Genomic DNA, 115,052 nt, shown 5'->3' on the forward strand with positions numbered 1-115,052 from the left:
CTCTGATTATCACGGTCGATACCGGTGTAAGTGCGGTAGAAGAAGTCGCTTATATTCAGGAGCTTGGCATGGACGTCATCGTGACGGACCATCATGAACCGCCCGGTACGCTGCCTCAGCCGCTTGCCCTGATCAATCCCAAGAAAGAAACCTGCCCCTATCCGTTTAAGGGGCTTGCAGGTGTTGGGGTCGCTTTAAAGCTGGCCCAGGGACTGCTGGGCCGTCTGCCCGAAGAACTGCTGGAGATTGCCGCAATCGGCACCGTAGCGGATTTAATGCCGCTGCATGACGAGAACCGGCTTATCGTTAAGCTCGGACTGGAAAGAATGAGAAAGTCGGCTTATCCCGGACTGCGTGCCTTGATGGACGTCTCGGGTGTCGACCGGAGCGCAGTGAATGCCACGCACATCGGATTCAGCCTCGCGCCCCGGATCAATGCCAGCGGCCGGCTGGAGCATGCCTCGACGGCACTCAAGCTTCTGGTGACGGAAGACGAAGCCGAAGCGGTATCAATCGCGGAAGAGCTCGATCTGCTGAACAAAGAACGCCAGTTCATTGTAGACGAGCTGACGGGACTGGCTAAGGCCGCCGTGCAAGAAGAACAGGACGGGGCTTTGAAGCGGGGAGAAACGGCCAAAAACTTTCTCGTCGTATCCGGCGAAAAATGGAATGTCGGCGTTGTCGGTATCGTGGCTTCGCGTCTGGTCGACACTTATTACCGGCCGACCATCGTGCTCAGCATAGATCCCGACACGGGCATGGCCAAAGGTTCCGCCCGTTCCATCGCGGGTTTCGATATGTATCAGGCGCTGACGCACTGCGCCGATCTTCTGGATCATTACGGCGGGCACCAGGCTGCAGCCGGCATGTCGCTGCGCAGGGAGAACATCGCCGAGTTTGAACGGAGGCTGAATGTTCTGGCCGGAGAATGGCTCAGCGCGGAAGATTTTATCCCGCTGCTTGCCGTCGATGCGGAATGCAGCCTCAGCGAGGTGCCCCTCGAATGCATCGAGGAGCTGGAGAAGCTGGCGCCGTTCGGAGTAGGCAATCCGGCGCCGAAGATTTTGTTCAGCGGCCTCCGTCTCGATGAAATCAAGCTGATGGGCCGTGAGCGCCAGCATCTCAAGCTGGTTCTCACGGATGCCGCCGCCGAGATCGCGGCCGGAGTCGAGGCCGTGGGCTTCGGCAAAGGCTGGCTCGGCAGCCTGATGACGCCGCAGGCGCCCGTTGACATTGTCGGAGAGCTCTCCGTCAATGAGTGGAACGGCGTGCGCAAGCCGCAGCTCATGCTGCAGGACTTGCGCATCCCGGCTCTCCAGGTCTTCGACTGGAGAGGCAAACCCGCCGCGCGCGTCGGCGAAGACCTGGCCGCGCTCGGCGAGCGGCTCGCCGCCCTTCCGGGGCGCGGCTCCGCCCGGCCGCCGGCCCTTGTCCTCTTCGGCGAAGAGGACCGGGCGCCCGGCGCCGGCGGGCGTCCGGCAGGCCCCGTGTGGCGGTGCCTGCCGGACGGGAGCCTGGCAGCGGACAATGAAGCGGCCCGGGAACTTCCGTTCCCGGAGATGACCGACATTGTCCTCTGCACGGCTCCGCGCTCGCTCGCGCAGCTGGAGCGGGCGCTCGCCCAGGCGGACGGCATACGCCGGTGCTATGCCGTCTTCGCCGATCCCGTGCCGCAGGATGGCGGCGCGATGCCTACGCGTGACCAGTTCAAAGCGGTCTACGCGTCCGTCAGGCAGCAGGGCATGTGGGATATGCGCAATCCTGCCCTGCTGCAATCGTTCAGCCGCCGGTCAGGCTTATCGGCGGCGATGATCTCTTTTGTCCTCGATGTATTCGAGGAGCTGGGATTCATCGAGAAAGCCGGAGGCGTCGTCCGCCCGGTAGCCGCTCCGTCCAAACGTGACTTGACGACCTCGAGAAAATACCAGGAACGTTTGTCGCGCGCGGAAGTCGACCGCGTCTGCGTGTATACGTCCGCGAAAGAATTAAGCGACTGGATTGCAGGCTGCCGTTCACCGCAGCAGCTGTCATCCGCGCAACCCACATAAATGGAGGAATCCCCATGAATTTCAAAGAGTATATCCGCGTCATCGAAGATTTCCCGCAGCCGGGCATCCGTTTTAAAGACATTACGACCCTGCTGCAAAATGGGGCTGTATACAAAGAAGCGATCGACGAGATCGCCCGTTTCGTTAAAGACAAAGAAATCGACCTGATCGCCGGTCCGGAAGCACGCGGGTTCGTCGTGGGCGCTCCTCTTGCCTATGCGCTCGGAGTAGGTTTCGTGCCGATCCGCAAGAGCGGCAAGCTGCCGGGCAAAACCATAGAAGCGGACTACTCCCTGGAGTACGGCAAAGACAAGCTGGCGGTGCATGACAATGCGATCAAACCGGGCCAGCGCGTGCTGATTGCCGACGATCTGCTTGCGACCGGCGGCACCATCAAAACCTGCGTCAATCTGATCGAACAACTGGGCGGAGAAGTCGCAGGTTCGGCATTCCTGATTGAGCTGACTTACTTGAACGGCCGCGAGCAGCTGCCTGCTGGCAAAGATGTCTTCACTTTGATCCAGTATTAAGGTTAAGTTCCGATACAAAAAAAGCCTGTTCTCCTTATTGGAGAGCAGGCTTTTTATAAAGGACTATTTTCTTTAACGCAGATGAACTAATCATTCGAAAGCTTCAACACCTCAACCAGTTTGAAGAAAAGGCTGAGCACGATAGCCGATACGGTCGCCAGCGCCATGCCTTTCAGCTCGAAGGAACCGATTTTGAGGGCCGCACCGCTGAGGCCGATAATAAGCACGATGGAAGTCAAAATCAGATTAGTCGCCTTGGAATAATCGACTTTGCTTTCGACCAGCATCCGGATACCCGATGCGCCGATAACTCCGAAGAGCAGGAGCGAAACGCCGCCCATCACCGGAGTGGGGATGGTCATAATCAATGCGGCAAGCTTTCCGGAGAAGGAGAGCACGATGGCAAAGCAGGCCGCGCCGCCGATGACCCAGGTGGAGTAAACACGTGTGAGGGCCAATACACCGATGTTTTCGCCATACGTCGTATTCGGTGTAGAACCTACGAAACCGGACAGGATAGTAGAGATCCCGTTGCCGAGCAGCGACCGGTCCAGACCGGGATCCTTGGACAAGTCCTTGCCGACGATATTGCCGGTTACGACGAGATGGCCGATATGCTCGGCGATCACGACAAGGGCCGCAGGCAGGATGAGCACGATGGAAGTCAGGTCGAACTGCGGCGTGTACACCTGGGGCAGAGCGAACCAGCTCGCTTCCCAAACTTTCGCGAAGTCGACGATTCCGATTTTGGCGGCTAAGATATATCCGATTACGATCGAGACGAGAATCGGAATGATTTTCATAAAGCCGCGGAACAGGACGTTGCCCAGCAAGGCGATCAGCAGGGTAACGATGGAGACGAGCAGCGCTTTGCTGTCAAGGGGAGCGCCGTCCTTCGGTAGAAACCCGGCCATGCCTGCGGCTGTCGGTGCCAGCTCAAGCCCGATAACGGCGACGATGGCGCCCATGGCGGCCGGCGGGAAGACGACGTCGATCCATTTCGTCCCGACTAGCTTGACCAGGAGGGCGACAAGAACGAAGACGATCCCGACGATAATGAAGCCGCCCAGCGCGGAATTGTAGCTCTTGGTGGCGAGCACGCCGAGCACCGGCGAAATGAAAGCGAAGCTGGAGCCCAGATAAGCCGGAATTTTTCCTTTACACAGAAAGATGTAGAGCAGGGTCCCGATCCCGTTCATCAGCAGCACGATGGCCGGGTTTACTTGAAACAGCGCGGGAACGAGAACAGTGGAGCCGAACATGGCGAACAAATGCTGCAGGCTCAGCGGAATGGTTTTGCCCAGGGATGGCCGTTCCTCAACCCCGATGGTACGGTTACTCATGTCCGAACATTTCCTCCTTTATCGCGTTTAAGCGATGATAGCTAGAGTTCCATCGACAAGTTTAGCAGATTTTCGGGATTCGTCTATAGCTTTTTTCGGACCGGACGGAGAATTTGCGGAAAAAGGTCGTGATTTCCCGAATTTTCTTGTTTTGAGCGGGCTTGACAGTTGACGCAAGGCGCACAATTTAGGCATAATGAATAGAAATATCCATGTTTCGTAGAAAGGGTTTATTCATGGGAATAGAGCAGTTGCTGGAAAAGGCGGCACAGTATTTTAAAGAGACAGAACTCAACCGAATCAAAGAGGCGTACGAGTTCGCGGAACAAGCCCATCACGGGCAGGTGCGCAAATCCGGAGAGCCTTATATTTTACATCCTCTGGCCGTTGCCGACATTCTGGTCGACATGCAAATGGACGTGACGTCCATAATTGCGGCTCTGCTTCATGATGTCGTGGAAGACACTACGGTTTCGCTCGAGGCCGTCCAAGATAAATTCGGCAGAACCTGCGCCATGCTGGTAGACGGTTTGACCAAGCTGGAGCGGATCAAGTTTAAAACCAAAGAAGAGCAGCAGAACGAGAACTACCGCAAAATGTTCGTGGCCATGGCGCAGGATATCCGCGTCATTCTTATTAAACTGGCCGACCGGCTGCATAATATGCGGACCCTCAAGTACCAGTCCGAAGAGAGCCAGCGGCGGATCGCCGACGAGACGCTCGAAATCTTCTGTCCGATCGCCCACCGGCTCGGTATTTCCGCCATCAAATGGGAAATGGAAGATATCGCGCTCCGTTATCTGAATCCCCAGCAGTATTACCGGATCGTCAATCTTATGCAGAAGAAGCGGACGGAACGGGAGAAGTATATCGAGGACGTCATCCGGAATATCCAGGACAAGCTCCGTGAAATGGGAATCGAAGGCGATATTTCCGGCAGGCCCAAGCACATTTATTCCATTCACAAAAAAATGTCTTCGCGCAACAAGCAGTTTAACGAGATCTACGATCTGATGGCCCTGCGCGTCATCGTTGACAATATTAAGGATTGCTACGCCGCGCTCGGAATTATCCACACGCTGTGGAAGCCGATGCCGGGGCGTTTTAAAGACTATATCGCCATGCCGAAGCCGAACATGTACCAGTCGCTCCATACGACGGTAATCGGCCCGAAGGGCGAGCCGCTCGAAGTCCAGATCCGGACTTGGGAGATGCACCAGACCGCCGAATACGGAATCGCGGCCCACTGGGCCTACAAAGAAGGAAACGGCTCCCCCGAGGGAACGTTCAGCGACAAAATGCAGTGGTTCCGTGAAATTCTCGAGCTGCAGAAAGAAACAGACAACGCGTCGGAATTTATGGAATCCATGAAGATGGATTTCTTTACCGATCTTGTTTTTGTGTTTACTCCCAAAGGGGAGGTCATCGAGCTTCCGGCGGGCGCGGTCCCGCTTGATTTTGCGTACCGCATTCATACCGAAGTCGGCAACCGCACCATCGGAGCCAAAATCAACGGCCGGATCGTACCGCTGGACCACAAGCTCAAAACGGGCGATATCGTCGAAATTTTGACGTCGAAGCATTCCTACGGACCAAGTCAGGATTGGGTGAAAATCGCTCAGTCCTCCCACGCGCGCAGCAAAATCAAGCAGTGGTTCAAGAAAGAGAAGCGCGAGGAGAACGTGGCCAAAGGCCGCGAAGCCATCGAACGCGAGCTGAGACGGCTGGCTTTCGATCCACAGGCGCTTATGACCGACGAGAAGCTGATGGAAGCGGCGAAGAAATTCGCTTTTAACGATATCGAGGATATGATGTCGGCTATCGGTTTCGGGGGGATCACCGCAGCACAGATCTGTACGAAGCTTACGGAGAAGCTCCGCAAAGAGAAGGAAGCGGAAGAAGCCCAGGCGCTGGAATTGACCAACGAGGTCAAGGAAGTCAAGGCGGCTCCCGCCGAGAAGAAAAGCAGACCGGTCAGCGGCGTAAGGGTAAAAGGAGTGGATAACCTCCTGATCCGCTTCGCGAGATGCTGCAACCCGGTGCCGGGCGACGACATTATCGGCTACATCACGCGCGGCCGCGGGGTGTCGGTTCACCGGACGGACTGTACGAACATTCCGGGAGAGAACACGGAGGAAGGCAACCGCGTCATCGAGGTCGAGTGGGCGGATTCCGTGGAATCGAATTTCCACGTGGAAATCGAAATCACGGGGCATGACCGCCGCGGTTTGCTGAACGAAGTGCTTCAGGTCGTTTCGGAAAGCAAAACGATGATTTCCGCGGTTTCCGGCCGTTCCGACAAGAACAAAATGGCCATGATTCACATGACCATCCTGATCCGCAACATCGAGCACCTACATGCCGTTGTGGAGAAGATCAAGCGGGTGGAGGACGTATATTCCGTTCAGCGGATTATGCAGTAAGCACGTTCGGCAGGGAGAGTGGAAGTAATGAAAGTCGTGGTACAGCGTAGCAAGGAAGCGCAGGTTACGGTAAACGGGGAAATCGTCGGCCGCATCGACAGGGGCTTGATGCTTCTGGTAGGCGTGAGCCATGAAGATACGGAAGAGGACGCCAAATATTTGGCGGACAAGATAGCGGGCTTGCGCATTTTCGAGGATGAACAGGAGAAGATGAACTTTTCCGTGAAAGATATCGGCGGCAGCGTGCTTTCCGTTTCGCAGTTTACCCTGTACGGGGACTGCCGGAAAGGCAGAAGGCCGAATTTTATGGGGGCGGCCCGGCCCGAGCAGGCAGAGGCTTTGTACGATAAGTTCAACGGCCTTCTCCGCGAACAGGGCCTTCATGTGGAAACGGGGGCGTTCGGACAAATGATGGATGTCGCCTTCACCAATTGGGGACCCGTCACGCTTATTCTCGAAAGCAAAGCTTAATCCGGCGGGGGCAGGGCTGGCATAATGCGGCAGCTCGTTGGACAGGCTAAAAGTCGAAGCCGCCGGCCGGAGGGCCGTCTCGTTGGAGAAGAACTTCCTCCGGCGCGCCATTAGACAGAGGAGCTTTCCTACACCATGCGCCGATCCCTTAAAGAAAAGCAAATGACCCAGCCCGAGAGCCAGCTCGCTCATTCCGCTTACTCCGAAAGAATACGAGCCGGAGCCGAGCAGTCCGGGATGGAAGCGAGCGGGGAAATCGCTCCCGTGCAAGGAAGATTCAAACGGACGGCCAGAATGCCGCCCCGTTAACGAGACCGGCCTCCCAGCGGAAGGCCGGTTTTCATTTTGCGCAGAGAAGGCAGACGCAAGAGCGGGCCAGCTTTAAACCTTTGTCCCCCTTGCAAAATATGTTACACTAGTCATGGTCATTTTTAGGAGGAAATGAAGCTATTTGCCGTTTGACGGAGACCGATCGGCTTCATTCCCGTATAAGAAGAAGTGGTGCTTGAGCTTCCCGCGGTTCCGGGCGTTCCAATAAGTTCACGACCCTACAAAACTTCCAAGGCGGATAACGGGTTCAACTCCCCTACTCTCCGCTGTCCCGGCCGTAATCGCCTTTGTGCGTCAAACCGGAAGGCGCCGGATCAATCCGGTACGCCTCGGTGTATGCCGGGACGCAAGCAGTAACGAAAGCAGTTGGAATACAATGAGGAAGGTGCCCCATGACAAAGAGTAAGAGCAACCATTCGAAGCATGCCGCATCAAAATCCTGGATCGTCTGGATGTGCCTGCTGATCGTGCTGACCGTAATCGCAGCCGCAGCCGCACTTTACTGGCAGTACCGCCATCACAACAAACCGAAGCCGATCGCTCAGCATACGCTGTCCGAAGTGAAATCGGTGGCCAACCTGGAGAAGCAGTATGATGTGATCGTCGTCGGAACGGACCCCGAGGGGGTAACGGCAGCGGTTTCCGCCGCCCGCAACGGGCAGAAGACCCTGCTGGTGGACGGGCACGACCGGGAAATTCTCGGCGGCCTGATGACACTCGGCTGGCTGAACAGCATCGACATGAACTATGTGCCGAATCCGTCCGTGCTCAATCCGCACGACGTGCTTAACAAAGGCCTTTTTTCCGAATGGTACAGTAAAATCGAAGGCGACTCCTTCAGCATCAACACGGCGGCGAACGCATTCTACGACATGGTGCGCGGCGAAAAGAATATCGATCTTATGCTTAAACTTAAATCCATCGAGCCGCTCTTGTCCAATCAGGGACAGCAAACCCGCGTAGAAGGCATCACCCTTACAAAAGAAGACGGAACGAAGCAGGAAATCCGCGCGAATGCCGTGATCGATGCGACGCAGGACGGCGATATCGCCGCCGCGGCCGGCGTTCCTTTTACGTATGGCCTGGAAGACCTGGGCAACAAAAACGCCAAAATGGCGGTCACGCTTGTATTCAAGCTGAAAAATGTGACGCCTGAAGTCTGGTCCCAGATCAGCAAGCATTTGAAAACGGACGACGATCCGATGTCCGATGCCAACGAAGTCAGCGCCTGGGGCTACAAAGAGCTTTACAACTACCCGGCGCTTAACCCGGAACGCGTGAAGATGCGCGGTCTGAATATCGGCCGCCAAGACGGCGACATGGTGCTGATCAACGCTTTGCAGATTTTCAATATCGACGGTCTGGACGCGAAGTCGCGTGCCGAGGCGTTTGAAATCGCGAAGAAAGAAATTCCGAATGTGGTCGCTTTCCTGAAAAAGAACTATCCCGAATTCGCGGGTGTCGAACTGGCGGGAACGGCTCCGGAGCTGTACGTCAGGGAGACGCGCCATATTCAAGGGGAATACCGCCTGAATATTATCGACCTGCTCGAAAACCGCGACCAGTGGGACCGGATCGCGTTCGGCTCGTATCCGGTCGATATTCAGCGTCTGGCTCCGACGGACACGGGTATGGTCGTCACGCAGCCGGAGCAGTACGCGATTCCTTTCCGGAGCATCGTACCGAAGAAGGTGGACGGGCTGCTCGTCATCGGACGGGCGGCTTCCTACGACACACTTCCGCACGGCAGCGCCCGGGTCATCCCGGTCGGCATGGCCGAGGGTCAAGCCGCAGGCGCCGCAGCCAAACTCGCCAAAGATGCGGGGCTGAGCTTCCGTGAGCTTGCCGCTTCGAAGGAGAGCATTGCGAAGCTTCAGGACATGCTGAACAAACAGGGCGTGGATCTTAAGCCTTTCAGCATGAAGCCGCAGCCGTTTATGACCCACAAGCAGTATGAAGGTCTCAAAGCAGCCGTGTCCATGTCTCTCGTAGGCGGCGGCTACAAGAACGAGTTTGAGCTGGACAAAGTGTCAAACCCGCAGCGCATGGTGAACTATATCACCCGGATGAAGAAAATCATCCCGTCGGCTTACGGCGGCGACCCGAGCGGTTCGCTGAAAGGAATCGACGAGGAAGCCCGCAAGAAGTCCGCGCTGACACTCGATCAGGCTGCCTATACGATGACGCAGGGACTGGGCATCGCGGTTTCGAAGGATGCCGCTCTAGCCGAGCTTTCCAAGCGCGGAATCGTGCAGGAGTCGTCGCTCGCGACAATCAAGGACAAGCAGAACCTGACAAACGGCGATACCTTTATGCTGATCATGGATTTGCATAAATACGCCGAAAGCAAAGGCGCAAAACCTGCGGCGTCATAAGGTTGTACGAGATTGTAACGAAATTGTAACTTGATTTTCATCTGGGATTAATGTTCGCGCCCTATACTAAATATCGACCCCCTTTACGATATAGATATCCATGGACAGTCTGCAGCTTTGTGCTGCAGGCTATTTTCTTTTTACGGCCGGATTTCCCGGAGAAACGGATCTTGTCAATGCAGGGCAATCATCTGATAGATTTGCCTCTTGTCGCCCGGCAGGGAAGCCTGCGCCACCTTGAGCTGGGAGGAGCCGTTTCCGTCCAGGAATACGCCGTCTACGAGTCCGCTTCTGCCCAGCGATCCCGCGATTGCGGTGCGAAACTGCTCGCCGGTACACGGCGTCGGCGTTACGACGAGCCAGACGGCGTTGCTTTTGTCGTACACGATGCCGGTCCGCATGCGGGCTTCGTTCAGAGCCGGCATGTTCTCCTCCTTGGCGAGCTTACGCCAGTCGGCTTCGTTTTGCAGGCTCATGGAGATCCCGCCTTGGGCCCAGTAGCGGCTGCGGTCCGCAACCTTCAACTCGGCCGCGTCGGACGCCTGCTGGACCGTAAACTGCCGGGCGGAACCGTCCCAGACGAGGGTTCCCCGCTTATGGCCGGTATTGAACCAGCCCGATCCGTATTCGCCCTGCGCCCCCTTGACCGGCTGGTCGTTCATAACGGCGATGCTGAGCAGGTTGCCCTGCCAGAAAAAGCCGCCGTTGATCCCGAACTCCGACAGCTCCGTGATGTTGCCTTTTACGGCTTTGAGCGCGATCCGTTCGGGCTTGGTTTTCGCTACATGCAGCTCGACCCCGTTGGGCGCCGTTATTTGCGCATAGGCGTAAGCAGGAGGGGGCGGGCCTTTTTCTCCGGACTGATGGGCGAAGAGCAGGGTGACGGCAAAGCTGGCGGCCGCAACGACGCCGTAAATCGCTAGCAGCTTGTCTATTCGGGTGAAAAACCGGGGAAGCATAGCCAACCTCCTATCTGTTCGTCTCTATGATTCTGAACTCTATGATCCTATTCTATGAGGGAGGCGCTAGAGTAGAACCCGCATTTTTCAAATGTCCGAAAAAGGTTTAAAGAACTGACAGCCCGGCGGCGAATGCGCAGATGAAGGCATAAACCGGGCCGTCGGCGGGATATTAGCTTAATAGACTTACTTTTGACAAGTCACTATGGTAAGATGTAACTAAGGAGATGATGTCGCATGGCAGATTTTCATTTGTGTCCCAAATTCGAGAATGCGTTTGAACTGCTTGGAAAACGTTGGACAGGGTTGATCATCCGGGTCCTTTTGAGCGGTCCCAAGCGTTTTAAAGATATATCCGATATGATTCCGAGCATGAGCGACAGAATGCTGTCCGAACGCTTCAAAGAGCTGGAGGCGGCGGGCATTCTGATCCGGCACGTTTACCCGGAGACGCCTGTACGGATCGAATACGAACTGACCGAGAAAGGCAAGGGCCTCGAACCGGTTATGGACGAGCTGCAAAAATGGGCGGAAACTTGGTAAGGGAAAAGCTTGACTTTGCCGGAAGAGCCGTTTACAATCATCTCTAATACAACCCTGAAAAACTTTGATCCGCTGAAGGGATGAAGTCGTTCGACTCCACGTACTCAGAGAGGGAAGCCCTGGCTGCAAGCTTCCTTATGATGGCCGAGCGTAAGACCTCCCGGAGGACAATCGGTGAACAGAGGGCTGCCGGTGCTTGTTCTTTGCAACATGCCGTGCAGACCGCGTCTCATTAGCCGATTTGCGTAGACGGGCGTTAACCGTATGAAGCGAAAATCAGCCGGGCCGGACTTTCCGCGCCGCAGGCCGCCGATTTTCGGAATGTGGGTGGCACCACGGGTGATGGTTAGTTACTGACGTCTCTCGTCCCTTTGACCGTTTTTGCGGTTTTAGGGATGGGGGACTTTTTTAATGGCAAAAAAGAACCAGCCGTAGACGTCAAGACGACGGGGAAGTCGACAAGAGAAGCAAGGAGGAAGCTCGCATGAGCATGCAAAAGCCGAAGGGCACCCAGGACATTATGCCGGGTTCCGTAGAAAAGTGGCAGGCGCTGGAAAGCAAAGCCCGCGACCTGTGCAGCCGGTTCCGTTACCGGGAAATCCGTACGCCGATTTTCGAACATACCGAACTGTTCTCCAGAGGTGTCGGGGAGACGACGGATATCGTAGAGAAAGAAATGTACACGTTCCAGGACAAAGGAAACCGCAGCATTTCGCTCCGTCCGGAAGGAACGGCCGGCGTCGTACGCGCATATGTGGAAAACAAACTGTACGGCGAGCCGGATATCAGCAAGCTGTTTTATATCGGACCCATGTTCCGGTATGAGCAGCCTCAGGCCGGACGCTACCGGCAGTTTCACCAGTTCGGGATCGAAGCGTTCGGCTCGGAGGATCCTTCGCTGGATGCCGAAGTCATCGCGTTCGGTTACACGTTTTACCGCGAACTGGGGATGACGGGCGTGTCCGTCGAGATTAACTCGGTCGGAACACCCGAGATCCGGGGGAATTACAAACAGAGACTGCAGGCGTTCCTGGAGCCTTTCAAGGATAAGCTCTGCAAGGACTGCCAGTCGCGGTTCGACCGTAACCCGATGCGGATTCTGGACTGCAAAGTCGACCAGAAGTATTTCGACGGGGCACCCGAACTGCTGGACGATCTGGACGAAGCGTGCCGGACGCACTTCGAAGCGGTGAAACGCCATCTGACCGCGATGGAGATTCCGTTTACGATCAATCCCCGCCTCGTGCGCGGGCTCGATTATTACACGCACACCGCTTTCGAATATAAAGCGGCGGGCATCGGCTCCATCGATACGATCGGCGGCGGGGGCCGGTATAACGGCCTCGTCTCCGAGATCGGCGGTCAAGATCAGCCCGGCGTCGGCTTCGGACTCGGCCTCGAGCGCGTTCTGCTCGTCCTGGAATCCCAGGGCGTGCAGCTTCCTCAGCCTCCCGGGCTGGACGTGTACCTGATCGGACTCGGTCAGGCGGCCGAGGACGAGATCGTGAAGCGGCTCTATGAGCTGCGTGCGCACGGCATTCTGGCGGAGAAGGATTACCAGGGCCGCAAAATGAAAACGCAGATGAAATCGGCTGACCGCTCTGCGGCGCGTTTTGTCGCCATTCTGGGGGACGACGAGCTGGAACGCGGTGAAATTACGGTCAAAACGATGGCCACCGGCGAGCAGGAAACGATCAAGCTGGAGGATTTTGCGGAAGCGATTTTGAAACGGACAAGATCCGGAAACGAAAATGGAGGGGTTCAGTCATTATGATGCTCAAAACACATCATTGCGGGCAATTAACGAAAGCGAACATCGGAGAAACGGTTATTCTGAACGGTTGGGTACAGCGCCGTCGCGACCTGGGAGGCGTCTTGTTCATCGACCTGCGCGACCGCAGCGGTCTTGTGCAGATCGTCTTCAACCCGGACTTCTCGGGAGAAGCGCTGGCAATCGGCGACCGCGCCCGTAACGAATACGTACTGGCCGTAAAAGGGACCGTCGTCGAACGCGACGCCGAAACGGTAAACACCAACCTGCAGACCGGTGAAATCGAAGTCCGGATCACGGAAATCGAAATTATGAACGCCGCTAAAAATCCCCCGTTCTTCATCGAAGACGGCATCGAAATCGACGAGACGCTGCGCCTGAAGCATCGCTACCTGGATCTTCGCCGTCCGGAAATGCAGCAGACTCTGATGCTGCGTGCCAAAGCGGCCCGGATTTTCCGCAACTTCCTCGACGAGAACGGGTTCCTCGATATCGAGACGCCGATTCTTACGGGCAGCACACCGGAAGGCGCGCGCGACTATCTCGTGCCGAGCCGTGTGCACCCGGGCGAGTTCTTCGCGCTGCCGCAGTCTCCGCAGTTGTACAAGCAGCTGCTCATGGTGAGCGGACTGGAGCGGTACTACCAGATCGCGCGCTGTTTCCGCGACGAGGATCTGCGGGCCGACCGTCAGCCGGAGTTCACGCAGGTGGACATCGAGACGTCCTTCCTGTCCCAGGATCAGCTTCTGGACATGATGGAGCAGCTGATCGTGCGTCTGTTCCGCGAAACGGTCGGAGCCGAGATTCCGACACCGTTCCAACGTTTGACTTACGCGGAAGCGATGGACAAATACGGCTCCGACAAGCCGGACCTTCGCTTCGGTCTGGAGCTGTCCACGGTGACCGATATCGTGGCGGACAGCGACGTAAAAGTGTTTAACATGGTCGCCAAAAACGGCGGCATCGTCAAAGCCTTGAACGCCAAGGGCTGCGGCGCGACTTGGAGCCGCAAAGAACTTGACGATCTCCAGCCGTTTGCATCCCGCTACGGCGGCAAGGGTCTCGCCTGGATCACCGTGAAGGAAGGCGAGTGGAAAGGGCCGATCGTCAAATTCTTCAAGGAAGAAGAGATCGCTGCGCTGACCGAGCGTCTGAACGTGGAAGAGGGCGACCTGCTCGTCTTCTCCGCCGACAAACCGAAAGTCGTATACGACGTATTGGGCAACCTTCGTCTGAAAGTCGGCCGTGATCTGGGTCTGATCGACGACAAAACCTACAAATTCCTGTGGGTCGTCGACTTCCCGATGTTCGAGTACGACGAAGAAGAGAAACGTTATGTCGCCATGCATCACCCGTTCACCCGTCCGAAGGACGAAGATCTGCATCTCTTCGAAACGGACCCGGGCCAAATGCGCGCCCAGGCCTACGATATCGTGCTCAACGGCTACGAAGTAGGCGGCGGTTCCATGCGGATTTACCAGCGCGAGGTGCAGGAAAAAATGTTCGCAGCGCTCGGATTCACGCCTGAAAAAGCCAAAGAAAAATTCGGCTTCCTGCTCGAAGCTTTCGAATACGGCACGCCTCCGCACGGCGGAATGGCATACGGCTTCGACCGTCTGGTGATGCTGCTTGCGGGACGCACGAACCTGCGTGAAACGATCGCCTTCCCGAAAACGGCAAGCGCGTCCGATCCGCTTACCGATGCGCCGAGCGAAGTCGACGAGAAGCAGCTTGAACAGCTTTCCATCCGCATCGCGTTGAAACAACCGGCAGCCAAAGCTTAAGTTCGGCAGCCTGCACGCTCCCCGGCCGTGTAAATTTTACAGGCCGCAGGGTAAAATAGACGAAACAGGGAGGGACCTTCGGGTCCCTTTTTTTCGAGTCGCAGAGATAAAACCAAGCGCACGACTTGACATTAGTCACCGAATCAGGTCAAACTTAGCGTAAACCTATCATATTGTTAGCTCACAGAGGAGGAAATTCCGAATGCTTCATCAATTCTCCCGGACGGAACTTGCCATTGGACCCGAAGGCCTTGAGGTTATGAAAGGCAGCACAGTAGCCGTTCTCGGTATCGGCGGAGTCGGTTCCATAGCGGCCGAAGCCCTGGCCCGGACCGGAGTCGGACGAATTATACTGATCGATAAAGATGTGGTGGATATTACGAATGTGAACCGTCAGATTCATGCCCTTACGACGACGGTAGGACAACCTAAAGCCGAGCTTATGCAGGAGCGGATCAAGCTCATCAATCCCGAATGCGACGCCATCGCGCTGCGGATGTTCTACACGGAGGAAACGTACGAGCAGCTGTTTGACTACAAGCCGGACTATGTTCTGGACGCTTCGGATACCATCTCCTATAAGATTCATCTCATCAAGCAGTGCCTGGATCGTAAAATCCCGATGATCTCCAGCATGGGCGCGGCGAATAAAATGGACCCGACCAAGTTCCAGGTCGCGGACATTTCCAAAACGACGATGGACCCCATTGCCCGGGTCGTCCGGACGAAGCTCCGCAAGGAGGGCATCAAAAAAGGCGTGAAGGTGGTTTTCTCGACGGAAGAGCCGAAGAAACCGCGCGAAGATGTCACTCAGCGCATCGTTCCGGAGAACGCGCCCGAAATCCGCAAAGCGCAGCAGCCTCCGGCGAGCAACGCTTTTGTGCCGCCGGTCGCGGGTCTGATCATGGTCAGCGTATGCGTCAAAGATTTGCTGCACAACGCCGGTATTGACGTTTAACTACCCTTGCGAAGTCACAATAGCACCTAGAGAGGCAGGAAAGGTATGGCTTGGAAAAAGGTTCTCCTCACTTTATCCGCGGCTGCCGTGCTAACTTCGGTAGCCGGACTGGCCTTCGCGGCGGAGCACCGGGAGGCGGAACGGACCGGCGGGAGCCGGGCTGAAGCGCCGCAGGAGGGACAGGCAGCGGGGGCGGAAGCCGGCCCGGCCGCAGGCCGCCTCTTCGCCGATGTGGCCCCGGATAACCGTAACGCGGACGCGATTGCGGATCTGGCTGCGCGGGGCCTCATCGAAGGAACGGCATCCGGACGGTTCGATCCGGACGGAGCGCTGACCCGCGAGCAGTTTGCCAAGCTGCTCGCATCCGCCTTCGGACTCGGAACGTCCGAAGGGCCGACCCCCTTCGTCGACCTCGTGTCCGCGTGGTCGACGCCGTATATTTCGGCTGCCTATGCGGCAGGCCTCGTTGACGGCGTAACGGCCGTCAAGTTCATGCCCGCGCAGCCGGTAACCCGCCAGGCCGCCGCCGCGATGGTATGGCGCTGGCTGGAGGCCCGAGGCGTCGAAGCCCCGGCGGCTGCACCCGGCCCGAGCGCGGGCGATGCCGATGCTTGGGCACAGGCGTCCGTGCACAACATCATGGCGCTGGGGCTGCGCAGCGATTCGGGCGCGAGCTACGAACCGAAGCGCGTCATGACCCGCGGCGATGCGGCTGCGCTTGTTTCGCGGGCGCTGGCACTCCTGGAGGCGACGGCCGGGGAGCGCGCGGCTAAAGCGGCGCAGCCCCTGACGGCGGACAAGGCGGCAAGCCTGATCAGGTTTAGCGAGCAGAAGACGGCGGAGCTGTTTCTGAGCCTCTTCGACCATGAACTGGCTTCCCGTACGAAGCCGCCATTTGAAGCGATCCAGCCCGCCCTGAGCCGTTATTATGCGGACCCGGGAAGCTGGAGAACTTTCTATGAGCGTAATCTGGGCGGGATCTACGAAGCCGTGGCCATTTTTCCGGCTGTATCGATGCCCGTGCCTTCGTTTAAAATCGTCAGCGCGACGGACGACAGGGTCAAAGTCCGGGGCAAGAGGCCGGAAGGGGCCTACACGGATTCGGCCTTTCTGACGTATACGCTGCTCAAACGAAACGGGAACTGGGTCATCGGCGGCCGCGAGGAAGAGAAGCTTACGGAGCCGTTCACCCGCGAAGAGGCGGAGGGAATTGTGGCCCGGTATTACAAAGCGGGCTCCGGTCTATTCGAGCGGGAGGAGCGCGACCGCTACCTGTTTACCGTGACGGACAAAGGGGAGAAGCTGCGGTTATCCGTCAGCAAGGCCAAGGGAATTCTGGCGCTGGAAGAAGACTGAAGGATTCTCCGTCAGCCTCTCTTCTCCTAAATAAACCTGTTAAACACGTTCGATGTTTTGAAGCGATTAGCCTTCATTCCGCTTTCCCGGCGGGATGAGGGCTTTTTTTGCGTTCCGCCGCAAGGTGGACGCAGGGGGAACACTCGGTTTTTTTGCGCGTAAAAAGACAAACGGCCGGAAATACGGTCTGCCCGGAGTGTTCGGTTATGCTTGTTCGGCAGGTTGCAATACGAAGCCTTGGAATGACATGGAAGCAAGCTGGGCAACGTAAACCAAAGAACCGTTACGGATAAGAGAGGAAGGGAGGGGAATAACGGATGACCGACACGAATGCGACGACGGAGCAGATCGAACAATGGCTGGCTGAGAAGCTGGCGCTTTCCGCCGATCTGGAAAATTTCGAGCTTACTTCGGATGGCAGGACGATGCGGCTGATTTACATGAAAAGCTTGTGCGATTCGAAAATGATACGGAGATTTTTTATCGCCCCGTTTTTTGAAATCCGTTCGATGGACCTCTATGTGCAGTACATTTCGTCCCTGCCCAGCGGCATGGAGTTTACGAATGTGGTCAGAGCGCTCGATTTGATTCTATCGGGATCAGTGGCTCTGTTCGTCGACGGTAAAATATACCTGCTGGAAGCCTTGCAGGACATAAAGAGCAGTGTGGGGGCCGCCACGGTGGAAGCGATCGTGCAAGGTCCTCAGGACGCTTTTACGGAATCCATTTTTACGAACCTGAACTTGGTCCGCCGTCGTTATAAATCTTCCAATCTGAAAATCGAAAATTCAACGGTCGGCTATTTGTCCCAAACCGCAATCTCGCTCGTTTACGACGACCGAAAAGTCGACAAGGGTATCCTTGCAGACGTTAAAGATAAATTTTCGCAGCTGAAGGTAGACAAGATTCAATCTTCCGGCGAGCTGGAGAAAGCGCTGAGTCCGCAAGGCTTCCGGCTGGTGCCTACGATGATGACGACGGAACGGCCCGACCGGGCCATTGATAACTTGAGCGAGGGCAAGATTATCATTCTGATCGATACGAGTCCCTTTGCGCTTATTCTGCCGTCCACCTTTTTTGACTTTTTTACGGCTATGGACGATAAAGTGCAGCTCCCGTTCGTCGGTTATTTTCTGCTCATTCTCCGTTATGTCGGCCTGTTTATGACCTTGACCCTGCCTGCGCTTTACGTGGCATTCACTTCCTATAATCCCGAAATTTTGAAAATGAACTTGACGCTGCTTATCGCAGGGAGCCGGGCGAGCGTGCCGTACCCCTCTTTTGTCGAGGTTCTGATTATGCTCGTTATGATGGAATTTCTGATCGAAGCGAGTTTGCGGCTGCCGAAAGCCATCGGACCTACGGCGACGACGGTTGGCGGTCTGATTCTGGGAACGGCTTCCACGGAAGCGGGACTGGTCGGAAGCATCATGATTATTCTCGTGGCGGCGGTTGCCATCTCCAACTTTGTTATTCCGATCAACATGATGAGCTTTTCGGTCCGTTTCGCGAAGTACTGGTTCGTCTTACTGGCCGCTATTTTCGGACTGCTCGGCGTAGTCGTCGGAGTCATCGGCACTATTTTATACTTATGCAATCTTCGCAGCTTCGGGCGCCCTTATATGCGGCTGTTTCATATACGCGAGCAGCGCAGCGGAGGTACGGATGGTCACCAATAGATATGTGTACTACTTGATCGCCATCAACGCTTTAATCAGCATTATCATTTATGTGCCGAGAATTTTGCTGCAGCACCGGTTCGACGGCGCGTGGACCTCGATTCTCCTCTCGGTCGTTATCAGTTATCTGCTGATCCGATGGTTCACGACCATGCTGGTTCCTTTCACCCGGCAGGGGTTTCCGGAAATGATGAAGCAGTATCTGCCGAAATGGCTGAATGTGTTCGTCCAGCTGCTTATGATCGGGCTCTGGTTTTTTGCCGGGGCCATTACGCTTTTGTCTTTTGTGGATATCACCCTCCGTTACATAAGTCCGGACGTTCCCGCCTTTATGGTTATGCTCGGCTATTTGGTTGTGGTGTGCTGGGCCTGTACGCTCAATCCCGCTTCCATTTTGTTCGGGCTCGAGATTTTGCTCGTGCTGAATTGTCCGATTGTCGCGTTCTTCATCATCCGGGCCGTAACGTCACCCCTGTTCGACTGGGACGCGGTGCTGCAAACCTTCACATTCAGTCTGCAGTGGCCCTCGTTTCAGGCGGTGGCTGCGGCGACTTTTCTTTTTACCGGTTATATCAATCTGGTTGTATTTAACCGGGTATTCGAAAAGTTTCATATGAGAGGCTATCTGCTTATTTCGCTGTCGGGTCTGCTGCTTCTGCTGCTTACGATGATCGTTCCGATCGGCATGCACGGCTCTATGGGCGTATCCACGTACGTGTATCCCTGGTTTTCGCTGGCGGATTCCATCCGGATCGATATGTTTCTCGTCGAACGGCTCGTTTTCGTTTTTTACCTGGTTTACATTTCCCTTTTTCTGATCAGCACGATCGTACATTGGCATGTGGCACAGAGTCTGGCACGGGGGTTGATCCGGTTTCCCGCCGCTGGAAGCGGGGCTAAGTATCTTCCATTAGGAATTGTTGTCGTTTTCGCTTCAGCCTGTATGTGGATGCTCAAATTCAATCAGGAAGGGCTGATCAGATCCGGAGAGATCTTTCTTGAAATCAGGCTCGTAGCTGAATTTAGTTTCGTGCTGCTGATTTTCTATATGTATCGGAAGGAGAAAAAGAAGTGAGGTACAAGCTGCTGCTGTTTATTCCGGCTCTGCTGTTCCCGCTGCTCCTCGGCGGCTGCAACTTCAAAGACATCGACAAACGCATTTTTGTGATCTCGATGGGGATAGACAAGTTGGATGATCAGAAAAACAACCTTCGGGTCAGCCTGAAACTGGCCATTCCCCAAGGAAATCCCAAAGAAGGGACCGAGCAATTCGACATTATAGTCGAGGAGAGCAAGACGGTTGCGGACGCGGTAAGGAAAGCCAAGTCCAAGGTGGATAAAGAGCTGGATTTCGGTCATATGAAGGTGTTTTTGATCGGGGAAAATATGGCTTACGATGATATTTATCAGATTATCAACTGGGGGGTGCGGCGCAGGGATATTCAGCTCGTTACGCTGCTGGCCATTGCCAAGCCAACAGCCTTAGACGTCCAGAAAATCAAGCCCCAGTCCGAGCGTATTCCCTCCAACGCCCTTATACTCGGCCTTTCCAAAAGCGGAACGGAATCGCCCTACATCGTAACGGAGTATTTATTCGATTACCAGCGGCGGCTCGAGGAAAGAGGAATGGATCCCATTCTTCCGATCGTCAAAGCCGAAGGAGATCATTTTAGAATCGATCAGCTGGCGCTCATGAAAAAACACCGGATCGGAATTGAGCTGAGTCCCAATGAAACGAAATTGTATAACCTGCTGACGACCAAAAACTTAAAAACGAACCTGAGCGGTAAAATGGAAGGAAGCTTGTACGAACTGAATCTGGAAAGCTCGCGGGCTTCTTATAAAATAAACGCACGGCCGGGAGAAGAGCCGGTACTCGCGTACGAAATTCACATCAAAGCGACTTTGGAAGAAAACGAGAGCCATGAGAACATGACCCGGTCTGTTCTGGATACTATCGAAGACGCAACGGAAAAGGAAATAAACGGACAGGTGGAACGATTCCTGAAAAGGCTCCAAAAACATGAGACGGACCCGATCGGCTTCGGTCTGCATTATATGTCCCGCCGTTGGGATAACGCATCGGAATGGGAGGACTGGCAAAAAATATACCCTAAGCTGACATTCAAAGTGGACACTCATGTCCGTATCCACTCCGCGGGAACGGCGCATTAGGCCGGGTACTTCGACAAATAAGAGGCGTCAACAGTATAATAGGTAGATACTCTACATGCTGTTGAAAGGCGGAATTGCAGATGGAAATGGACTTATTCAGTGCCGCTGCCGAGAACGATTCCCGCGGAAAGCTTCTCGCGGACCGGATGCGGCCCCGCACTCTTGATGAATATATCGGCCAGGAACATATCGTGGGTCCCGGCAAGCTGCTGCGCCGGGCGATCGAGGCCGACCAGATCACGTCGATCGTGCTGTACGGGCCTCCCGGCTGCGGGAAAACCACGCTCGCGCACATTATATCGGAGAAGACGTCCGGCGATTTCGTAAGATTGAACGCCGTGGACGCTTCGGTCAAGGATGTCCGCGAGGTGATCGAGCAGGCCAAGTCGGCCAAGGCGTTGTACGGCCGGCGGACGATCCTGTTCCTCGACGAGGTCCACCGTTTCAACTCGGCCCGTCAGGACGCCCTGCTGCCCGCCGTGGAGCAGGGCACGATCGTGTTCATCGGAGCGACGACTGAGAACCCGTTCCACTACGTGAACGGGGCTCTGCTCTCCCGCTCCACGCTGTTTCAGCTTCACGGCTTGACCGAGAAGCATGCCCGCATCGCGATGGAGCGCGCCCTCTCCGATGAAGAGCGCGGACTCGGCTTTCTGAGCATCGAAGCCGAAGAAGAGGCGCTTGCGCATATCGCGTTCATGGCGGGCGGAGATATCCGCCGTGCGCTCAATGCGCTGGAAATCGCCGCGCTGACGACCTCGGCGGATGCGGACGGCGTCGTCCGCATCACGCTGGACATCGCGGAGGAGTCCATCCGCCGGCCGACCGTCAAAGCGGACGAGTCGACGCAGTATGACGTCCTCTCCGCGTTCCATAAGAGCGTGCGGGGATCGTCCGACGCCGCTCTCTTCTGGTTCCTGTACGCCGTGGAGAAGCTCGGCATGGACCCGATGACGTTTATCCGGCGTCTGACCGTCGCCTGCAGCGAAGACATCGGCCTGGCGAATCCGCAGGCTATGGTTCAGGCGGTTTCGGCGATGGAGGCCTATCACAAAATCGGCTGGCCGGAGGCGAAATATATCGTCTGTCAGGCGATTCTGTTCGCTGTGGAGAGTCCGAAATCCAACTCCATCCCGCTTGCCATCGGACGTGCGATGTCCGCCATGGACAGTATCGGAAAGGCGGAGGTTCCGCTGCATCTCAGGGATACCCACTACAAGGGAGCGGAACAATTAGGGCATAAAGGCTATATGTATCCCCACAATTATCCGGGTCATTACGTGAAACAAGCGTATTTGCCGGAACAATTGGAGGGCGAGGTGTTTTTTAATGCCACGGAACAGGGTATGGAAGAGAAGATGAAAATAAATCAGCAGCGCCGGAACCGATGACCCTTCTAGAAGAGCCTGCGGCTTCCGGCAGGAACTGCAGGTAGCTGAAGGAGACCGATTATGACGGAGAAATATATTTTTCTCATTGCCGTCCTGCTGTTCGCCGGCGTGCTTATGTCCAAATTTTCGTCCCGTTTCGGACTTCCGGCTCTCGTCTTTTTTATGCTGGTGGGCATGGGGCTCAATCGTTTTATTTATTTCGACAATGCCGAGCTGACGCAGTGGTTCGGTTTGATGGCGCTTATCGTTATTCTGTTCGACGGAGGCATGCACACGAAGTGGACGCATGTGAAGGAAGTGATCCGGCCTTCCCTGATGCTCGCTACCGTAGGCGTACTGCTGACTACGGTTATCGTAGGGCTGAGCGCCTACTGGATTTTGCAGGTGACGCTTAAGGAAGGGCTGCTTCTCGGTGCCATTGTCGGATCTACGGACGCCGCGGCGGTATTTGCCGTTCTCGGCAATCAGAACGTAAAGAGAAGGCTGACCTCGACGCTGGAGGCGGAATCCGGCACGAACGACCCGATGGCGGTATTTCTGACGGTTTCCCTCATCGAGCTTATTCAAATGCCGGACACGAGCATCCTTCTTCTGATCGGCAGTTTTTTATGGGAGATGGGTTTGGGGCTTGTGCTGGGACTGGTCATCGGCCGTCTGGCCGTCTGGAGCCTCAACAAAATCGATTTGGATTCTTCCGGGCTGTATCCCGTTCTGGCGCTTGCCTTTGCCATCTTTACATACGGGTCTACGGCGCTGCTTCACGGGAGCGGACTGCTGGCCGTCTATGTGATGGCCCTGCGGCTTGGCAACGCGGATTTTGCCTACCGGTTCTCGATCACGAGGTTTCATGAAGGGTTTGCCTGGATGATGCAGATCCTGATGTTTATGCTGCTCGGACTGCTGGCGTTCCCGGACGATCTTATCAGTATTGCCTGGCAGGGAGTAGCTCTTGCCCTTATTCTGATGTTCGTTGCGAGACCTGTGGGGGTATTCGGAAGCATGCTCGGCACGGGATTTCAATACAGGGAAAAGCTGCTGATCTCGTGGGCCGGTCTCAGAGGGGCCGTTCCGATCGTACTCGCCACCTATCCGCTGCTTGCGGGACTGGAGCACGGGCGCATGTTTTTTAACATCGTTTTCTTCATCGTGCTTTTATCGACGCTGATTCAGGGTTCCACCATTTCCGTCCTGTCCAAAAAACTCGGTCTTACCGAAGGTTCGGCCAAGAACGATGCCCACACCCTTGAGCTTCTGGCACTCGGGAAAGCGAATGCGGAAATTATCGAAATTAAAGTAACGGAAAACGGTCCGGTCAACAACAGGCTAATCAGTGACTTGGATCTTCCGGAAGAAGTTCTCATTACGGCCATCGTCCGAAAAGGAAAAATTATAACGCCTCACGGGAATACGGAGCTTATCGAAGGGGACCTTCTGTATACGCTCGTTTCGAAGCCGATGAGGGAGAAGGTCAAGAAAATCTTTTATGAGGAATCTCCCGCCATCAAACCTGCCGATCTTACGTCCAAGAAAGGGCTGTGAACACAGCTTTGGAGCCGGAACAGCTAACGGGGTAAATTATTTCCCAGGTAATCAATGCTGCACCTATTGTAAGTATGCTTGGTCTATACATGTACTTACAAAAAGAACGCGAATCCCTTTTGGAGGGATTCGCGTTCTTTTTGCTGCCGATGCGCAGCAGGCAGCCTGATTAGACTGTAGCTGCCGATGCCGAGTAGGCAGCCTGCTTAGACTGTAGCTGCCGCGCAAGCAGACAACCGGGCCCGATTGAAGCCAGGGACGGCCGCGGTGCAGCAGAGTGGCCGTCCCTTGGCAACATTCCGGAGGGCATGTTCTGTCTGCATTCCGTGAGCCGCCGCTGCTCTCCGGGCGAATGCTTCCGTCAGGGTACACGGCCATGCGGCCGCTTTTATGAGCCCGGCGGCTCGGGATGGTTCATCTTAGCGGTGCACCTTATCGATGATTCCGCCGCCCAGGCAAATTTCGCCGTCGTAGAAAACGACGGACTGGCCGGGCGTGATCGCTTTCTGCGGTTCGTGGAATACCACTTCGGCCGCTCCGTCCTCGCCCAGTGTTACCGTAACGCCCTGATCAGGCTGACGGTAACGGAATTTAGCCGTACAGGTGAACTCACCCTGAGGTCTCCGCGTGCTGATCCAGTTCACGTCCGTGGCGGACAGGCCTTTGCTGTAAAGGCGCGGGTGCTTGTCCCCCTGAACGACGTACAAAATGTTGCGTTCAAGGTCTTTGTCCGCAACGAACCAAGGCTCGCCGGTACCCGATCCGCCGATTCCGAGTCCTTGACGCTGACCGAGCGTGTAGTACATCAAGCCGTCGTGGCGGCCCTTCACTTCACCGTCCAGCGTCTGGATGTCTCCCGGCTGGGCGGGCAGGTATTGGCTCAGGAATTCTTTGAAGTTCCGTTCCCCGATAAAGCAGACGCCGGTGCTGTCCTTCTTCTTGGCGGTCGCAAGGCCTGCAGCCGCCGCGATTTCGCGGACCTGAGGCTTCGGCATGTGCCCGATAGGGAACATGGCTTTCGAAAGCTGGTACTGGTTCAGCGCGTGCAGGAAGTAGGTCTGGTCCTTGTTCGAATCGTTTCCGCGAAGCAGAACGAATTCCCCGTCGCGTTCCTCCAGGCGGGCATAGTGGCCGGTCGCGATAAAATCGGCGCCCAGATCAAGACCTTTCTGCAGAAACTCGCCGAACTTGATTTCCCGGTTGCACATAACGTCCGGATTCGGGGTGCGCCCGCTTTTGTATTCATCCAGGAAGTATTGGAACACCTTCTCGGAGTACTCTTTTTCAAAATTAACCGTATAAAACGGGATGTCGATCTGGTCGCAGACTCTCCGTACGTCTTCCGCGTCTTCCTCGGCGGTACAATGGCCGAACTCGTCGGTATCGTCCCAGTTTTTCATAAAGACGCCGATGACGTCATAGCCCTGCTCTTTCAACTGCAGAGCCGCTACGGAAGAGTCCACCCCGCCCGACATACCGAGAATGACTCTCTGTTTGCTCATGGCCGGTTCTAATCCTTTCTTGCCAAAAATGGCTGGTGACACCTGTATGAACCTCAGGGTTCTACCCATTATAACGCGCTTTTCGCAAAGTGAAAATATTTCATCAAGATGTCATGGTTTTGTAACCAAATTAATCGGAATTGTGATAACATAGTAAAGAACATGCCTAATTGGAATGAATCATAGAGAAATAGGTTACCCTAGAGCTAGTAATCTTACACATAAGCAGGGGTAGAAGAGGTGTTAATTTGAAAATTTCAACAAAAGGCCGTTACGGTCTCACTATAATGATGGAACTGGCCTCAAGATTCGGGGAAGGGCCGACCTCGCTGAAAAGTATCGCAGAGAAACATCAGCTATCCGAACATTACCTGGAGCAGCTCGTAGCTCCTCTGAGAAACGCAGGTCTTGTTAAAAGTATCCGCGGCGCCTACGGCGGATATATCCTTTCGAAAAACGCGGAAGAAATTACTGCGGGTGAAGTGATCCGAGTCCTGGAAGGGCCGATTTCACCGGTCGATTTTACGGAAGAAGACGATCCGGCCAAGCGGGATTTGTGGATTCGTATCCGGGACAGCATTGCGGAGGTTCTGGATTCCACAACTCTGGCTTCTTTGATTTCTTATCAAGAAGAAGGCAAACGCGACAGCTATATGTTCTATATTTGATTGCAGGGTGACCACTATGGGAATATATCTTGATCATGCCGCTACAACTCCTCTCCATCCGGAGGCGCTGGAAGCCATGATGCCTTACTATACGGACTATTTCGGCAACCCTTCAAGCATCCACAGCTACGGTCGGGCCGCCAAGACGGCGCTCGACCGTTCGAGGAGCGCTTTCTCGGCGGCAATCGGCTGTTCACCGGCCGATCTGCTGTTTACGAGCGGGGGAACCGAGAGCAACAATACAGCTTTGTACGGGGTCGTCGAAACCTTCGGGGGCAGACGCGCTCACGTGATTACAACCCAGATCGAGCACCACGCGGTGCTGCATCCGGCAGAACGTCTGGCGCGAATGGGCTGCGACGTTACATTTCTGCCAGTAGATATGACCGGTCTTATCCGAATAGAAGACCTGGAGGAAGCCATCCGGCCCGAGACCGTTCTGATCAGCGTAATGTACGTGAACAACGAGGTCGGCACCATCCAGCCGATCGAAGAGATCGGACGGTTGGCCAGAAGCCGCGGCATCGCTTTTCATGTGGATGCGGTTCAGGCGCTGGGGAAGCTTCCGATCGACCTGTCCGTGCTTCCCGTAGACCTCATGAGCTTCTCCGCTCATAAAATCAACGGGCCCAAAGGCATCGGCGCTCTCTTTGCTTCCCGTAAGCTTCAATTGGCTCCGCAAGTATTGGGAGGCTCGCAGGAACGTAAAAAAAGAGCCGGCACAGAAAATGTGGCCGGAGTAGTCGGTTTTACAAAAGCACTGGAAATATATAACAATAATTGCAAAGAATACAATATTAAAACTTCCGAGTACCGCCAACATATGGAGCGGATTTTCCTGGAGGAACTAGGGCCTGACGGTTTTGTGGTCAACGGCAATCCTGATGTGTCCGCTCCCCATATTTTTAACGTGAGCTTTCCGGGGAGCCATACGGAAACCCTGCTCATGAATCTCGATCTGGAAGGTATCGCGGCTGCCAGCGGGTCCGCCTGCTCGTCGGGCTCTCTTGAACTTTCTCATGTCCTGCGGGCCATGGACCTTCCAGAATCTGTATGCAAGTCGGCTGTCCGTTTTAGCTTCGGTTTTGGGAATTCTATAGACCAAATTGAGACGGCGGCCCGTAAAACCGCAACCATCGTGAAGCGGATTCGTAGATAAGAGAAGGGCGCGCCCTTTGGCGGCGGCAAGCTGTCACGAGGAGGTTTAATATTCCCCTTGCGTAAAGCCCGCGACATTATCGGATTGCCTGTATTCTGCTTGTCCACAGGCAAACGTGCAGGAACGGTGAGAGACGTTCTATTCGACAATGAATGGACGATTCTCGGCGTTTTGCTGGACGCGCAGCATTGGTATTCTTCTTGCCGTTACATTCCTGCCGGTGAAATTACGGCCTGCGGACAAGATGCAGTCACGATTGCCGACATGAAATCCGTACGAAGTTATGCGGAAGCGGAGAGCCTGGGGCTGATCCCGCTGAACGACGGCAAGCACAAGCTCAAAGAACTCCCCGTTATTACGGCAAACGGTCAGCAATTGGGAACGATCGAGGACGTTTATTTGCTTGAACAATTGGGTACAAAGATAATAGGTTTTGAACTGTCCGAAGGTTTCGTATCCGATTTAATGGAAGGTCGCAAGTGGCTCCCAATGCCGGTATCGCTAACCATTGGTGAGGATGCGGTGATTGTTCCGCTTAACTCCCGGCTTGAGGCGGAGGAAATCTTCGTATCTAAAGAAGAATAGGGTGAAAATTGCACATGATGCGCTGTCCAAATTGCAGTTCCAAGGATATCGGTAAAATCGGATCCCATCAATTCTATTGCTGGGGCTGCTTCATTGAACTCGCTGTGAACGGGGAGAAAATGTCCGTTTATCAAGTGGAGGAAGACGGTACGCTGAGTTCGCTCGACGATCTGTTTTTTGAAGAAGAAATGCCGCAAATTCATGCCCAATAAGGGTTTACAACTTGATTAGCCGAAATAAGAAATAAATAAAAGGCACTGCCTCTGCAGGGACAAGCTTAACCGCTTCGGCCCGGCAGGAGCGGTGCTTTTTGGTTTGGGCCGATAGAAGAGAACCTGCCGGTGCCGAAGGAGCTTGGATTAATTGCCAAGGTAGTACATATACTGAAGCAATGGAGAGGGACATTCATTCGCCGAAGTCTGTCAGCGTCAACAGGAGGGAACGCCATGAATTCGATTTTTAAAAACGGCTGGTTTGCCGGCCTGATTTATACGCTTCTCGGACTACTGGTCCTGTTCTTCCTGCTGCAGATAAGACCGATTCTGGGGATTGTCTTCCATTTCTTGAAAGCGGTGCTGACCCCTTTTCTGATTGCGATGATTATTTCCTATGTGCTCAACCCTGTCGTCAATCTGCTGAGTACGCGCAAAGTTCCCCGGACGTTTGCCGTTCTGCTCATTTATGCCGTGTTTCTGACCTCGCTTACGGTCATTTTTATGAATGTGACTCCGATGTTCGTCAAGCAGCTTGGGGAACTGAACGAGCATATGCCTGAAATGACGATCAGGGCCCAGTCGCTTGTGGACGGCATGAAAAACAGCCAGCTCCTTCCGGATACGGTCCGGTCGGGCATCCACGATGCGATTTTTAAACTCCAAAAAAATCTGTCTCTCAAAATTTCGGACACGATTCATGGCATCGGAGGCACCATCAATATGCTTCTGACCGCTTTCATCGTTCCTTTTCTCGCTTTTTATATGCTTAAGGATTTTCAATTGATCGAGAAAACCGTGCTGGCGATTGTTCCGAAATCGCGGCGCAGGCAGGTGGTCAAGGTGCTGGTCGATATCGACACGGCGCTTGGCAACTATATCCGGGGGCAGTTCCTCGTTTGCGTTATCGTCGGGGTGCTGGCTTATATCGGTTACTGGGCCATCGGGATGCCGTATGCGCTGCTGCTGGCAGGGCTCGTTGCGGTTTTTAACATCATTCCTTATCTGGGACCGTTCTTCGGGGCGGCTCCGGCTGTTATTATGGCGGCGACGGTTTCGGTAAAAATGCTCCTGCTTGTTATCGTAGTCAATACGATTGTGCAAATTTTGGAGGGAAACGTAATATCCCCTCAGGTTGTGGGACGGACCCTGCATATGCATCCGCTGCTCATTATTTTTGCGCTGCTTGTCGGCGGAGAAGTGGCGGGGATACCGGGCCTGATTTTGGCCGTTCCCTTTTTTGCCGTGCTTAAGGTGGTGCTCCAGCACCTGTTTCTTTATTACATCCACCGGCGTACGGTGTAGATTCGGATAGAGGGCGGAGAGAGATGCCGTACTGAGAAAGGAGCCCGAAATCTGCTAAATGAAGGCGCGTCCGGGCAGAGTCGCCAATCGGATCTGGGCCGTTCTCTTGCGCTTGCAAGAGGCGTGCGTTACGATCAGACTAACGATTGTGCCGCCATTGAAGAGCGGCAAAAGGAGGTTGCCCATGGCACTCAAGGAGCCGCCCGCGACAGCGGAAGAACTGCCGCCCGAACTTCTCCGCAGCCTGGGGGCAAAGCCTGTGGCATCCGCCCGGGCGGACATGGACGAGAGCGGCCGGCCGGATGACCGCTGGCTGGTTGCAGGCGCCGGACAAATCGGCGTCTACGCTTCCGGCGGCGCTTGCCTGCGCAGATTCGCGCCGGAAGCGGTCCGGAGCCTGCGGACCCAGGATGCTCCGCAGGGCGGAGGATGCCTCATCGCGGATACGGATGCGGGCCCGGTCGTGCTCGTCCGCTACACGGGCGCCTGCGCCAAAGGGCTCGAAGCGACGGTTCATACGGCCAATCTGCTGCTGGAAACCGGCGGCTTTGACTCCACTGGCGGACCAGGCGGAGACAGTGCCGGCCTATGCGCGCTGTGCGGAGAGGAGACACCCGGGCAGGACCATGACTGCACGGCCGGAGATAAGACGGAGCGGAGCAGTCCCGGACGCCGGCGCGTGCTGACCCGGCTGCTTGCGTATACGCGCCCGTACCGCGGCCGGATGTTCCTGGCTGCGCTGTTTTTGATCATCGCGGTTTTGCTGGAGCTGGTGCCGCCGCTTGTGACCAAGATTATCGTCGATGATGTGCTGCATCCGGGAGGGATGGCCGAGACGCTGCTGATTTGGGTGGCGGCTCTGCTGGGCGCCCGATTGGTGCTGTCCGCGCTGCAGATCGCCCGGGGGTTTATCGGGGTCAAGGTCGGAGCGGCCATGATGAACGATATCCGCCGTGAAACGTTCGAGGCGCTGACCGAGCAGTCTCTCAGCTTCTACGACCGCCGCCAGACGTCACAGTTTATCGGCCGGCTCAATCAGGACACGGATTCCATGAGACAGTTTCTCACGGAAGGCGTGATCTGGGTAGCGAGCCAGGTACTCACGGTCGTGGCTATTTTGTCGATGATGCTCGCCCTCAGTTGGAAGCTCACCTTGGTTGTGCTTCTGCCGACTCCGCTGCTGCTTGCGGGAGTCTGGATTTTGTGGCCGAGGGTCCGCCAGCTTTGGTACAAGCAGTGGAGAGCGCTAAACGCGCTTCAGACGCTGGTAGGCGACTCCCTTCAGGGCATCCGTGTCGTTAAGGCATTCGGCCGGGAAAAAAGCGAGCAGGCCCGGTACGGGGAAGCCAACCGGGAAATGATGACGCAAACCGTGCGGATGGAAGGGCTGTGGCAGGCTGCAACTCCGCTGTTTATGCTCGTTACGGGCGCAGGCGGGATCATCGTGTGGTATTACGGTGGCCTGCAGGTGCTGGACGGCGGTTTGACCTTGGGCACTCTGATGGCCTTTACGGTTTACCTTACGATGTTTTTCGGTCCTTTGCAGTGGTTTACGCAGGCGATCAGCTGGACGAACCGGGCTGTGTCGGCCGCCGAGCGCGTTTTTGAAATTATGGATACGCCACGCGAAGTTGCCGATACGGCAGATGCGGTAACTCCCGGCCGGCTGGAAGGCTCCGTTTCGCTGGACCGGGTTACATACGGTTATGAGAAGCATAAACCTGTCCTGAAAGACATCTCTCTGGAAGTGAAGCCCGGTGAAATGATCGGATTTGTCGGACATTCGGGAGCGGGTAAATCTACGCTGATTCATCTGATCTGCCGGTTTTACGATCCGGACCGGGGGCGGATCTTAATAGACGGGATTCCGCTGAAGAAGCTGAGCCAGGAAAGCCTGCGGGCCCAGATTGGGGTTGTGCTTCAGGAAACGTTCCTTTTCGACGGGACGATTGCCGAAAACATCGCTTACGCGAAGCCGGAAGCGTCGCCTCTGGAAATTATGCGGGCCGCAAAGATCGCCAACGCCCACGATTTTATCGTCGCGATGAGCGACGGCTATGATACGCGGGTAGGCGAACGCGGTCACCGCCTGTCCGGCGGGGAGAAACAGCGCATTGCCATTGCGCGCGCCATCCTGCACGATCCCCGTATTCTTATCCTGGACGAGGCGACCGCTTCCGTGGACACGGAGACGGAGCGTCTTATCCAGGAAGCCATTTCCCGGCTTGTCCGGGGACGGACGACCTTCGCGATCGCCCATCGCCTGTCGACTCTGCGCAGCGCGGACCGTCTCGCGGTGATCGACAAAGGACGCATAGCCGAAACCGGTACTCACGAGCAGCTGATGGAACAGGAAGGCATCTATTGGAAGCTCGTGAAGGCCCAAACCGAAACAGCGTTGATCAGGGAGCGTGATACCAGTGCCGAACCCGTATGAATCCGGCGGTTTCCCCGAAGGCGGGGACCCCTTCGATATCTTACTGCTTGAAGCGGATAAATGCCGGTTTCAACGCACGGAAGGCGGCCTGCTTTTATTGTCCTGCGATGGAAGGGATCATGAGGAAATTCTGGTATTCCGGACGTTTCCCTTTTCCGAGCCGGACCGGTACATCTCTATCCGCACCAAAGAGGGAGAGGAGATCGGTATCATCGCCGATTTGCGGCAGCTGGACGATGCCTCCCGCCAGGAGCTGGAGAAGGAGCTGCATTTGAGATACCTGCTTCCCCGCGTCGAAGCTATCCGCAGCATCAGGCAGAAGACGTCCGGATGGCAGTGGGACATCGTTACCCAGTTCGGCCCGGAGCGGCTGCAGCTTCCCAACCTGCATGAGCACGTGTTCAGGCAAGGAGAGGATCGTCTTCTCCTGGTGGATACCGGAGACCGCAGACTGGAAGTGGCCAGCATTCGGAAGCTGGATCCGGCAAGTTTTAAGCAACTGCAGAAGATTTTTTGAAATAAAGAAACCTTCCGCTCGTCACGGAGCCTGACCGATCCGTTTGAAGCGGTTGTGCTTCTTTTCCGCCAATTTCCAAAGAGGGGACGTGCCATCGGCGGGGCTTCTTTAATCCGCATCCGTCAGGTTGACATCGTTTCCAGATATGAACTATAATTTTCGGTAACTGAGTCAAACTCGATATGCAAAGCGCTGAAGAAATCCAGTACGCCATAGCCCATTGGCAGAGAGAAGGTTCCTTCTTCTATAGAAGAAGGCTGCGAGAACCTTTCATGAAGGATGGCCGAACGCTCATTTCGGAGTGTGGGTGACAAGTTACACAAGCCCAACGGCAAGCGGATCCGTTATCGTCCGCAACGAGGAGATTGGATGAAACGGCAAGGCGCCTGCCTGCACGTCATCCGATAACCAGGGTGGTACCGCGAATTTTTCGTCCCTGTTGATAACAGGGGCGTTTTTTGTTTCCTGTAGAGAGGGCCGAAGGAGCAGCAGTCCAAGCCAACTAAACCAAAACTTTCAACAAACGGAGGCTCGAAACGCAATGAAAGCAAGTGAAATTCGTTCCAAGTGGCTGGAATTCTTCGCCAGCAAAGGACACAAAATCGAGCCGAGCTCCTCGCTCGTGCCTCACAACGACCCTTCTCTTTTATGGATCAACGCCGGGATGGCGCCGCTCAAACCTTATTTTGACGGCCGTGTCGTTCCCGAGAATCCGAGAATCGTAAACGCGCAGAAATGCATCCGTACAAACGACATTGAAAATGTCGGCAAAACCCGCCGTCACCATACATTTTTCGAGATGCTCGGAAACTTCTCCATCGGCGACTACTTCAAGGAAGAAGCCATTACCTGGGCCTGGGAATTTCTGACGGACCCGAAATGGATCGGCTTCGATCCGGAGCGCTTGTCGGTCACCGTTTATCCCGAGGATACGGAAGCATTTGAGTTTTGGAATAAAAAGATCGGTCTGCCGGAAGCGCGTATTTACAAGCTCGACGAGAACTTCTGGGATATCGGGGAAGGCCCGTGCGGACCTTGTACGGAAATCTTCTACGACCGCGGAGACAAATACGGCGATCTGAACGATCCGGAATGCTGGCCGGGCGGAGAGAACGAGCGTTTCCTGGAAGTGTGGAACCTCGTATTTTCCCAGTTCAACCACAACAAAGACGGCAGCTACACGCCGCTGCCCAACAAGAATATTGATACGGGCGCGGGTCTGGAGCGTTTCGCTTCGATTTTGCAGGATGTGGACTCCAACTTCGACACGGATTTGTTCCAGCCGATCATTGAAGCGACCTGCCGCATCGGGGGCGTGAAGTACAAGGAGAACGAAGAGTTTGACGTGGCTTTGAAGGTCATTGCCGACCACGTCCGTACCGTCGCTTTTGCGGTGGGAGACGGCGTACTGCCTACGAACGAAGGCCGCGGCTACGTTATCCGCAGACTTCTGCGCCGCGCCGTCCGCTACGGCAAAGTACTCGGCATGGATAAACCGTTCCTGTACCAGCTCGTTCCGGTCGTAGGCGAAATCATGGGCGTTTACTACAATGAAGTCGTGGAGAAACGCGAGTTCATCGAGAAAATCATCCGCATCGAGGAAGAACGTTTTCACGAAACGCTGTCCGACGGTCTTGCCATTCTTGCCGGCATGGTCGAGAGCACACGTGCGGCGGGCGGGCGCGCCATCAGCGGACCGGATGCGTTCAAGCTGTACGACACGTACGGGTTCCCGGTTGACTTGACGGAGGATTTCGCGAACGAGCAGGGTCTGGCCGTCGACCGCGAAGGATTTGAAGCGGCGATGGAAGAGCAGCGCGAGCGTGCGCGCAGCAACCGGAGCAAATCCGGCAGCATGAAAGTGCAGGGCGGAGCGCTCTCCGAGTTTACGGATAAAAGTGAATTTGTTGGATACACTGAATTGGTAGTTCCAGCCAAAGTGCTGGCGATCGTGCACGACAACGAGTTTGTGGATGCGGCGGGAACCGGCGAAACGTGCCAGGTCATACTCGACCGGACGCCGTTCTACGCCGAAAGCGGCGGACAGGTAGCCGACCGCGGCGTCATCACGGGCGACGGCGTACGCGCGGCCGTACTCGAAGTCGGCAAAGCGCCTCACGGCCAGCACGTTCACAGCGTGACCGTCGAGCAGGGCATCCTGCGCACGGGCGATTCGGTTACGGCTCAAGTCTCCGGCGAGCTTCGCGGAGATACCGTGAAGAACCACACGGCCACTCACCTGCTGCATAAGGCGCTGAAGGAAGTGCTCGGCACGCACGTTAACCAGGCGGGCTCCCTCGTTGAGCCGGACCGCCTGCGGTTCGACTTCTCGCACTTCGGCGGCATCACGCCGGAAGAACTGCAGGATGTCGAACGCCGCGTGAACGCTCAAATCTGGGCGAACACGCCGGTGGACATCTCCCTTCGCGGCATCGACGAAGCGAAAGCGATGGGTGCCATGGCGCTGTTCGGCGAGAAATACGGCGACATCGTCCGCGTCGTCCGCGTCGGCGATTACAGCCTTGAGCTTTGCGGAGGCTGCCACGTACAGAGCACGGGCGAAATCGGCTTGTTCAAGATTGTCAGCGAATCCGGAATCGGTTCCGGTATCCGCCGCATCGAAGCGGTGACAAGCCGTCAGGCCTACGAGTACGTGGACGGCCAGCTGCAGCTGCTGAGGGATGCGGCCGGCGTTCTCAAGGCCAACACCGCTGACGTGCCGAAGCGTCTGGACTCCACGCTCCAGCAGATGAAAGAGCTGGCGCGCGAGAACGAATCGCTGCGGGCCAAACTGGGCCGCATTGAAGCGGGCGCGCTGGAAGGCCGCCTGAAAGAAGTGGCGGGCGTACCGGTCCTGGCCGCTCAGGTGAGCGCATCCGATATGGATTCCCTGCGGGGCATCGTGGATGAAATGAAAGCCAAACTGGGCTCGGCCGTGATCGTGCTCGGCGCCGTCGCAGGCGACAAAGTCAACCTGGTTGCCGCCGTTACGCCGGATCTGATCGCCAAAGGGCTTCATGCCGGCAAGCTGATCAAAGAAACCGCGGCGAAATGCGGCGGCGGCGGTGGCGGACGCCCCGATATGGCCCAGGCCGGAGGCAAGGACCCGTCCCAGCTCCAGGAGGCGCTGGACGGCGTCGAAGCGCTTGTGGCCGGACAGATTTCTTAAATTTTCCTGCGGGAACAGGAATTTTCCGTCCCGCAGAGAATATATGACAATAGCGGGATTAGCAGCATTTACAACCGATAGAGTTTGAAAAAGCAAACATTGGAGGTGCCTTTCATGGATTTTATGGACAAAACGGTGAAATTCAATGTCAAAGCCGATGAGATCGAAACATCCCCCAAAGAAGTGCTATTAACTGTCTATGACGCTCTGCAGGAGAAAGGCTACAATCCGATCAATCAAATCGTCGGTTACTTGCTTTCCGGGGATCCGGCTTACATTCCCCGGCACAATAACGCCCGGAGCCTGATTCGCAAACGGGAACGCGACGAACTGATCGAAGAATTGGTACGCTCTTATCTCAAAGAGCATAAATAAACGGGCCTGCGCCGATTCCCGGCAGACGGGTCCGGCTTAGGAGTTCACACGTATGAGAACGATGGGCCTAGACTATGGCGACAAAACAATCGGCGTTGCCGTAAGCGATCTTCTCGGGCTTACCGCCCAAGGGATCGAGGTTATACGCAGAGCCAGTCCGCAACACGATTTAGACCACCTGCGGCGGCTAATCGGGGAGTACGAAGTAACGGAGATCGTGGTCGGCCTCCCCAAAAATATGAACGGCTCGATCGGGCCGCGCGGCGAGCTTTGTCAGGAATTCGCCGCACAGTTGACCGAGACGTTTAACCTGCCCGTCCGTATGTGGGACGAACGATTGACTACGGTATCCGCGACCCGCACTCTTTTGGAGGCGGACGTTAGCCGGAAGAAGCGCAAGCAAGTGGTCGATAAGATCGCCGCTGTGCTGATTCTGCAGGGATATATGGACTCTAAACGATGAGGTGATGGAACCATGGCTAAAGAAGAGGATTTTCAGCAAGAGGAAGCGGAAATTATTTATATCCCCGATGATGAGGGCAACGAAGAAGAATTCGAAGTCGTCATGAAATTCGAAGTGGATGGTTCCGACAAAAAGTACATGATGGTCGTGCCGGTTGAAGGCGACGAGGAATCCGACGAAGTGTACGCATTTCGTTACGAGGAAGACGAGAACGGCGACGATCTGAAGCTTTACACCATCGAGGACGAGGAAGAATGGAATATCGTTGAAGAAACGTTTAATACACTAATCGCCGAAGAGGAAGAAGAAGCATGAGTGTAAAACAGACGAACGAGTTGCGGAGTTCTTTCGGAGATGATATTATTTTATTCGACGAACAGGACGAATCCACCGTCTTTCGCATCTTGACGGAGATTCTCCATGAAGACCGCCACTACGCCGTTCTGCAATCGGAAGAGATGAAGAAAGAAGGCGAAGTGTCCGTGTTCCGGGTATCCCGGGATTCGGAAGGCACACTGGAGCTGGAAACCATCGAAGATGACGAAGAGTGGGAAACCGTCTCCGAATTGTACGACGAACTCACGTTTCCGGAACACGACGAACCTTAAGAAATCTAAAGCAAACCAGAGCGGAGTCAAATCCGCTCTTTTTCATGCGAATGATTGACCAAGATGACTATTGTGGAGGAACTTATGCATCGTCCTAAATCACGAATAAAACGCTTGATGACCGGGCTGCTGGTAATTGTTCTGCTCTTAGCCGGCTGTGCTGCGGCCGCGGCTTATTATATACGGGGAGAACTGCAGCCGACCTCGGCTTCCGATCAGGAAAAGAAGGTCGAGATCGTATCCGGCGACGGCGTGAAAAATATCGCTTCCAAGCTTGAGAAGGAAGGCCTTATCCGCAACGCCTCCGTTTTTATGTACTACTTGAAATGGAAGAACGAAGGCGGCCGTTTCCAAGCCGGCGAGTATGCGATGAAGCCCGGGATCGGAACGGACGAGATCATTGCGATGCTGAACAACGGGCAGACGGCAAAAGCGAACCGCCTGACTATACCCGAAGGATACACGGTCACGCAGATTGCCGGCAAAGTCGGACAGCATGAGGGGATGGAAGCGTCTGCCTTCGTTAAGGCGGCGGAAGCGTACAAACCTGCGGAAGGGGAAGAGCTGCTTGCCGGAATTCCGGCGGACACCAAACTCAAGCATAGGCTGGAAGGGTATCTGTTCCCGGATACGTACGATATCCCGAAGGATGCTACCGAGCAGAAGATGATCACCCTCATGGTCGATCAGCTGGACAAGCGGCTGCAAAGCCTTCCCGCGGATTGGAAGGACAAGCTGAAGGCAAGCGGGCTGACATTCCATCAAATGATGACGATCGCTTCCCTGATCGAGCGTGAAGTGGTTGTGGACGAGGAACGTCCGCTCGTGGCAAGCGTCATTTACAACCGGCTGAAAATCAAACAGCCGCTGCAGATCGACGCGACCGTGCAGTATGCGCTGGGCAAGCAGAAAGAAAGACTGCTCGAAAGCGATCTGAAGATCGAAAGTCCTTATAATACGTATAAAAATCCGGGACTGCCTCCGGGTCCCATCGCGAGTCCAAGCCTGGCGTCCATCGAGGCGGCGCTGTATCCGGCGGAGTCGAAATACTTTTATTACGTAACGAAAAAAGACGGAAGCCAGGGACATTTGTTTGGAGAAACCTATGCGCAGCATCTGGCCAACATCGAAAAGAGCAAGCAAACCGAGAAAAACGCGAAATAAGAAGGTGACGAGGTTGATTCCAAAACCCGAGCTGCTTATAACGGCAGGAACAGTAGAGGAAGCGAAGCGATTCATACAAGCCGGGGCGGACGCCGTACTGATCGGCGAAGCGGCATTCGGCATGCGCCTTCCGGGCGATGTGACGATTCAAGATCTGGAGGAACTGGTTCCTTACGTTCATGCAAAAGGCGCTAAAGTCTATGCGGCTGTAAACAATGTTTTCGATAACGAAGCGCTGCCTGAAGTTGAGAAATATCTTGCGGCCATCTCCGCTATCGGTGTGGACGGAGCCGTATATGGAGATCCCGCCATACTGCGGATGGTGAACAAAGCGGAATTCAAGCTCCCGCTTCACTGGAATGCGGAAATGACGACGACGAACTACGCTACAGCGAATTACTGGGCGTCCCGCGGGGCCGTGCGTGCGGTTCTGGCCAGGGAACTGAACCTTGAGGAAACGCTTGAATTCAAGCGTCACGCCAAGCTGGAAGTCCAAGTCCAAGTGCACGGGCTGACGAATATTTACCATTCCCGCCGGAGCCTGGTCGCCAATTACGTGGAGCATCTGGGGAAAGATGCCAACAATGTCGACCGCTCCATGGATAACGGGCTTTTTCTGATTGAGCAGGAACGTCAGGAGGAGCGGTATCCGATTTATGAAGACAGCAACGGCACCCACGTGATGAGCTCCGACGATATTTGCATGCTGGAAGATCTTCATGAGCTGCTCAAAGGGAACATAGACAGCCTTAAGATTGAAGGGCTGCTGAAATCCGCCGAATATAACGAAACCGTGGTAAGGGCATACCGTCAAGTGATTGATGCCTATTGTGCGGATCCGGATTCTTACAAATTCAACGACGAAATGCTGGAGCCTATCCGACGCCTGCAAGATCCGGGCAGGGAATTGTCTTTCGGCTTTTTCTACAAAGAACAAGTATATTGAGGTGAACCACCATGAGTATGGCCGCAGCTGTTAACGAGCGTGCGCGCGGCAGACGCGTTCGTCTGGACAAGCCGGAACTGCTTGCCCCGGCGGGAAGTCTGGAGAAGCTTAAGTTTGCCGTACATTACGGGGCCGATGCCGTGTATATCGGCGGCCAGAAGTACGGTCTGCGCTCCAACGCCGACAATTTTACTTTCGAAGAGATGCGCGAAGGCGTCGAATTCGCTAACCGTTACGGCGCCAAAGTTTTTGTGGCGACGAATATTTATGCCCACAATGAAGATATCGAGGGAATTGAAGAGTATTTGAAAGAACTGCAGGAAGCCGGCATTTCGGCTATCATCGCCGCCGACCCGATTATTATGGACACCGCCAGACGCGTGGCTCCCAAGCTTGAGGTGCATCTGAGCACCCAGCAGTCGGTTATGAACTGGCAGACGGTGCAGTTCTGGAAAGAAGAAGGCATCGAGCGGGTAGTTCTCGCCCGGGAAGTGAGCATGGGCGATATTGACGAGATCAAACGGCATGTCGATATTGAGATCGAAGCGTTTATTCACGGTGCGATGTGCAGCTCCTATTCCGGACGCTGCGTGCTGTCCAATCATTTTACGGACCGCGACTCCAACCGGGGAGGGTGCTGCCAGTCCTGCCGCTGGAAGTACGATCTGTACGCGAAGGGAGCTCCTCTGTCCGATCCGCTTGCGCCCGATTTTCCCCTTTACGGTGAAGAGGAAGATGCGTTTATGATGAGCGCCAAGGATTTATGCATGATCGAGCATATTCCCGATATGATCGAGTCCGGCGTGGACAGTTTCAAAATCGAAGGCAGAATGAAAAGCATCCATTACGTAGCGACGGTTGTGAATGCCTATCGCCAAGCCATCGACAGCTATTTTGAAAATCCGGCAGCCTATGAGGTCAAAGCGCTCTGGCGCGACGAGATCAATAAAGCGGCTAACCGTCCGCTGAATACCGGATTTTTCTACGAAGCGCCCGGTCCCGAAGATCATATTTTCGGACCGGAGGACAAGGCGGCGAGCTACGATTTCGTCGGCGTAGTCATGGAGTATGACGAGAAGACGGGAACCGCCGTCATCCAGCAGCGCAATTACTTCAAACCGGGTACGGAAGTGGAATTTTTCGGTCCGGGGGGCACGCACTTCAAGCAGCGGGTGGATGTCATTCGCGACGAGGAAGGCGCCGAGCTCGATGCGGCTCGTCATCCTCTGCAGCTTATCCGCATTCAAACCGAGCAGCCGGTTAAACCGCTGGATATGATGCGCAAGCGTACCCGTTAATGGATTTTAATACCGACTGGCTTAAGCCGGGCGGTATTTTTTTTTATTTCTAGGTCTGTGTAATCAAAAAAAGATATTTTGATAGGAAAAATGGCACAAATCGAAGAGGAAAAACACAAATCGTCGTCGAACATTAAAACAAAAGTAGAAAATACTGGGGATATTAAGTTTTTGCGTAAGACTTTCTTCCTAAAAAAAGTGGATGGTGGTGCCCATGAACAAAAAACTCACTCAGACAGCAACCCAGTTAAGAGAGCGTTTTCAAAAGAAACAAGCTCCGTCAGGGGGCGCTCCGAAGCCGGGAGGATCGGGAGGCGGTTTTATTTCTTCCTCTATGGGATTGAGCAACCCGGCAAAATCCGTAGGCATGAAATTGTTTCTTATTTTTATCGTCAGTATTTTATTTTTTGTTCTGACCGTGGGGATCACCTCGTACCAGCTTTCGAAAAGCGTCGTGCGCGGCAAAGTGAGCGAAGCGTCGAAGCAGACCATGATTCAGGCGAGCCAGAAGCTCGATCTTCTTTTCGGCGGCTTTGAAGATTTAACGATGCAGATGATGCTCGACGCCGATTTGCAGCGCCTGCTTGATACACGCAACGAGGTTAAAGAAGGTACATACGAGCAGCTCGAAGTCACTCGTAAAATTACGGAAAAAGTGAATTCCTATTTATTTTCCAACAAATCGATCAAAAGCATGACGCTGTTAAAAACAGACGGTCATATGATCAACTCCAACGGAGCTTCCTTGAACGCTACGACGGAAGAAATTACAAAAACGGACTGGTTCCAGGCCGTTTCCAAAACCAGCGGGCAGGCGCTGTGGTTGGACACGAAACCGAAAGGTTATTTCAGCGGAGAACCGAGTGTCGCCATGGGCCGCTACCTGAATTCGACGAGCACTTCCACGCCGATCGCGATGCTTCTGATGGAAATTCCTACGTCGATCCTGGAAAAAGAGATTGGACTTATCCAGCTCGGCGATGACAGCACGATGTACATTTCGGATGCGTCCAACAAACTGATTTATGCGAAAGATCAGGAGCTTCTTGCAAAACCGTCTCCGGTTACGATCAGTGAGGAGAAGCAGAAGACGGATTCCGGCGACTTCCTCTCGTCGGATAAACAGACGCAGAACGTATATTCGAAATTTGCCGGTACCGGCTGGTTCCTCGTAGGAAGCATGCCGGTCGGAGAACTGGTTAAAGACGCAAACGTAATCTTCAACCTGACGCTGGTAATTGCCCTTGTGGCGGCCGTTATCGCCGCTTTGATCGGTATTTTCGTGGCGAGAATGATCGGCAGGCCGCTGGCCGGATTGGCCGGACTTATGAAGCAGGGCGCCCAAGGCAACCTGAAGGTCCGGGCAAATCTTAAGAGTCGGGACGAAATCGGCATGCTCGGAGAAAACTTCGACATGATGATGGAGCAGATTACGACGCTGGTCCGCCAGACGAACGAATCCGCCCAGGAAGTGCTGAACACGGCCTCCGAAGTCGCGAACGCCTCCAAGATTACGGCAACTTCCGCCAAGGAAATCGCGGTAGCAACCGACGAGATCTCGGGAGGAGCCGCAGGGCTCGCTTCCGAGTCCGAACGCGGGAACGAGCTGACGCATCATATCGGCGAGAAAATGAAACAGGTGATGTCCGCTAACCTGGAGATGGGAACGGCAGCCTCCGGCGTCCGAAGCTCGGGCGAACAGGGCACGAAGTACATGGAAGAGCTGATGGACAAAACCGGCCAGACGGAAGTGATGACCCGTTCCATGGTGGAGAAGGTCGACAACCTGAAAGAGAGCACCCGGTCCATCCGCAAAATATTGGAGATGCTGCACAATCTGACGAAGCAGACGAATATCCTCTCTCTTAACGCAACGATCGAGGCTGCGAGAGCCGGAACGGCAGGCAAAGGATTTATGGTGGTCGCCGATGAAATCCGCAAACTGGCGGATCAATCCAAGCAGTCCATCGACGTTGTGGCCCAGATTACGGAAACGATTCAGCGCGAAATCGACGAAACCGTCCACGTGCTTCATCAAGCTTACCCGCTCTTCAATCAGCAAATCGGTGCCGTGAAAGAAGCGGACGGGATTTTTGCCCAGGTCCAGAATCACATGAGCCAATTTATCGAACGGTTGAACGCGGTGACGGAATCGATAAGCGAGCTCGATCAGTCGCAAGCCGTCTTGTCCGACGCGATGACGAATGTGAGTGCCGTGGCGGAGGAATCCCTGGCGACATCCGAGGAAGTTGCGTCCCTCAGCTCCGAGCAGCTCAGCATTAGCCAGAATCTGGTGAAGCTGTCCGACAGATTGGAGAACCTCTCGAATTCCCTGAAAGACACGCTGTCCAAGTTTACATTGTGATCCCACAGAACGCCTCGTTTCCGTATAGCCGGAAGCGGGCGTTTTTCTTTTTTCCGTGCCCGAATGGAAGGTTTGGGCGCATTCCCCCTTGTCTATACTGGAATCAAAAGAAGTGGACACGGGAGCGGTGAATGTATGGGCAAAGAATTACCCGGTACTGCCGGAAAAGAAAAGACAGATGCCCGGGCGGGGATCTCGCTTGAGGGGAGTGGCACCGACGGTGGTAACGGCATCAATAGCATCCAAACGGACCCGCGCCGCAAACTTCTGCTGCTGCTCGGGTTGACCGGTATTCTGGCGCTCCTGGCCGCGCGGTTATTTTGGATCCAGGTGCTGAGAACCCACCGTTTTTCGTCTTATGAAGTAGACCTGGTCAAAAACTCCGTTTTGCAGCGTCAGAAAAGCATTGTGCTCGATACGGGAAGAGGAGACATATACGACCGGAATCTGAAGCCTCTGACCGGCAAAACAATCCGGACAGCCATTATTTTTCCGGTCCACCCCGATTACACGGGCTCGGCCGAACAGCTTCGGAAGGTCAGCGGAGCTTTCGGAGTGACGGCGGACGACTGGAAGGCTTTTGTAAAACAGGTGAAGGAACCGCTTTTATGGACGGGGAGCCTGACGATTCCGGACGGGGGAAAGAACGGCGGCCAATTGGCTTCTTCCAAATCCGGCGAGTCTGTAAAAGAACCGCTGGAATTAACGCCTTCCCAAATCGCTCTGCTTGAGGGGAGCGGGCTTTCTTACGTGCAGGTGACGGATTACAAAACCCGCTATCCGGATCATCCCGCCGCAGCGCAAGTGATCGGGTACATCGGGCAGAACCCGGAACGGATCTCCGGCTTGTACGCCCGCGAGCTTGCGGCCGGACATTTGACGCTTACCAGCGAGATCGGGGTATCCGGACTTGAGAAAACGTTCGAGTCCCGGCTGCGAGGCATCGGGGAACGCACTTTATCCGTGTTTACGGATGCGGGTAAACGGCCGCTGGACGCTCTAAGCGTCAGACTGATTTCGCCGGATCAGTCCCGTTATCCCCTGCAGTTGATGACTACACTGGATTCGAGCATTCTGCGGAGCATCGAAGAACGGATGACGAGACGGGGAATTACAAAAGGGGCGGTCGTCGTCCTGGATGCCGCCAATGCGGATATCGTGGCGATGGCTTCCAAACCGTCATTCCATCCGGGGGAGATCAACGCGATAGAGGGAGACTGGGCCAATCTGGGAGTCAAAGCTGCCGCGCCGGGTTCGATTTTCAAAACGGTTGTAGCCGCTGCAGCGCTTGAGAAAGGCGTTGTTAAGCCGGATGAGACTTTTGACTGCCACGGGGCATGGGGAAAATACGGGTTTACCTGCTGGAAGAAGGAAGGTCACGGAAAGCTTACGTTCGAAGAAGGATTTGCCCAATCGTGCAATATCGTTTTCGGCGAAGTGATGCGGCGTCTGGATTCGGACGAGCTGGAAACTTATGCACGGAATCTGGGGCTGCTGACTCCCGTCGGATGGAAAGGGAGCCTCACGGGAGGAGCTGCGGTCGCTCAACTCGACGGTGAGGAAGGCGGCCAGCTCTTCGGCGCACAAACGCCGAGAGACGATGAAGGAGTCCGGCTGCAGACCGCCATCGGCCAGAGGGACGTCCAAGTGACGCCCCTTCAGGCGGCGAATCTGGTCGTAACCGTCCTGCACCGGGGAAAAGCTCGCGCTCCGCGCCTCGTGAAAGAGGTCCGGTTCCGGGACGGCCTGACCCTGGACTCGTTTCCGCCCAAATTTCTTCCGGGTGCGAAGGAATTTCTCTCTCCTAGGGCAACAAGTGAACTCCTGCGGGAGATGAGACTCGTCGTGCGGAGCGGAACGGCGGGGCAGCTGAATGCGGCGAAGTGGCCGCTGGCCGGAAAGACGGGCACGGCGCAGGTACAGTCGGGACCGCATGAGACCGTTAACCAGTGGTTTATCGGCTACGGTCCCGTCGATGCTCCCCGGTATGCCGTAGCTGTCGTCATTCGCGAAGCTGCGCCGGAAGCGCCTTCAGAAGCGGTTCCGCTGGCGCGTGAGATCATGGACATGCTGGCGGATCAACCGAACTGATCCTGCGCGGAGGCGAGCTGGGGCGGTTTCGCCGCTTGGGGGAGTGTGACAAGCACGCGGGTTCCCCGGCCGGGCACGCTCGTCACCTGCACCTTTCCGCTGAAGGTTTCGATGATGCGGAACGCCACCATGACGCTGAGCCCGGTCCCCTTTTGCTTCGTGGAATAAAAAGGGGAGCCGAGGCGGGCGATTTCTTCCGCGTTCATCCCGATTCCGGTATCTTCGATGGAGATGCAGACGCTTTTCGGTTCGGGATAAGCTTCTATACGTAAGCGTCCTCCTTCCGGCATCGCTTCGATTCCGTTCCGCGACAGATTCACGAGGCATTGGATCAATTTTTCCGCGTTTGCCGTGATCCATAGAGACGGGGGAGCGTGCGTTTCCAACTGCACCTTGCTGCTGCCGGCGCACCCTTGAATGCGCTGGACCAGGCTGACTATGATACCGCTTACGGATACCGGCTCGGTTGTTTCGGCTTGAGGCTTGGCGAAGGCAAGATAGCTTGTAATAATTTGCTGGACTCGGTCCATTTCTTCGATTGCCATCGAGGTGTACATTTTTTTCTTTTCTTCGTTAACTTCCGTTTGGGATAAAATTTGCAGAAAACCTCTGGCAACCGTCATCGGATTACGGATTTCGTGCGCCACGGAAGCGGCCAATTCGCTGAGGACGTTCAGCTTTTCCGCCCGCTGCGATTCTAGGCGGCTGACTCGGCTCTCCCGGATAAATTCAGACAAATAGATGACAATGGCCATAGAAATACCGTGCAATAAAATAGAGAACGCATGAAAGGAAAAAAAATCAGGTGCAAGAGGCAGCTGGTTCTTGCGATGGAAAAAGATTTGAAAAGCCATAAACACAAAGCCTAGGCCGGCGGACAGAAGGACGGGACATATAAAAGCGGAGAACCGGCCGCCTGTCTTGTGGAATTTGATGTACAGCCCGGCAAAACAGGCGCAAATCAATAGAAAAACCGCATCTGTCGGCAGAGAGGCCGGGAAAACGAATCCGTGCAGAAGTAGAAGGCTGGCCGAAACGGCTAAAGCAGGAAGAAGACCTCCGTGCACAAAGCTGCTGACGAGGGGGATCATGAACAAGCTTTGCTTGATCCCGCTGCCGGAGCTGTAGGGAAAAGTCGCGCATGCGAGCGCAGCAAGAATGCTAACGAGCGTCATCATAGGTTTATACGATTTTTTGCTTAACGGATTGCTTTCATCGAAGAAAGGGGACACGATGACAGGTGAACACGATATCAGGACGTTAAACAATACCTCATGAAAACTGATTGACATACGGTTCGCCTACTATCTTTAGGGTTTTATAGGAAATCCGTCCCGTGTTTCAGATATGATTAGGACAGTATACCTAGGCACTATTTTCCATAATTGTTCAGCTGTGTATTACTTCGATAGAGTTATACAAATTTCCTACTTGGAAAATGCCACACCTCACATCCTGATGGAAGAAAATGAACCCGTCCTTGCGGCAGACGCCCGGTTTCCCCTACAATAAACAAATAAACGTTTAAAAGCCGTGCCGAACTGCATCAGAGGATGGACCGATAGTCAGAAGGAGAATTGCCGAATGGAATCATTGCCGTTATTACCTGAAAAGATTACGCTCCTTGACCGCTCCGGGGACCTGGAAGCGGATTTGTTGTTTCCGTTTGCCCTCGAAGAGCTGCTCATCCGCAAAGTGGGAGAAGGAGCCGACCCCATCGTTCATTTGTGGAGACACCCCCAAGGTCTGGTACTCGGTCTCCGAGACAGCCGGCTGCCTCATGCCCCCCAAGCGGCGGGCAGAATAGGCAGGGAAGGAAGGGCGGTGATTGTGCGCAATTCCGGGGGAGCAGCCGTGCCGCTGGATCCGGGAGTAGTGAATGTAACTTTGATTACACCCAAACCTGTGGGCAAAATAGATTTTCACGATGATTTCGAAACCATGTACCGCTTTCTGGGCGGTGTCCTGGCAGACTGGAATACGGGCGTCGCCAAAGGGGAAATCGCCGGCTCCTACTGCCCCGGCGATTTCGATCTGAGCGTTGGCGGCCGCAAGTTCTGCGGCATCGCCCAGCGCAGGCAGGCACGCGCGCTGTCGGTGCAGGCTTTCGTCGTCGTGGAGGGCACCGGGGCGGAGAAAGCCGCCGTGGCGCGCTCGTTTTACGACGAGGCGGGGCAGGGCGCGGCGCCGGACAGCTACCCGGACGTGGAGCCCGGGCGCATGACGAGCCTCGCCGAGTACGCGGGCGCCGGGCTCACTTCGCCCGCGTTCTGCCGTCTGACGGGCGAATGGCTCGCCCGTCAGACGCGGGTGCGTGCAGCGGATTACCGGGAATTCGCTGCGGACGAAGACATCGCGGCGATGATGCGCACGATGCGGGAGCGCTACGGCTTCAAGGCCGCGGACTAGCGCTTCGCCGACGCAAGCCGCCCGTGCACGACAAAAAACCTCCATGTCCACGTAATTTCGTGGAGATGGAGGTTTTTTTATCGTTCAGAGAGTTAGCCGAAAAATCTTTCCAAAATCGCGGGAAGCTCTTTCTGCCAGAAGCCCCACACGTGCTTACCCGGCTTTTCTTCATAGAAGAGCCGGGTATTTTTTTGTTCGAGAAGAGCTTTCGAGAGCCGGTTCGCCTCCACGAAGTCAAAGGTGCCACGCTCGGTCTTAACCTCCTCCTCGTCCAAGCCGATCAGCATGTACAGCTCCAGCCAGGAAAGATCTCCCTCGGACTGCAGGCGGCTGCGGGTCGGTTCCAAAAAAGCGCCGGACAGGGATATAACTCTCGCAAAGAGGTGAGGATAAGTTAGGGCAAGATGCAGAGAAACCGTGCCTCCGAGGGAATCTCCTGCCAAGACGCGATCGCTTTTGTCGGTGCGTACGGCGTACTTGGACTCGACGAAGGGGAGCATCTCTTCCGCGAAGAAGCGGATGTACGCCTCGTGGTTTTCCCCATCCGGCGAATATTCCGAGGTCCGGATTTTGACGTTCACGTCGACGCCTACGATAATGGCCGGCTCCCAGCCGTGGTCGAGAATGCCTGCGGTCATGGTGGTCGCTATCCGGCCGAAGTTAAAAAATTCTTCTCCGTCCTGACAGTAAATGACCGGATACGACAGAACTTCGTTATAACCCGGAGGCAGGAAAATACGCACGGATCGTGTCGAATTGAGGTGCTTGGAGCTGATTTCCTCTTTTACAATGGTTCTTTTATAGTGTCTGGAATCGGTCATAACGGGCATCCTTTCTTTACTCCTTTAAAGGAGGTTGTATTATAATAGTGTAAAGGTTTTGTTGATCTGTATTATATATATAAAACATCTGTACTATCCCGAATCGATATACGGGCGTTATTACAGCAAGTTACCTGTTGATATTCCATACGAAACAGGTTTATAATAATTAGTATAACAGAAAGTCTTTTTCATGGCATGAAAATCATAGATGAGGTGACAATCACATGAGCAAGCCGCAGTACGAAGTTAGTTCCGAGCAAGTACAGCCCTTGACCATTATCGGGCCGGACGGAACCGTGGTTAATGAAGAGAAATTGCCGAAACTTAGTGACGATCAATTAAAAGAACTTATGCGCCGCATGGTGTTCACCCGTGTTTGGGACGAACGCGCGATCAATCTGGGACGTCAAGGCCGTCTTGGCTTCTATGCGCCGGTTTCCGGACAAGAAGCTTCCATGATCGGCAGCGAATTCGCCCTGAACAAAGAAGACTTCATTTGCCCGGGCTACCGCGATATGCCGCAAATCGTATGGCACGGTCTGCCGATGTATCAGGCGTTCCTATACTCCCGCGGCCATCAGCACGGCGGCCAAGTACCTGCGGATGTGAACGTCCTGATGCCGCAAATCATCATCGGCGCTCAAATCCTGCACGCTACCGGTATCGGTATGGCGTTCAAGAAGAAAGGCGAGAAGCGCGTTGCCATTACGTACACCGGCGACGGCGGAAGCTCCGAGGGCGATTTCTACGAAGGTCTTAACTTCGGCGGAGCGTTCAAGCTTCCGGTTATTTACATGGTACAGAACAACGGTTACGCGATCACGACTCCGTTCTCCAAGCAGACCGGCGCTCAATCCATCGCCCACAAGGCGCTGGCAGCGGGTATCCGCGGCGTGCAGGTTGACGGCATGGACGTTCTGGCCGTTTACGCGGCCGTATCCGAAGCGGCCGAAATTGCCCGCAACGGCGGAGGCCCTACGCTGATCGAATCCCTTACTTACCGTTTCAAGCCGCACTCCATGGCGGACGACACGACGAAATACCGTACGAAAGACGAAGAAGGCGAATGGGCGCCTAAAGATCCGATCGTACGCTTCCGTACTTACCTGACGCAGAAGGGCCTCTGGAGCGAGGAAGAAGAAGCGAAAGTGAAAGAAGAAGCGAAAGCGACTGTAGCGGAGCAGATCAAAAAAGCCGAGCAAACCGAGAAAATGACGGTAGGCGGCCTGATCGATTCCATGTTCGAAACGACTCCGAAGCACCTGGAAGAGCAAAAAGCGCAGTTCTCCTAAGCGAGACCGCAGACGCAACCAGCAGACGGTCAGCGGCCTCTTTGGACGGCCGCCAGCCCTTTTTACACTAAATATTCCGGTCTAAGGCCGTGTTCTCTGATAGAAGAACGATATGGGAGGCAGTAGATGTCATGGCACAAATGACGATGATTCAGGCGATTCAAGACGCTATGCGCGTAGAGCTTGCAAGAGATAAGAACGTTGTGTTGTTCGGTGAAGACGTAGGCCATGTGGGCGGCGTGTTCCGTGCAACGGAAGGACTCCAGAAAGAATTCGGCGAAGATCGGGTATTCGATACTCCTCTGGCCGAATCCGCTATCGGCGGTCTGGCGGTAGGTATGGCGACTCAGGGCTTCCGTCCGATCGCTGAAATCCAGTTCGTGGGCTTCATTTATGAAGCGCTGGACCAAATGGCTGTACAGGCAGCCCGTATGCGCTACCGTTCCGGCGGCAGCTACCAGGCTCCGATCGTATTCCGTACGCCTTTCGGCGGCGGCGTTAAGGCAGCCGAGCTTCACACGGACTCCCTGGAAGGGTTGATGATCCAGACACCGGGTATTAAAGTAGTAATTCCTTCTAACCCGTACGATGCGAAAGGTCTTATGATCGCGGCGATCCGCGACAACGATCCGGTATTCTTCATGGAACACCTGAACTTGTACCGTTCTTTCCGCCAGGAAGTTCCGGAAGGCGAGTACACGGTAGAGCTGGGCAAAGCGAACGTCGTTCGCGAAGGTTCCGACGCTACGATCATCACTTACGGCGCCATGGTTCACACTTCCCTGAAAGCTGCGGAAGAGATCGAGAAAACCCGTGGCGTGAAAGTGGAAGTCATCGACGTCCGTACGCTGATGCCTTTGGACATCGACACAATTGTCGAATCCATCAAGAAAACCAACCGTGCCATTGTGGTGCAGGAAGCACAGAAAACGTCCGGTGCTGCTGCTGAAATTATCGCACAAATCAACGAGAAGGCTATTCTGCATCTGGAAGCGCCGGTTCTCCGCGTTGCCGCTCCGGATACGGTTTATCCGTTTGCCCAAATCGAAGATCAGTGGCTTCCGACACCTGCCCGCATTATCGACGGGCTGAACCAAGTGCTGGATTTCTAATCCTGCCCGCGGCTCCACGATTTTACTACTCAATATAGGAGGTTGTTCTTCTTGGCACGTTTTGAATATAAGTTCCCGGAACTTGGCGAAGGCATTCATGAAGGCGAGATTGTCAAAGTCAATGTTAAAGCGGGCGACAAGGTTGATGACGATACGATTCTGATGGAAGTTCAGAACGACAAAGCGGTCGTGGAAGTTCCTTGCCCGGTTAACGGCCAGATTCAGGAAGTGCTGATCAAGGAAGGCCAGGTTTGCCACGTCGGCGAAGTGGTCATGATCATCGACGCGGAAGGCGAGATTCCGGAATCGGAAACCTCCGCTGCGGCTCCTTCACCGGAAGCGGCTGCACCGGCTCCTTCCAACGCGCCTTCGACTGAGCTTCCTAAGAAGGAAGACCAAGGCGCTCCGACAGCTCCGGCTTCGGAAGAAACGAAGAAATCCGAAGGCGGCAAGCCGTCGGCTGCCCCTAAAGACATTCTGGCCACTCCTAGCGTCCGCAAGTTTGCGCGCGAGAAGGGCATCAACATCGCGGAAGTGTCCGGCACAGGCAAGAACGGCCGCATTACCCGCGAAGACATCGAAGGCTTCGTTTCCGGCGGCGGCGCATCCGCGGCACAGGCCGATCAGCCTGCTCAGGAGAAAGCGGCTCCTTCCAAAGCGGCCTCCGCACCTGCGGTACAAGGCGAGCTGGAAGAAGAACGCATTCCATTCAAAGGCATCCGTAAAGTGATCGCCAATGCCATGGTTAAATCCAAGCATACGGCTCCTCACGTGACGCTGATGGACGAAGTCGACGTAACACAGCTCGTAGCGCTCCGTACCAAAGCGAAGCCGCTTGCCGAGAAGAAAGGCGTTAAGCTTACTTACCTGCCGTTCATCGTTAAAGCGCTCGTAGCGGCCTGCCGCCAGTTCCCGGTAATGAACGCCATGATCGACGAAGAGAAGCAGGAAATCGTGTACAAGAAATACTATAACGTAGGTATCGCGACGGATACGGACAACGGTCTTCTTGTACCTGTCATTCACCATGCGGACCGTCAAAATGTCTGGATGATTGCGGATTCCATCCGTGATCTGGCCACACGCGGCCGCGACGGCAAACTGACTCCGCACGAAATGAAAGGCAGCACGATTACGATCACCAACATCGGTTCCGCCGGCGGCATGTTCTTCACTCCGGTCATCAACTATCCGGAAGTTGCCATTCTCGGCACCGGCCGTATTTCGGAGAAACCTGTCGTGAAGAACGGTGAAATCGTCATTGCACCGGTAATGGCTCTGTCTCTCAGCTTCGACCACCGTCTTGTTGACGGCGCAACAGCTCAAAATTTCATGAACTATATCAAGCAGCTGCTTAATGATCCCGAGCTGCTCGTGATGGAGGTATAAAGCGATGGTAGTAGGAGATGCTTCTTTAGATATTGACGTTCTGGTAATTGGTGCGGGTCCCGGCGGCTATGTGGCTGCCATCCGCGCTGCACAGCTTGGCAAAAGCGTTCTGATCGTGGATAAATCCGAGTGGGGCGGCGTCTGCCTGAACCGCGGCTGTATCCCTTCCAAGGCTCTTATTTCCGCGGCGCACCAGTACGAAGCGGCCCAGCATTCCGAAGTGATGGGAGTAAGCGTGGAGAACGTTAAGCTGGATTACGCGAAAACCCAAGAGTGGAAAGCTTCCGTTGTGAAAAAGCTGACCAGCGGCGTTGCCGGTCTGCTCAAAGGCAACAAAGTGCAAATGTTCCAGGGCGAAGTCATGTTCATCAACGAAAACGAAGCACGTGTTTTCAATGAGCAGGAAGCTCCGCGTTACCGTTTCAAGCATTGCATCATCGCGACAGGTTCCCGTCCGATCGAGCTGAAGCCGTTCCCGTTCGGCGGACGTATTCTTTCCTCGACCGAAGCTCTGGAATTGAAAGAAATTCCGAAAAGCATGGTCGTGATCGGCGGCGGATACATCGGTATCGAGCTGGGTCAAACCTTCGCGAAATTCGGTACGAAAGTAACGGTACTTGAAGGTTCCGATACGGTTCTTCCGGGCTTCGAGAAAGAAATGACCCGCCTGGTTGCCAAAAACCTGAGCAAGCTGAACGTGGAAGTGTTCACGGAAGCTCTTGCTCAAAGCTCCGAGCAAACCGAGAACGACGTAACGGTAACGTTCACGGTCAAAGGCGAAGAGAAAAAAGTAACGGCCGACTACGTGCTCGTAACTGTCGGACGTCGTCCGAACACGGACGGCGAGCTTGGCCTCGACCTGATCAACGTGAAATTGACCGACCGCGGTCTCATTGAAGTTGACGAGCAGGGCCGCACGAGCATTCCGCACATCTTCGCTATCGGCGATATCGTTCCAGGCCTGGCTCTGGCGCACAAAGCTTCTTACGAAGGTAAAGTGGCGGCGGAAGCTATTGCCGGACAGCCTAGCGTTGTCGATTACAAGGCCATCCCGGCCGTTGTATTCTCCGATCCGGAAATCGCTTCGGTAGGCCTTAACGAAACCGAAGCCAAAGAGAAAGGCATGAACGTTTCCGTAGGCAAGTTCCCTTATGCCGCTAACGGCCGTGCTCTTTCCCTGAACGCGACCGAAGGTTTCGTTAAAATCGTAGCGAACAAGGACACCGGTCTTGTTGTCGGTTCCCAGATCGTAGGACCTGAAGCATCGAACCTGATTGCCGAAATCGGTCTGGCGATCGAAATGGGAGCTACGCTCGAAGATATCGCGCTTACGATCCATGCTCACCCGACGCTTGGCGAGATCGTAGCTGAAGCCGCCGAAGGCGCGCTTGGCCACCCGATCCATATGCTGGGCAAATAATTTCCATTATTTCTTCTTAAAATAGACACAATTAGACATGCGCCGGAGATAATTCTCTGACGCATGTCTTTTTTTACAGGAATTTGAACTAGGCCCGCAGTATTAAAGAAGGTACAAATAATAGGTACATTGGCTTATAAAATCGAGTCAAACCTCTATGGAGGTGCCTCTACATCGTAAAGGAACTAATCGTCAATTTTGCTCTTCTGCTTGCCTTTCTGTTTGCCGTTAGTCAGCTCTACAAAGATGAACGGTTGGATTTCACGAAGCCATGGACACGGATAAAGACCGGTCTGGCGACAGGTGCATTCGGAATCGTCTTAATGTATTTCAGCATTCCGATCGCCCCCCAGACCATCGTTGATTTCCGCGGGTACGCCGTCTTGCTGGCCGTGCATTTCGGAGGCATTTATTCCGGCTTTATTGCCGCCGTTCTCATTGCCGCGGCGCGCATCGCCTTGTTGGGGGGCCCCAACTTGTCTGCCTTCATCGGCGCGGCGAATGTACTTTTTATCGCTCTTGCCGGAGGCCTTGTATTAAGAAGTGCGGACAAGCGGTACTGGTCGCGCTGGGCGAAAATGATGGCGGTCCTCCTGGTCACGACCGGAGCCTCTATATTTTCCGCCATAGGCACGACGAGCCTGCCTATTATGCCGGTTATTCTCGGTACACTGGCGGTAGGCGGATTTTTTATCGGATATATGGTCGATTATATTGTGAGAGCCCACCAGCTTTTTCTGTTGATGAAAGAAGCGTCGCATGTCGATTTTTTGACGGGCCTGAACAATCACCGCACCTTTGACAGGCTCTTTAACGAGCTCGTTCAAGCGGCGGATCGTAAACAGGAGGAACTGTCCCTGCTGACGCTGGATATCGATTATTTTAAAAAAATCAACGATACGTACGGTCATCCAGCAGGGGATGCGGTTCTCCAGCAGATCGGGGTGCTGTTGAGAGATTCATCCCGCAGGATGGATGAGGTGTGCCGGACCGGCGGGGAAGAATTTGCGGTCCTGCTCCCGGATTGCAGGCGCGAAGAAGCTTTGCACTATGCGGAGCAGATCCGTTCCAGAGTGGAGCGCCATTCCTTCCTGCTCGGAGACGGGAAGGCAATCCGCCTGACGATCTCGATCGGGGCGGCTACTTTTCCGCAGGTTTCACCCGATCTTCTGATTGAGGAAGCGGATAAAGCGCTGTACCGCGCGAAGCACAACGGGCGCAATCAGGTTTGCTGAGCGCAGCCGGAGGCGGTTCCGTATCCGGTGGAGAGCATCCATAGGCTCCGTTATTTCTTCAAGGGCAGCGGGAAGGGTTTCGAACGGTGAGGAGCAATCCGGAGTCCGGAATCGGCCTGCCTGTGGATGACTAACGATTTTCCTGGGTCATCCCGAATCGCAGGTTGTGCGGCTACGGCCGCGTGCGTCACGCTGAAGCAAGCATACAAAAAGAGCACAGCCTCACGGGGCTGTGCTCTTTTTACCGGAACGGCAGGTTCATCTTGTTATCCTGTCCGCTTCTATCCTGCTTTTAACTTATTTAACCGTCTGATTGTACTTGCCGATCTTTTCCGTAATCGACTTGGCGGCTTCATCAAGAGCGGCCTGAGGCGTTTTCTTGCCGTTCAGGGCTTCCTCAATGGCACCCTCGACGATTTGTCTCGCTTCAGGGAATACGCCCATTACAGCGCCTTGTGTGGCCGTATTGGCCTTGCTTCCGTGCAGTTGGTCGATTGCCGTTTTAAACTGCGGGTATTTAACGAGGTTATCTTTAACGATTTGCTCGTCATAGGCTTTTTTCGTGATCGGGAAGTAGCCTGTATTCACATGCCAGTAAGCCTGGGATTGAGGGGAGGTCAGGAATTTGATGAACTCCCAAGCTCCTTTCTGTTCGGCTTCCGATTTGTTGTTCGTAATATAAAGGCTGGCGCCGCCTACGACAACTCCGCCTTCTGCGGCGTCCGCCGGTTTCGGCAGGGGAGCCGTGCCTACCTGGAACTTGCCTTCCGCCGTGGAGACGATGCCTTTCAGGGAGGCGGTGGAATCGAGCATCATGGCGATTTGTCCCGCCGCGAAAGCTTTTTTGGTGTCATCGGTTTTGCGTCCGAGGTTAAGTGCGGTTTTGTTGTCGACCATAGCTTTCCACCACGTTAACGCTTTGAGGCCCGCTTCTTTATTTACATAGGATTCCGTCGCGGGAGACGTGCGTCCGTTGCCGTTGTTGACATATTCAGCTCCCTGTTTGGCGAAAAACTGCTCCATAAACCAGCCGTAAATGGCGAACGACGCACCCGCTTTACCGTCCTTGGAAAGAGCCTGTGCCGCTTTGGTGATTTCATCGAACGTAACGGGAGGCTTTTCCGGATCGAGACCGGCGGCTTTGAACATATCTTTGTTATAGTAGAGGATCGGGTTAGACGTATTGAAAGGCATGGAATTCAGCTTGCCGCCGATGGTGTAGTACTGGGTAATGTTTTCTTCCAGCTGGGAGAGATCGTATTTATCGGCATCGATGAACTTTTGTACGGGCGTAATGGCTTTCGAGTCGATCATATAACGGCTGCCGATTTCATAGACCTGAATAAGCGACGGCCCGCTTTTGGAATCCATGGACGCTTTCATTTTGTTCAGGCTTTCGTCGTAAGTTCCCTGGAAAATGCCTTCTACCTGAACATTTTTCTGGGAAGCGTTAAAGTCGGAGATCAGCTTATCCGTCACTTTCCCGAGCTCGCCGCTCATGGAATGCCAGAAGGTGATTTTTACCGGTGAGGCTGCGTTTTCTTTTACGGAAGCAGACCCCGTTGTTTCTTTGTTGGAAGATTGAGCGGTGTCGTTTGCGCCGCCGCAAGCCTGCATGAGCAGAGCGGAAGCCAGAAGCATAGCCATTACGGAAGTGCGGCGGGACGGTTTGTACGAAAACATGTGGAATGTCTCTCCTTTTTATCAATCAAAATGGTGGATAAACGGTCAGCCTTTGACGGCCCCTACCGTGAGGCCGCGGACGAGCTGCTTAAGCCCGAGCACGAGCAGAAGCAGAGAAGGTAGCAGAACGAGCGCGACTCCGGCAAGCACCAGGTTCCAGGACGTGAACTCTTCGAACTGGAGCATGGAGATGCCGATTTGCACGGTGCGTTTCGCGGGATCGTTCGTGACGAGCAGCGGCCAGAGATAGCTGTTCCAGGCGCTGAGAAAACTGTAGACGCCCAGGGTCGCCAGGCCGGGCTTTGACAGCGGGAACGCGATGGAAAAAAAGCAGCGGATATGCCCGCAGCCGTCGATCTTGGCGGCTTCGAACAGCTCGCCCGGCAGCTGCATGAAAAACTGGCGCAGCATAAACGTTCCGAACCCCGTCGCAAGGAAAGGGACGACAAGCGCCGCGTAAGTGTCGGTCCATCCCCAGCTGCGGATCGTCAGGTAATTGGGAATCATCGTCACTTCCCAAGGGATCATCATGGTGCTCAGAAACAGCAGGAACACGAACTTTTTGCCCGGAAAACGGACGAAAGCGAACGCGTAGGCCGCGAGGCTTGCCGTAAACAGCTGCCCCGCCATAATAAGCAGAGAGACGGTAAAACTGTTGGTCAGAAAAGCCCCGATCGGCACAAGCTCCATCACCGTCTTCAGATTGCCCAGGTACAGGCTTTCGGGAAGCAGGGGCGGCGGAAATTGGCCGGCTTCTCCGGCCGTCATAAACGTGGACGCATACGTAAAGAACAGCGGATAGAGAACGAGTGCGGCAGCCGCGGTCAGAAATACGTAGATGGCGGTTTTTTGCAAAGACCGGATCATGAGTAGTGCACTTTCCTTTCCAGAACGCCGAACTGCACGAAGGTGAAGAACAGGACAATCACGAATAAAAGTATGGCTTGCGCGCTGCCGGAGCCGAAGCGGAAGTTGACAAACGCTTCCTGGTAAAGGGAATAGACCATGACATTGGTCGTATCCATGGGACCGCCTTTGGTTAGAATCTGGATTTGGCCAAAAGACTGAAAGGCCCCGATCAGGGAAACCACACCGACAAAGAACAAGGTGGGAGAGACGAGCGGAAGCACGATTCTAAAGAAAGTCCGCATCGGGCCCGCGCCGTCGATTTTGGCGCTGTCGTACATATCCTCCGGTACGCTCTGCAGCCCGCTGAGCAGGACGATATAGGCGAAGCCGAGATTCATCCATACGGTCATCAGCGAGACCGAGAAGAGCGCCCAGCTCGGGTCGGAAAGCCAGGCGACCGGCGCCTGTCCGAGCAGGCCGAGCCAGTAGTTGAGCATACCGGCCGTCGGATGGAAGAGCAGGGCCCAGATCACGGAAGCGGTGCCGACCGATAAGGCCATCGGCAGGGAAAAAATGAACTGGTAGACTCTCTTGCCCTTCAGCCCCCTGTGTGTCAGCGCGGCAAGGAGCAGAGCCGCTGCGATTGTCGTCGGGATCGTCAGCAGAGCGAACTGGGCCGTAACGCCCAGGCTATGATAAAATTTCTCCGAGGTAAGCAGTTCTCGGTAGTTCTCGAAGCCGACATATTCGGCGATTTTCCCCCTGAGATTCGTACTGTGTACGCTTAAATACAAGGACTGGAAGAACGGATAAAACAAAAAAATCCCGAACCCGGCCAGTGACGGCAGCAGGAACAAATAGCCGATCCCCGCTTCCCGGACGCGGTTCCACCAGGAGGCGGTCCGGATGCCCCTCGCGTTTCCGACCCGGATTGGTAACGATTCATCGACGGTATTCATCGATTTTTTATCCCCCTCTCTTTCAGGGTTAAGTGTACGTACGGACTATTTTGCTCAGATCAATTGGGCTTGAAGGTTTTGTAAAACCGGCCGTGGAACGCCAAACCTGTCGAATCAAGGGGAGGAATAAGAAAAGAGCAGGGGAGAATACCTAGAGTTTCAGTTGGATTGCTTCCTAATAAAATGTAAAACGAATCCTTAATTTCTATAAATAGGATTAAGGACTAAGGGCCCACTATTTTCCCCCTCTAGTGAGAGGATTTTATCCCTGTATTGTTGAAATGAGGACCTGCCGTAAGAAGGGCAACGTCCCTATAATCAAACTTGTAAGACACAAATTTAAACGTTTTGGGGAGGTCTACAAATGAAAAAGAAACTGGCGACAATCATGGCCGTAGCCGTGGGACTGACAACCGTTCTTTCCGCTTGTGGCAAAGATGGCGGAAGTACTGGAGCGACAACGACAACAACTCCGAACGGAAGCGCTGCGCCGAAAGAATTTACCGTTTCTTTCCGTCATACGCAAATCAAAGACACAGCCAAGAAAAGAAAGGCTATGTTCGAGGATGCTCTTAAAGAAGTTGAAGCTAACATCCCCGGCCTGAAAATCGAATCCGAAGGCGTGGACGAAGTTGTTAACCGCGATACAAAGCTGAAAGCCGAAATGGCCGCCGGTAACCCTCCAAAAATGTTCGAACTTTTCGGTGGTACGGATACAAAGAACTATGCGAAAACAAACAACCTGCTTGACCTGACGCCGATCCTTGACGAGCTTGGCCTGAAAGACAAATTCGTTGACCTTTCCGAGTTCACGGTAGACGGCAAAGTTTACGGTCTTCCGATCGCCGGTTACCTGGAAGGCATGTTCTACAACAAGAAAATCTTCAAAGACAACGGCGTAGAAGTTCCGAAAACTTACGAAGAGTTCCTGAAAGCTTGCGAAACGTTCAAAGCTAAAGGCATCACGCCGATGGCGCTTGGCGGCAACGAAGCTTGGGTACTGAACATGCTTCCTAATACCCTGTACGTACGCGTAGGCGGCCAATCAGTCGTAGACGGCCTCCAATCCGGCCAAAGCAAATGGACGGACGAAGCTTATGTTAAAGGTCACACCATGTTTAAAGACCTGATCGACAAAGGCTACTTCAACAAAGACGCTCTTGCACTGAAATATGCCCAAACTCAAGACCGTTTCGCTAACGGCGAAACCGCTATGATCTTCGACGGTGGCTGGGCGAACCAGAAGTACTCCAACCCGGATCAATCCAAAATGGCTGCTGACCTCGGCTTCTTCAACTTCCCGACTGTAGAAGGCGGCAAAGGTAACGATCTGATCAACGGTTCGTACTCCAACGGCTTCGGTTTCTCCGCTAAGCTGAACGAGAACGAGAAAAAAGCGGTAAAAGAATTCATCAAAGTCTTCTTCACCGAAAAATATCAACTTCGTCAGCTGAAAGAAGAAGGATTCTTCCCGTCCATGAAGCTTAGCTCCACTGGCGACAAGCCGATCATCGCCGAAATGCTGAAAGCTTCCGAAGGCAAGAAAACATTCCCAGCTTTCGACTCCCTGATCCAGCCTAAAGTGAAGCTTGATCTTGAATCCGGAATCCAAGCTTTCGTTGGCGGCAAAAAATCCGTTCAGGACCTGCTGGCTGATATTCAAAAATCCCAAGAAACAGAAAACAAAAAGACTGCAAAGTAAGATTAGTAACCTAATCTAAAATAAGCAGATAAAAAAATAACGGGTATCACATCACGTGGTACCCGTTCTTATTCGCATAGTGTGAAGGATGGAGGCTGCTATGAACAAGGTTTATCGAAATCCTCTAGCATACCTGGTGTTCATTATTCCAACCCTGTTTTTCTACTTGACATTTTATATGTTCCCGCTTCTTACAACATTCAGATACGGGTTTACTAGCTGGGATGGTCTGACTGCACCTGTTTTTAACGGATTGGATAATTTTAAAGAAGCTTTTAACGATGAGTATTTCTGGATCTCGGTCAAAAATAACCTTTACTTTATTTTGTTTTCCGTCTTTATTCAAGTTCCGGTTATCGTCATTTTTTCGGTGTTAATCTCGGAAGTCAGAAAATTACGCGGTTTTTATAAAACGACCGTTTTCTTGCCGAGTATTTTGTCGACTGCCGTCGTAGGGGTACTTTGGACTGTTGTCGTATTTGACCCGACAGTAGGTTTGCTGAACAAGCTGCTTGAGTCGATCGGGTTGGATAAATTGATCCATCTGTGGCTGGCTGACGAAAGCACAGCTATGCTTTCCATTCTTCTGACGAATGCCTGGCAGTGGACCGGATTTTATATCGTTCTCGTCCTGGCTGCAATCTTCGGAATTTCCAAAGAAGTCTACGAGGCTGCCGAAATCGATGGAGCCACCGGGTTTCAGCGAGCGCTTCTCATTACGGTTCCTTTGATCCGTCCGATCCTCGCGGTTATCGTCCTGCTGTCTATCACGGGTGCGATGAAAGCGATGGATATCGTCATGGTTATGACCAAAGGCGGGCCGTACGGAAGCACGGAAGTTATGGCCTCTTACATGTATAAAGTGGGTATGACGACAGGAAATTACGGATACGCGAATACAATTGCGATCCTGATCTTCATCTTCACCTTAATTATTACATTGATCAGCAACCTGCTTACAAAAAAATTAGAGGATGTGGAGAACTGATATGTCCAAATTGAAAAATGGATTTCTCCATGCCTTTCTTTTGCTATACGTTTTTGTAACCTTGTACCCTTTGTTCTGGGGTTTTCAAAACTCATTCAAAAGGCATGTTGATATTGTCGCGAGTCCTTTCTCTTTAATCAAAAACTTCACGCTGGATAACTATGCGAACGCATGGACCAGTGCCAACATCGGCCGGTATTTCGTCAACAGCTTATATATCTCCGTTGTGGCCAGTATCGTGACGATTGTGTTGGCAAGCATGACGGCTTACGCGCTGACGCGGATGTACTTCCCGAAAATGAATAAATTCGTGACCGGGGTATTTCTTCTGGCCATCATGATTCCGGCGGGTTCTCTGCTCATCCCGCTGTACCGTTTCATTTTGAACGTTACAAACGACCTGCATATTCCGCTGTACGATACACACCTTGCTTTGATCCTGCCTTACATCGCATTCGGTCTGTCTCTCTCCATTATCATTATTATGGCTTTCATCAAATCTCTTCCGAGAGAGCTTGAAGAAGCCGGAGTTATGGACGGACTGACGATTTACGGACTGTTCTGGAAAATCGTTCTGCCGCTCATGACGCCTGCCATCGTGACCGTGTTTATCATCAACTTCCTGGGTCACTGGAACGAGTACGTTCTCGCCAACGTGATGCTGTCCAAAGAGGCGCTGAGAACGCTGCCTGTAGCGATGGCGGCGATGAACAACGGAATGGCGATGAACTATGGAGCACTCCTGGCGGCGACTATGTTTAGTATCGTGCCGGTCGTTGTGATCTATGCTATACTACAAGAAAAGATTATTGAAGGCTTGGCTGCCGGAAGCGTCAAGGGTTAAGTTGAAAGGACATGGGAGTAATGATGAATTTACGTAAAAAAGTATTTCTGGCTTTCATGGGATTCATCATTATTCCCTTATTATCTATTTCGATTTTCACCTATATGATCTTTCAGGACATTACCCAAGAGAAATACATGGAACAATCCGAGCTGACCATTAAGTCAATCGGCCGTAACATTGCAAGCCTGTTTAAGGAAGCCAACTATTATTCGGATTATTGGATGCTGGGAGACAATCTGCAGACGCAGCTCGTTGAATTGAACGAGAACCCGCCGTCCGACGAACAACTGAATAATGTAACGAATAGCTTAAGAAAAATATTTCTTACCTATGAGCCGCTTGGGACTTTTTCCGTATACAATTTATATGGAGAAAACTACTCAAGCGGTGTTATTCCATTTACGCCGATTCCTTTTAAAACGTTAAAAGATCATCCGATTTATGAAGAAGTCAAGAATTTGAATGGATTTCCTCGGTGGATCGGGCCTTATGAAAATCCGGAATTGACCGGAGATAACAATTTGTTCAGCCAGGTCCGCACAGTCAATTATTATGAAACTCCGGGTTCCGGTAGAATTGGAACTATGTTTCTTCAATTTGACTTCAAAGAAATGGATAAAATTTTCAACTTTTATAATCAAAAGAACAGCCACTTTCTGTTAGTAAACCAGCAAGGGGTTATTTTGTACGACAACCGTAAGCTTACAAATGGCTCCAATTTAAATAAATTTTTATCTCAAAAAGTAGATTTGACGGAGACTTACGCCACTTCCAGAGTCAAATTTGACGGTATAGAGAGTCTCGTGACGGTATATGATATAGGGCTGGAAAAATACGGAACTCCCAAGTGGGCGCTCGTATCCGTCACCCCGTGGGATTATATCTCCGGCGAAATGTCCATTATTCTGAAATGGGTCGGAACGATCATGTTCCTGTTCCTCATATCCGCCCTTCTCTTCAACCTGCTGTTTGTCAACCGGTATATCCGGGCCATTATCCGGATCGTCAGCTCCATGAAACAAGTGGAACGGGGGGATCTGGACGTGCGGGTCAAAGTACAGGGGAATGATGAAATGACGGTTCTCTCCAGAGGCTTCAACAGCCTCGTGTCCCGTATCCATGACCTCGTGGAAGAGGTCAAGCAGGAACAGGAGCATAAGAACAAGGCGGAGCTTTCCCTGCTGCAGGCGCAGATCAAGCCTCACTTCCTGTTTAATACGCTGGAGTCGATTAATGCGCTGGCCGTACAAAATCAAGGTAAAAAAGTGAGCCAGCTCGTTTACAGGCTGGGGACGATATTAAGGATTTCGTTCCATCATAAAGAAGAAATCGCTCTCGGCCTGGAAATCGATTATTTGAAAAATTACATGGAAATTCAGAAATACCGTTTTGAAGAGCTTTTCGATTTCGAGATTCACCTGCCCCGAGAGCTGGAAAATCACTCCATTCTTAAGCTGACGCTGCAGCCGCTTGTTGAAAACAGTATTCAGCACGGATTCGAAGGAATTACGTACCAGGGGATTATTACCATTCGTGTTGAAGACGGCGGGGATCACATTATTTTGTGGGTTGAAGATAATGGCATCGGCATCCCCGAGGACGTTCTTGTCAGGTTCCAATATCGGAAAAAGAATCCTAACCTCGATACGAATGAGCCAAGGGTAGGATTAGGTGTACTCAATGTAGCCGACCGTCTGCGGATTCATTACGGAAATGGCTACGGGCTCTATATTTGCAGCGAGCCGAACAAAGGTACACGAATCAAATGTATAATTCCCAAAACGACAGCAAGGTGATGATGATGAACTTAAAAGCTTTATTGGTGGATGATGAGATCAATATTTTGCGCAACCTGCAAACCGTCATACCGTGGGAGAAGCACGATATTGAAGTCGTTGCGCTCGCATCGAACGGAGTCAAGGCCTTGGAGATGGTCCAGGAGCACCAGCCGGACCTTATCCTTAGCGATATCCGTATGCCTTTGATGGACGGAATCGCGCTGCTGGAGCAGGTTAACAAGCTGGAAAGGGATATCCAGGTTATTCTGCTGACGGGGTTTCAGGAATTTGAATATGCGCGGTCGGCGTTAAAATACGGGGCCAAGGATTATATTCTTAAGCCGATCAACTACGAAGAGCTGGAAGCGGTCGTGGAGCGGGTCGCTTTTGATATCCGGGAGAAGCGCAAGGCGGAGCTGGATGAGCAGAAAAGATGGAGCCGGGTCAGACACTTGGCGTACGAGAAGTTTTTATTCGATATTCTGCTTGATTATACGAACGTGACGACCCGGCATTTTTTCGAGGATGAAAACAGTCTGGAAGAGACGGAATTTACCCTTCTCCTCATCGACCTGGACAATTATTCGCAGCTTTCCCGTTCTTGGAACGAGAAAGAGCGCAAGCTCAAAAATTTCGCTGTCCGCAATGTGCTGCAGGACGCGCTGGAGCCGTATGAGCTTCTGTATTCGGTTCTGCAGACCCGGGAAGGGGAATGGTGTGTGCTCATCCGTCATCAGAGGGAAACGCCATTCGATCTGCAGAGGGCGAGAGGGTGGAGCGATGCCCTTCAGCTGGCAGTGAAGCAGCACGTTAAACTGACGGTCAGCCTGGGCATTTATCCCGAGCACATGTCCGTTCTCCAGCTTGCAGACGCTTACAAAAAGCTTCAGCGCGCGCTTCAGCTATCTCCAAACGTCGAACAGATTCTACTCTTGGAAGAAGTGAATCCCGGCCGGAACGAATGGAACAACTCCATGTGGGAGCTGGTCGAAGAAATCGTATCCAGCCTGAAGCGGCGGGATAAAGCGCAAATGGAGCAAACCTTCGAAAAGCTCAATCAGAGCCTGCGGGTTATTTCCGAGCATTCCTATGTGCGTGTAGAGCAGATTTTGCACTTTCTGGTCCTCCACCTCATCCGGGAAATGCGGGAAATCAACATCATGTCCGATGAGGAAGAACGGGGCCTCTGGTCCAATCTGGAGCGCAGTGTCGGAGTCAAGGATCTGCTTGCGACGATCCATCAGCTTGTTCAAGACTGCATGAATGCGGGGATGAACCGTAAGCCGAGCGAGCTGCTGATGGTCAACGCCAAAGAATACATTGCCAAGAACTTGTCCAACGATTTCGGCGTAGAGGAAATTGCCGATCATCTCGGGATCAGCTGCAGCTACTTCAGTCTGCTGTTTAAACAGCACTTCGGGGAAACCTTCCTGGAGAATTTGACCCGTCAGCGGATCGAACTGGCCAAGTCTCTTCTTCGCATGAGCGACAAGAGCATTACCCAGATCGGCAAGCAGGTGGGATATGCGGAACGCCGGTATTTTACCCGGGTGTTCTATAAGTTTACCGGCATGACGCCTTCCGAATACCGCGAACAAATTACGAACGCATAAATTACCGATAGGGGATGAAAAGAATGAAACAACGGTCAGAAATGAGCCTCCGGCAAAAAATCGGACAAATGATGATGTGCGGCTTTTCCACATCGAATGAGTTCGACTCGGCGATGAAGCCCAACAAGAAAATTATCGACTTGATTCAGAAGCACGAAATCGGCGGCGTTATCTTGTTCCGCCGCAATTTGGACAATCCGAAGCAGGTGAGCGAGCTCAATCACGAGCTGCAAGTGCTGGCCAAGGACTCGGCGGGAGGCCCCCTTCTGATCAGCATCGACCAGGAAGGCGGCATGGTTGCCCGGATCCACGAGGGCATCGCCTGTATGCCCGGCAGCATGGCAATCGGGGCGACAAGAGACGCCCAGGCGGCTTATGAAACAGCGCGGATCAGCGGTGTGGAACTGCGCGCGATGGGCATCAATCTAAACTTCGCGCCCTGCCTCGACATCAACAACAATCCGATGAATCCGGTGATCGGTGTCCGTTCTTTCGGCGAAACCGCGGAAATCGTCGGCGAGATGGGAGCTGCGGCTGTGAAGGGTTACCAGGCGGCGGGTGTGGCACCGACGATCAAGCATTTCCCGGGGCACGGGGACACACACTCGGACTCCCATCATGCTCTGCCCATGATTCCCCACGACCTGGAGCGCCTGCGCGAGCTGGAGTTCGCTCCGTTCGTGAAGGCGATTCAGGAAGGAGCCGACGTACTGATGTCGGCACACGTTATTTTTCCGGCGCTGGAGCCCGATGGCCTGCCTTCGACTTTGTCCAAGCGGGTACTGACCGATTTGCTGCGCGGTGAGCTTGGTTACGAAGGCGTCATTGTGACCGACTGCCTGGAGATGAAAGCGATCGCAGACCATTACGGGACGGCTGAAGGAGCGGTAATGGCGGTTGAAGCCGGCACTGATTTGCTGCTGGTCAGCCATACTTACGATACCCAGGTTCAAACCATTGAACGTCTGGTGGAAGCGGTGGAATCCGGCCGTATCAGTGAAGAACGGATCAACGAGTCGGTGGACCGTATTCTCGCTTTAAAAGCCGGTCTGAATATTACGGTAGGCGCTGCGGCCGGCGATATTTCCGCAGTGGGGTCCCCTGAGCATTTCGAGCTTGTGCGTGAAACCTACAAGAAGAGTGTGACGCTTGTCAAGGACGAGGATCAGCTTCCGCTTGTGAAAGACAAAAGAACGTTTGTCATCTGGACGGAAGTCCGGGAATGGACGCAAATCGACGAAGTGGTGGAGCAGAAGGAAACACTCGGAGCCTTCCTGGCGGAAACCGTTCATGAGGTAACGGAAGAAAGAATCCACACGAATCCTTCCGAAGAAGAAGTGGAGCGTGTACTGAAGGCAAGTCAAGGCTATGACCAGGTTATCGTGGTCACGTATAATGCAAGTTTTTCGCCCAATCAGGTTCGCATCGTAAAAGAACTGGCGGCTAGAGATAGCAAGCTCGTCGTTGTGGCCGGACGCAATCCGTTTGACTTTAAAGAGTTTCCGAAAGTAAAAACTTTCCTGGCGAGCTACGAAAACCGTCCTCATGCCATGAACGCGGTTGCCGGGGTATTGACCGGCCAGTTCCCGGCCGTCGGCATGCTGCCCGTTACTGTAACGCCTGAATACTCGTACGGCTGGTCTGCCTCTTCCCGGAGCTAACCGCCGAATAACCGAAAAGCCCTGTAAGTTAACTTCCGTTAGCTTGCGGGGCTTTTTTTGGGTTGTACGTTTTTGGGGTATTTTTTTTCAAATCTGCACTTGTAAAACGGCAATTTTCTCTCGTTCCGCAGCCGCTCCATTAACGTATGAAATCTGAATCTCGGCGCATATAGTTATAATGGTCTTCTATAAGCCGAAGACCCGGCGCTCGTCATTTTTCGTTATTAAGGAGGAGAGGTATGGGATCGAACAGGTTGGCCGGCATACGCAAATTTATCACGAATGAAAAAGAAAGGACGTTATCGAATATCCGGAATGGAACAATAGGTAAAGAACAGGCAACCGGAAGCCTCAATACCTTGTATCAGTTGGCTGCAGATATTCACGATATTCACTATATGAAGGACATAAGCAGTACGATTGCGCTGCTGCGTTCCGCTTCCGACAATTGGCAGAGACAGGGAGCCTTAATCAGTCAAACGATAGATTCTGCGGTGTATCGGCCCGGTATAAAATAAACGGGGCCGGCAAGCCGTCGATTAATATAAATTGCGGCGTCTAATCTCGGAGGCAAGTTGTTGAAGAAATTCGGCACCCAACTTCATTTGTAGGGCTTGTACGAAACAATCAAGCAGCTGATAATCACTAAGCAGCTCTACAGCTGATTTTTTTAACATGACATTCATCCTTTATGAATAAAATGGTAAACGTGGGTACAATCCTATAATAAAAGATTCAAATCGTTTCGTCAGCGCAAATTGATTACGCAATTGCGCGTTTATCATTACACTTTCATGCACATTATTCTTCCAAAAAACAATAAAAATGACCTGTTCCTTTCCATCTGATAGAGGCTTTCGTCCTACTGTTAAAAGAAGGGAGGTCCCGAAACAGGGTAGAAGGTCCGAGATTTCAGTAAAAAAGCAAGTGAAATCGGCTTTTCCGCAGGCTCCGGCTCCTTTCGCAAGGAGCCTTTTTTACGTGCGGCCGGAATTGTTCCGAAGACACGATTGTCCAAATCATGTATAATTTTCTCGAAAGATTTCTATTTCTTAGCAAGTTCAGGAGGATGAAGAATGACGTTTTTCCAACGGATGCTGGCCAGTATCGGTTTTGGCGCCGCTCAAGTGGATACACGCCTCAGCAAGAATGCCTATTACCCGGGTGAAGAGGTCGAAGGTGTCGTTCATATCCGCGGGGGCCAAGTCGAACAACGTATCGAGGAGATTTATATTTCGCTGGTCACCGAATACAAACGCGAAGTCAATAACAGTCAGGTGAAGGAAACGAGAGAAATTGCCAAATACCTCGTTTCGGACCCGTTCACGCTCGGACCGAACGAAGAGATGGAGGTGCCGTTCCGGTTCAGGCTGGCTGAATATACACCGCTTACGCTGGGGCATACTCCGGTCTGGTTCTCAACCGGGCTCGATATTGCCAGCGCAATCGACCCGAGCGATTCCGACCGGATTGAAGTCATTCCCTCCCCGGAGATGCAGGTCGTGTTCGACGCCGCGGACCAGCTCGGCTTCCGGCTCCGGGAGGCGGAGGTGAAGCAGTCGCCGAGGTTCGGCGGACGGATCGGCCTGCTGCAGGAATTCGAATTCGTTCCGGCCGGCCGTTTTCGCAGCGAGCTGGATGAGCTGGAAATCAGCTTCCTGCCGGCGACGGAAGGTCTGGAGCTGCTGCTGCAGATCGACCGCAAGGCCAGAGGCTTAGCCGGCTTTATCGCGGAGGCTGCGGACGCGGATGAAACGCTCCTCCGGCTGCGCATTCATCCGGCAGATCTCGGCAGAGGTCCTTCCTATATGGCCGGCCTGCTGGCCGAATTGATTCAAGATCACTTGTGAAACAGCCAAAAAGGAAGGTAGCAAAAGATAAGAGAATCAGGACTGCCGCGTGTCCGGCGCAGCGGTCTTTTTTGTTGTCTGGAAAGGGCGGGGCCCGTTTGATTTTAGAGGGTCGGAGTGATATGATCGTTACAAACTTTTAAGCCTAAGATTCGGGGAAGGGGTTATCGGGTTATGAAAGCTTTGATCGTCATTGACTATACGTACGATTTTGTCGAAGGCAAGCTTCCGGTAGGAGATCCCGCCATTGCCATAGAGGAGAGAATTACGGCGCTCACGGAGGAATTTCTGGAAGAGGGCGGCTTTGTCGTCATGGCCGTGGATTTCCATCGTTTGAACGAGCCTTTTCATCCGGAAACGAAGCTGTTTCCGCCTCACAATATAGAGGGCACGAGCGGACGCGAGCTGTACGGCCGTTTAAATACCCTTTACCAGGAAAAGGAAGGCCAGATCTTGTGGCTGGATAAAACGCGGTACAGCGCGTTCTGCGGTACGGATCTGGAGCTGCAGCTGCGTGCGCGCGGGATTCAGGAAGTTCATCTGGCCGGCGTCTGTACGGATATTTGCGTCCTGCATACGGCCGTGGATGCGTATAACAAGGCTTTCGAGCTGATCGTCCACGAGGATGCCGTGGCCAGTTTTAACCCGGACGGGCACACGTTTGCCCTAAACCATTTCCGTACTTCGCTGGGCGCTCAAGTCGTGAGAGGCAGCGAACCGGTCTAACAGCAGGACTACTACATTGTCAGGAACAGGTGAGACGAATTCATGAGCAGCATACCGAATTTAACCTTACATACGGATAAGTATCAGATCAACATGATGTACGCCCACTGGAAGAACGGTTCCCACCGCCAGAAAGCGGTATTCGAAGCGTTCTTCCGGAAGCTTCCTTTCGGAAACGGATACGCGGTCTTTGCAGGTTTGCAGCGTCTCATCGACTATGTACACCATCTTAAGTTCGACGAACCGGCTCTGCGCTATTTGAGCGAGCAGGAAGAGAATTACGACGAAGGATTTCTGGAAGAATTAAAAGCGTTCCGTTTCGGCGGGTCGATCTACTCGATGGAGGAAGGAACGCTCGTTTTCGCGAACGAGCCGCTCGTACGGGTAGAAGGCACGATTTTCGAAACCCAGCTGATCGAAACGGCGCTGCTTAATTTTATCAACTACCAGACGCTGATTGCGACGAAGGCTTCCCGCATTAAAAACGTGTCTCCGGCCGACACGTTCCTGGAATTCGGCACACGGCGCGCCCAAGAAGCGGACGCCGCGGTATGGGGAGCGCGGGCCTCGTATATCGCCGGCTTCGACGCCACCTCGAACGTGCTGGCCGGCATGATGTTCGGCATCCCTTCCAAAGGGACCCACGCCCATTCCTGGGTGCAGGGACACGCAACGGAGCAGGAAGCGTTCGATACATTCGCCGAGGCGCTGCCGAACCAGGTTACGCTGCTTGTGGACACGTACCACACCTTGAAAAGCGGCGTGCCGCATGCGATCCGCACGGCGAAGAAGATGGAAGAGCAAGGGAAACGGATGCAGGCGATCCGTCTGGACAGCGGGGATTTGGCCTATCTGTCCATCAAAGCCCGCAAAATGCTCGACGAAGCGGGGCTGGAGTACGTGAAAATCGTAGCGTCCAACGACCTCGACGAGAACACGATTTTGAACCTGAAGGCGCAGGGAGCCCGGATCGACACGTGGGGAGTGGGCACCCAGCTAATCACCGCTGCCGACCAGCCTTCGCTCGGCGGCGTCTACAAGCTAGTGGCGATCGAGGAAAACGGCGTCATGGTGCCGAAGATCAAGATCTCCGGCAATCCCGAGAAAGTATCCACGCCGGGCTGGAAGGATGTCTACCGGATTATCGGCTCCGATACGGGCAAAGCTATCGCCGATTATATTGTGCTGCATGACGAGACGGACGTCCAGGAAGGCAGGAAGATCAAGCTTTTCGATCCCGTTCATCCGTATATTTATAAATATGTGGACGAGTATAAGGCGGTCAAGCTGCTGAAACCCGTCTTTGAAGACGGCAAGCAGGTATACGAGGTGCCTTCCCTAGAAGAAATGAGAGCTCATCACCGGAAGCAGCTCGACCAGTTCTGGCCGGAATATCTCCGCAAGCTGAACCCGGAGAAGTATGCGGTCGATCTCAGCACCAAGACGTGGGAAATGAAAATGAAGATGATTGAAAACTTCAATTTCGGTTGATTGATCAAAAGCCCCGTACCGGGGGACGAGTGCTTCGTCCTTCGGATACGGGGCTGCTTTTTGCATAATCGGCTATTTGGAAATGGGAGAAAGCGGGGCCTCCTGTCCGGTCAAACCGTTTCGTGCTGCTCCGGAATGCGTTTGTGCACAATGAGGCCGATGACGACCATAACCAGAAGGGAACCGAGCGCGACCCGGCTGGCCAAGGTGCCCTGATCCTGGAGCAGGAGGGTGATCGTCCCGTACAGAACCGGTCCCACAATCGAGGACACTTTGCCGGAGAAGGCGAAGAGGCCGAAGAATTGGCCGCGTTTGTCCGGGGGCGAGAGCTCCACGATCAAGGTACGCGAGGTCACCCACATGGACCCCATGGAAATCCCGTAGATGACGCCGGCCGCCCAGAACATAGGCTCGTTGACGGCTGTCGTTCCCAGGCCGATGGCGACGATCAGCAGCAGGGCGACATAGACGACCGCGCGCTTGGCTCCGTATTTCCGGGTCAGGTAGCCGAAGACGAAGGAACCGAATATGCTCGAAACGGTCGCCACGAGATACAAGATGAGGAACCTGACGGTTGAAAAGCCGACCACGGTTTTGGCGTACACGGCCATCACGGAGATGGCGGTCTGCAGGGCATCATTGAAGAAGAAGTAGGCCACCATGAACAGGAAAATAGGCCGGTATTTCTTCATTTCTTTGAAGGTGGCCGCGATTTCCTTGTAGCCGCTTAAAAATCCCGTCTGCCCGCCGGAACGGGGTGCGGGAGCCGCCTCTTTGTAGAAGAGCATAAGCGGCAGCGCAAAAAGCAGATAAAGCAGCGCGCTGGGCAGGAAGGTCTGCTCATACTGCTGTCCGCTTGCCAGTGGATACACGGAGAGCCCGATCAGGGTACCGATATACCCGAGCGCGACACCGAACCCCGAGATGAGGGGGATTTCCCTGGAATTTCCCAGATCGGAAATCATCGCATCATAGAACACGACCGACGAGCTGAAAAAGAACTTGGCGATGACGAAAAAGAACAGGACGCCCGCCACGGCAAGGGGAAGCCCCAAAAACGAGGCGCTGCTTTGCCAGTTGGCCGATAGTGCCATGAGGAGCGTAAATCCGATCGCGAGCAGCGTGAACGGGACCATAAGGCCTTTCTTGCGGCCGGTCCGGTCCATCCAGACGCCGTACAGCGGACTGAGCAGGACGATGAGCAGACCCGAGAGGGCGTTGGTATACGTAATGAACGTGCTGGCCAACTGATCCATCCGCGCATCGCCGCCGATCACTTGGGTCAAGTAAAACGGGAAGAACAACGTGACAATGTTGGAGGAGAAAATCGTGTTGGCCAAATCGTTTAATCCCCAGGAAAGAACGGGCCTGGACAGAAAGAGCTTGCGTCCTTTCGCAGGGAGGGGCGCCGGTGTGACCGGGTTCGTTTGAGACATGAGGCACCTTCCTTTTCACGGGTTAAAAAATGTTAAGCGATGGTTTAAATCGGATTTTTTTCTTGTACACACTTATTCGCCCGGCTTTACCGGAATTCCTCTCCTTTTACCTAATATTTGCAATCGCTTTCTGGAAGGTGCAAGAAATAAGGTACAATAAGGAGAAACCTTTCGAAATTCTGGGGCCGCGAAAGGCCGGGTTTCTATTTATTTCAATTCAGGGAGGGCTCAAAATGAGCGATCTGCCATCGAATGAAAACTATACGGAAAATCTCCGCCGTCTGATTGACGAAAGCGAGCGCATCGTGTTCTTCGGCGGTGCGGGTACTTCCACGGAAAGCGGGATTCCCGATTTCCGCTCTTCAAGCGGCTTGTACAACAGCGGTGCGGAGTACGACTATCCGCCGGAAGTGATGCTGAGCCGCAGCTTTTTTATCCGCGAGCCGGAGAAATTCTACGCCTTCTACAGGGGCGAGATGCTTCATCCGGCGGCCAGGCCGAACCCGGCCCATCTGGCGCTTGCGGAACTGGAGCGCAGCGGCAAGCTTACCGCCGTCATTACGCAGAATATCGACGGACTCCATCAGCTTGCCGGAAGCAAGCGCGTTCTGGAGCTGCACGGCTCCGTGCTCCGGAACAAATGCCTCTCCTGCGGCGAAGGCTACGGACTGGATGCGGTCATGGAAAGCATCGAGACGGTTCCCCGCTGCACGGTGTGCGGAGGCATCATCAAGCCGGACGTCGTCCTCTACGAGGAAGGACTGGATGCGAATGTGCTGGGTGAAGCGGCGGCTCAAATCGCCGCTGCCGATTTGCTGATCGTCGGCGGCACCTCGCTGACGGTTCAGCCCGCCGCAGGCATGGTAGGCCGGTTCCGCGGAGGACGTCTGGCCCTGATCAACCTGGACCCGACTCCGTACGATTCGCACGCTTCCTGTATTATCCGGGAGCCGATCGGAAAAGTGCTGGCGCCTTTTGCGGAAAAAAGGGTTTAAACGGCTTTTTCGAGAAGAGAAAGACTGATTCGGGAAGGAATCCGGCGGGTCCGGCGGCGAATTTCTTTCGAAAGGCGCGGAACGTGGTTCGACAGTTGAACCAGACGGGGCCGGATTACAATGTCAAAGGAGACATGACAGCATGAGACGCGGTCTGGATATAGCAGGATACGCTTTTTCCCGGTTGGGTAAGCGGGGGAGTTTAACGGAAGGCGCCGGCAAGCGGAAAGCGCAATCGGATGTTGCAAGAGCGGAGGTTTTGAATGAGGGTGGCGGCCGAAAGGACCTTTGTCCGAATGCCGTGTACGCCGGAGCCAAAGGAGCTTTGCGTACGGGAGCGGCCGCGCTGTTGATCGGAGGCATCCTGTTCGCGGCGGGCCCTGCCCGTCAAGCTCTTGCCGACGATGCGGTCACAAGCGGCAGCAGGCAGGTAAGCGCCGGCGGGAAAAGCTTCGCCGTCAAATGGGTGCGCGTCGATGTGACGGACCCTTATCTCGAGGTTGTGCCCGTTACGGCCTCGCGCGGCATCGGGTACGATGAGAGCTTCTCGTCCATGATCGCCAGGACGGGAGCGGTCGCCGCGGTGAACGGGACTTTTTTCAACGCGTATGAAAAAGACGCCTCGATCCGTTACCCGAACGGCCTTATGCTGAAAGACGGGGAGCTGCTGCATTCCGGGGAGAACCAGTCTCTGGTTGTCGATGCGGACAAGACGGTGGATATCCGGAAGCTGAAAATGTCCTATACGATTACGGCGACTCACGGCGGGAAGGATTATACGTTTTCTCCATGGGGGACCAATAAGGATTACGGCGATTCCCAGCCCGACCAGGTCGTCTGGTTTACGCCCGAATACAAAGCCGCCGTCAGCAAAAGCGGAACGACGAAAGTGGTGGTGCGGGACGGCGTCATCACGGCCATTACAGGCGATGCCGTGTACGTACCGTACGACGGGTACGTTTGTCTGATCGGAAACAGCCCGAACAACAAGAGCAACCTGCTTCCGCACCTCCATGTGGGCGATACCGTCACAACGAAGCTGGAAGTGACGGAGAACGGCCAGCGCGTTCAAGGAGCGGAGCTGTGGCAGAGCGCCACGGGAGTCGGGCCCAAGCTCGTGACCGGCGGCAAGGTGGATATCGACCCTGCCCGGGACGGCTTCACCGATCCGAAAATCACGAAGCAGGCCGCTATGCGCAGCTTTGTGGGCGCGGATGCCCAGGGCAGACTCGTCATGGGGACGGTTAACGGCGCGACGATGAACGATCTCGCACAGATTGCGCTCTCGATGGGCTTGACCGATGCCATGAACTTGGACGGCGGGGCCAGTTCGGGGCTGTACGCCAACGGAAGCATGCTGACGGCACCCGGAAGGGCTCTGAGCAACGCGCTTGTGGTGAAAAGACACGCGACCCCGCAGGTGCAGGTTGCGGTGAACGGCCAACTGTCCGCGGGCTTCAAAGGCTTTGTCGGCGGGGAGACGACGATGGTCCCCATGCGCCCTTTGCTGAACGCGATGAATACCGAATACAAGTGGGACAACGCGGCGCATTCCCTGACCTTGAAGAAGGGGGACGTCGAGATGGTCATGACCGTCGGCAGCTATTATATCCGCGTCAACGGTACGGATCACTGGGTGCCTGCGGCGCCGCAGCTGCTGGATAATTATTTGTATGTCCCTTTGCGTTTCACGGCCGAGAAGATCGGGGCGGAGGTCAAGTGGAATCAGAGCTTGTACCGGGCCGACATTGTGCTTCCCTGAATCTTTTACGTCCCTGCCGCCAGGCAGGGGCTTTTCTTTATGTCTTCACGCGTGCAATCCCCCGGCATTTTCGCTTGCGCGGCAGCTCCGGGGGCCGGGAGGCGCCGCATGACGCTGGTAACTGCATGCTTACGGGGAGGCGTCCGCGCAGCGTAGGCATCCGTAGGGAGCAGGCAGCGTATGCGCATTGACAGGCTCCGTATGCGTCCGCGCAGCGTAAGCGCATTGGGAGCGCCCATAGGCGCAGCAGGCTCCGTTATGCGTATTGACAGGCGTCCATAGGCGGGCAGGCAGCATATGCGCATCGGCAGGCGTCCATAGGCGCAGCAGGCTCCGTTATGCGTATCGTCTATCCACATCGACTCCCGTTTCGGTTAGCCGTATTCGCACCGCGTCCGTACGCAAAAAAAGCCGGCCCGGCTGCCGGACTCTTCGTGAGTCCGGTGCCGGCCGGCTTAAGCCGCGTTACCAAGCGCGCGTGTACTGCTTCGGAGCAAATGCGGGCTCGACTCCGAGCTCGCGCGCTGCTGTGCGGGGCCAGTACGGGTCTCTCAGCAGCTCGCGGCCGATGAAGATGAGATCGGCCTGTCCGCGCTCGAGAATATCCTCGGCCTGCTTGCCGCCCGTAATGAGGCCCACCGCCCCTGTCGGAATGACGGCCGTGTTCTTGATCTGGTCGGCCAGGGGTACCTGATAGCCCGGGTAGACGTCGATCTTGGCGGGAACGACGCCGCCGGAGGAGCAGTCGATCAGATCGACGCCCTGCTCTTTCATGAGGGAGGCGAAGAACGCGTAGTCCTGTATGCTGTTCCCGTTCGGGTCGTACTCATCCGCCGAGACGCGGACGAACAGCGGGCCGTCCCACTGCTCCTTGACGGCGTTGATGATTTCCTGCAGGAAGCGGTAGCGGTTCTGTCTGTTTCCCCCGTATTCATCCGTCCGGTGATTGGACAGGGGCGAGAGGAATTCGCTGATAAGGTAGCCGTGAGCGCCGTGAATTTCAATCACGTCGAACCCGGCGGCTTTCGCTCTCCGGGCCGCGTCGGCAAACGCCCGGACGGTCTCGGAAATCTGCTCCGGCGTCATTTCTTCCGGCGTCTTGCCGCCTGGAAAAGGGATGGCGGACGGAGCGACGATAGGCCCGTCCAGCTCCGCTTTGCGTCCGGCGTGCGCGATCTGGATGCCTGTCTTCGATCCGTGGCTGCGGATCAGCCCGACCAGCTCTCGCAGCCCCTCGACGTGGCCATCGCTCCAGATGCCCAGATCCTGCGGAGAGATGCGGCCCTGCTCCGTCACGGCGGAGGCTTCCAGGATGAGGAGGCCGGCCCCGCCGACCGCTCTGGAAGAGTAATGGGTCCGGTGCCAGTCGGTCACTTTGCCGTCCCGGTTTTCGCAGGAATACATGCACATCGGCGACATGACGATCCGGTTGGGAAGGGTAACGTTCCGGATAGTAAACGGTTCGAACAATTTCATGGAAAATCCCGCCTTTCCGACAAATTTATGTACGCTGCTCGTTCCATTATACTCCTCACCGCATGCTCCGATCAAAAAAAGCGGGGACTAGCCTCCGGAAATGCGGTGCAGAAAGCGCCGAGTCCGCTCATGGGACGGCGAATCCAGCACCTGTGCCGGAGAGCCTTCCTCGACGATGACCCCGCCGTCCACGAACACGATGCGGTCGGCCACGTCGCGGGCGAACTTCATCTCGTGGGTGACGATGACCATGGTCATTCCTTCGCGCGCGAGCTGCCGGATGACCTCGAGGACATCTCCCACGAGCTCCGGATCAAGCGCCGAGGTCGGCTCGTCGAACAGCAGGACGAGCGGGTTCATCGCCATGGCGCGGGCGATCCCGACACGCTGCTGCTGGCCCCCGGACAGCTGGTGGGGGTACAGCCCGGCTTTATCGGCAAGTCCGACCTTGGCGAGCAGTTCCTGCGCCCTGTCCCGCGCTTCGGCGGCTCGCTTCCCCTGCACCGTGACGGGCCCCTCCATGACATTGGCCAGCGCGGTCATGTGGGGGAACAGCTCGTACGACTGGAACACCATGCCCGTCTGCCTGCGCAAGGTCAGGATGTCCTGGGAGGACGGCTTCCTGCCGCCGGTAAAATCCAGCCCGGCATCGCCGATCCGAAGCGATCCGGCGTCCGGCACTTCCAGGAGATTGATGCAGCGGAGGAGCGTTGTTTTGCCGGAGCCCGACGGCCCGATGACGACGACAGTCTCGCCGCGGGCGACGTTCAGGCTGATGCCGCGAAGCACTTCCTGGGACTGAAACTGTTTTTTCAGGTGGGAGAGTTCGATCATAAGAGCCTCCTATCTGGCGGCGTAACGGTCGAAGCGCCGTTCCAGCAGCCGCTGGGCATACGTGAGTACCGTGCTGAACAGCAAATACAGAAGAGCCGCCTCGCAGTAGAACAGCATGGGCTCGTAATACACCGCCGTCCTCTGCTGGGCAATCTGGAACAGCTCCGTCAGCGTAATCGTAGCCGCAAGGGACGAGTCCTTCACCAGAGAGATGAAGGAATTGGACAACGGGGGGACCGAAACCCTTGCGGCCTGGGGCAGAACAATCCGGCGCAGAGCCTGCCTGCGGGTCATCCCGATGGAATAGGCGGCCTCCCACTGTCCCCGTGAAATGGACAAAATGGCGGCGCGGATGATTTCGGAGTTATAGGCGCCCACACTCAGCGTAAAAGCCAGCACAGCGGCCGGGAACGCATCAATGGTCCAGCCCAGGCTGGGCAGGCCGTAATAGATGATGAACAACTGCACGAGAAGCGGGGTCCCCCGGATGATCCAGACATAAAAAGCGGCGATACCCGCCAAGAGCCTCCAGCGCGAAAGTCTCGCCAAGGCTGTCGCGAACGCGAGGGCCAGACCGAGCGCAAAGGAGATCAGCGTCAAGGTGACCGTGTACTGCAGTCCCGCTTTCAGCATCGGCCAAAGCGATTCCATAAAAATTTGAAGCAGCCGTTCGCTGCGCTCGGACATACGTATTTCAACCCCGTTTCGTCATGTGCTTGTTACTTGGACACGTCCGTTCCGAACCATTTGTTCGAAATGTTCAGGTAGGTGCCGTCCTGTTTCATGGAAGCCAGCGCTTCGTTGACGGCTTTAACCAGATCATTGTTGTTTTTGTTAAAAAGGAAAGCGCTCTGGGACGCTTCCGTCGTTTCCGCGACGACCTTGATCGGCGCATCGGGCTTCTGCTTTTTGAAATCGAGGTAGGACAGGTTATCGTTGATGGTCGCATCGATACGTTTGGAAACAAGGAGCTCGATCGCCTGGTTGAACCCTTCGATCGTGACGATTTCCGCGCCGTTCTTCTTGGCGATATCCGCGAGGTTGCTGGTGAGCGACTGCCCGGATTTTTTGCCTTTCAGGTCGGCGAGTTTCGTAATGTCCTTGTTGTCTTCGCGCACGATAAGAACCGCTTTGGAGACGATGTACGGATCGGAGAAATCGTACTTTTCTTTGCGGTCCTCGCGGATGGACACCTCGTTGGCTACCAGGTCGAAGCGCTTGGCATCCAGCCCGGCGAGCATGCCGTTCCAGTTCGTTTCCTGAAACTCCGCCTGGACGCCGAGTCTTTTGGCCACTTCTTCCGCGAGTTCCACGTCGAATCCCGTCAGTTTGCCGGATTTATCGTGGAACGTGAAAGGAGCGTAGGTCCCTTCCGTGCCGATGCGGATTTTTCCGGCGGATTTGACCGCGTCCAGTGTGCCCGCTCCTGCGGAAGGAGTGGCGGCGCCGGGCGAGGGCGAAGGAGACGGCGCGGGGGTAGCGGTTTTGCCGCACCCGCCGAGCAGCAGGGTACAGGCGAATACGGCGGTCAGAGCGATGCCGCCTTTGCGGAAAGATTTCATTTGTCTATGCCTCCAGTAACTTGTTATATTTTGTATAGGTTTCCTTAACCACTCGGAATTATGAATGAGATTCCCAAAAGTTTTCGTCACGGAGGTTGCATCATGAAAGGGCTCAAGCCGTTATTTTTCGTTACGGACATCGGATTTATCGTGTATTGGCTGGTTACGTTTTTCCATCTGCTCCCGGACAGCGCGTTGTTCAAAGATTACGACAATCCCGTTATCGTCGCCTGGAACTGGTCCTTCTTTCCCTTGGATCTTCTTATTTCGTTTACGGGGCTGCTCAGTATCTATCTTCAGAGGAACAAAAGGGCGGCATGGCGAAGCTGGGCGCTCGTTTCCCTGGTCCTGACCTTCTGCTCGGGTCTGCAGGCGATCGCATTCTGGGGATTCAGCGGCGATTTCGACGCGGCCTGGTGGGCCTTCAACTTGTATTTAATGATCTATCCGCTGTTCTTCTTGCGTCACTTTATTGCGCGGGAGCCGTCTTCGGCGTAAGGATGCAAGGGAACAAGCGGACAAGGCAAAGCCCCCGGTTTTACGCCGGAGGGCTTTTTTGCTGTCGATAGAAGATTATCTAATGGGTTATCATCGGCGGCCGAAGCTTCTGGAAGCGTCCCAGGCTGTGCTTGCGGATGCCGGCGTGCAGATGAAGTGGCCGGAGGTTCATGCGGTATAGCGGCCCGGTCCGGGCAGGGAGAAGAACGGAGGTCGCCGTTGTGCACCCGTTGCTCTCCTGCGAGGGATATGAGCGGGGAGCGGGAACATAGGACATGAGCGTGGACAGTTCCTGCGTGACAGAAGCGGGAAGGCTGCCAAAGAGCAAGAGCAAGAGTAAGAGTAAGAGATTCAACCGAGAAAAGGCGTTGTTCCCTCGATTGCTGCGCATATTTAGACCGCTTAGAGATGGTTGTCTCTAAATTCATGCATCCAAGCAGGAGAAGCGCAGCGGCAAGTAAATAGACAAAGCGATCAAAAATTTTTAAAAATATTTTGATATCTATAGAATTTATACCTGTGAATAGTCTTTTTCGGCTCCCTTAAGATGACCTTCCCGCGCATCTGATTTAGAGACAAATTATCGTATTTATAAGACGATTTAAAGACCTTGTCTTTATATAATCCGGCATGAAATACTGGAACTATCTTGGGAGCAGAAAGGGAGACCTATATGAATACCGTACAAGAACTGGAAGCGAAACTGGCGCAGCCCTCTGAGGCGCTTATCGACGATATGGCCAATCTGGAGGGAGATATTATGCTCCTCGGGATCGGGGGTAAGATGGGACCGAGCCTGGCGAGGCTGGCGATGAACGCCATCAAAGAAGCGGGCGTGGACAAAAAAGTATACGGGGCTTCCCGGTTCTCATCCGGCGGTTTGCGGGAAGAGCTTGAGGGAGACGGGGTCAAGACGTTTGCAGTGGATCTTCTTGACGACGAACAGCTCCGGGGACTGCCGGACGTGAAAAATATCATCTACATGGCGGGAAACAAATTCGGAACGACAGGCAACGAGCATTTTACGTGGGCGATGAATTCGTATTTGCCGGGACGCGTAGCCGAGAAGTACCGGGATTCGAGAATCGTCGTGTTTTCAACGGGGAACGTTTATCCGATTACACCGGTTCACCAAGGGGGAGCCACGGAGAGCACACCGCCCGCATCCGTCGGGGAATACGGACAGTCCAGCCTGGGGCGGGAGCGGGTGTTCACGTACTTTTCGCACAAATATAACATTCCGATGGCGATCTACCGGTTGAATTACGCCATTGATATGCGCTATGGAGTGCTGCTCGAAATCGCCAAATCCGTCAAAGCGGGCAAGCCGATCGACATTACGATGGGGCACGCGAACGTGATCTGGCAGGGAGACGCGAACGAAATCGCCATCCGCTGTCTGAATCATTGCAGCACGCCGCCTGCGGTGTTTAACGTCACGGGGCCTGAGACGCTTTCGCTGCGCTGGGTCGCTAATGAATTCGGCAGCAGGCTCGGAGTCGAGCCGATCTTCGAAGGAAGCGAGTCCGATACGGCGCTGCTGAGCAATTCATCGAAGGCAAGCCAGACGTTCGGCTACCCGAAAGTGTCCGTTCTGCAAATGATCGACTGGATTGCGGAGTGGGTGGAGGCGGACGGCCATACGTGGAACAAACCGACCCATTTCCAGGAGAGAGAGGGGAAATTCTGATCATGGCAGCCCGTAAAAACTTAAGTCCCGACATGCTGGCCGCGCTGCATGACGGCGTGGCGATTCCGGCCCATCCTCTCGCGCTCGACGAGAACAGGCAGTTTGATGAAAAGCGTCAGCGGGCGCTGACCCGCTACTATATCGCATCGGGAGCGGGCGGGATCGCCATCGGCGTCCACTCCACCCAGTTCGAGATCCGCGACGAGGAGGTCGGACTGCTGGAGCCGGTTTTGCGCCTTGCGGCCGAGGAAGTGGAGAAAGCGGATCTCCGGCGTCCTTTTTTCAAAATCGCGGGAATCTGCGGCCCCACTGAGCAGGCGGTCCGGGAAGCGGAGCTGGCCGTAAAGCTAGGCTATGATATCGGATTACTGAGCATGGGCGGCTTAACAGGGTACGACGAAGCTCAAATTCTGGAGCGGACCCGCGCTGTCGCCGAGCTTATTCCGGTGTTCGGATTTTACCTCCAGCCTTCGGTCGGCGGACGGATTTTCAGCTACGATTTCTGGAGGCAGTTCGCGGACATTCCGGGCGTCGTGGCGATCAAAATGGCGCCGTTCAACCGCTACCAGACGATTGACGTCGTCCGGGCCGTCTGCTGCTCGGAGCGCAGGGACGAGATTGCGCTCTATACGGGCAACGACGACAACATTGTCACGGATTTGCTGACGACTTACCGGTTTCAGGTGAACGGACAGACGGTAGAGAAAAAAATCGTCGGCGGCTTGCTGGGGCACTGGGCCGTCTGGACGCATAAAGCGGTGGAGCTGCTGGAAGCGGTCAAAAAAATCAGAGACAACCGCGATATTCCGGCGGAATGGCTGACTCGGAACCTTGAGGTGACGGACGCGAACGCGGCGTTTTTCGATCCCGCGCATCATTTCGAAGGCTGCATTCCGGGCATCCACGAGGTGCTGCGCAGGCAGGGCCTTCTACAGGGCCGCTGGTGCCTCAACCCGAGCGAAGAGCTCTCTCCGGGACAAATGGAGGAAATCGACCGCGTTTACCGGGATTATCCTCATTTGAACGACGACACGTTCGTGAAGGCGCACCTCAGTGAGTGGCTCGTGGACTAATCGGTGGAAGCCGGGAGCGGACAGGCTGCCCGCAGACCAGGCTGCATCCATAGGCCAGGGAAGCCGCCTGTAGAAACGGCAAGATGTGATTCCACTTCCAAACTGCCTTTTAACGACAAGCAATCCTAGTCTATACAGCGGCGTTTATGGAACTCGTGAGTATGCGGGTGCATCCAAGCCAAGTTTCCGCAAGCTGTCTGTTGGCCGTTTTGGCTTATTCCGCCCTTTATTGCGCCGTTCTTCCGGCAGTCTGCCAACAGTTCTGCCAACAGCTAAACCCCGCTTTGAAAAATGTGCGGCCCGTTACAAGATCCGGCAGTTGAATAGAGACGAGAATCGCAATAGAATAAGAATTAGGTGCTGGTCAATTAATTGGCGGGATCAGCCCGGCCGAGCGGAAAGGCGTGTAAACGCTGCCGCCCTGCTAAAATGATTAGGACAGGGAGGAATACTGGGTGCGGTTCAAAGATGTTTTTTCGATTATCGGTCCTTCGATGATCGGCCCATCGAGCTCCCATACGGCCGGAGCCATCCGTCTTGGGCGGGTGGCCAGGCAGCTATTCGGTCAGCAGCCGGACAAAGCCGAGCTGACTTTTTACGGGTCTTTTGCCGATACGTACCGCGGCCACGGGACAGATTTGGCGATTGTCGGCGGCCTGCTGGACTATGAGACGGACAACAGCCGGATTCCGGATTCACTGGAGGATGCGGAAGCGGCGGGGGTCGAAATCGTTTTTCATACGAGCAAAGGGCTGACCGTTCATCCGAATACAGCGAAAATCGTTCTCTATGCCGGCGGCCAGGAAATGAGCATGGTCGGCGCATCGATAGGCGGAGGCAATATCGAAATTCTAGGGATTAACCAATTCGACCTCAAGTTCACGGGAGAATTCCCGACGCTGGTCGTTTCTCATCATGACCGGCCCGGAATGATCGCCGACATTACCGCTATTTTGCAGAAACACAAGGTCAATATCGGGTATATGGATCTGGACCGTAAAGGCCGCAACGGCGACGCCATGACGGTGATTGAAGCGGATTCCGTGATTACGGATGACCTGATCGGGGAGATTTTGCAGCTGAGCGAGGTAGACGGAGTGAAGATCGTGGATCTGAAGGAAAGAGGGCAATCATGAGATTTCGGACGCTTAAAGAACTGGCGGATATTTGCACGGCCGAGAACAAATCGATTTCCGAGTTTATGCTGGAGGAACAGGCGAAGGAGTCCGGCCGCAGCACGGAGCAGGAATTCGGGAAAATGGCCGATTACTACAAGATCATGAAGGAAGCGGTGCAAAAAGGACTCACCGAGGACACGACGTCCCGCAGCGGACTGACCGGCATGGACGCCCAGCGCGTCATGAGCTATATGTCCGGCTCCGTTCCGTCCGTGGGCGAGGAAGCGTGCCGGGCAATGGCCTACGCGCTTGCGGTGTCCGAAGTGAACGCGTCCATGGGCCGCATCATCGCGACACCGACCGCAGGCTCCTGCGGCATCATCCCCGGCGTGTTCGTCAGCGCCCAGCAGCGGTTCGGCTGGGATGACGACCACCTCGTGACGGGCCTGTTCAGCGCCGGCGCCATCGGCTACATCATCGCGAACAACTCGTTCGTGTCCGGCGCCGAGGGAGGCTGCCAGGCCGAGGTCGGTTCCGCCATCGGCATGGCGGCCGGCGCTATGGTCGAGCTGCGCGGCGGAACGCCCGCGCAGGCGGTGCACGCCGTCGGCCTGGCGCTGAAAAACACGCTCGGGCTCATCTGCGATCCCGTCGGCGGCCTCGTGGAGATTCCGTGCATCGTCCGCAACGGCTTCGGCGCCGTCAATGCGCTGGCCGCCGCGGACATGGCCCTTGCGGGCGTGCGCAGCGCGATTCCGTCCGACGAAGTCATCCAGGTGATGTACGAGGCCGGATCCGCTATGCCCGAGAAGTACAGGGAAACGGCCAAGGGCGGTTTGGCCCAAACGCCGACGGGCAAAAAAATGATGCAGGAGCTGAAGCTCAGCCGCAAACGTACTTAGAGGTTGTGAGCCGGGCGTAAGTCCTGTTTCAATACATGCTCGTCTAGGGCATGGAGCCGTCTCTGCCTACAAGGAATGAAAGCAGTACACTTCGCGCATGGCGGACCACTGTAATGCAGGGTCTCATCGTGCGCTGGAAAGCTTGCATGGTGCAACACAGACGCGTCCGGACTGCCGGGCGTGTCTTTTTTTGCGGATGGGAGTTGGGCAAAGCAGAGGAAGTCTTGGAACGGACGAAGCGTGCTTAACCATTGTCCAGGACTTCTCACCGCGGTACCGCGCAGCTCCGGGCGCGTCGTGTGGCGCCGCATGACGGCGGTCACGCAGACCGGAACTGCGTGCGATGCGCCGCAGTACACAGCAGGCTTGTTTTAAAGGGAGAAAGGAGATCGGTCGCCCACTGAAGAATTTTTATACATACAACCAAGCTGGGAGGCTGAAACGTTATGGAATTTACCCTGGACCGTTTTCATGGCTGCCTGGCCGGCCTCGCCGCGGGCGATGCGCTGGGGACGGCGGTGGAATTCAGCAGACCGGGAACGTTCGAGCCCCTTCGCGATATGGTCGGCGGCGGTGTTTTTGGTCTGCGGCCGGGCCAGTGGACCGACGATACGTCGATGGCGCTTTGTCTGGCCGAAAGCCTGCTGGAAACGGGCGGCTTCGATCCCGCCGATCAGATGAACCGCTACGTAAGCTGGTTCAGAGAGGGATACATGAGCAGCACGGGCACGTGCTTCGACATCGGAAACGCGACGCGGGAAGCGCTGCTGCTCTTCGAGCGTACCGGAGAGCCTTTCAGCGGCTCGAGCGACCCGTTTTCCGCGGGCAACGGCTCCATTATGAGGCTGGCTCCCGTGCCGATGTTCTATGCCGCCGATCCGGCAGCGGCCGTCCGCTTCGCGGTGCAGAGCTCCCGCACGACGCACGGCACGGCGGAGTGCCTGCAGGCCAGCGGGCTGCTCGCCTGCTATCTCCTCGCGGGCCTGCGCGGCTGGAGCAAAACGGAGCTCCTTGCGCCGGGTGCTTACCGCGATTGGATGGCGGCGGCCGAGCTGGAGCTGTCCGGCGGGCTCGCCGAGATCCTCGGCGGCTCTTACCGGCATAAGGAGCCGCCTGCGATCAAAGGCTCCGGCTATGTCGTCCAGTCGCTGGAAGCCGCTTTGTGGGCTTTCGACAAGTCCTCAAACTTCGAGGACGGGGCCCTGCTGGCCGCCAATCTGGGCGACGACGCCGACACGACGGGAGCCGTTTACGGGCAGATTGCCGGGGCTTACTACGGCTATGACGGCATACCGGAATCGTGGCGGGAGAAGCTGGCGATGCGCGGGAAGATCGAGGAGACGGCGCGGAAACTGCACGGTTTGCAGCGTGCTTAACGCTTGTTTAATAATGTGTGTTGTCAGAATTAATGCGAATTTTTTCAAAGTTTCAGAAAATTCAATATTGGCATTATGACCTTTATTATTTTCGTGGAACCTGGTTCGGGTGACATCTCATGATGGAGAGACAATTGGAACAACACTTACAACAATCTGACACGATGCCTATATTGTTTGTTGGATCGGGCCTGTCAAGAAGGTATTTGGGGTCTGAGGATTGGACGGGGGCGAATATGACGAAAAAGACAGTTTAAACGATGTTTCCACTAAATATAAAGGTGGTATAAAGGAAAATGGTGATGATAGAACAATATGGACACTAAAAAAAATATTGAAAATATCAGCCTATTAAAAGAGAAAATGTCTGATTGGCGTAAATTGAGTGATGAAGAGCTGCTTCTTGCTGTAAAAGAGTTTGAGAAAACGCCCAGGTTAGAGGTCTCAATTTATTATCAAGATTTATTTAATGATCCGAAGTTTTCTAAAACCCTTCTTGATATCTATAATAAGCATAAGGATAATACTAAACTTGTAGTTCTGCTTGTTTCAGCAATTGGGAATATGATTCAGAGATATGATCTTCCGGAAACTAAGGAAATTTACGAATTCATGCTGGAAAATTCTAATAAAAGTAACATAGGACCTTATGTCGCAATATTCCTGCCTAGATTGAATCATTTTGAAAATTATGATAAAAAGTGGGAATATTTTATGGATATTAAAAAAATGTCACCCAAAAAGGTAGCCGAAAGTTCTTTTGAAACTATAATGAATTTGTATTTAGAAAAAATTCCGGAACAATATAAAAATGAGGCCATAGAATATTTTAATAAAAAAGTAGAAGAGTCTAACAATGAATACGGTAAACAATACTATCAGGATATCATTAATAAAATCAAGAGTTAATTAGGGTTTGCTGAATGCTCGAAAAACCACTAAAAACCACTAAAAACCACTAAAAACCGCGTTACAACAAGGGATTTAAAAGAGACGCTCAGTTTTTCAACTCCTATGAGGAAGTGTTTTAAAATGAAAATATTCAGTACGGCACCAGAAGGAAATGAATTGGCACAATATGTTGGAGTAGATTATATTAAGTTTTCTATTTCGACAATTGAGAGCGTAACTGATTGGATGAAAAAAAATGATAATATTGCTCAACCACTTCTGGCAAATATCGATTTATTGTTAATGATTTCTCATAAATATACTACAGATGCTAATTTGTTGTTAGAAAAAAGAAAAATACAAGAATGGAAACAGGTTTTTAATGATTGGTTTGCACGTTGTGAAAGCAAAATACCTGCTAAATATAGAGAGGGTATAAAAGAAAAGGGTAATGAACTTTTCAAGGAGTTAGAACAATATGGACACTAATAATTTTGAAGAAACTATTAAACCCTTCTTCTGGGTAGCCCATGAAAGTAGTTTTTCTGTATGTTTGAACGCAGGAAGTTATAAACCGGAAATTTTTGAAACAAGAGAAGATGAAGGCTTTGAGGGAAATGGTTATGATTGGGGATCTTTAGCACAAGTTTTTTTAGATGAAAGAAAACCGCATCTGGCAGAAGATATCAGATTTGATCCTGAAGCAGGAATGTTTTGTGCATATTCTTCAAATCCTGAAAGCTTAAAAGAATTTATTGTAGACTTTAAAAAAGCCTGTGAAGATGATGCTGTAATAAAGGATTTATTTTCAAGAGCAGAATTGGATTAATTCTTATCTAAAATTAAGGGGCCCTAATTTCTCAATAAATATGACACCACACATTATAAGTAAGCGGCTTCGGGAGAACTTGGAGCGTCACACCGATATCCATCGAAGCGATAAGCTGAGAAAAGAAGCCGTCAGCGGCTTCTTTTTTATTTTCCCGCGGGCGGAAAGTGCAGCGGAAAAGTGCAAAATTTTTCCTCTAAAACGAACCGGATTCTGCTATACTAAAAGTCTTGAAACTACACGGGAGGCTGTATCTTTTTATGTGGAATTCGATTGGCATGTTAAGTTTACTCGGTTGTGTCGCTTTGTTCGTATGGGCCGTTGTCGCCGTTATCCGGAAAAACGGAAAAGCCAAAAATATTTTTATGGGGTCCGGGGCCTGTTTCGTGCTGATGATCGTGGGCGCGGTAAATGCGGGACCCGAGAAGCCTCTGAACGTGCCGGTGTCAACGCCTGCCGGTGCCAAAGCGCCGTCTGCGGACCAGACCTCCGTTGTCGCGCCTGAGCAGGGGACGCAGCAGGGCGGGGCATCTGCCGACGAAAACCGGGAAGACGATGCCGATACGGACACCACGATCATCGTACCGTATAAGTCGGCTAAGCCGACCGTGACGCCGAGACCAACCTTGACACCCAAGCCGACGGCAAAAATATCGCCTTCACCGTCCGCTTCCCCGACGGTTAAACCCGCGGCAACGAACACGTCAAAACCGACGGCGTCGCCAACGGCAAAACCGGGAACCACGCTGTCGCCCAAGCCGACCGCATCTCCATCGCCTAAGCCTGCTGCTTCGGCTTCCCCGAAACCGACTACAGCGCCCAAGCCGACACCACGACCGGAAACCGCCAAGCCGACTCCGACGCCGGCGGCTAAACCGTCTACACCTTCGCCGCCTTCCACGCCGAAACCGACTCCGAAAACGTCGAAGGGATGAGGGCGGGAGTTCTCTCTTTTATAGAGGGAGTTTTTAATCTGTTTTTCGTATGAATGATCGGTAATACTGGGTGTTTTTTGAACTATCGTTTCCCATTTGCACAGTGGTATAATTATCGATAGTACAAATCTAATAGAGTGGGGCGGTAATTAGAATGGAAACTGGCGATAAAGTAACAATAACGGTAGAAGCCACAGTTCATGCTCCCGTTGAAAAAGTGTGGGAATATTGGACAGAACCACAGCATATAACGAAATGGTCTTTTGCTTCTGATGACTGGCATGCCCCGAAAGCCGAAAATGATTTAAGGGTTGGCGGAAAATTTCTCACAAGAATGGAAGCGAAAGATGGAAGTTTTGGATTTGAATTTGGTGGAGAATATGATGAAGTCAGAATAAATGAATTGATTTCTTACACTCTCGGAGACGGAAGAAAGGTTACGATCACGTTTATTGATCAAGAAAACAACACCAAGGTAATTGAAGCTTTTGAAGCGGAAGCCGCCAATTCCATTGAGATGCAGAAAGCAGGATGGCAGGCGATTTTAGATAATTTTAAAAAATATAGTGAATCCTTTTAAAGAAATTCGGACTAGAGGTTGACCATATAGTTTCGCCAAAGCGAGAGCCGGATCACAGCTCGAAGTTAGATCGCGATGGCGACGGAGTCGCTTGTGAGAGATAGAAGAAAGGGGCCTCAGCAGAGGGCCCCTTTCTTTAATACTTTGTATTATGAATCGAGCTCGCTCTCTTCTTCTGTACCCTTCCTAATAAGGGTATCAAAAAATTGAGTTTCCGTTAGTTTACCGTTATAAAAAGCACGAGCACTCTCTGTAGTTCCTCCTATGGATTCACTGGCAACATCAGTAAAAATAAAGTTAGTAGTCCTCAGTTTGATAGCTTGCTTCGCTATTTCCTTGATTGCTTCATTATATTCATCTTCGTTTACCAGAAAGAATGCACGGTCATAGATGGCAAAGAAGTTTGATTGACCGGCTCCATCAGTATGATAGCTGACAGAATGAATATCGTATTTCTTTAAATATTTGGCTACCTCATCCAGGCTTTTAAAAGTCGGTGATGCTTCAATTTCCGCCGTATAAGTATTCTGATCCCACTTCACTTCTGCTCCCAGCGCCTCTGAAACGGCTCTCACAGGCAGCATAGTGGTCCCGTCCAAGTTGATTCCTGGTACTTCGCTATTGACGTCATTGCCGTTAACCGTGACCTTGACGATGGCATTTCCTTTGTAAACTCCATTGATGCTTGATGCAGATACGACCCCTGCGAACACACTAAACGCAGCGACAAGCATGATAATTTTCTTTTTCATCTTATGTCTCCATTCTAAATATAGGTACAAACCCCATTTAAGCATATTTTTCCAGTGTGGGAAATGGTGTTATTTTGTCGAATAATCGGTATGTCGGTTCATACCGCTAAATAGTTAATAAGTACTGCTTTCCTTATGGCGCGAGCTTTGAAAATGAACATTTTCTAACTCGAAAGATTATTCGGGAGTTCGGTATTATACGGATGACAAAACGAACCTCCAGCTAGCTGTATAAAGAACGAGATACTACTGACAGTAATGTAGCGTAAGAAATTTACATAAAAACAAAAAGGCCCTCGTGGGTCTTTTTGTTTTTGGGTTGTATAAAGCGGACTCTCCTTTACTTAGATGTACATACTGTATCCAGGATATGTAAGTGAGAAGCTGTTCTCATTTCTTGCGAATAAAAGCTTAAGAATACACAAAATGTGACTATAAATAGAGGACTTGGTCTCTATCCAGAGAAATTTTTACATGGTAATATTATCCTATAACAAGTTGGTGTAAAAATGAGTACGGAAGTGGACATAAGGAATGCTTGGAATGAGCTTGATGATTACCTAACTGAGTTCCCCGAGCGTATTGATCTAGTCTCTGAGATTTTTAAAAATTATGTGTTAATCAATGATACTGAAAGAAGCTTTGGTATTATCTTTAACGATATTACCGGACTGGACTTCGGATATTCATTAGAAATGGCTGTAGCTCTAAAAGATCTTTCTTTTGAGATTTTTGGGGACGTTGAATATAAATATGAACAGTATTTTAGGTTCATAATAGGAATGTATAGTGGTTACTTGTTAAATTTAGCAAACAGCTATACAGATCCTTATTCAATTTCGTCGATTTATGAGATTCGAAACATGATCAGATTTAGCAGAAATGATAAAACAAATTTTGATGTTAGCCTGACAACTAGTACATTATTTTTTACTATGTATCGGATGTCCGGAATTCTTTCTAATACTTTGATTGATGAGTCAAATGCTCGTGGAATCGTTAATTTTTGCGATGATATGATTCGTTCATTTCAAGAAATAAAGGAACAAACTAACAATTACATTCTAAATGACTCTCAAGAGGAACCAATCAATGAGTAGTGATTCGGTACAAATAGAAGCAAGGGCTGAAGCTATTAAAAATTTGAGGATTTTAAGAAAAAATAGCGTTAAAAATAATATAAATGATGCAGATGATCCTTTTAATGCAGTTCTATTAAGACAGCAGGGCAATATACAATCAGTCAATATGGGACATCTAGGCCAGATTGATTTATCAACCATCTATGAATATAAAACCGCGATTAACGAACTCAGATCTGCAATAGATCAAATGGTATCCTATATAGAAGGTGGTGGTCGTATGGACGACATTAAGAAATTGTCTGATACTGTACATGACATAGATAGGCGTTTAGTTAAGACAGAAACTAATATAGATTCTATTGTAAGTACTTTAAGTCGCTTGGAAGCCAAGATAGATGCCTTGCCGTCAAAGGATTATGTTGGTAAGCTTGTTACAGATATTAACGTATCTATTGAAGGTAATAAGACGTTAATTGAGGGGAACAAGACTTTAATTGAAGGAACCAAGACTTTAATCGAAAAAAAACACTCGAAAATAATTACGTGGGTAGTGGGCACGGGGTTTGTTGCAGTTGGTGCAATATTTACAATAATGAAATATTTCAGGTAAAAAAGACCCTCATAAAGAGGGTCTTTTTTATTAATACTCTGTATTATGGATTAAATAGGTGAGGGTGCTGAAATTTCAGCAGACCTCATCGTTCGTTAGGTCATTAACTAAAGTCATTTAAAATGACAGCAGCTTTATAATTCTGAATTAGGTTGTACATCTCTCCACTACGTTGATTCAACTTGGAACTAATTGTCTGTACCGAATCAAATCCTAGTTTCAACTTTGATTGGAAGGTAAGATAATCGTTATAGTTCTTTCCCATAGCATACTTCTCCAATGATGCATATGCTGACTTATAACTATCCAATGAATCTCTAAGGTCGTTGACATACACTTGCAAATCATGAACATCTAAACCGTAATTTGAAGCATCTTTTATTAGGTTACTAATGGGATCAATTGCTTTGTTATAAGAGTCGAAAACCTAATGCATCTACGGTCGCTCCATTGGATTCCGAACAAAACTCTGCCAACAGACAAGGAAGGCAATGAGTTCACCTTTTTGTCGCTGTTCATCCTTTTGAAACCTCCCCTCACCAATTCCGCCCGTACAGGCACAATTAGGCACCTGCCCTCATACAATGAGAAGACCGCAGCCGTTAATCCATGGTTGGTACGGGAATTGGAGCAGGAGGTGTCCTCTTTGCCAGGATTGTTTAGCGCCATTGCTTTTTTCATCAAAGAACTGACACTGCTGGTATCGTACGTCAAGAACAACGCGTTCCCGCAGCCCCTCACCGAGGCGGAAGAAAGCAAGTATCTGCAAAAAATGGCGGAAGGCGATGCCCATGCCCGCAATTTGCTCATCGAACATAATCTTCGGCTTGTTGCACATATCGTCAAGAAGTTTGACAACACCGGCGAGGATCTGGAAGACCTCATTTCGATCGGAACGATCGGCCTCATCAAAGCGATCGAGAGCTTTTCCCCGACCAAAGGGACCAAGCTGGCGACTTTCGCGGCGCGCTGTATAGAGAATGAAATCCTGATGCACCTTCGTTCTCTGAAAAAGACCCGGAAAGACGTTTCTCTACATGATCCGATAGGAACCGACAAAGAGGGAAACGAAATCACATTGATCGATATCCTGGGTACGGAAGCGGATGACGTCGTCGACAAGGTGCAGCTGAAGATCGAGAAAAGCAAGATTTACCGCAACCTCGATATTTTGGACGAACGCGAAAAAGAAGTGGTGGTCGGACGTTTCGGACTGGAGCACGGCGGTGAAGAGCGGACCCAGCGGGAAATCGCGAAGGAACTGGGAATTTCACGGAGCTATGTTTCACGCATCGAGAAACGCGCGCTGATGAAGCTGTATCACGAGTTTTACAAAGCAAAGCGGTGAGCTGGATTTAGCTGTACAGAACTAACCCCTCTTTTTGAGGGATTTTTTTATTTTTAGCTTGTGATACATGTAGCACATGTTGTACTATATAAGAAAAGAGGTTGGGAGGCGTTCTAGATTGACTACTTTAGGAGAAGTACTAAAAAATCTTCGTGGTAAAGAAAGCTTGAGAGAGGTTTCGCAGCGTGCCGGTGTCAGTCACAGTTATTTGCGCTATGTTGAGAAAGGGGTCGATCCTAGAACCGGCGCCGCATTGAAGCCTTCTCCGGAAACGTTAAAGCGTCTGGCCAAAGCCTACAATTATCCCTATCAGCAGCTGATGAATATGGCGGGGTACTCGGGTACGGAAACCGGTGAGGCAGAAACGAACTACCTCTACCTGTTTGAGCAAGAAACGCTGGAGCGTTTTGATGAACTGAGCGAAGGAGATAAGCTGTTTATCGTCTCGCAGTTCGAAAGTTCCGTAAAATACTTTTACAACTGCAATCTTGCTTCAAAAGAAACAGCTTCCGATGACACTTCGGTGGAACGTTCATAAATCATCTGTCTACTACATAAGATCATCACCATAAGATCATCACCGAGCCTGCGTTCCATACGATACCTTGAAAGACCTCGCATGAGGTCTTTTTTTTCTTTAGCATTTTCGACAAAATAACCCCATATTCAATGGTTGCAAAATATGCTTGAATGAACGGGGAAGTAAATTTAAGGAAAAGAGCGGATCGGAATATGGAACCTTTTGTCAGAGATTTAAATCAAAACGGAAAAGAGGTTTATGAGGACGAGTATACGCGACCGGGGATATCGGGATTTGGCGGTTGGTTAATTGTGTTTTCGATCGGGTTAATCCTTACGTTTATCTACGCCGTTTATAGCTTGGTCGATTATGTATGGCCCATGGTTGAGTCAGGGGAAGCTGCCGCTTATTTCAGCGACTACCCGGCTGTGGGCGCGGCTATTTTGGTGGAGACGCTCTCCCATCTGTTTTATGTGGTATTTCCGGTCGTTCTGGGTTATTTATGCTACAAACGCAAACGGCTTTTTAAAACGATGTCCATCGCTTACTTGCTGCTGAGCCTGGCGCTTTCCGCAATTTCTTACCTCGCTTATTCATTCGTCTCCGAATTGGCTCCCGATTTTGTGGATGGGGCCTTCAAAGATTTGATAAGAAACGGGATCACCTGTCTGATTTGGACCTTGTATTTTGTGAAATCGGAACGTGTTAGGAATACGTATGTTGCTTGACGAGAGAAAACTTGGTATGACGGAGCGACATTATGGAATATCAGGAATAGCGGAACTGAATCCGCCTACATATTTTGAATAAACAGGACGGGTGAAGCATGGAAGAAGGGATGTACGGCTGTCCGCTCGTTCAGAAAGCTATTGATGAGGGAGCTTGTTATGAGATCAATTTGGTCGCGGAAAGATATGTAAAGAAGGCTATTCTGGGCATTATTGAAAAACAATATGACATTTGTATAGATGTCAATAAAGCGGATGAGATTTGTCCGGGCTGCATCCACTATCCTTTTGGATAAGGGGACAGGTTTCATCAGACGCGGCCAAAAATTAAAAATTGTCCCCCAACTAAAAACAACCTCTCCGCGGAGAGGTTGTTTCTTTTGGCCTACAAAGAATAGTTCTTTAGAAACAAATTCCTTTAAATGGTTGTCGAATTAAGTGAATTTAATATTAACATTTTGTCTGTTTTTGTCGATGAAATAGGTATCTATTTGGTATACGCCGCTATATGAGGGGGAGCATGATGTTAAAAAGCAAAGCAAAACGGACACGAGGCATACTCGGCAAAATCAATCTAACCGGGTTATTCGCCAAGATCATGCTGATATCGGTTGCTTGTATGACCATTCCGATGTTAATCGCGCTGTGGTTTGCAAGCAGCTCATCGGCCGATTCGCTTGAAGCCGAAGCAAGGCAGTCCATGACGAACATCGTTTCGGAGAAGGTGAACCAGATGGATCTGGCCTTCACCAACTTATCGTTAAGTTCTTCGACGATGGCGAACAATCCTTTTTTGGTCAACACATTCAAGGAAATTAAGAAAACCGGCAACCCGAAATCGGAAAACGCCGCCACGGCATCCGCTTATCTCGGCAAGCTCATCACGGACGCGAACGGCTTGTACGAAAATATTTATGCCGCGTACAACAGCGCGATCGTATCGGATGGCATCGGCGGACAATCCGTCGGCATTGATATCGGCGTGGCCGATCTCGACAAGTCCCTCCTGGAAGGGATGAAGAAAGGTCCCGTCTTGTTCGGCCCCGTTCAATCTCCCGTAACCGGAGGACCGATTATGGCGCTGCTGGCGCATATTCCGGACGGAAGTACGGATGCGATGCCATCCATCGTAGGGACGGCGGTTGATCTGACCAAGCTGTCAGCGAATATTGTCAAGTCCACGGAGGAGGGCAACGTCAAGACGTTTATGATCAATGCGGCAGGAGTTCTCGTCGCTTCCGAAGACGGCAAAGAAGTGCTGAAGTACGATATGACCAAAGCGGAAGGAGACGTACCCGCATTTTTCAAGGAGGTAAGCGCGAACAAGAAGGGAGTCGGGTATTTCACGCTGAACGGTCAGCAGCAGATCGCTTCCTACGCTAAATCGTCCCTGCAGGATATGTTCATTATTTCCTTCAAGCCGGTCGATGAGTACATGCATAATGTTACGGCTCTGCAAAAAGGTCTGGGCATCGTCATCATCGGCAGCATTCTCGTATTTGCGGCCATTCTCGTGCTGCTTTCGTACCGGATTACGACGCCGATTAAAGTGGCGACCGGGCACTTGAAAGTGATCGCGGACGGCGACTTCTCGCATCCGGTTCCGCAAAAATATATGAAGTCGAAGGATGAGACGGGCGTTTTGATGCAGTCCATGCACACGATGCAGGCCTCGATCAGCGATACGATCCGCACCGTTGTGGAAGAGTCGGATAAGCTCGGCAGTTCGGTAACGGCGGTGAGCAGCCATTTGACGGAGCTGAACGGCCAAATCCAGAACGTGTCCGGCACGACCCAGCAAATGGCCGCCGCCATGGAAGAAACGGCCGCATCGACGGAAGAAATGAACCATTCGTCCTCGAGCATCCGCCAGTCCGTCGACCGGATTGCGGACAAAGCGAAACAAGGCGAAGAGGCTTCGAAGGAAGTCAGCAAGCGGGCCGAGGATTTGCGCGAGACCGCTGTCGCATCGTCCGAGCGGGCTGTCGAAATCGGCCGGCAAATGCGGGAGAGCCTGGAGAGCGCCATCGAGCAGTCCAGAGCCGTCGAGCAGATTCAGGTGCTCGCGAGCTCCATTCTGGAGATTACGGCTCAAACCAATCTCCTGGCCCTGAACGCCAATATTGAGGCGGCGAGAGCCGGGGAGGCGGGCAGAGGCTTTGCCGTTGTGGCAGGGGAAATCCGCAAACTGGCCGAGGTATCCGGACACTCCGCGAACCAAATTCGCGAAGTCGTCCAAATCGTCACCTCTTCGGTGCAGAATTTGAAGGCGAACTCCGAAAGCATGCTCACCTTTATTGATACGACCGTCATCAACGATTACAACGCGATGGTCGAAACGGGCCAGCAGTACTACCAGGACGCGGAATTTTACGAAAAATTGCTGGGCGACTTCAACGCGACCGCGCATGAGCTGAGCCGGGCGATCGAGGATATGGCGCTCATGATCAACGAAATTTCGATTGCCAACAACGAGTCTGCCGCCGGAACGGGAAATATTTCGGATCAAGCGAGCGTTGCGATGGACAGTTCGGACAAAGTGCTGAACATCGTGGAAGGAACACGGGAAAGCGCTGAGCAGTTGAAGCAAACGATCTCCAATTTCAAAATATGACGATCCCGCAGAAGCAAAGGCGGAGAAACACGAGCGCTATATCGACGTTCATTACGTTCTGGAAGGGACGGAAACCGTCGGATGGTCGGCAGATGCCGGAGAGAGCGCTGTAACGGAGCACAATCCGGAGCAGGACTATACCCTGTTCGAAGCCCCCGCGGAAGAAGAAAGGTTCCGGCTCATCCCGGGCATGTATGCGGTATTCTTCCCGGAGGACATTCACCGGCCCGGTTTGAGGAGCGGAGACGGGGAACCTGCTTCTCTGATCCGCAAAGCGGTGTTCAAAATCCGTACAACCTTGTTTGAAGAAGCCTGAACGAAAGACTGTGATGAGACATCATTGCAGTCTTTTTTTCGTCTATTTCGTCTAAGGAATGAAAGATTGTTTGGGAGGGAAAAGAAGGAAGCCGCCGCGGGCGGATCGAAAGTAGATACAACCCAATACAGAGAGCAGGTTAACCTGCCGGACTTACGGAGGACAAACGTGTGGACAAAATAGCGATCCTGTCAGACATTCACGGAAACATACCGGCGCTGGAAGCCGTGCTGGAAGATATCCGGCGCAAAGACATTACGAGAATCTTTTGCCTGGGTGACCTGATAGGCAAAGGACCGCATGGCGATCGGGCGGTCGATCTGATCCGCGAGCACTGCGAGGAGGTTGTGAGCGGGAACTGGGACGATTTCATCACCCGGGAAACGGAGATCGAGGATGTGAAGTGGCATCAGAACGTGCTCGGGGAAGAGCGGCTGAAATACTTGGCGGGACTGCCTTTTTCGCTCGAATTTTATATGAGCGGCAAATACGTCCGGCTGTTCCACGCTTCGCCCCGGAGCCTGTACGAGCGCGTGCAGCCGTGGGACGAGCCGGAGAAGCGGCTTTCCCTCTTCGAATCGTCGGATAAATGCCGGGAGCAGATTCCCGCCGATATCGTCGGTTACGGCGATATACATAACGCGTATCTCCAGCATTTGTACGGCAAAGTGCTGTTCAATGTCGGAAGCGTCGGAAATCCACTCGATCTGACCCAGGCTTCCTACGTCGTTCTGGAGGGCAGCTTCGATTCCCGGACGGCGGCCCCTCTTGAAATCCGGTTCGTAAGAGTTCCTTACGATATCGAGCGCTCAGTCGGCCAGGCCGTGGAGTCGGGCATGCCGGCTCTGGATGCTTATATCAAAGAACTTCGTACCGCGAGATACCGGGGCATCAAAGACTAGAGTAGACGGGGGAACCTATGCTCATGGACGATTATCTTTCGCTGAACGCGGTCGTCTGGCTGTTCCTCGCGGCGTTTATGATTCACGATTTCGAAGAAATCATTTTTGTGGAGTCGTGGATGAACAGAAACTACGCGAGGCTCCGGCCGAGAGTCCCGGGACCGGGACAAAAATTGTTCAAGGACATGTCGAACGTGAAATCCTCGCAGTTTGCCGTGGCCGTGTTTGTTGAATTTATTCTTTTTATCCCGGTTACGTATTTGGCTGCCGAGAGGGGAATTTGGGCCTTGTTTATCGGGATCAATGCGCTCCTGTTCGTGCATGTATTTACCCACCTGGGACAGTCGGTCCTGCTGAGATCTTACACACCGGGTGTGGTGACCGCCGTCGCGGTAAGCCTGCCCTACTCGGTTTATTTGTTTTACAGGCTGCTCCGGGACGGAGCGGCAACTTGGCAGGACCTGCTGACCTGTGCGCCGCTGGGGCTGCTTTTGCTGCCAGTCGTGCTGGCCGGGCATAAGCTCGGGAAGAAGGTCGTGCCGGATTAAGAGCGTGAATACGGCTGCAATTAAGCTGCCGCCATCTCAAATCAATGCTAGATCGAATAGGAGGAACGAAAATGAACAGTCCCATCCAAAATAAGATTCTCACCGTCTTTATCCCGGTAAGCGATATTGAACAAGCGGCGAGCTGGTACTGCAAGATACTGGGCCTTCCCGCAGACGGCGAGGTACTGTTCGGCCACTTGTATATCCTGCCGATGCAGGGGGCGGGAATTGTGCTCGACAGTAAAATTTACTCGCCGGAGACGGTATTCAAAGCGCCGGTGGTCCAGTTCGCCACAGACGATATCGAGCGGTCCTATGCATATATGAAAAGCCTTGGCGTCCGGCTGGTCACGGGAATCGAGAACGGGCACTGGTTTAACTTTACGGACCCGGACGGGAATCTGCTTATGGTCTGCAAGTAAACGTTACCGGTACAGATTTCGTCCGGAAAATCGCCGGTTATAGGCGGGGAAGATTAAGGAGAACCGCGACATGAAGAGATGGTCTGGAATCAGGAAAGCGAAAGTGGCGGACGTGTTGTTGGTGCTGACATTTTTGAGCTCTCCTTTTTTGTTTAGAGGACGGTTCGGGATGATGCTTTTTTGCACCGCAGTCGTCCTTCTCCTGATAATCAGGAGGATTGATTTTAGCAAGCGTGTGAGGCTGCGAAAAACGCTGTGGGCGGGCTCGCTGCTGATCGTCCTTTCTTTTGCGGTCGTGGAATCGTTCGTGGTCTCGCAAATGGGCGCCGACGAAGCCGAAACTTCGGGAGCGGACACCGTCGTTATTTTGGGATCAGGCCTGAAAGGATTCGAGGTGTCGCTCACGCTTCAGCAGAGACTGGATGCGGCGCTCGCTTACGTTTCCGGGAAGAAGGACATCACCGTGGTCGTATCGGGCGGTCAAGGACCGGGCGAGAATGTGCCGGAAGCGGTGGCTATGAGGGACTACCTGGTGAAGAAAGGAATCGCGGAAAACCGGATTCTTCTCGAAAGCAGATCGACAAGCACCCGCGAAAATTTGTGGTTTACCAAAGCCGTTTTGAAAGAAAAGGGCATCCACGATCCGAAGATTCTCATTGTCACAAGCGACTATCACATGTACCGGGCCAAGCTGCTGGCGAAACGGGAAGGCTATGAAGCGTACGGCCTTTCGAGCCCGTCACCGGCGCATCTCAAACCGATTAATATGATCAGGGAATACTTCGCCATGATCAAGACATGGGTAAGTTGATTCGGGGAAAGGGGGTGGGATAACAGGTGTTCGAAGTCAAAATAAAGAAGCTCGGTTTACGGCTGGATGAACGTATAGTTGATACGAAACCTTTGTTAAAGTCGATGAAATTCATCGTTGTCACGGAAAAAGGGAATCTTTATACGCTGGATACCGTATCGGATTCCATTGAACGGATTTGTTCCGTCCAGTGCCCGGAAATAAATTTCGAAGAACGCGTGACACTTGCGATTTCCGTTCAAGAGGAATTCATTTCGGTCGTCAATACTTATGGGAAAAGCGGAGTAATTGTGGATATAGCACAAAAAAAGGTCCTCCGTCCGTTCGAGAGAGACGACTATCATTTCGAACAGTCCATATTTCCCGCGGTTTTTCTGGAAGACAACAATCGCACCCTGTTTGTGCATGGTACAAAATGGAACCGGCTGGACATTACGGACATTCATAGCGGAGAATCTGTAGTCCCCAGACCGGATCCTTATTCTGTTACCGATGAAGGCGGCTCTAGTGAAGCGGAGCATCTTCTGGATTATTTTCATGGACAGCTGCTCGTATCGCCTGAGGGCGACTGGATAGCGGATAACGGCTGGATATGGCATCCTACCGGTTCCGTTACCGCGTGGAACGTTAAGAAATGGTTAACGGAAAATGTTTGGGAATCCGAGGACGGGGAAAGCAAAACGACGCTTTGGTGGGGCAAATACGACTGGAACGAGCCTATTTGCTGGATTGGAAAAACAAAAATCGGAATCATCGGGCGTTACGATCCCGACCTGTTGGCGGGAGAGGAAGAAACGCCCCTTTCCGAGGATTTTCTTATAAGAATCCTGGATGTCCGTGACGGGAAGGAGTCGATTTCCTTTAAAATTGCCTTCGGCGATCTGTATTATGATGACTATTTGTACTGCACATCCGCTGAGAGCGGCTTCAGAATTTACGATTCCGGAACGGGAGAGGAATTGTACGTCAATTCGGGCTTATCCGCATCGGCCTATCATCCCGGGGTCAGACAATTTCTGAGTTTGATCGACCGGGAAATCAACGTTTTTACGGTTACGGAACGTCCTGAATAACACTTACGGAGGCGTCAACGAAATGACCTTAACGGGAATAACCCCTATTTTGCGCATGTTCGATGAAAAGAAAGCCAAACAATTTTATGTGGAGTTTCTGGAGTTCACGCTGGATTGGGAACATCGCTTCGAGCCCGGCATGCCTCTGTACATGCAGATTTCCCGGGATGAAATCGTTCTTCAACTCAGCGAACATTACGGAGATTGCAGCCCCGGAGCGGCGCTCCGGATTGCGGTTTCCGGCGTAGAAGATCTGCAGAAGGTGCTGATCGGCAAAAATTATCCCTACGCTAAGCCCGGGATCGAACTGACGCCCTGGAAAACAAAAGAATGCACGGTAACCGACCCCTTCGGGAATAAACTGATTTTCTTCGAATAAGAGAATAGGCTGCGCATTAAAAAACGTCCGGTTGCAGACCGGTCTTTTTTCGGTTAATATTTTACTTACCGGTAGGTAAAATATTAAGCTGGAGGAATTTATTATGATGGTCGTTAAAAAAGAAGCGCGAGTTTCCGGGCTGGACTTGGCCCGGGCTTTATCCATCTTCGGGATGATCGTGGTGAACTACAAGATCGCGATGATGGCGGACGGAAGCGGGCCCTCGTGGCTGGCCGGATTCGCCGGCTTGTTCGAGGGGAGAGCCTCCGCGATATTTGTCGTGCTGGCGGGGATCGGCATTTCCCTCATGACCCGCAGAGCCCGGCGGGGTGACGAGTCCGAGCTGGCGAAGCAGAAACTCGTCCTCCGCAAAAGGTCGGCGTACCTGCTTGCGCTCGGACTGTTTCTGCTGGCATTGGGATGGACGGCGGATATTTTGCACTACTATGCCTTGTTTTTGTTTGCGGCTTCATTCCTGATCCGCTCATCTGACCGCTTCCTTGCGGGTGCGGCCGTTACCGCCGTATTGGCGGGTCAAGGCGCACAGCTCGCGCTGGATTATGGGGCGGGCTGGGATGCCTCTTTTCATGCCTACACGGATTTTTGGACGGTCGGCGGCTTTATCCGGAATCTGTTCTTTAACGGGTTCCATCCCGCGCTTCCGTGGTTTGCTTTTTTTGTGACGGGGATGCTGATCGGCCGTCTGGACCTTACCGATCCGTCTGTGCGCATCAAGCGGGTGACCGTCTCTCTGATCGTGTTCGCCGTAAGCGAACTGATCTCACGGCTTGCGATGAAGCTGAGCTCTTCCGCGATTGGAGAAGAGGGAGCACGCTATCTTTTTGAGACAAAGCCTATGCCGCCCAATTTGCTCTATATGGTTTCCGCGACGAGCACGGCCGTGCTGGTTATCTTTGCGTGCATCTACGTGATGGAGAAAGCGCCCGGACAGCGTATGCTCACCGCTCTTGTCCGAACGGGGCAAATGGCGCTGAGCCACTATATTTTGCACGTCATTGCGGGCCTTGGTCTTCTGGAGGCGCTGGGGGTGCTGGAAAACGGCTCCCTGCCTTTCTCCGTCGCGTATTCTATCGGTTATTTTGCCGCTGCGGTCGGGGCGAGTCTTCTTTGGAGACGCAAATTTACCAGAGGGCCGCTGGAAGCCTTGATGAGAAAGCTGTAAGCGTAGAGCGGACCTTTTATTAGACGAAGGGCGGAATCGAATGTATAATTGTGGAAAAAGGGTTCGGGGAGATGAGCAGGAATGAGTACGTATATCCAGCCGAATTTAGCGACATGCGCGTTATTGACGATCGATACGCAGAACGATTTCAGCCTGCCCGGCGCCCCCGCCGAAATTCCGGGTACGAGCGAGGTGCTGCCCGTTATGGGCCGCCTCCTCGAACAATGCCGGGCCTATGGCATCCCGGTTATCCACGTGATCCGGATTTACGAGCGGGACGGCTCCAATGCGGATCTATGCCGCAAAGAAATGATCGAGGGCGGAGCGGCTATCGCAGCGCCCGGGACTTGGGGCGCGGATCTCGCGGATGCGATAAAACCGCCCCATGCGGAGGAGCTGCGGTTCGAGGCACTGCTCGGCGGAGAGATCCAGGCGATCGGTGAGCGGGAGTGGGTCCTATACAAACCCCGCTGGGGAGCTTTTTACAACACGAAATTGGAAGATTTTCTGAAAGAGCGGGGCATCGACACCCTTATTTTTACGGGCTGTAATTTCCCGAACTGTCCCAGGACGAGCATGTACGAGGCAAGCGAGCGCGACTTTAAAGCGATCATGGTGGAAGATGCCGTTTCCGGCGTATACGAGAAGGGGAAGGAAGAAATCGGAAATATCGGAATTTCGATTTATGATTCGGCTTCTTTAATCAGGGACATCGGCCAAACTTTCGCGCATATTGCGGACCGTCCGTCGTCTGATCGGGCATCCTCTTCCGCTTCCTGAAAAGGCTCAGCTTTCGATGAATCCGGGGTGCGTCCTTCCAGGTCCGCCGGGTCAGTTTCTTTGAATACATAACGGTAAAAGGTGGCGAGCTTCAGGGCCATCTGCACGATTTTTGGAAGAAATAATTCTGTTTTATATATATTAATCTGAATTTTTTCCATAAGGAGGTATAGGAATGAAAATCGCATTTATCGTGTTTGACGGAATCACGTTTCTGGACTTTATCGGCTTCTACGATGTCGTCAACCGGCTCCGCCTATTCGATAAGACGAAAGGAACGACCTGGGATATTTGTGCGCTTGCGCCCGAGGTAAAGGACGAGCAAGGCTTGACGATCCGCGCCGGCAAAATAAAACCGGACCTGTCGGACTATGATCTGCTGTTTGTTCCGGGCGGTCTCGGGACGAGAAAGCTCAGGTTCCGAACGGAGTTCGTGGATTGGCTGAGGCAGGGACTGGAAGTCAAGCACGTGGTTTCGGTCTGCACGGGTTCGCTTTTGCTCGGGGCGGCGGGGTTTCTGGAGAACCGGAAAGCAACCACGCATCCGAAAGCTTATGAGCTGCTGGAACCCTACTGCAAGGAAGTGGTGTGGGCCAGAATCGTCAAGGACGGCCATGTCGTCACGGGCGGAGGGGTATCGGCTTCCATTGATTTAGGTCTCTATGTGGTCGAAATGCTCGCCGGGCGGGAAGCTGCGGACCAAGTGAAGGAACAGATCGACTACCCGTACCAGCGAATCGGAATGGTGGAGGTTTAAGAACACGCTGTTTAAAGACCCGTTTTACACATTCGGATTTACAATTTTGTTAAAAATAAACAGTTTATTGTGCTACACTTATTTCTGTACCGTTTTTAAGGAAGGGGTCACTCATTTCAGAAAACCAAGGAGAAGGAGAGAAAATGATGAAAAAGAAGTACATGACCCTACTGGGTGCATGCGGTTTAGCCGTCGTGTTGGGAGCGACCAGTTATGCCTCAGGCGGTGTGGAGAAAATCGAAGCTTATCTGAACCCTGCTATCAAGATTACGCTCAACAATGAAGCCTGGACCCCGAAAAACGGGGAAGGGAGTGAGCTGGCCCCGGTCATTATCGATGGGACTTCCTACGTTCCGGCCAAAGCGGTCGTGGAGGCGATGGGTGGACAAGTCCAGTGGAACAAGGATACGAAAACGATCGCGATCACATCCGTTCCCGGCAAAGACGTCCCTGTTTCCCCTTCGCAATCCGGCGAGTCGGACAGAGACAAGCAGATCGCGCAAAAAATTGCCGAGATCAAAGAGAAACTGAAGCCCGGCTTGTCTCGGGAAGAAGTGGCGGCCCAACTCAAAGAAAAGCTTGAAAATGCCAATGACAACGGAGATATTGAAAATGGCAGCGATTCTTTTTCGAAAGTTGATTATTTCAAAGAGGCGGGATACGAGCGTCCCGAGGGCGAACCGGATCATGTCATTGATTTCGAAGGCTTGAAGAACAAGAAGGTCGGGGCCCGATTATTTATCGGCTGGAAGAGTGATAAACTGTACTTTTACTCCATTTCTTACGTGAACCCGGCCGACAAGCAGGTGCATTTATTTTTGGTGAATTCAGACGGAACGTCGGAAGACAGCCCTGTCACCAACTGAAAAAGGCAGGCTCCGCAGTTGTGGATGACTACCGTTATGCGCGATCACATCTCGTACTTGAAGCCGCAGGCGGTATCAAAAGATAAAAAAGGAAGTTCTTACTCTGTAACATTAAGACGTTATTAGAAAGGATGAGTCATGTAAAAGGGATATCCCCTTATGCGTGGTGCTCATCCTCTTTTGCGAGCTGCAGCTTCGCTGCGCAGCTCGCCGCCGCGTAAGCGTCAAATAGCCCCCACCTATTTGACGCTTACCTCTAAGGAGTTTTGGACAAATAAAGAGAGCCCAACATTTGTATCTCTGAAAGAAACCCACAGCTTATGTTGTGAGTTTTTTTATTTTTAGAAGAAGAATAAAGATGGTATTGAAGAAATAGAGATAAATGGTGATATTTTACAAATGATAAAAAGTGGAATGCAATAATGTCATATTAGTCTGAAATTTATTTAATACATACCAAAATGGATATGCCGGCATTTAAATGCTAGCTATTCATAAATTTAATTTATTTTAGGAGGGATTTGATGAGAAAACTTAAGAAGTCACTTCAGGTTTTATCTCTAATGGCGGTAACAGCAGTTGTAGTTGCTGTCTCGCCATCTGGGGTACTAGCCCAAACTTCAGAGGCAGCCATTACACAGCAAAGTAATCTTGTTGTTCAGCGAAATTTTGAAGTGAAAGCCCTTGGAGATATATGGGCGGAAGGCGAGCGAGAGCGTAGAGCGAAGGGGTATGCAGATGCTCGAAAAATATATCAGCCAACAGGTCTATATGCAAAAGCCAATGAACAAATTGAGATTGAAGTCTCAGGTGACAAACCAATTACAGCGGTTATTGGGGTACATCGTCATGATAAAGAGTGGGCGATTAGCTATCCATTAAAAGCAGGTAAAAACACAATTTCCTCACCAAATGGCGGTTTGTTGTCTTTTGATAACAGCAACAATGAAGGTAGTATTCATGTAAATGTAGTGAGTGGGGGTAGTCCTGTTCCATACTTTGTATTAGGCAAGAATACAAAAGAGGATTGGCAGGCAATGATGAGTGCTTATCCTAATGCACCTTCTGTTGTTCTTCAATCAGAAAAAGCTCTCTTAGTCTTCACATATGCTTCTGCTAAAGACCATATCTTGAATCAAGACCCAGTTCCTGTTTTACAGACTTATGATAAGTTTATTGCAGCACAGGATAAGATTTCTGGACTATCTAATTCTGATCCTGATCCCAGACATCGGTTAGATAAGCATTTGATTGGCGTTATTGAACAACCGACATACACAGGAGGAGCGTATGCGTATGCATGTTGGGATGGGGCGATTATGCCTACAAGTACTGGAGCAAATGCGGATGCTTTAAACCTTACAAGAATGGGTTGGGGGCAGTATCATGAGGCAGGTCATTTGAGACAACAAGGACCTTGGACTTGGGATGAGATGTCTGAGGTGACAGTAAATCTATATTCTCTAGCTGCTAAGAAGGTTCTTAAGCCTACTGAGCCTGCAAGGTCACAAGGCGAGTACTTAGCTGCTTTCTCGTTTGTAGAGCAGCCAACCAAGAATTTTAAAGACTCTAATTCAAAACTAGAAATGTTGTGGCAACTTAATCTTGCTTTTGGGGATAACTTCTACCCAGAGTTACATCGATTATATCGTGAGATGGCAAAAACCGATCTGCCAACTACTGATGATCAGAAAAAACAGGCATTTATTCTAAACACTTCAAAAGTAGCTCACTATAACTTGACGCCTTTCTTTGATAAATGGGGTTTGTCTACAACAGATGAAACACGAAACAAGATTAATTCATTAAGTTTACCTCTTCTAACTGCACCAATTTGGTTTGGGTCAGATTATAACATCATTAAACCGACTGATGGAATGGATAAGGTAAAAGGTATCATTGGGGTAACAACAAATAGCCAAGAGATTTCAAGTGCTAATAATGCCGCAGTAAATGCATTTGATGGAGATACAAGTAGTATCTGGCACAGTGAATGGAATAAGCAAAATCAATTTCCTTACAATATTACAGCAAAATATGCAAATCCGCTAACTTTCAACAAGCTGACATATTTACCACGTCAAAGCGAAGAAAATGGTATTATTACAAAGTATAGAATCCTGACTAGTCTTGATGGGGTAACATTCACTGAGATTGCAGCAGGCACTTGGGCAAAGGACAACACAGAAAAGATAGCAACTTTCACACCTACGCTTGCTAAATATGTTCGACTTGAAGTACCTCAAGGTGGTGGAACAAATGGTTTTGCATCTGCAAGTGAGATTAAAATCTTTGAAACCGATCCAATACCACCTGTTACAACGTATCTCAGCGATATGGATTGGATTTCTGCCACAACAGGCTGGGGAACAATCCAAAAAGATCGTAGTGTTGAGGGAAAAACACTTACGTTAAGTAACAAGACCTATACAAAAGGTTTGGGCACACATGCTAACAGTGAAATTGTCTACAAACTGGATGGGAAGTACACATCCTTTGCCGCGCTAGTTGGGGTAGATAATGAGGTAGGTACTGTAGGTTCTGTGGAGTTCCAAGTTGTTGTAGACAATCAAATTGTATTCTCTAGTGGTAAAATGCATAATAACATAGAGCCAAAAGAGGTAAACGTTAATCTTTCCGGAAAGAACGAGCTAAAACTTAAAGTAACGGATGGTGGAGATGGTATAAATAGTGACCATGCCGATTGGGTAAATGCTCGTCTTATCAAATAGTATTGTAAGGTTAAAGCACGTTAAAAAGAGAGGGGGCATTCCCGTTACGTCATCGCATTCGGCTCGGGCAAGAAAAATTGACCGCCGGGGCGGTAAAATTTCTAAAGAATTGATAAATTGTGGGGCCAAATCGTATCCTGATTTTTGAAACTGGTTTAGAATGGGATAGAATTCCATTAAGCCCTGCAAATAGGGTGTACTTAAGGTGAGAACATTGAAAAAAACCGTTATTTTTATCGTCGCTATTGTGGTCGTTATGGCTACATCCGCTTCGGCTTACGCGCATCCCGGAAGATTAGATAAAAACGGGGGCCACAACTGCTCCGCGAAATCTAAACAAAAAGGGTTATGCAGCGGGTATCATTACCACAAAAAGAAATAGCAGGCCCATTTACGTAGAAACTTAACCGGTTTCCATGAAGGCCAATCCCCCATTAAGTAAGCAATTAAAAGAAACCAAACGAGCTGGCGCCGTATCGGGACCGGCTTGTTTTGGTTTCCGTTGCAGGGATGGAAAAGAAGCTTCGCTCAATTGTCTCTTTGCGCTTTTTGTACAGGTGGGTATAAAAATAGACTGCCGAGACTTTCACGGCATTCTGAGCGCTCTTCCTAATGGAAGAGCGCCCGCGTGTGTATTACTCGTAGTTTTGAATGGTGCCGGATACCGGAAAATACTTTCCGCTTGTAATGTGTAACTTGAACTGGCAGTTGGACGGCATGGCCACAAGTTCATTAACTGAACCTCCGTCAGCCGGGATATAGAGAGCAGGGCCATATGTAGTCCCCGTTCCTGAACAAGTTTTTTCATAGAAGCCATAGCCGCCGCCGGATGAATTAAATTTTATTCTGCCAAATTGACCTTGACCGTTAATATACGAGGATTTGGCGTCATTTCCTCCGCTCGTGGCGTAAGCGGTACTTTCTTGGTTGGCTGCATATGCAGTGGTTGCAGTCATAATTAAGATCAATGCAGTAAGTCCGTAGATACGAAATACTTTTCTCATAAAAAAACCTCCTATAGGATATTAATAATTCCGGATAAAACCTTGGCCGGTATTATTGCCGGCGTCTAATGTTAATTTATATTCACAAGTGGAATTCATATAGATGGAAGCTTCGCCATCTGAATTTGGAAGTGTGACACCGTGATAAAGAGTTTTCTTTTCAAACCAGTCTGGTTTTCCGCATCTCTCCCAAACGGTGCCATGTACCCCGGTGTTGCCTTCCCACAGTAATACACCTACTTTGCCGTAAGCATCTCGTCCAGAAATAATTTTGCTTACCGCATACTGGTTAGGCTGATAGTTCCTAAATGTGTCAGAATCTTTTGCAGGCAAAGCGAATGCGAATGAAGCAGCACTGGTGGTAGTGAGGCAGAGAGCGAAGAACGAAGAGAGCAGTTTCTTTTTCATGGTAAAACCTCCTAATAGGAATTTAGATTACGAGTTTAGTATAAGGAGAATAAATTACCAAAACAATACAAAATAGTAAATTTAAACAAAACATAAACGGGTTTTAAACTTCAAGTCAAACTAAAAAGACTCTCAACGTGGAGAGGCTTTTTTAACACTTTGTATGATGAATTTACGACGGTGAGACAGCACCTTATATAAGAATTTACTGTTAAATAACCACAATGTTCCTAGTTGCTGCAATCGTTTTGTTATATGATCAGAGCATCAATCAAGTAAGAGGCTGAAAAGTCTGGGAAGGAGATGAACCGTGGATAACGAACAGAGTCTTGAACTTCATTGTAGCGATGCATTTTCTCCGCTGAATCAATATGTGCTCGGCGTGCAGGAAAAGATTGCGGCAACGGCCGCCGCCGTCTATGTACTGCATCGCGGAACCGTCGTTAACGAATGGTACTCGGGCACACACGGCTTCTCTCCAGGCAGTCGTCCGGTCGGGGCGGATTCCCGATTTAACGTCGCTTCAGTAAGAAAAACCTATCTGGGCTTCGCCGTCTCTCTGGCCATATACGAGGGACGGATCGGCAGCCTGGATGATCTTGTTTCGGACTATACGGCCGATCCGGACGGCGCCTTGCTGGCGGGCACGACGATCCGGCATCTGCTCACCCATACGCACGGTCTTGCGAGTCCGCAAAAGCGGATATTTCCTCCCGGAGCGGACTGGGCTTACAACAATGTGGGCGTCAATCTGCTGATCCGCATGATCGGAGAAGTGTTCGGAAAGCCTCTTGCACAGCTATTGAACGAAAAGGTATTCCGTCCTGGCGGATTCACGGAAACGGGCTGGCGCAAACACAAAACGGACGGGCTCGTTTGGCTGAATGAAGCTTATTCAAGCGAAGAAGGCACAGACATAAACTTGTTCGTCAGCGCCAGAGAGCTCGCCTTATGGGGACAGTTGCATCTGTCCCGGGGGTGGTGGAACGGGATGCAACTGATCCCTCGTCCGGTATGGGAGCAGACCGCCGAAATCATCAGTCCGGAAGGGCTCGGGGATTCTCTGCCGCGAAACGGATTTTTCTGGTTCGTGCAGGACCGGCCGCGACCCTTGACGGAATTGGGGCACGAGCTTCCTGCCGGTTCTTATCAATCTCTCGGAAGTACGGGCTGCGCCTGTCTCGTTATTCCCGAGAAGGAAGCCGTCGCGGTCAGGATGTATAACCAGACAGGACCGAATCCCGGCGGCTATAGCTATCTGGATGACATACGGACGTTCGGAAACACGGTATACGCCTGCCTGAATGTTATGGACCTGCAGGCAGATCGGTCTCCGTAAATTTTAATCCGCTTCCGCCCAGTCCCCGGCATTCGTCCCGGCATACAGTATAGGAGCCTACTTAAGGAAGAGGAGTGAATGCAGCATGGGATTTTTCTTCCCTCAAGGATCGTTTATACAGCCGCAAGGAAGTCAGGGGACTCAAGGCGGCGTGAGATCGTTCGGCACGATGGGGCCGTTCTTTCCGTCACCGGGAGGCGGACCGGGCCAAGGGCCGTTCTTCCCGTTTCCGGGACAACAGGGACCGGGCATGCCTCCGCCTCCGGGGCCTCCGGGATTCCCGGGAGGCAGCCCCGGCCAGCAGGCGCCGACGGCGCCCCCACCGCAGTTCGAGCCGCAGGTGTCTCCCTTTGCGGTTGACCCGGGCGGCATCGTCGGCTGTCTGTTCCGCAATACGTTCATCTGGTTGAACGACGGCACGCGGTTCTGGTATTTCCCGACTTTTGTCGGCCGCACTTCGGTGTCCGGCTTCCGGTGGACGGGGTTCAGTTGGATCTTTTTCGGAATCGATCTGCGGCGGATCAGCTCGTTCACTTGTTTCTAAAACTAAGCGGGTCGCTCAGACGGTAGGTACCATTAGGAAGGATATGCGAACTTTTACCGGTTCGGATATCCTCTTTTTTATGACCCGGAAAGAGGAAGGCGAATGTACACATCGAAGGTATATAAGGTATATATGGGAGGGACATACAGAAGAACCGACGGAAAGGGAGAACATTCATGAATGAAAAGGTCCCGCTGTCCGCTATTCTGGCCGCTTACCCGGTCCGTGAACCGTCCGTACGGTTTATCCGGCACAACGAAAACATGACCTACCGGGTAACGGACGGCACCACGGGGCAATCGTACCTGCTCCGGATACATAAACCGGTTACGGACAAGCTGCACGGACTGCAGCATTCCCGGGAAGGGCTGCATGCGGAAATGCAGTGGCTGGCGGATCTTGGCGCCGCTACGGGAATGCGAGTGCAGAAACCGGTCGCAAGCCACGCGGGCGAGTGGGTAACGTCTGTGAACCTTGATGCGGAATCCGGAACCCAATCCGGCATCTTTTGTACCCTCCTCGAATGGATCGAAGGCCGGGATGTCGGGCATGGAGAGTCATTTTCGCGGGAGATGGTTAGCAGTCTCGGCCGGCAGCTTGGTACGATGCACCGATTTTCGCAAACATACGCCGGGGCTGCCGAATTGAGGAGACCCCGCTACGCGGGTGTGGAACAGAATGAGGAGATGCTTGCACGAATCCGGTCGGGGCTGTCCATGGACCTTTTCAGGGAAGAGGACCTAGAAATCGTCGGACGGACGTTTACGCGCATAGCGGACAAGCTTGAACGGCACAGCCGGTCCGGGAGTTCTTGGGGACTGATTCACGCCGATATCAATAAAGGCAATCTGATCGTGACGGAGCAGGGTTTTTCACTTATTGATTTCTGTCTGTTCGGGCACGGGTATTACGGATATGATCTGGCGGGCTGCGTGCTCACCATGAAAACGGAGTTGAGGGATTCCGTGCTGGAGGGGTACTCGCTTGTCCGGCCCGGCGCCGTTACGGAGCGGCTCGATCTGTTGGAGGGGTTTATGCTTCTGTCGATTTTCGGTTTTTATTCGTTTCACTTACATAATCCCGACAAGCATCCGTGGATGAAAGAGAGGATGCCTGCTTTTTGCAAAAATTACTGCGTTCCTTTTCTTGAGGACCGTAGCCTTTTTTATACTTTGTAGAAGGAACGGAAATACGCATGCATCACGCCAAAATATACGGCCGAAGGCCGCAAGGAGGTTCACGACTATGACACATGGAGTGACGATTCATGAGCTCGAATCGATGGATGCGGGCGTTCTGAACGATTTGACCGAGCTGCTGATGCGGGTAGTGGAGGATGGAGCTTCGATCGGATTTTTGCCGCCGTTGAGCTGGGATGACGCGAACACTTACTGGAAAAAAGTGATAGAACCCGGCGTATTGGCCTGGAACGCCGTATGCGACGGCAAAATTGTCGGGACTGTCCAGCTTCACTTGGCGATGAAAAGAAATGCCGCGCACCGGGCGGAAGTCGTCAAGCTGATGGTTCATCCCGAATACCGCAGAAAGGGCGTCGCTCATATGCTGATGCAGGCTTTGGAGAAAACGGCGGCGGAGGAGGGAAGGTCGCTTCTGGTGCTGGATACCCGTGAAGGAGACGCGTCCAACAAACTGTACAAGTCATTCGGGTATGTGGAGGCGGGCCGCATCCCGCATTTCGCCAAATCGTCCGACGGGAGCCTGCACACGACGATCTTTTATTACAAGCTGATCTAGGAGACACCTACATGACCGAACATGATGCTTTTGTAACCGACAGTGGGGACGTTGTCTACAGACAAGCGGTTGTCTCCGATGCTCCCGGAATGGCCCGGCTGTCCGCTCAGCTTGGCTATCCCGCCGGCGAAAACCGGCTTGCGGAGAGGCTCGGACACATCCTGGCTCTGCCCGATCACGTCATCCTCACGGCGGAATACGGTGGAGAGGTCATCGGCTGGATTCACGCCCATGCCCGCTGTTTGCTGGAATCCGAGCCCTTCGCCGAAATCGCGGGATTAATCGTGGACCGGAAATTCAGGGGGCAGGGAATCGGGCGGGCACTCGTAAAACGATGCGGGGAATGGACAAGCTCCGCCGCACTCGGCCGGCTGCGTGTAAGGATGAACGTAAACCGGCAGGATACGGTTTCGTTTTACGAGCAGATGGGATTCGAGCCGGTCAAAACCCAACGCGTTTTCGATAAAAGCATCCGGCCCCGGCTTAAATAGCCGGCTTGTTCAAACCACAACCGGGAGGAAGAGGACCATGACTAAGCTGGAAGAAGCCATCCGGCTGAGAGAAGCGGGGCGGCATGCGGAAGCACAGACTTTGCTGCTGGATCTTGTCCGGGAAGAGCCGCTCGTTCCATCCAATTGGTACCAGTGCGCCTGGATTCATGACGCCATGGGACTGGAAAAGGAAGCCGCGCCTTTTTATGCGAAGGCGCTGGAGCTTGGCCTCGCGGACGAGGAGAGACGGGGCGCCTGGCTCGGTCTCGGCAGCACTTACCGGACGCTGGGCGAGTACGAATCGGCCCGGACATGCTTTCGTCAGGCAATCCGGGAATACCCGGAAGCCCGGGAATTTCAGGTTTTTTACGCGATGACGCTGTATAACCTGGGGGAACACGCGCAGGCCATGGAGCTTATGCTCCGGCAGTTGGGCGAAACGAGCGGGGACGAAGGAATCGCTTCATATAAAAAAGCCATTCTTTTCTATGCCGACAAATTAGATCGGGTTTGGAAGTGAAACGCAGATTGAAATGGAAGAAGCATACAACGGAAAGGAGTTGGCAGCTTGACGAACAACGTGATCAATACCGTGCTTGTTGTCGTGCTGGCCGTCATCTCTTTTTTTACCGGGGAAGTCGTCACGTTCGTTATGCTCGGGTTTATTCTGATGAGTCTGATCACGATTACGGCCTATCTGCGCAAAATATACGAGACGCTGAACCGCATGGCTTCGGAGAAGGATCGGCCATCCGGTCCACCGGGCAATAGAAGGGAGAGCTGCTCCACCGGGCCGTTTTGCGGAATTACAGGCGGGAGCGAAACAAATGCCGGAGATTTGCGTACGATCCTAGTACAGGTGCACGGCAGAAAGCTAACAACCCCTGCATCTCTGCGCGGACCTCAGCCGTATGCGTCCGGACTTGATGTTGTGAAAAGGAGCGAAGGGGCCGGATGTTGACAGCTTTGACAATCGTTTTTGTACTCGTGCTTGTTACCGGACTGGTTCTCGCTATGGTGTTCCGTAAGAAACAAGCTGTGTTTGTAGGCATTATTATAGGAATCTTCCTCATAAACACGCCTGTTTTTTTCGGTATGGTAGCCCTAATGGATCAAGTTCTCAGACAGGAAATAAAAACAGTTATTACGGCACGCGGGGGAGAAGTTCAGGAAATCCGGGAAATTAGCGTGGACGATTCCGACAAAACTCCGTTCGCCGCTGAGGCGGGTAAATACAATAAACTTTACCGGGTCACTTACTTAAAAAATGATTTAACTTGGACTGCTTGGTACCGGGGAGTCAACACTATGAATGACATCCATAACCAGTCTCCCGCAGGGAACGGGATGGGATTCGGAGAGAAATGGATTTTTGAAGACGGCGGATTGTAGAGGGAGGGCAGCATGGCATACATCATCAGGGAAGCGGAAGAGCGGGACTGCCTTGCGTTGAGCGGGCTTATGTCGCAGCTGAGCGGCCGGGAAGTCACCGGAGCGGATATGGCAAACCGTCTGGAGTTTGTGGCGATCAGTCCCTTCGATTCTTTGTACGTATATGAGCAAAACAGCCGGGTACGGGCAGCGCTTGGATTCAGAATCCGCGAGAATCTGGAAGAGGTGTCCCGCTACGGGGAAATTTCGGTGATTGTCGTCGACGAAGAGGAAAGAGGCAGAGGAATCGGCCGGATTCTCATGAATTATGCCGAACAGTTGGCAATTCGCCATGAGTGCAAGGGGAGCTGGCTTGTTTCGGGCGTTAAACGGGATAAAGCCCATTCCTTTTACAAGGAATCGGGTTATGAAGTGAACGGCTACCGATTTGTCAAACATTTGACCGGGCCGAAGTTCAAAAAGGAGTGAGTCCATGCTTACAAAACCGCCGCTTGGGGAATATCCGGCGCACTACGAAACTTACGTTAAGCTGGTTCAGGAGGGCAATCTTGCCGAAATTCTAGTCGAACAGCTTCAAACCACGACCGAATTGATGCAGTCCCTTACGGAAGAAACAGGGGACCGCAAGTACGCTCCGGGCAAGTGGAGCATCAAGGAAGTATTGGGCCACGTGGCCGATACGGAACGGATCATGGCCTACCGCATGCTCTGCATCGCGAGAGGGGACCGGACGCCGCTTCCGGGTTATGACGAGAATGAGTATATGGCCGGGGCGTCTTTTGCGGCAAGCGGCCTGTCCGACATTCTCAAGGATTACTCCGCCGTCCGCTGCTCCACGCTGACTTTACTGCGCGGCATTACGGAGGAAGCCTGGCTCCGGACGGGAACGGCCAATAACGGCCTCATATCCGCCAGAGCGCTCGCTGCGATCATAGCCGGACACGAGCGGCATCACATCCAACTTATTCAAGAGAGATACCTGAGTACCGTATAAGCTTATCCACGGCAAGTTTACTGCATCACACGACTGAAGAGGCTTCCGGGCAAAGACCAGACGACTAAACCTAAGACAAGGCAGGTTTTTTCGTCTTTTTTATTCCAAGCAAGCCGCATGGAAGGTAAAGGCCGGGAGCGCGGGATGAGCCGCTTATTACGACGAACAGAAGGAGGCAGCGGAATGTACAGTATCAAATCGCCGGGAGGTTCCCTTTTTCCTTATTACTATAAAGGGGGCGAGATTCACTGCTTAAAGTACGGGAGCTTCTTCCAAGATGAAGCGGGACTGTTAAGGCTGATGCTGGAGGAAGAACATTTTATCGGGCAGAGAAGCCAGGAATTGAGAATTTGGGTCGATTTCTACGAAACGCGG

General features: G+C 52.9%; 112 protein-coding genes (2 of these 112 only partly in view). 95 read left to right on the forward strand and 17 right to left on the reverse strand.

The features are described from left to right. Together recJ and AC2TF6_RS07595 are read left to right on the forward strand one after the other, a co-directional pair. Positions 1–2,048 carry the 3' portion of a single-stranded-DNA-specific exonuclease RecJ gene (gene recJ / locus AC2TF6_RS07590; protein WP_491310538.1) on the forward strand. The gene continues 415 nt to the left of window position 1, outside the view, so the window shows 2,048 of its 2,463 coding nt (coding positions 416–2,463); its start codon lies beyond the left edge, outside the window; it ends in the stop codon at positions 2,046–2,048. A gap of 14 nt (positions 2,049–2,062) precedes the next feature. Then, complete coding sequence (locus tag AC2TF6_RS07595; protein ID WP_009671930.1) at positions 2,063–2,578, forward strand: adenine phosphoribosyltransferase; 516 nt, start codon at positions 2,063–2,065, stop codon at positions 2,576–2,578. 86 nt (positions 2,579–2,664) lie between these two features. On the opposite strand, the gene uraA is transcribed toward AC2TF6_RS07595, so the two are convergent. Continuing rightward, positions 2,665–3,921: a uracil permease gene (uraA, locus tag AC2TF6_RS07600; protein WP_491310539.1), complete on the reverse strand. Its 1,257-nt coding sequence runs from the start codon at positions 3,919–3,921 to the stop codon at positions 2,665–2,667. Positions 3,922–4,157: 236 nt separating this feature from the next. On the opposite strand from uraA, the gene AC2TF6_RS07605 reads away from it, so the two are divergent. The 4 genes from AC2TF6_RS07605 (at position 4,158) to AC2TF6_RS07620 (ending at position 9,520) form a co-directional block, all read left to right on the forward strand. After that, positions 4,158–6,344, forward strand: a complete 2,187-nt coding sequence (locus AC2TF6_RS07605; RefSeq protein WP_491310540.1) for a RelA/SpoT family protein — start codon at positions 4,158–4,160, stop codon at positions 6,342–6,344. A gap of 27 nt (positions 6,345–6,371) precedes the next feature. Then, a complete protein-coding gene (gene dtd, locus AC2TF6_RS07610; RefSeq protein ID WP_491310541.1) occupies positions 6,372–6,815 on the forward strand; it encodes a D-aminoacyl-tRNA deacylase in 444 nt (147 codons plus the stop codon). Between the two features lie 135 nt (positions 6,816–6,950). Continuing rightward, complete coding sequence (locus AC2TF6_RS07615; protein WP_009674290.1) at positions 6,951–7,124, forward strand: hypothetical protein; 174 nt, start codon at positions 6,951–6,953, stop codon at positions 7,122–7,124. 413 nt (positions 7,125–7,537) lie between these two features. Then, entirely contained in the window at positions 7,538–9,520 is a 1,983-nt protein-coding gene (locus AC2TF6_RS07620) for an FAD-dependent oxidoreductase (protein WP_491310542.1), read from the forward strand. 173 nt (positions 9,521–9,693) lie between these two features. On the opposite strand, the gene AC2TF6_RS07625 is transcribed toward AC2TF6_RS07620, so the two are convergent. Further along, on the reverse strand, positions 9,694–10,479 hold the full coding sequence (locus tag AC2TF6_RS07625; protein ID WP_491310543.1) for a phosphodiester glycosidase family protein: 786 nt from the start codon (positions 10,477–10,479) through the stop codon (positions 9,694–9,696). A gap of 237 nt (positions 10,480–10,716) precedes the next feature. Here AC2TF6_RS07625 and AC2TF6_RS07630 point away from each other — a divergent pair, with 237 nt between their 5' ends. From AC2TF6_RS07630 to AC2TF6_RS07675, 10 genes are all read left to right on the forward strand, one after another. Continuing rightward, a complete protein-coding gene (locus tag AC2TF6_RS07630; RefSeq protein WP_009674280.1) occupies positions 10,717–11,022 on the forward strand; it encodes a winged helix-turn-helix transcriptional regulator in 306 nt (101 codons plus the stop codon). Between the two features lie 484 nt (positions 11,023–11,506). Next, complete coding sequence (hisS, locus tag AC2TF6_RS07635; RefSeq protein WP_405082240.1) at positions 11,507–12,796, forward strand: histidine--tRNA ligase; 1,290 nt, start codon at positions 11,507–11,509, stop codon at positions 12,794–12,796. Continuing rightward, the gene (gene aspS / locus AC2TF6_RS07640; protein WP_491310544.1) at positions 12,793–14,577 is read left to right on the forward strand and encodes an aspartate--tRNA ligase; all 1,785 of its coding nucleotides are present in this window, start codon (positions 12,793–12,795) and stop codon (positions 14,575–14,577) included. Before hisS ends, aspS begins: the two co-directional genes overlap by 4 nt. A 202-nt stretch (positions 14,578–14,779) precedes the next feature. Further along, on the forward strand, positions 14,780–15,535 hold the full coding sequence (locus AC2TF6_RS07645; protein ID WP_009674276.1) for a tRNA threonylcarbamoyladenosine dehydratase: 756 nt from the start codon (positions 14,780–14,782) through the stop codon (positions 15,533–15,535). Between the two features lie 45 nt (positions 15,536–15,580). Further along, positions 15,581–16,891 (forward strand): S-layer homology domain-containing protein, encoded by a 1,311-nt coding sequence (locus AC2TF6_RS07650; RefSeq protein WP_491310545.1) that lies wholly within the window; start codon positions 15,581–15,583, stop codon positions 16,889–16,891. A 317-nt stretch (positions 16,892–17,208) separates the two neighbouring features. Next, positions 17,209–18,570, forward strand: coding sequence for a spore germination protein (locus tag AC2TF6_RS07655; protein WP_491310546.1), 1,362 nt, complete (start codon positions 17,209–17,211; stop codon positions 18,568–18,570). Continuing rightward, on the forward strand, positions 18,557–19,645 hold the full coding sequence (locus AC2TF6_RS07660; protein WP_491310547.1) for a GerAB/ArcD/ProY family transporter: 1,089 nt from the start codon (positions 18,557–18,559) through the stop codon (positions 19,643–19,645). The genes AC2TF6_RS07655 and AC2TF6_RS07660 overlap by 14 nt, the downstream gene beginning before the upstream one ends. Next, on the forward strand, positions 19,642–20,745 hold the full coding sequence (locus tag AC2TF6_RS07665) for a Ger(x)C family spore germination protein (RefSeq protein WP_491310548.1): 1,104 nt from the start codon (positions 19,642–19,644) through the stop codon (positions 20,743–20,745). Before AC2TF6_RS07660 ends, AC2TF6_RS07665 begins: the two co-directional genes overlap by 4 nt. 86 nt (positions 20,746–20,831) lie before the next feature. Then, positions 20,832–22,136 (forward strand): replication-associated recombination protein A, encoded by a 1,305-nt coding sequence (locus AC2TF6_RS07670; RefSeq protein WP_491311608.1) that lies wholly within the window; start codon positions 20,832–20,834, stop codon positions 22,134–22,136. 60 nt (positions 22,137–22,196) lie between these two features. Beyond that, entirely contained in the window at positions 22,197–23,675 is a 1,479-nt protein-coding gene (locus tag AC2TF6_RS07675) for a potassium/proton antiporter (protein ID WP_491310549.1), read from the forward strand. Between the two features lie 419 nt (positions 23,676–24,094). Here the strand turns inward: AC2TF6_RS07675 and mnmA are convergent, their stop codons facing one another. Then, complete coding sequence (gene mnmA / locus AC2TF6_RS07680) at positions 24,095–25,177, reverse strand: tRNA 2-thiouridine(34) synthase MnmA (RefSeq protein ID WP_387540598.1); 1,083 nt, start codon at positions 25,175–25,177, stop codon at positions 24,095–24,097. Positions 25,178–25,425: 248 nt separating this feature from the next. On the opposite strand from mnmA, the gene cymR reads away from it, so the two are divergent. From cymR to AC2TF6_RS07765, 17 genes are all read left to right on the forward strand, one after another. After that, the gene (gene cymR / locus AC2TF6_RS07685) at positions 25,426–25,845 is read left to right on the forward strand and encodes a cysteine metabolism transcriptional regulator CymR (protein WP_491310550.1); all 420 of its coding nucleotides are present in this window, start codon (positions 25,426–25,428) and stop codon (positions 25,843–25,845) included. A gap of 16 nt (positions 25,846–25,861) precedes the next feature. Further along, positions 25,862–27,004: a cysteine desulfurase family protein gene (locus AC2TF6_RS07690; RefSeq protein ID WP_491310551.1), complete on the forward strand. Its 1,143-nt coding sequence runs from the start codon at positions 25,862–25,864 to the stop codon at positions 27,002–27,004. A 57-nt stretch (positions 27,005–27,061) separates the two neighbouring features. Further along, complete coding sequence (locus tag AC2TF6_RS07695) at positions 27,062–27,589, forward strand: PRC-barrel domain-containing protein (RefSeq protein WP_491310552.1); 528 nt, start codon at positions 27,062–27,064, stop codon at positions 27,587–27,589. 14 nt (positions 27,590–27,603) lie between these two features. Next, positions 27,604–27,801 (forward strand): YrzR-like zinc ribbon domain, encoded by a 198-nt coding sequence (locus AC2TF6_RS07700; RefSeq protein ID WP_009676575.1) that lies wholly within the window; start codon positions 27,604–27,606, stop codon positions 27,799–27,801. A 234-nt stretch (positions 27,802–28,035) separates the two neighbouring features. After that, the gene (locus AC2TF6_RS07705; RefSeq protein ID WP_491310553.1) at positions 28,036–29,106 is read left to right on the forward strand and encodes an AI-2E family transporter; all 1,071 of its coding nucleotides are present in this window, start codon (positions 28,036–28,038) and stop codon (positions 29,104–29,106) included. Between the two features lie 184 nt (positions 29,107–29,290). Beyond that, positions 29,291–31,543, forward strand: coding sequence for an ABC transporter ATP-binding protein (locus AC2TF6_RS07710; RefSeq protein WP_491310554.1), 2,253 nt, complete (start codon positions 29,291–29,293; stop codon positions 31,541–31,543). Beyond that, positions 31,527–32,060: a DUF1854 domain-containing protein gene (locus AC2TF6_RS07715; protein ID WP_491310555.1), complete on the forward strand. Its 534-nt coding sequence runs from the start codon at positions 31,527–31,529 to the stop codon at positions 32,058–32,060. Before AC2TF6_RS07710 ends, AC2TF6_RS07715 begins: the two co-directional genes overlap by 17 nt. 541 nt (positions 32,061–32,601) lie before the next feature. Beyond that, positions 32,602–35,229, forward strand: coding sequence for an alanine--tRNA ligase (alaS, locus tag AC2TF6_RS07720; protein ID WP_491310556.1), 2,628 nt, complete (start codon positions 32,602–32,604; stop codon positions 35,227–35,229). Positions 35,230–35,343: 114 nt separating this feature from the next. After that, positions 35,344–35,604 (forward strand): IreB family regulatory phosphoprotein, encoded by a 261-nt coding sequence (locus tag AC2TF6_RS07725; protein WP_009676594.1) that lies wholly within the window; start codon positions 35,344–35,346, stop codon positions 35,602–35,604. Positions 35,605–35,656: 52 nt separating this feature from the next. Next, entirely contained in the window at positions 35,657–36,067 is a 411-nt protein-coding gene (ruvX, locus tag AC2TF6_RS07730; RefSeq protein WP_009676576.1) for a Holliday junction resolvase RuvX, read from the forward strand. A gap of 12 nt (positions 36,068–36,079) precedes the next feature. Continuing rightward, positions 36,080–36,382, forward strand: a complete 303-nt coding sequence (locus tag AC2TF6_RS07735; RefSeq protein WP_009676589.1) for a DUF1292 domain-containing protein — start codon at positions 36,080–36,082, stop codon at positions 36,380–36,382. Further along, positions 36,379–36,675 carry a DUF1292 domain-containing protein gene (locus AC2TF6_RS07740; RefSeq protein ID WP_009676585.1) on the forward strand — a complete coding sequence of 99 codons (297 nt, stop codon included), beginning with the start codon at positions 36,379–36,381 and terminating at the stop codon, positions 36,673–36,675. Before AC2TF6_RS07735 ends, AC2TF6_RS07740 begins: the two co-directional genes overlap by 4 nt. Before the next feature lie 84 nt (positions 36,676–36,759). Next, complete coding sequence (gene mltG / locus AC2TF6_RS07745) at positions 36,760–37,839, forward strand: endolytic transglycosylase MltG (RefSeq protein WP_491310557.1); 1,080 nt, start codon at positions 36,760–36,762, stop codon at positions 37,837–37,839. A 13-nt stretch (positions 37,840–37,852) separates the two neighbouring features. Then, positions 37,853–38,785, forward strand: coding sequence for a peptidase U32 family protein (locus AC2TF6_RS07750; protein WP_491310558.1), 933 nt, complete (start codon positions 37,853–37,855; stop codon positions 38,783–38,785). A 17-nt stretch (positions 38,786–38,802) separates the two neighbouring features. Then, positions 38,803–40,083: a peptidase U32 family protein gene (locus AC2TF6_RS07755; protein WP_491311609.1), complete on the forward strand. Its 1,281-nt coding sequence runs from the start codon at positions 38,803–38,805 to the stop codon at positions 40,081–40,083. A gap of 214 nt (positions 40,084–40,297) precedes the next feature. Continuing rightward, positions 40,298–42,448 carry a methyl-accepting chemotaxis protein gene (locus AC2TF6_RS07760; protein WP_491310559.1) on the forward strand — a complete coding sequence of 717 codons (2,151 nt, stop codon included), beginning with the start codon at positions 40,298–40,300 and terminating at the stop codon, positions 42,446–42,448. A 135-nt stretch (positions 42,449–42,583) separates the two neighbouring features. Continuing rightward, positions 42,584–44,539, forward strand: a complete 1,956-nt coding sequence (locus AC2TF6_RS07765; RefSeq protein WP_491310560.1) for a peptidoglycan D,D-transpeptidase FtsI family protein — start codon at positions 42,584–42,586, stop codon at positions 44,537–44,539. Here AC2TF6_RS07765 and AC2TF6_RS07770 read toward each other — a convergent pair. Continuing rightward, positions 44,527–45,831 (reverse strand): ATP-binding protein, encoded by a 1,305-nt coding sequence (locus AC2TF6_RS07770; protein WP_491310561.1) that lies wholly within the window; start codon positions 45,829–45,831, stop codon positions 44,527–44,529. The two genes, AC2TF6_RS07765 and AC2TF6_RS07770, sit on opposite strands and share 13 nt — an antisense overlap. A 292-nt stretch (positions 45,832–46,123) precedes the next feature. On the opposite strand from AC2TF6_RS07770, the gene AC2TF6_RS07775 reads away from it, so the two are divergent. Further along, the gene (locus AC2TF6_RS07775) at positions 46,124–46,948 is read left to right on the forward strand and encodes a lipoate--protein ligase family protein (RefSeq protein ID WP_491310562.1); all 825 of its coding nucleotides are present in this window, start codon (positions 46,124–46,126) and stop codon (positions 46,946–46,948) included. A 92-nt stretch (positions 46,949–47,040) separates the two neighbouring features. On the opposite strand, the gene AC2TF6_RS07780 is transcribed toward AC2TF6_RS07775, so the two are convergent. Then, positions 47,041–47,769, reverse strand: a complete 729-nt coding sequence (locus tag AC2TF6_RS07780) for an alpha/beta hydrolase (protein ID WP_491310563.1) — start codon at positions 47,767–47,769, stop codon at positions 47,041–47,043. Between the two features lie 227 nt (positions 47,770–47,996). On the opposite strand from AC2TF6_RS07780, the gene pdhA reads away from it, so the two are divergent. The 5 genes from pdhA (at position 47,997) to AC2TF6_RS07805 (ending at position 54,220) form a co-directional block, all read left to right on the forward strand. Continuing rightward, a complete protein-coding gene (pdhA, locus tag AC2TF6_RS07785) occupies positions 47,997–49,064 on the forward strand; it encodes a pyruvate dehydrogenase (acetyl-transferring) E1 component subunit alpha (protein WP_009673331.1) in 1,068 nt (355 codons plus the stop codon). A gap of 131 nt (positions 49,065–49,195) precedes the next feature. Further along, a complete protein-coding gene (locus AC2TF6_RS07790) occupies positions 49,196–50,176 on the forward strand; it encodes an alpha-ketoacid dehydrogenase subunit beta (RefSeq protein ID WP_009673352.1) in 981 nt (326 codons plus the stop codon). Between the two features lie 51 nt (positions 50,177–50,227). Then, the gene (locus AC2TF6_RS07795; protein WP_491310564.1) at positions 50,228–51,565 is read left to right on the forward strand and encodes a dihydrolipoamide acetyltransferase family protein; all 1,338 of its coding nucleotides are present in this window, start codon (positions 50,228–50,230) and stop codon (positions 51,563–51,565) included. 4 nt (positions 51,566–51,569) lie between these two features. Continuing rightward, positions 51,570–52,985, forward strand: a complete 1,416-nt coding sequence (lpdA, locus tag AC2TF6_RS07800) for a dihydrolipoyl dehydrogenase (RefSeq protein WP_218228264.1) — start codon at positions 51,570–51,572, stop codon at positions 52,983–52,985. A gap of 323 nt (positions 52,986–53,308) precedes the next feature. After that, entirely contained in the window at positions 53,309–54,220 is a 912-nt protein-coding gene (locus AC2TF6_RS07805) for a diguanylate cyclase (RefSeq protein WP_491310565.1), read from the forward strand. 297 nt (positions 54,221–54,517) lie between these two features. Here AC2TF6_RS07805 and AC2TF6_RS07810 read toward each other — a convergent pair whose 3' ends face one another. From AC2TF6_RS07810 to AC2TF6_RS07820, 3 genes are all read right to left on the reverse strand, one after another. Then, the gene (locus tag AC2TF6_RS07810) at positions 54,518–55,867 is read right to left on the reverse strand and encodes an ABC transporter substrate-binding protein (RefSeq protein WP_491311610.1); all 1,350 of its coding nucleotides are present in this window, start codon (positions 55,865–55,867) and stop codon (positions 54,518–54,520) included. 81 nt (positions 55,868–55,948) lie between these two features. Next, entirely contained in the window at positions 55,949–56,770 is an 822-nt protein-coding gene (locus AC2TF6_RS07815) for a carbohydrate ABC transporter permease (RefSeq protein WP_491310566.1), read from the reverse strand. Continuing rightward, positions 56,767–57,711, reverse strand: coding sequence for a carbohydrate ABC transporter permease (locus AC2TF6_RS07820; RefSeq protein ID WP_491310567.1), 945 nt, complete (start codon positions 57,709–57,711; stop codon positions 56,767–56,769). The genes AC2TF6_RS07815 and AC2TF6_RS07820 overlap by 4 nt, the downstream gene beginning before the upstream one ends. Before the next feature lie 364 nt (positions 57,712–58,075). On the opposite strand from AC2TF6_RS07820, the gene AC2TF6_RS07825 reads away from it, so the two are divergent. The 7 genes from AC2TF6_RS07825 to AC2TF6_RS07855 all read left to right on the forward strand — a co-directional run bounded on the left by AC2TF6_RS07825 (position 58,076) and on the right by AC2TF6_RS07855 (position 66,818). Continuing rightward, complete coding sequence (locus AC2TF6_RS07825) at positions 58,076–59,413, forward strand: ABC transporter substrate-binding protein (protein ID WP_491310568.1); 1,338 nt, start codon at positions 58,076–58,078, stop codon at positions 59,411–59,413. Positions 59,414–59,513: 100 nt separating this feature from the next. Then, on the forward strand, positions 59,514–60,401 hold the full coding sequence (locus AC2TF6_RS07830; protein ID WP_369993198.1) for a carbohydrate ABC transporter permease: 888 nt from the start codon (positions 59,514–59,516) through the stop codon (positions 60,399–60,401). Position 60,402: 1 nt separating this feature from the next. Beyond that, entirely contained in the window at positions 60,403–61,245 is an 843-nt protein-coding gene (locus AC2TF6_RS07835; RefSeq protein ID WP_317952827.1) for a carbohydrate ABC transporter permease, read from the forward strand. Positions 61,246–61,268: 23 nt separating this feature from the next. Further along, positions 61,269–63,044, forward strand: coding sequence for a cache domain-containing sensor histidine kinase (locus tag AC2TF6_RS07840; protein WP_491310569.1), 1,776 nt, complete (start codon positions 61,269–61,271; stop codon positions 63,042–63,044). Beyond that, positions 63,014–64,639, forward strand: a complete 1,626-nt coding sequence (locus AC2TF6_RS07845; protein ID WP_491310570.1) for a response regulator — start codon at positions 63,014–63,016, stop codon at positions 64,637–64,639. Before AC2TF6_RS07840 ends, AC2TF6_RS07845 begins: the two co-directional genes overlap by 31 nt. Positions 64,640–64,662: 23 nt before the next feature. Then, the gene (nagZ, locus tag AC2TF6_RS07850) at positions 64,663–66,300 is read left to right on the forward strand and encodes a beta-N-acetylhexosaminidase (protein ID WP_491310571.1); all 1,638 of its coding nucleotides are present in this window, start codon (positions 64,663–64,665) and stop codon (positions 66,298–66,300) included. Positions 66,301–66,539: 239 nt separating this feature from the next. Beyond that, on the forward strand, positions 66,540–66,818 hold the full coding sequence (locus AC2TF6_RS07855) for a hypothetical protein (RefSeq protein WP_009673313.1): 279 nt from the start codon (positions 66,540–66,542) through the stop codon (positions 66,816–66,818). Positions 66,819–66,839: 21 nt separating this feature from the next. Here the strand turns inward: AC2TF6_RS07855 and sda are convergent, their stop codons facing one another. Further along, positions 66,840–66,986: a sporulation histidine kinase inhibitor Sda gene (gene sda / locus AC2TF6_RS07860; protein WP_082211298.1), complete on the reverse strand. Its 147-nt coding sequence runs from the start codon at positions 66,984–66,986 to the stop codon at positions 66,840–66,842. Positions 66,987–67,376: 390 nt separating this feature from the next. Between sda and AC2TF6_RS07865 the strand changes: the two genes are divergently transcribed. The 3 genes from AC2TF6_RS07865 (at position 67,377) to AC2TF6_RS07875 (ending at position 70,367) form a co-directional block, all read left to right on the forward strand. After that, positions 67,377–68,150 (forward strand): sporulation protein, encoded by a 774-nt coding sequence (locus AC2TF6_RS07865; protein WP_491310572.1) that lies wholly within the window; start codon positions 67,377–67,379, stop codon positions 68,148–68,150. A 174-nt stretch (positions 68,151–68,324) separates the two neighbouring features. Beyond that, complete coding sequence (locus tag AC2TF6_RS07870) at positions 68,325–68,876, forward strand: cysteine hydrolase family protein (protein WP_491310573.1); 552 nt, start codon at positions 68,325–68,327, stop codon at positions 68,874–68,876. Between the two features lie 42 nt (positions 68,877–68,918). Then, a complete protein-coding gene (locus AC2TF6_RS07875; RefSeq protein ID WP_491310574.1) occupies positions 68,919–70,367 on the forward strand; it encodes a nicotinate phosphoribosyltransferase in 1,449 nt (482 codons plus the stop codon). 110 nt (positions 70,368–70,477) lie between these two features. On the opposite strand, the gene AC2TF6_RS07880 is transcribed toward AC2TF6_RS07875, so the two are convergent. Beyond that, the gene (locus AC2TF6_RS07880; RefSeq protein ID WP_491310575.1) at positions 70,478–71,803 is read right to left on the reverse strand and encodes an MFS transporter; all 1,326 of its coding nucleotides are present in this window, start codon (positions 71,801–71,803) and stop codon (positions 70,478–70,480) included. 233 nt (positions 71,804–72,036) lie between these two features. On the opposite strand from AC2TF6_RS07880, the gene AC2TF6_RS07885 reads away from it, so the two are divergent. Both AC2TF6_RS07885 and AC2TF6_RS07890 read left to right on the forward strand, forming a co-directional pair. Then, the gene (locus AC2TF6_RS07885; protein WP_491310576.1) at positions 72,037–72,798 is read left to right on the forward strand and encodes an NAD-dependent protein deacylase; all 762 of its coding nucleotides are present in this window, start codon (positions 72,037–72,039) and stop codon (positions 72,796–72,798) included. A 142-nt stretch (positions 72,799–72,940) separates the two neighbouring features. Then, complete coding sequence (locus tag AC2TF6_RS07890) at positions 72,941–74,560, forward strand: phosphodiester glycosidase family protein (protein ID WP_491310577.1); 1,620 nt, start codon at positions 72,941–72,943, stop codon at positions 74,558–74,560. 465 nt (positions 74,561–75,025) lie between these two features. On the opposite strand, the gene namA is transcribed toward AC2TF6_RS07890, so the two are convergent. From namA to AC2TF6_RS07910, 4 genes are all read right to left on the reverse strand, one after another. Further along, entirely contained in the window at positions 75,026–76,036 is a 1,011-nt protein-coding gene (gene namA / locus AC2TF6_RS07895; protein ID WP_491310578.1) for an NADPH dehydrogenase NamA, read from the reverse strand. 87 nt (positions 76,037–76,123) lie between these two features. Continuing rightward, complete coding sequence (locus tag AC2TF6_RS07900) at positions 76,124–76,870, reverse strand: amino acid ABC transporter ATP-binding protein (RefSeq protein ID WP_369993217.1); 747 nt, start codon at positions 76,868–76,870, stop codon at positions 76,124–76,126. Between the two features lie 9 nt (positions 76,871–76,879). Continuing rightward, positions 76,880–77,557, reverse strand: coding sequence for an amino acid ABC transporter permease (locus AC2TF6_RS07905; protein ID WP_491310579.1), 678 nt, complete (start codon positions 77,555–77,557; stop codon positions 76,880–76,882). 32 nt (positions 77,558–77,589) lie between these two features. After that, a complete protein-coding gene (locus tag AC2TF6_RS07910; protein WP_491310580.1) occupies positions 77,590–78,432 on the reverse strand; it encodes an amino acid ABC transporter substrate-binding protein in 843 nt (280 codons plus the stop codon). A 102-nt stretch (positions 78,433–78,534) separates the two neighbouring features. On the opposite strand from AC2TF6_RS07910, the gene AC2TF6_RS07915 reads away from it, so the two are divergent. The 13 genes from AC2TF6_RS07915 (at position 78,535) to AC2TF6_RS07975 (ending at position 88,428) form a co-directional block, all read left to right on the forward strand. After that, on the forward strand, positions 78,535–78,930 hold the full coding sequence (locus AC2TF6_RS07915) for a YvaD family protein (RefSeq protein ID WP_491310581.1): 396 nt from the start codon (positions 78,535–78,537) through the stop codon (positions 78,928–78,930). A gap of 58 nt (positions 78,931–78,988) precedes the next feature. Further along, positions 78,989–79,111 (forward strand): hypothetical protein, encoded by a 123-nt coding sequence (locus AC2TF6_RS07920; protein ID WP_491310582.1) that lies wholly within the window; start codon positions 78,989–78,991, stop codon positions 79,109–79,111. Between the two features lie 492 nt (positions 79,112–79,603). Then, complete coding sequence (locus AC2TF6_RS07925) at positions 79,604–80,620, forward strand: NAD-dependent epimerase/dehydratase family protein (RefSeq protein WP_491310583.1); 1,017 nt, start codon at positions 79,604–79,606, stop codon at positions 80,618–80,620. Positions 80,621–80,622: 2 nt separating this feature from the next. Continuing rightward, entirely contained in the window at positions 80,623–81,693 is a 1,071-nt protein-coding gene (locus tag AC2TF6_RS07930; RefSeq protein WP_491310584.1) for a dihydrodipicolinate synthase family protein, read from the forward strand. Between the two features lie 455 nt (positions 81,694–82,148). Continuing rightward, positions 82,149–82,829, forward strand: coding sequence for an L-serine ammonia-lyase, iron-sulfur-dependent subunit beta (gene sdaAB, locus AC2TF6_RS07935; RefSeq protein WP_491310585.1), 681 nt, complete (start codon positions 82,149–82,151; stop codon positions 82,827–82,829). Further along, the gene (gene sdaAA, locus AC2TF6_RS07940; protein WP_009673351.1) at positions 82,826–83,713 is read left to right on the forward strand and encodes an L-serine ammonia-lyase, iron-sulfur-dependent, subunit alpha; all 888 of its coding nucleotides are present in this window, start codon (positions 82,826–82,828) and stop codon (positions 83,711–83,713) included. Before sdaAB ends, sdaAA begins: the two co-directional genes overlap by 4 nt. 446 nt (positions 83,714–84,159) lie before the next feature. Continuing rightward, positions 84,160–85,089: an ADP-ribosylglycohydrolase family protein gene (locus AC2TF6_RS07945; RefSeq protein ID WP_491310586.1), complete on the forward strand. Its 930-nt coding sequence runs from the start codon at positions 84,160–84,162 to the stop codon at positions 85,087–85,089. Between the two features lie 315 nt (positions 85,090–85,404). Beyond that, positions 85,405–85,998: a hypothetical protein gene (locus AC2TF6_RS07950; RefSeq protein ID WP_491310587.1), complete on the forward strand. Its 594-nt coding sequence runs from the start codon at positions 85,405–85,407 to the stop codon at positions 85,996–85,998. A 123-nt stretch (positions 85,999–86,121) separates the two neighbouring features. Further along, a complete protein-coding gene (locus AC2TF6_RS07955; protein ID WP_491310588.1) occupies positions 86,122–86,469 on the forward strand; it encodes a hypothetical protein in 348 nt (115 codons plus the stop codon). After that, the gene (locus AC2TF6_RS07960; RefSeq protein WP_491310589.1) at positions 86,459–86,809 is read left to right on the forward strand and encodes an immunity 51 family protein; all 351 of its coding nucleotides are present in this window, start codon (positions 86,459–86,461) and stop codon (positions 86,807–86,809) included. The genes AC2TF6_RS07955 and AC2TF6_RS07960 overlap by 11 nt, the downstream gene beginning before the upstream one ends. 260 nt (positions 86,810–87,069) lie before the next feature. Next, complete coding sequence (locus tag AC2TF6_RS07965) at positions 87,070–87,744, forward strand: hypothetical protein (protein ID WP_491310590.1); 675 nt, start codon at positions 87,070–87,072, stop codon at positions 87,742–87,744. Between the two features lie 154 nt (positions 87,745–87,898). Next, a complete protein-coding gene (locus tag AC2TF6_RS07970; RefSeq protein ID WP_491310591.1) occupies positions 87,899–88,324 on the forward strand; it encodes an SRPBCC family protein in 426 nt (141 codons plus the stop codon). Between the two features lie 26 nt (positions 88,325–88,350). After that, positions 88,351–88,428, forward strand: a complete 78-nt coding sequence (locus AC2TF6_RS07975; protein WP_491311611.1) for an excalibur calcium-binding domain-containing protein — start codon at positions 88,351–88,353, stop codon at positions 88,426–88,428. Positions 88,429–88,473: 45 nt separating this feature from the next. Here AC2TF6_RS07975 and AC2TF6_RS07980 read toward each other — a convergent pair whose 3' ends face one another. Continuing rightward, positions 88,474–89,076, reverse strand: a complete 603-nt coding sequence (locus AC2TF6_RS07980) for a stalk domain-containing protein (protein WP_491310592.1) — start codon at positions 89,074–89,076, stop codon at positions 88,474–88,476. Between the two features lie 509 nt (positions 89,077–89,585). Here AC2TF6_RS07980 and AC2TF6_RS07985 point away from each other — a divergent pair. From AC2TF6_RS07985 to AC2TF6_RS08080, 20 genes are all read left to right on the forward strand, one after another. Beyond that, positions 89,586–90,176 (forward strand): hypothetical protein, encoded by a 591-nt coding sequence (locus tag AC2TF6_RS07985; protein WP_491310593.1) that lies wholly within the window; start codon positions 89,586–89,588, stop codon positions 90,174–90,176. Continuing rightward, positions 90,169–90,771 carry a hypothetical protein gene (locus tag AC2TF6_RS07990; protein WP_491310594.1) on the forward strand — a complete coding sequence of 201 codons (603 nt, stop codon included), beginning with the start codon at positions 90,169–90,171 and terminating at the stop codon, positions 90,769–90,771. The genes AC2TF6_RS07985 and AC2TF6_RS07990 overlap by 8 nt, the downstream gene beginning before the upstream one ends. A gap of 646 nt (positions 90,772–91,417) precedes the next feature. Continuing rightward, positions 91,418–92,119, forward strand: coding sequence for an RNA polymerase sporulation sigma factor SigK (gene sigK, locus AC2TF6_RS07995; RefSeq protein ID WP_009673339.1), 702 nt, complete (start codon positions 91,418–91,420; stop codon positions 92,117–92,119). Positions 92,120–92,237: 118 nt separating this feature from the next. Beyond that, a complete protein-coding gene (locus AC2TF6_RS08000) occupies positions 92,238–92,657 on the forward strand; it encodes a helix-turn-helix domain-containing protein (protein WP_491310595.1) in 420 nt (139 codons plus the stop codon). A 194-nt stretch (positions 92,658–92,851) separates the two neighbouring features. Next, positions 92,852–93,367 (forward strand): DUF2569 domain-containing protein, encoded by a 516-nt coding sequence (locus AC2TF6_RS08005; protein ID WP_491310596.1) that lies wholly within the window; start codon positions 92,852–92,854, stop codon positions 93,365–93,367. Positions 93,368–93,465: 98 nt separating this feature from the next. After that, positions 93,466–93,663 (forward strand): hypothetical protein, encoded by a 198-nt coding sequence (locus AC2TF6_RS08010; RefSeq protein ID WP_491310597.1) that lies wholly within the window; start codon positions 93,466–93,468, stop codon positions 93,661–93,663. A gap of 227 nt (positions 93,664–93,890) precedes the next feature. After that, positions 93,891–95,981, forward strand: coding sequence for a methyl-accepting chemotaxis protein (locus AC2TF6_RS08015; protein WP_491310598.1), 2,091 nt, complete (start codon positions 93,891–93,893; stop codon positions 95,979–95,981). 58 nt (positions 95,982–96,039) lie between these two features. After that, positions 96,040–96,297 carry a NanQ anomerase/TabA/YiaL family protein gene (locus AC2TF6_RS08020; protein ID WP_491311612.1) on the forward strand — a complete coding sequence of 86 codons (258 nt, stop codon included), beginning with the start codon at positions 96,040–96,042 and terminating at the stop codon, positions 96,295–96,297. 170 nt (positions 96,298–96,467) lie between these two features. Then, positions 96,468–97,199: a metallophosphoesterase family protein gene (locus AC2TF6_RS08025; RefSeq protein ID WP_491310599.1), complete on the forward strand. Its 732-nt coding sequence runs from the start codon at positions 96,468–96,470 to the stop codon at positions 97,197–97,199. Between the two features lie 23 nt (positions 97,200–97,222). Further along, positions 97,223–97,747 (forward strand): HXXEE domain-containing protein, encoded by a 525-nt coding sequence (locus tag AC2TF6_RS08030; protein ID WP_491310600.1) that lies wholly within the window; start codon positions 97,223–97,225, stop codon positions 97,745–97,747. A 71-nt stretch (positions 97,748–97,818) separates the two neighbouring features. After that, positions 97,819–98,169: a VOC family protein gene (locus AC2TF6_RS08035; RefSeq protein ID WP_491310601.1), complete on the forward strand. Its 351-nt coding sequence runs from the start codon at positions 97,819–97,821 to the stop codon at positions 98,167–98,169. Between the two features lie 70 nt (positions 98,170–98,239). Then, complete coding sequence (locus AC2TF6_RS08040; protein WP_491310602.1) at positions 98,240–98,980, forward strand: YdcF family protein; 741 nt, start codon at positions 98,240–98,242, stop codon at positions 98,978–98,980. Positions 98,981–99,006: 26 nt separating this feature from the next. Beyond that, complete coding sequence (locus AC2TF6_RS08045; protein ID WP_491310603.1) at positions 99,007–100,053, forward strand: hypothetical protein; 1,047 nt, start codon at positions 99,007–99,009, stop codon at positions 100,051–100,053. 22 nt (positions 100,054–100,075) lie between these two features. Then, the gene (locus tag AC2TF6_RS08050; RefSeq protein WP_491310604.1) at positions 100,076–100,432 is read left to right on the forward strand and encodes a glyoxalase superfamily protein; all 357 of its coding nucleotides are present in this window, start codon (positions 100,076–100,078) and stop codon (positions 100,430–100,432) included. 103 nt (positions 100,433–100,535) lie between these two features. Beyond that, entirely contained in the window at positions 100,536–101,615 is a 1,080-nt protein-coding gene (locus AC2TF6_RS08055) for a DUF418 domain-containing protein (protein WP_491310605.1), read from the forward strand. Positions 101,616–101,696: 81 nt separating this feature from the next. Beyond that, positions 101,697–102,395: a cysteine hydrolase family protein gene (locus AC2TF6_RS08060; RefSeq protein ID WP_491310606.1), complete on the forward strand. Its 699-nt coding sequence runs from the start codon at positions 101,697–101,699 to the stop codon at positions 102,393–102,395. 175 nt (positions 102,396–102,570) lie between these two features. Then, the gene (locus AC2TF6_RS08065; RefSeq protein ID WP_491310607.1) at positions 102,571–103,152 is read left to right on the forward strand and encodes a DJ-1/PfpI family protein; all 582 of its coding nucleotides are present in this window, start codon (positions 102,571–102,573) and stop codon (positions 103,150–103,152) included. Positions 103,153–103,298: 146 nt separating this feature from the next. Then, a complete protein-coding gene (locus tag AC2TF6_RS08070) occupies positions 103,299–104,018 on the forward strand; it encodes a stalk domain-containing protein (protein WP_491310608.1) in 720 nt (239 codons plus the stop codon). A 524-nt stretch (positions 104,019–104,542) separates the two neighbouring features. Continuing rightward, complete coding sequence (locus tag AC2TF6_RS08075) at positions 104,543–106,750, forward strand: NPCBM/NEW2 domain-containing protein (RefSeq protein ID WP_491310609.1); 2,208 nt, start codon at positions 104,543–104,545, stop codon at positions 106,748–106,750. A gap of 205 nt (positions 106,751–106,955) precedes the next feature. Then, on the forward strand, positions 106,956–107,132 hold the full coding sequence (locus AC2TF6_RS08080) for a YHYH domain-containing protein (protein ID WP_231392012.1): 177 nt from the start codon (positions 106,956–106,958) through the stop codon (positions 107,130–107,132). Positions 107,133–107,385: 253 nt separating this feature from the next. On the opposite strand, the gene AC2TF6_RS08085 is transcribed toward AC2TF6_RS08080, so the two are convergent. Both AC2TF6_RS08085 and AC2TF6_RS08090 read right to left on the reverse strand, forming a co-directional pair. Then, a complete protein-coding gene (locus AC2TF6_RS08085; RefSeq protein ID WP_491310610.1) occupies positions 107,386–107,754 on the reverse strand; it encodes a hypothetical protein in 369 nt (122 codons plus the stop codon). A 21-nt stretch (positions 107,755–107,775) separates the two neighbouring features. Further along, a complete protein-coding gene (locus tag AC2TF6_RS08090; protein WP_491310611.1) occupies positions 107,776–108,162 on the reverse strand; it encodes a hypothetical protein in 387 nt (128 codons plus the stop codon). 310 nt (positions 108,163–108,472) lie between these two features. On the opposite strand from AC2TF6_RS08090, the gene AC2TF6_RS08095 reads away from it, so the two are divergent. The 11 genes from AC2TF6_RS08095 to AC2TF6_RS08145 form a co-directional block, all read left to right on the forward strand. After that, positions 108,473–109,501, forward strand: coding sequence for a serine hydrolase domain-containing protein (locus AC2TF6_RS08095; RefSeq protein ID WP_491310612.1), 1,029 nt, complete (start codon positions 108,473–108,475; stop codon positions 109,499–109,501). An 85-nt stretch (positions 109,502–109,586) separates the two neighbouring features. Further along, entirely contained in the window at positions 109,587–110,045 is a 459-nt protein-coding gene (locus tag AC2TF6_RS08100) for a transporter (RefSeq protein WP_491310613.1), read from the forward strand. 176 nt (positions 110,046–110,221) lie between these two features. Then, on the forward strand, positions 110,222–111,223 hold the full coding sequence (locus AC2TF6_RS08105; RefSeq protein ID WP_491310614.1) for a phosphotransferase enzyme family protein: 1,002 nt from the start codon (positions 110,222–110,224) through the stop codon (positions 111,221–111,223). A 67-nt stretch (positions 111,224–111,290) separates the two neighbouring features. After that, complete coding sequence (locus AC2TF6_RS08110; protein ID WP_491310615.1) at positions 111,291–111,800, forward strand: GNAT family N-acetyltransferase; 510 nt, start codon at positions 111,291–111,293, stop codon at positions 111,798–111,800. Between the two features lie 11 nt (positions 111,801–111,811). Next, entirely contained in the window at positions 111,812–112,291 is a 480-nt protein-coding gene (locus AC2TF6_RS08115) for a GNAT family N-acetyltransferase (RefSeq protein WP_491310616.1), read from the forward strand. 37 nt (positions 112,292–112,328) lie between these two features. Next, positions 112,329–112,811, forward strand: a complete 483-nt coding sequence (locus AC2TF6_RS08120) for a tetratricopeptide repeat protein (protein WP_317952767.1) — start codon at positions 112,329–112,331, stop codon at positions 112,809–112,811. Between the two features lie 48 nt (positions 112,812–112,859). Further along, positions 112,860–113,252, forward strand: a complete 393-nt coding sequence (locus AC2TF6_RS08125) for a hypothetical protein (RefSeq protein WP_491310617.1) — start codon at positions 112,860–112,862, stop codon at positions 113,250–113,252. Further along, the gene (locus AC2TF6_RS08130; protein ID WP_491310618.1) at positions 113,246–113,683 is read left to right on the forward strand and encodes a hypothetical protein; all 438 of its coding nucleotides are present in this window, start codon (positions 113,246–113,248) and stop codon (positions 113,681–113,683) included. Before AC2TF6_RS08125 ends, AC2TF6_RS08130 begins: the two co-directional genes overlap by 7 nt. A 12-nt stretch (positions 113,684–113,695) precedes the next feature. After that, positions 113,696–114,151 (forward strand): GNAT family N-acetyltransferase, encoded by a 456-nt coding sequence (locus AC2TF6_RS08135; protein ID WP_491310619.1) that lies wholly within the window; start codon positions 113,696–113,698, stop codon positions 114,149–114,151. 4 nt (positions 114,152–114,155) lie between these two features. Beyond that, positions 114,156–114,677: a DinB family protein gene (locus AC2TF6_RS08140; RefSeq protein WP_491310620.1), complete on the forward strand. Its 522-nt coding sequence runs from the start codon at positions 114,156–114,158 to the stop codon at positions 114,675–114,677. A gap of 183 nt (positions 114,678–114,860) precedes the next feature. Then, positions 114,861–115,052, forward strand: partial view of a hypothetical protein gene (locus tag AC2TF6_RS08145; RefSeq protein ID WP_491310621.1) — the beginning only. Its footprint extends 207 nt past the window's final position; only the first 192 of its 399 coding nucleotides appear in the window; the start codon lies at positions 114,861–114,863; its stop codon lies beyond the right edge, outside the window.

Source organism: Paenibacillus sp. JNUCC 35 (genome assembly GCF_058269095.1).

Excerpts from the sequence above, each read along its gene's own strand:
- AC2TF6_RS07595 (WP_009671930.1), top strand. The coding sequence starts at position 2,063 with ATGAATTTCAAAGAGTATATCCGCGTCATCGAAGATTTCCCGCAGCCG.
- uraA (WP_491310539.1), bottom strand. The coding sequence starts at position 3,921 with ATGAGTAACCGTACCATCGGGGTTGAGGAACGGCCATCCCTGGGCAAA.
- AC2TF6_RS07605 (WP_491310540.1), top strand. The coding sequence starts at position 4,158 with ATGGGAATAGAGCAGTTGCTGGAAAAGGCGGCACAGTATTTTAAAGAG.
- dtd (WP_491310541.1), top strand. The coding sequence starts at position 6,372 with ATGAAAGTCGTGGTACAGCGTAGCAAGGAAGCGCAGGTTACGGTAAAC.
- AC2TF6_RS07615 (WP_009674290.1), top strand. The coding sequence starts at position 6,951 with ATGCGCCGATCCCTTAAAGAAAAGCAAATGACCCAGCCCGAGAGCCAG.
- AC2TF6_RS07620 (WP_491310542.1), top strand. The coding sequence starts at position 7,538 with ATGACAAAGAGTAAGAGCAACCATTCGAAGCATGCCGCATCAAAATCC.
- AC2TF6_RS07625 (WP_491310543.1), bottom strand. The coding sequence starts at position 10,479 with ATGCTTCCCCGGTTTTTCACCCGAATAGACAAGCTGCTAGCGATTTAC.
- AC2TF6_RS07630 (WP_009674280.1), top strand. The coding sequence starts at position 10,717 with ATGGCAGATTTTCATTTGTGTCCCAAATTCGAGAATGCGTTTGAACTG.
- hisS (WP_405082240.1), top strand. The coding sequence starts at position 11,507 with ATGAGCATGCAAAAGCCGAAGGGCACCCAGGACATTATGCCGGGTTCC.
- aspS (WP_491310544.1), top strand. The coding sequence starts at position 12,793 with ATGATGCTCAAAACACATCATTGCGGGCAATTAACGAAAGCGAACATC.
- AC2TF6_RS07645 (WP_009674276.1), top strand. The coding sequence starts at position 14,780 with ATGCTTCATCAATTCTCCCGGACGGAACTTGCCATTGGACCCGAAGGC.
- AC2TF6_RS07650 (WP_491310545.1), top strand. The coding sequence starts at position 15,581 with ATGGCTTGGAAAAAGGTTCTCCTCACTTTATCCGCGGCTGCCGTGCTA.
- AC2TF6_RS07655 (WP_491310546.1), top strand. The coding sequence starts at position 17,209 with ATGACCGACACGAATGCGACGACGGAGCAGATCGAACAATGGCTGGCT.
- AC2TF6_RS07660 (WP_491310547.1), top strand. The coding sequence starts at position 18,557 with ATGGTCACCAATAGATATGTGTACTACTTGATCGCCATCAACGCTTTA.
- AC2TF6_RS07670 (WP_491311608.1), top strand. The coding sequence starts at position 20,832 with ATGGACTTATTCAGTGCCGCTGCCGAGAACGATTCCCGCGGAAAGCTT.
- AC2TF6_RS07675 (WP_491310549.1), top strand. The coding sequence starts at position 22,197 with ATGACGGAGAAATATATTTTTCTCATTGCCGTCCTGCTGTTCGCCGGC.
- mnmA (WP_387540598.1), bottom strand. The coding sequence starts at position 25,177 with ATGAGCAAACAGAGAGTCATTCTCGGTATGTCGGGCGGGGTGGACTCT.
- AC2TF6_RS07690 (WP_491310551.1), top strand. The coding sequence starts at position 25,862 with ATGGGAATATATCTTGATCATGCCGCTACAACTCCTCTCCATCCGGAG.
- AC2TF6_RS07700 (WP_009676575.1), top strand. The coding sequence starts at position 27,604 with ATGATGCGCTGTCCAAATTGCAGTTCCAAGGATATCGGTAAAATCGGA.
- AC2TF6_RS07705 (WP_491310553.1), top strand. The coding sequence starts at position 28,036 with ATGAATTCGATTTTTAAAAACGGCTGGTTTGCCGGCCTGATTTATACG.
- AC2TF6_RS07710 (WP_491310554.1), top strand. The coding sequence starts at position 29,291 with ATGGCACTCAAGGAGCCGCCCGCGACAGCGGAAGAACTGCCGCCCGAA.
- alaS (WP_491310556.1), top strand. The coding sequence starts at position 32,602 with ATGAAAGCAAGTGAAATTCGTTCCAAGTGGCTGGAATTCTTCGCCAGC.
- AC2TF6_RS07725 (WP_009676594.1), top strand. The coding sequence starts at position 35,344 with ATGGATTTTATGGACAAAACGGTGAAATTCAATGTCAAAGCCGATGAG.
- ruvX (WP_009676576.1), top strand. The coding sequence starts at position 35,657 with ATGAGAACGATGGGCCTAGACTATGGCGACAAAACAATCGGCGTTGCC.
- AC2TF6_RS07735 (WP_009676589.1), top strand. The coding sequence starts at position 36,080 with ATGGCTAAAGAAGAGGATTTTCAGCAAGAGGAAGCGGAAATTATTTAT.
- AC2TF6_RS07740 (WP_009676585.1), top strand. The coding sequence starts at position 36,379 with ATGAGTGTAAAACAGACGAACGAGTTGCGGAGTTCTTTCGGAGATGAT.
- mltG (WP_491310557.1), top strand. The coding sequence starts at position 36,760 with ATGCATCGTCCTAAATCACGAATAAAACGCTTGATGACCGGGCTGCTG.
- AC2TF6_RS07755 (WP_491311609.1), top strand. The coding sequence starts at position 38,803 with ATGGCCGCAGCTGTTAACGAGCGTGCGCGCGGCAGACGCGTTCGTCTG.
- AC2TF6_RS07760 (WP_491310559.1), top strand. The coding sequence starts at position 40,298 with ATGAACAAAAAACTCACTCAGACAGCAACCCAGTTAAGAGAGCGTTTT.
- AC2TF6_RS07765 (WP_491310560.1), top strand. The coding sequence starts at position 42,584 with ATGGGCAAAGAATTACCCGGTACTGCCGGAAAAGAAAAGACAGATGCC.
- AC2TF6_RS07770 (WP_491310561.1), bottom strand. The coding sequence starts at position 45,831 with ATGTCAATCAGTTTTCATGAGGTATTGTTTAACGTCCTGATATCGTGT.
- AC2TF6_RS07775 (WP_491310562.1), top strand. The coding sequence starts at position 46,124 with ATGGAATCATTGCCGTTATTACCTGAAAAGATTACGCTCCTTGACCGC.
- AC2TF6_RS07780 (WP_491310563.1), bottom strand. The coding sequence starts at position 47,769 with ATGACCGATTCCAGACACTATAAAAGAACCATTGTAAAAGAGGAAATC.
- pdhA (WP_009673331.1), top strand. The coding sequence starts at position 47,997 with ATGAGCAAGCCGCAGTACGAAGTTAGTTCCGAGCAAGTACAGCCCTTG.
- AC2TF6_RS07790 (WP_009673352.1), top strand. The coding sequence starts at position 49,196 with ATGGCACAAATGACGATGATTCAGGCGATTCAAGACGCTATGCGCGTA.
- lpdA (WP_218228264.1), top strand. The coding sequence starts at position 51,570 with ATGGTAGTAGGAGATGCTTCTTTAGATATTGACGTTCTGGTAATTGGT.
- AC2TF6_RS07805 (WP_491310565.1), top strand. The coding sequence starts at position 53,309 with ATGTATTTCAGCATTCCGATCGCCCCCCAGACCATCGTTGATTTCCGC.
- AC2TF6_RS07810 (WP_491311610.1), bottom strand. The coding sequence starts at position 55,867 with ATGGCTATGCTTCTGGCTTCCGCTCTGCTCATGCAGGCTTGCGGCGGC.
- AC2TF6_RS07815 (WP_491310566.1), bottom strand. The coding sequence starts at position 56,770 with ATGATCCGGTCTTTGCAAAAAACCGCCATCTACGTATTTCTGACCGCG.
- AC2TF6_RS07820 (WP_491310567.1), bottom strand. The coding sequence starts at position 57,711 with ATGAATACCGTCGATGAATCGTTACCAATCCGGGTCGGAAACGCGAGG.
- AC2TF6_RS07825 (WP_491310568.1), top strand. The coding sequence starts at position 58,076 with ATGAAAAAGAAACTGGCGACAATCATGGCCGTAGCCGTGGGACTGACA.
- AC2TF6_RS07830 (WP_369993198.1), top strand. The coding sequence starts at position 59,514 with ATGAACAAGGTTTATCGAAATCCTCTAGCATACCTGGTGTTCATTATT.
- AC2TF6_RS07835 (WP_317952827.1), top strand. The coding sequence starts at position 60,403 with ATGTCCAAATTGAAAAATGGATTTCTCCATGCCTTTCTTTTGCTATAC.
- AC2TF6_RS07840 (WP_491310569.1), top strand. The coding sequence starts at position 61,269 with ATGAATTTACGTAAAAAAGTATTTCTGGCTTTCATGGGATTCATCATT.
- AC2TF6_RS07845 (WP_491310570.1), top strand. The coding sequence starts at position 63,014 with ATGTATAATTCCCAAAACGACAGCAAGGTGATGATGATGAACTTAAAA.
- nagZ (WP_491310571.1), top strand. The coding sequence starts at position 64,663 with ATGAAACAACGGTCAGAAATGAGCCTCCGGCAAAAAATCGGACAAATG.
- AC2TF6_RS07855 (WP_009673313.1), top strand. The coding sequence starts at position 66,540 with ATGGGATCGAACAGGTTGGCCGGCATACGCAAATTTATCACGAATGAA.
- sda (WP_082211298.1), bottom strand. The coding sequence starts at position 66,986 with ATGAATGTCATGTTAAAAAAATCAGCTGTAGAGCTGCTTAGTGATTAT.
- AC2TF6_RS07865 (WP_491310572.1), top strand. The coding sequence starts at position 67,377 with ATGACGTTTTTCCAACGGATGCTGGCCAGTATCGGTTTTGGCGCCGCT.
- AC2TF6_RS07870 (WP_491310573.1), top strand. The coding sequence starts at position 68,325 with ATGAAAGCTTTGATCGTCATTGACTATACGTACGATTTTGTCGAAGGC.
- AC2TF6_RS07875 (WP_491310574.1), top strand. The coding sequence starts at position 68,919 with ATGAGCAGCATACCGAATTTAACCTTACATACGGATAAGTATCAGATC.
- AC2TF6_RS07880 (WP_491310575.1), bottom strand. The coding sequence starts at position 71,803 with ATGTCTCAAACGAACCCGGTCACACCGGCGCCCCTCCCTGCGAAAGGA.
- AC2TF6_RS07885 (WP_491310576.1), top strand. The coding sequence starts at position 72,037 with ATGAGCGATCTGCCATCGAATGAAAACTATACGGAAAATCTCCGCCGT.
- AC2TF6_RS07890 (WP_491310577.1), top strand. The coding sequence starts at position 72,941 with ATGAGACGCGGTCTGGATATAGCAGGATACGCTTTTTCCCGGTTGGGT.
- namA (WP_491310578.1), bottom strand. The coding sequence starts at position 76,036 with ATGAAATTGTTCGAACCGTTTACTATCCGGAACGTTACCCTTCCCAAC.
- AC2TF6_RS07900 (WP_369993217.1), bottom strand. The coding sequence starts at position 76,870 with ATGATCGAACTCTCCCACCTGAAAAAACAGTTTCAGTCCCAGGAAGTG.
- AC2TF6_RS07905 (WP_491310579.1), bottom strand. The coding sequence starts at position 77,557 with ATGTCCGAGCGCAGCGAACGGCTGCTTCAAATTTTTATGGAATCGCTT.
- AC2TF6_RS07910 (WP_491310580.1), bottom strand. The coding sequence starts at position 78,432 with ATGAAATCTTTCCGCAAAGGCGGCATCGCTCTGACCGCCGTATTCGCC.
- AC2TF6_RS07915 (WP_491310581.1), top strand. The coding sequence starts at position 78,535 with ATGAAAGGGCTCAAGCCGTTATTTTTCGTTACGGACATCGGATTTATC.
- AC2TF6_RS07925 (WP_491310583.1), top strand. The coding sequence starts at position 79,604 with ATGAATACCGTACAAGAACTGGAAGCGAAACTGGCGCAGCCCTCTGAG.
- AC2TF6_RS07930 (WP_491310584.1), top strand. The coding sequence starts at position 80,623 with ATGGCAGCCCGTAAAAACTTAAGTCCCGACATGCTGGCCGCGCTGCAT.
- sdaAA (WP_009673351.1), top strand. The coding sequence starts at position 82,826 with ATGAGATTTCGGACGCTTAAAGAACTGGCGGATATTTGCACGGCCGAG.
- AC2TF6_RS07945 (WP_491310586.1), top strand. The coding sequence starts at position 84,160 with ATGGAATTTACCCTGGACCGTTTTCATGGCTGCCTGGCCGGCCTCGCC.
- AC2TF6_RS07950 (WP_491310587.1), top strand. The coding sequence starts at position 85,405 with ATGGACACTAAAAAAAATATTGAAAATATCAGCCTATTAAAAGAGAAA.
- AC2TF6_RS07955 (WP_491310588.1), top strand. The coding sequence starts at position 86,122 with ATGAAAATATTCAGTACGGCACCAGAAGGAAATGAATTGGCACAATAT.
- AC2TF6_RS07960 (WP_491310589.1), top strand. The coding sequence starts at position 86,459 with ATGGACACTAATAATTTTGAAGAAACTATTAAACCCTTCTTCTGGGTA.
- AC2TF6_RS07965 (WP_491310590.1), top strand. The coding sequence starts at position 87,070 with ATGTGGAATTCGATTGGCATGTTAAGTTTACTCGGTTGTGTCGCTTTG.
- AC2TF6_RS07970 (WP_491310591.1), top strand. The coding sequence starts at position 87,899 with ATGGAAACTGGCGATAAAGTAACAATAACGGTAGAAGCCACAGTTCAT.
- AC2TF6_RS07980 (WP_491310592.1), bottom strand. The coding sequence starts at position 89,076 with ATGAAAAAGAAAATTATCATGCTTGTCGCTGCGTTTAGTGTGTTCGCA.
- AC2TF6_RS07985 (WP_491310593.1), top strand. The coding sequence starts at position 89,586 with ATGAGTACGGAAGTGGACATAAGGAATGCTTGGAATGAGCTTGATGAT.
- AC2TF6_RS07990 (WP_491310594.1), top strand. The coding sequence starts at position 90,169 with ATGAGTAGTGATTCGGTACAAATAGAAGCAAGGGCTGAAGCTATTAAA.
- AC2TF6_RS08005 (WP_491310596.1), top strand. The coding sequence starts at position 92,852 with ATGGAACCTTTTGTCAGAGATTTAAATCAAAACGGAAAAGAGGTTTAT.
- AC2TF6_RS08010 (WP_491310597.1), top strand. The coding sequence starts at position 93,466 with ATGGAAGAAGGGATGTACGGCTGTCCGCTCGTTCAGAAAGCTATTGAT.
- AC2TF6_RS08015 (WP_491310598.1), top strand. The coding sequence starts at position 93,891 with ATGTTAAAAAGCAAAGCAAAACGGACACGAGGCATACTCGGCAAAATC.
- AC2TF6_RS08030 (WP_491310600.1), top strand. The coding sequence starts at position 97,223 with ATGGACGATTATCTTTCGCTGAACGCGGTCGTCTGGCTGTTCCTCGCG.
- AC2TF6_RS08035 (WP_491310601.1), top strand. The coding sequence starts at position 97,819 with ATGAACAGTCCCATCCAAAATAAGATTCTCACCGTCTTTATCCCGGTA.
- AC2TF6_RS08040 (WP_491310602.1), top strand. The coding sequence starts at position 98,240 with ATGAAGAGATGGTCTGGAATCAGGAAAGCGAAAGTGGCGGACGTGTTG.
- AC2TF6_RS08050 (WP_491310604.1), top strand. The coding sequence starts at position 100,076 with ATGACCTTAACGGGAATAACCCCTATTTTGCGCATGTTCGATGAAAAG.
- AC2TF6_RS08055 (WP_491310605.1), top strand. The coding sequence starts at position 100,536 with ATGATGGTCGTTAAAAAAGAAGCGCGAGTTTCCGGGCTGGACTTGGCC.
- AC2TF6_RS08060 (WP_491310606.1), top strand. The coding sequence starts at position 101,697 with ATGAGTACGTATATCCAGCCGAATTTAGCGACATGCGCGTTATTGACG.
- AC2TF6_RS08065 (WP_491310607.1), top strand. The coding sequence starts at position 102,571 with ATGAAAATCGCATTTATCGTGTTTGACGGAATCACGTTTCTGGACTTT.
- AC2TF6_RS08070 (WP_491310608.1), top strand. The coding sequence starts at position 103,299 with ATGAAAAAGAAGTACATGACCCTACTGGGTGCATGCGGTTTAGCCGTC.
- AC2TF6_RS08075 (WP_491310609.1), top strand. The coding sequence starts at position 104,543 with ATGAGAAAACTTAAGAAGTCACTTCAGGTTTTATCTCTAATGGCGGTA.
- AC2TF6_RS08085 (WP_491310610.1), bottom strand. The coding sequence starts at position 107,754 with ATGAGAAAAGTATTTCGTATCTACGGACTTACTGCATTGATCTTAATT.
- AC2TF6_RS08090 (WP_491310611.1), bottom strand. The coding sequence starts at position 108,162 with ATGAAAAAGAAACTGCTCTCTTCGTTCTTCGCTCTCTGCCTCACTACC.
- AC2TF6_RS08100 (WP_491310613.1), top strand. The coding sequence starts at position 109,587 with ATGGGATTTTTCTTCCCTCAAGGATCGTTTATACAGCCGCAAGGAAGT.
- AC2TF6_RS08105 (WP_491310614.1), top strand. The coding sequence starts at position 110,222 with ATGAATGAAAAGGTCCCGCTGTCCGCTATTCTGGCCGCTTACCCGGTC.
- AC2TF6_RS08110 (WP_491310615.1), top strand. The coding sequence starts at position 111,291 with ATGACACATGGAGTGACGATTCATGAGCTCGAATCGATGGATGCGGGC.
- AC2TF6_RS08115 (WP_491310616.1), top strand. The coding sequence starts at position 111,812 with ATGACCGAACATGATGCTTTTGTAACCGACAGTGGGGACGTTGTCTAC.
- AC2TF6_RS08120 (WP_317952767.1), top strand. The coding sequence starts at position 112,329 with ATGACTAAGCTGGAAGAAGCCATCCGGCTGAGAGAAGCGGGGCGGCAT.
- AC2TF6_RS08130 (WP_491310618.1), top strand. The coding sequence starts at position 113,246 with ATGTTGACAGCTTTGACAATCGTTTTTGTACTCGTGCTTGTTACCGGA.
- AC2TF6_RS08135 (WP_491310619.1), top strand. The coding sequence starts at position 113,696 with ATGGCATACATCATCAGGGAAGCGGAAGAGCGGGACTGCCTTGCGTTG.
- AC2TF6_RS08140 (WP_491310620.1), top strand. The coding sequence starts at position 114,156 with ATGCTTACAAAACCGCCGCTTGGGGAATATCCGGCGCACTACGAAACT.